At 50.6% G+C, this 115,343-nt stretch carries 98 protein-coding genes, 1 tRNA gene and 10 pseudogenes (1 of these 109 running past the window's edge); 50 read left to right on the top strand and 59 right to left on the bottom strand.

The window, feature by feature from the left end; translation table 11 throughout:
• The 4 genes from lacI to lacA form a co-directional block, all read left to right on the top strand.
• Positions 1 to 769: the 3' portion of a DNA-binding transcriptional repressor LacI gene (lacI, locus tag ACJHYD_RS15680; RefSeq protein ID WP_019842507.1), read on the top strand. The gene continues 314 nt to the left of window position 1, outside the view; only the last 769 of its 1,083 coding nucleotides appear in the window; its start codon lies off the left edge, out of view; its stop codon occupies positions 767 to 769.
• A 122-nt stretch (positions 770 to 891) separates the two neighbouring features.
• A complete protein-coding gene (lacZ, locus tag ACJHYD_RS15675; RefSeq protein ID WP_001550695.1) occupies positions 892 to 3,966 on the top strand; it encodes a beta-galactosidase in 3,075 nt (1,024 codons plus the stop codon).
• Between the two features lie 51 nt (positions 3,967 to 4,017).
• A complete protein-coding gene (gene lacY / locus ACJHYD_RS15670) occupies positions 4,018 to 5,271 on the top strand; it encodes a lactose permease (protein WP_000291549.1) in 1,254 nt (417 codons plus the stop codon).
• Positions 5,272 to 5,336: 65 nt separating this feature from the next.
• Positions 5,337 to 5,948, top strand: a complete 612-nt coding sequence (lacA, locus tag ACJHYD_RS15665; protein ID WP_001445686.1) for a galactoside O-acetyltransferase — start codon at positions 5,337 to 5,339, stop codon at positions 5,946 to 5,948.
• 87 nt (positions 5,949 to 6,035) lie between these two features.
• Here the strand turns inward: lacA and cynX are convergent, their stop codons facing one another.
• The 3 genes from cynX to cynT are packed head-to-tail and all read right to left on the bottom strand — an operon-like array spanning position 6,036 to position 8,383.
• Positions 6,036 to 7,217, bottom strand: a complete 1,182-nt coding sequence (gene cynX / locus ACJHYD_RS15660; RefSeq protein ID WP_001550694.1) for a cyanate transporter CynX — start codon at positions 7,215 to 7,217, stop codon at positions 6,036 to 6,038.
• A 5-nt stretch (positions 7,218 to 7,222) separates the two neighbouring features.
• Complete coding sequence (gene cynS / locus ACJHYD_RS15655) at positions 7,223 to 7,693, bottom strand: cyanase (RefSeq protein ID WP_001550693.1); 471 nt, start codon at positions 7,691 to 7,693, stop codon at positions 7,223 to 7,225.
• Positions 7,694 to 7,723: 30 nt separating this feature from the next.
• On the bottom strand, positions 7,724 to 8,383 hold the full coding sequence (gene cynT, locus ACJHYD_RS15650; protein WP_000658642.1) for a carbonic anhydrase CynT: 660 nt from the start codon (positions 8,381 to 8,383) through the stop codon (positions 7,724 to 7,726).
• Positions 8,384 to 8,492: 109 nt separating this feature from the next.
• Here cynT and cynR point away from each other — a divergent pair, with 109 nt between their 5' ends.
• The gene (cynR, locus tag ACJHYD_RS15645; protein ID WP_001550692.1) at positions 8,493 to 9,392 is read left to right on the top strand and encodes a transcriptional regulator CynR; all 900 of its coding nucleotides are present in this window, start codon (positions 8,493 to 8,495) and stop codon (positions 9,390 to 9,392) included.
• Between the two features lie 39 nt (positions 9,393 to 9,431).
• Here cynR and codA read toward each other — a convergent pair whose 3' ends face one another.
• From codA to prpB, 6 genes are all read right to left on the bottom strand, one after another.
• Complete coding sequence (gene codA / locus ACJHYD_RS15640) at positions 9,432 to 10,715, bottom strand: cytosine/isoguanine deaminase (RefSeq protein WP_001550690.1); 1,284 nt, start codon at positions 10,713 to 10,715, stop codon at positions 9,432 to 9,434.
• A complete protein-coding gene (gene codB / locus ACJHYD_RS15635; protein WP_000076225.1) occupies positions 10,705 to 11,964 on the bottom strand; it encodes a cytosine permease in 1,260 nt (419 codons plus the stop codon). The genes codA and codB overlap by 11 nt, the downstream gene beginning before the upstream one ends.
• Positions 11,965 to 12,200: 236 nt before the next feature.
• Positions 12,201 to 14,087 carry a propionate--CoA ligase gene (gene prpE, locus ACJHYD_RS15630; RefSeq protein ID WP_000010270.1) on the bottom strand — a complete coding sequence of 629 codons (1,887 nt, stop codon included), beginning with the start codon at positions 14,085 to 14,087 and terminating at the stop codon, positions 12,201 to 12,203.
• Positions 14,088 to 14,126: 39 nt separating this feature from the next.
• Positions 14,127 to 15,578, bottom strand: a complete 1,452-nt coding sequence (prpD, locus tag ACJHYD_RS15625) for a 2-methylcitrate dehydratase (protein WP_001550689.1) — start codon at positions 15,576 to 15,578, stop codon at positions 14,127 to 14,129.
• Between the two features lie 33 nt (positions 15,579 to 15,611).
• Positions 15,612 to 16,781 carry a 2-methylcitrate synthase gene (prpC, locus tag ACJHYD_RS15620; RefSeq protein ID WP_001285909.1) on the bottom strand — a complete coding sequence of 390 codons (1,170 nt, stop codon included), beginning with the start codon at positions 16,779 to 16,781 and terminating at the stop codon, positions 15,612 to 15,614.
• 44 nt (positions 16,782 to 16,825) lie between these two features.
• A complete protein-coding gene (gene prpB, locus ACJHYD_RS15615; protein ID WP_000052204.1) occupies positions 16,826 to 17,716 on the bottom strand; it encodes a methylisocitrate lyase in 891 nt (296 codons plus the stop codon).
• A 238-nt stretch (positions 17,717 to 17,954) separates the two neighbouring features.
• Here prpB and prpR point away from each other — a divergent pair, with 238 nt between their 5' ends.
• The gene (gene prpR / locus ACJHYD_RS15610; RefSeq protein ID WP_001550688.1) at positions 17,955 to 19,541 is read left to right on the top strand and encodes a propionate catabolism operon regulatory protein PrpR; all 1,587 of its coding nucleotides are present in this window, start codon (positions 17,955 to 17,957) and stop codon (positions 19,539 to 19,541) included.
• A gap of 100 nt (positions 19,542 to 19,641) precedes the next feature.
• On the opposite strand, the gene yahO is transcribed toward prpR, so the two are convergent.
• Positions 19,642 to 19,917, bottom strand: a complete 276-nt coding sequence (gene yahO, locus ACJHYD_RS15605) for a DUF1471 family periplasmic protein YahO (RefSeq protein ID WP_000691953.1) — start codon at positions 19,915 to 19,917, stop codon at positions 19,642 to 19,644.
• 146 nt (positions 19,918 to 20,063) lie between these two features.
• On the opposite strand from yahO, the gene ACJHYD_RS15600 reads away from it, so the two are divergent.
• Positions 20,064 to 20,735, top strand: a complete 672-nt coding sequence (locus ACJHYD_RS15600; protein WP_000976967.1) for a LysE family transporter — start codon at positions 20,064 to 20,066, stop codon at positions 20,733 to 20,735.
• Positions 20,736 to 20,751: 16 nt separating this feature from the next.
• Here ACJHYD_RS15600 and yahM read toward each other — a convergent pair whose 3' ends face one another.
• From yahM to ACJHYD_RS15530, 14 genes are all read right to left on the bottom strand, one after another.
• On the bottom strand, positions 20,752 to 20,997 hold the full coding sequence (gene yahM, locus ACJHYD_RS15595; RefSeq protein ID WP_000290597.1) for a protein YahM: 246 nt from the start codon (positions 20,995 to 20,997) through the stop codon (positions 20,752 to 20,754).
• Between the two features lie 412 nt (positions 20,998 to 21,409).
• A complete protein-coding gene (gene yahL / locus ACJHYD_RS15590; protein WP_001309286.1) occupies positions 21,410 to 22,225 on the bottom strand; it encodes a protein YahL in 816 nt (271 codons plus the stop codon).
• A 242-nt stretch (positions 22,226 to 22,467) separates the two neighbouring features.
• Entirely contained in the window at positions 22,468 to 23,517 is a 1,050-nt protein-coding gene (gene yahK / locus ACJHYD_RS15585) for an NADPH-dependent aldehyde reductase YahK (protein ID WP_001550687.1), read from the bottom strand.
• 86 nt (positions 23,518 to 23,603) lie between these two features.
• Complete coding sequence (locus ACJHYD_RS15580; protein ID WP_001550686.1) at positions 23,604 to 24,560, bottom strand: ABC transporter permease; 957 nt, start codon at positions 24,558 to 24,560, stop codon at positions 23,604 to 23,606.
• Positions 24,557 to 25,528 carry an ABC transporter permease gene (locus ACJHYD_RS15575; RefSeq protein ID WP_000818889.1) on the bottom strand — a complete coding sequence of 324 codons (972 nt, stop codon included), beginning with the start codon at positions 25,526 to 25,528 and terminating at the stop codon, positions 24,557 to 24,559. The genes ACJHYD_RS15580 and ACJHYD_RS15575 overlap by 4 nt, the downstream gene beginning before the upstream one ends.
• Entirely contained in the window at positions 25,521 to 27,005 is a 1,485-nt protein-coding gene (locus tag ACJHYD_RS15570) for a sugar ABC transporter ATP-binding protein (protein WP_001550685.1), read from the bottom strand. The genes ACJHYD_RS15575 and ACJHYD_RS15570 overlap by 8 nt, the downstream gene beginning before the upstream one ends.
• Before the next feature lie 48 nt (positions 27,006 to 27,053).
• A complete protein-coding gene (locus ACJHYD_RS15565; RefSeq protein WP_001042105.1) occupies positions 27,054 to 28,037 on the bottom strand; it encodes an autoinducer 2 ABC transporter substrate-binding protein in 984 nt (327 codons plus the stop codon).
• A 253-nt stretch (positions 28,038 to 28,290) separates the two neighbouring features.
• Positions 28,291 to 28,701: an ASCH domain-containing protein gene (locus tag ACJHYD_RS15560; RefSeq protein ID WP_001550683.1), complete on the bottom strand. Its 411-nt coding sequence runs from the start codon at positions 28,699 to 28,701 to the stop codon at positions 28,291 to 28,293.
• Positions 28,702 to 28,999: 298 nt separating this feature from the next.
• On the bottom strand, positions 29,000 to 30,382 hold the full coding sequence (locus ACJHYD_RS15555; protein ID WP_001550682.1) for an amidohydrolase family protein: 1,383 nt from the start codon (positions 30,380 to 30,382) through the stop codon (positions 29,000 to 29,002).
• Between the two features lie 9 nt (positions 30,383 to 30,391).
• Entirely contained in the window at positions 30,392 to 31,342 is a 951-nt protein-coding gene (locus ACJHYD_RS15550) for a carbamate kinase family protein (protein WP_001550681.1), read from the bottom strand.
• Between the two features lie 95 nt (positions 31,343 to 31,437).
• Positions 31,438 to 32,856: a DUF1116 domain-containing protein gene (locus ACJHYD_RS15545; RefSeq protein WP_000083445.1), complete on the bottom strand. Its 1,419-nt coding sequence runs from the start codon at positions 32,854 to 32,856 to the stop codon at positions 31,438 to 31,440.
• Complete coding sequence (gene fdrA / locus ACJHYD_RS15540; protein WP_001550680.1) at positions 32,856 to 34,403, bottom strand: acyl-CoA synthetase FdrA; 1,548 nt, start codon at positions 34,401 to 34,403, stop codon at positions 32,856 to 32,858. The genes ACJHYD_RS15545 and fdrA overlap by 1 nt, the downstream gene beginning before the upstream one ends.
• Positions 34,393 to 35,256 (bottom strand): DUF2877 domain-containing protein, encoded by an 864-nt coding sequence (locus ACJHYD_RS15535; RefSeq protein ID WP_001550679.1) that lies wholly within the window; start codon positions 35,254 to 35,256, stop codon positions 34,393 to 34,395. Before ACJHYD_RS15535 ends, fdrA begins: the two co-directional genes overlap by 11 nt.
• 39 nt (positions 35,257 to 35,295) lie before the next feature.
• Positions 35,296 to 35,901 (bottom strand): ankyrin repeat domain-containing protein, encoded by a 606-nt coding sequence (locus ACJHYD_RS15530; RefSeq protein ID WP_000153102.1) that lies wholly within the window; start codon positions 35,899 to 35,901, stop codon positions 35,296 to 35,298.
• Positions 35,902 to 36,158: 257 nt separating this feature from the next.
• Between ACJHYD_RS15530 and ACJHYD_RS15525 the strand changes: the two genes are divergently transcribed.
• Complete coding sequence (locus tag ACJHYD_RS15525; RefSeq protein WP_001013882.1) at positions 36,159 to 36,656, top strand: DUF1097 domain-containing protein; 498 nt, start codon at positions 36,159 to 36,161, stop codon at positions 36,654 to 36,656.
• Between the two features lie 91 nt (positions 36,657 to 36,747).
• Positions 36,748 to 37,680, top strand: coding sequence for a LysR substrate-binding domain-containing protein (locus ACJHYD_RS15520; protein ID WP_001084390.1), 933 nt, complete (start codon positions 36,748 to 36,750; stop codon positions 37,678 to 37,680).
• Positions 37,681 to 37,721: 41 nt separating this feature from the next.
• Here the strand turns inward: ACJHYD_RS15520 and pdeL are convergent, their stop codons facing one another.
• Together pdeL and betT are read right to left on the bottom strand one after the other, a co-directional pair.
• Entirely contained in the window at positions 37,722 to 38,810 is a 1,089-nt protein-coding gene (pdeL, locus tag ACJHYD_RS15515; RefSeq protein ID WP_001305451.1) for a DNA-binding transcriptional activator/c-di-GMP phosphodiesterase PdeL, read from the bottom strand.
• Between the two features lie 876 nt (positions 38,811 to 39,686).
• Positions 39,687 to 41,720: a choline BCCT transporter BetT gene (betT, locus tag ACJHYD_RS15510; RefSeq protein ID WP_000131040.1), complete on the bottom strand. Its 2,034-nt coding sequence runs from the start codon at positions 41,718 to 41,720 to the stop codon at positions 39,687 to 39,689.
• A gap of 128 nt (positions 41,721 to 41,848) precedes the next feature.
• Here betT and betI point away from each other — a divergent pair, with 128 nt between their 5' ends.
• From betI to ykgH, 4 genes are all read left to right on the top strand, one after another.
• Positions 41,849 to 42,436, top strand: a complete 588-nt coding sequence (gene betI / locus ACJHYD_RS15505) for a transcriptional regulator BetI (RefSeq protein ID WP_001376735.1) — start codon at positions 41,849 to 41,851, stop codon at positions 42,434 to 42,436.
• 13 nt (positions 42,437 to 42,449) lie between these two features.
• On the top strand, positions 42,450 to 43,922 hold the full coding sequence (betB, locus tag ACJHYD_RS15500) for a betaine-aldehyde dehydrogenase (RefSeq protein ID WP_001550678.1): 1,473 nt from the start codon (positions 42,450 to 42,452) through the stop codon (positions 43,920 to 43,922).
• A gap of 13 nt (positions 43,923 to 43,935) precedes the next feature.
• Positions 43,936 to 45,606: a choline dehydrogenase gene (gene betA, locus ACJHYD_RS15495; RefSeq protein WP_001550677.1), complete on the top strand. Its 1,671-nt coding sequence runs from the start codon at positions 43,936 to 43,938 to the stop codon at positions 45,604 to 45,606.
• A gap of 210 nt (positions 45,607 to 45,816) precedes the next feature.
• On the top strand, positions 45,817 to 46,485 hold the full coding sequence (gene ykgH, locus ACJHYD_RS15490; RefSeq protein ID WP_001550676.1) for a protein YkgH: 669 nt from the start codon (positions 45,817 to 45,819) through the stop codon (positions 46,483 to 46,485).
• 242 nt (positions 46,486 to 46,727) lie between these two features.
• Here ykgH and ACJHYD_RS15485 read toward each other — a convergent pair whose 3' ends face one another.
• The 4 genes from ACJHYD_RS15485 to rclR form a co-directional block, all read right to left on the bottom strand.
• On the bottom strand, positions 46,728 to 47,423 hold the full coding sequence (locus ACJHYD_RS15485; protein WP_001550675.1) for a lactate utilization protein C: 696 nt from the start codon (positions 47,421 to 47,423) through the stop codon (positions 46,728 to 46,730).
• Positions 47,416 to 48,843: a LutB/LldF family L-lactate oxidation iron-sulfur protein gene (locus ACJHYD_RS15480; RefSeq protein ID WP_001550674.1), complete on the bottom strand. Its 1,428-nt coding sequence runs from the start codon at positions 48,841 to 48,843 to the stop codon at positions 47,416 to 47,418. Before ACJHYD_RS15480 ends, ACJHYD_RS15485 begins: the two co-directional genes overlap by 8 nt.
• A gap of 10 nt (positions 48,844 to 48,853) precedes the next feature.
• Positions 48,854 to 49,573, bottom strand: a complete 720-nt coding sequence (locus tag ACJHYD_RS15475) for a (Fe-S)-binding protein (protein WP_001102122.1) — start codon at positions 49,571 to 49,573, stop codon at positions 48,854 to 48,856.
• Between the two features lie 527 nt (positions 49,574 to 50,100).
• On the bottom strand, positions 50,101 to 50,955 hold the full coding sequence (gene rclR / locus ACJHYD_RS15470; RefSeq protein ID WP_000339603.1) for a reactive chlorine-specific transcriptional regulator RclR: 855 nt from the start codon (positions 50,953 to 50,955) through the stop codon (positions 50,101 to 50,103).
• A gap of 226 nt (positions 50,956 to 51,181) precedes the next feature.
• Here rclR and rclA point away from each other — a divergent pair, with 226 nt between their 5' ends.
• From rclA to rclC, 3 genes and pseudogenes are all read left to right on the top strand, one after another.
• On the top strand, positions 51,182 to 52,507 hold the full coding sequence (gene rclA, locus ACJHYD_RS15465) for a reactive chlorine resistance oxidoreductase RclA (protein WP_001543522.1): 1,326 nt from the start codon (positions 51,182 to 51,184) through the stop codon (positions 52,505 to 52,507).
• A 108-nt stretch (positions 52,508 to 52,615) separates the two neighbouring features.
• Complete coding sequence (gene rclB / locus ACJHYD_RS15460; RefSeq protein ID WP_000474077.1) at positions 52,616 to 52,852, top strand: reactive chlorine resistance periplasmic protein RclB; 237 nt, start codon at positions 52,616 to 52,618, stop codon at positions 52,850 to 52,852.
• Between the two features lie 36 nt (positions 52,853 to 52,888).
• Positions 52,889 to 53,200, top strand: a pseudogene (gene rclC / locus ACJHYD_RS15455) (reactive chlorine species resistance protein RclC); the annotation flags it as partial.
• 159 nt (positions 53,201 to 53,359) lie between these two features.
• On the opposite strand, the gene ACJHYD_RS15450 reads toward rclC, so the two are convergent.
• Positions 53,360 to 54,229, bottom strand: coding sequence for an aldo/keto reductase (locus ACJHYD_RS15450; RefSeq protein ID WP_001309281.1), 870 nt, complete (start codon positions 54,227 to 54,229; stop codon positions 53,360 to 53,362).
• A gap of 247 nt (positions 54,230 to 54,476) precedes the next feature.
• Here ACJHYD_RS15450 and ACJHYD_RS15445 point away from each other — a divergent pair, with 247 nt between their 5' ends.
• On the top strand, positions 54,477 to 55,334 hold the full coding sequence (locus ACJHYD_RS15445) for a helix-turn-helix domain-containing protein (RefSeq protein ID WP_001309280.1): 858 nt from the start codon (positions 54,477 to 54,479) through the stop codon (positions 55,332 to 55,334).
• A 124-nt stretch (positions 55,335 to 55,458) separates the two neighbouring features.
• Here the strand turns inward: ACJHYD_RS15445 and fdeC are convergent, their stop codons facing one another.
• Positions 55,459 to 59,709: an inverse autotransporter adhesin FdeC gene (gene fdeC, locus ACJHYD_RS15440; RefSeq protein ID WP_001550673.1), complete on the bottom strand. Its 4,251-nt coding sequence runs from the start codon at positions 59,707 to 59,709 to the stop codon at positions 55,459 to 55,461.
• A 564-nt stretch (positions 59,710 to 60,273) separates the two neighbouring features.
• On the opposite strand from fdeC, the gene ACJHYD_RS15435 reads away from it, so the two are divergent.
• Positions 60,274 to 61,125, top strand: a complete 852-nt coding sequence (locus ACJHYD_RS15435; RefSeq protein ID WP_001550672.1) for an aldo/keto reductase — start codon at positions 60,274 to 60,276, stop codon at positions 61,123 to 61,125.
• 26 nt (positions 61,126 to 61,151) lie between these two features.
• Positions 61,152 to 62,141, top strand: a complete 990-nt coding sequence (locus ACJHYD_RS15430) for an aldo/keto reductase (RefSeq protein ID WP_001172288.1) — start codon at positions 61,152 to 61,154, stop codon at positions 62,139 to 62,141.
• Between the two features lie 30 nt (positions 62,142 to 62,171).
• On the opposite strand, the gene ACJHYD_RS15425 is transcribed toward ACJHYD_RS15430, so the two are convergent.
• Together ACJHYD_RS15425 and ACJHYD_RS15420 are read right to left on the bottom strand one after the other, a co-directional pair.
• Entirely contained in the window at positions 62,172 to 63,065 is an 894-nt protein-coding gene (locus tag ACJHYD_RS15425; RefSeq protein ID WP_001550671.1) for a LysR family transcriptional regulator, read from the bottom strand.
• A 199-nt stretch (positions 63,066 to 63,264) separates the two neighbouring features.
• Positions 63,265 to 64,191, bottom strand: a complete 927-nt coding sequence (locus tag ACJHYD_RS15420) for a LysR family transcriptional regulator (RefSeq protein WP_001328123.1) — start codon at positions 64,189 to 64,191, stop codon at positions 63,265 to 63,267.
• 156 nt (positions 64,192 to 64,347) lie between these two features.
• Between ACJHYD_RS15420 and ACJHYD_RS15415 the strand changes: the two genes are divergently transcribed.
• The 5 genes from ACJHYD_RS15415 (at position 64,348) to ykgO (ending at position 67,920) form a co-directional block, all read left to right on the top strand.
• Positions 64,348 to 65,268, top strand: coding sequence for an alpha/beta hydrolase (locus tag ACJHYD_RS15415; RefSeq protein ID WP_000860030.1), 921 nt, complete (start codon positions 64,348 to 64,350; stop codon positions 65,266 to 65,268).
• 173 nt (positions 65,269 to 65,441) lie between these two features.
• Positions 65,442 to 66,584: an NADH-dependent flavin oxidoreductase gene (locus tag ACJHYD_RS15410; RefSeq protein ID WP_001550670.1), complete on the top strand. Its 1,143-nt coding sequence runs from the start codon at positions 65,442 to 65,444 to the stop codon at positions 66,582 to 66,584.
• 472 nt (positions 66,585 to 67,056) lie between these two features.
• The gene (ykgR, locus tag ACJHYD_RS15405; protein WP_000662258.1) at positions 67,057 to 67,158 is read left to right on the top strand and encodes a small membrane protein YkgR; all 102 of its coding nucleotides are present in this window, start codon (positions 67,057 to 67,059) and stop codon (positions 67,156 to 67,158) included.
• A gap of 358 nt (positions 67,159 to 67,516) precedes the next feature.
• A complete protein-coding gene (locus tag ACJHYD_RS15400) occupies positions 67,517 to 67,780 on the top strand; it encodes a type B 50S ribosomal protein L31 (protein WP_000803998.1) in 264 nt (87 codons plus the stop codon).
• A complete protein-coding gene (gene ykgO, locus ACJHYD_RS15395) occupies positions 67,780 to 67,920 on the top strand; it encodes a type B 50S ribosomal protein L36 (protein WP_000866436.1) in 141 nt (46 codons plus the stop codon). Before ACJHYD_RS15400 ends, ykgO begins: the two co-directional genes overlap by 1 nt.
• Positions 67,921 to 67,954: 34 nt before the next feature.
• Here ykgO and ykgL read toward each other — a convergent pair.
• Positions 67,955 to 68,180 (bottom strand): annotated as a pseudogene (ykgL, locus tag ACJHYD_RS15390) (protein YkgL).
• An 823-nt stretch (positions 68,181 to 69,003) separates the two neighbouring features.
• On the opposite strand from ykgL, the gene ecpR reads away from it, so the two are divergent.
• The 7 genes from ecpR to ACJHYD_RS15355 all read left to right on the top strand — a co-directional run bounded on the left by ecpR (position 69,004) and on the right by ACJHYD_RS15355 (position 76,438).
• Positions 69,004 to 69,546, top strand: a complete 543-nt coding sequence (gene ecpR / locus ACJHYD_RS15385; protein ID WP_001305433.1) for an ECP biosynthesis operon DNA-binding transcriptional regulator EcpR — start codon at positions 69,004 to 69,006, stop codon at positions 69,544 to 69,546.
• A 74-nt stretch (positions 69,547 to 69,620) separates the two neighbouring features.
• Positions 69,621 to 70,208 carry a common pilus major fimbrillin subunit EcpA gene (ecpA, locus tag ACJHYD_RS15380; RefSeq protein WP_000730972.1) on the top strand — a complete coding sequence of 196 codons (588 nt, stop codon included), beginning with the start codon at positions 69,621 to 69,623 and terminating at the stop codon, positions 70,206 to 70,208.
• 56 nt (positions 70,209 to 70,264) lie between these two features.
• Entirely contained in the window at positions 70,265 to 70,933 is a 669-nt protein-coding gene (gene ecpB, locus ACJHYD_RS15375) for a fimbrial chaperone EcpB (RefSeq protein ID WP_000716404.1), read from the top strand.
• A gap of 25 nt (positions 70,934 to 70,958) precedes the next feature.
• The gene (gene ecpC / locus ACJHYD_RS15370; protein WP_001550669.1) at positions 70,959 to 73,484 is read left to right on the top strand and encodes a fimbrial usher EcpC; all 2,526 of its coding nucleotides are present in this window, start codon (positions 70,959 to 70,961) and stop codon (positions 73,482 to 73,484) included.
• Positions 73,474 to 75,117 (top strand): fimbrial adhesin EcpD, encoded by a 1,644-nt coding sequence (gene ecpD, locus ACJHYD_RS15365; protein ID WP_001265646.1) that lies wholly within the window; start codon positions 73,474 to 73,476, stop codon positions 75,115 to 75,117. The genes ecpC and ecpD overlap by 11 nt, the downstream gene beginning before the upstream one ends.
• Positions 75,086 to 75,796, top strand: coding sequence for a fimbrial chaperone EcpE (gene ecpE, locus ACJHYD_RS15360; protein ID WP_001550668.1), 711 nt, complete (start codon positions 75,086 to 75,088; stop codon positions 75,794 to 75,796). Before ecpD ends, ecpE begins: the two co-directional genes overlap by 32 nt.
• Positions 75,797 to 76,108: 312 nt before the next feature.
• Positions 76,109 to 76,438: a YkgJ family cysteine cluster protein gene (locus tag ACJHYD_RS15355; protein ID WP_001303809.1), complete on the top strand. Its 330-nt coding sequence runs from the start codon at positions 76,109 to 76,111 to the stop codon at positions 76,436 to 76,438.
• 248 nt (positions 76,439 to 76,686) lie between these two features.
• Here the strand turns inward: ACJHYD_RS15355 and ACJHYD_RS15350 are convergent, their stop codons facing one another.
• Complete coding sequence (locus ACJHYD_RS15350) at positions 76,687 to 77,301, bottom strand: YagU family protein (protein WP_001019920.1); 615 nt, start codon at positions 77,299 to 77,301, stop codon at positions 76,687 to 76,689.
• A gap of 406 nt (positions 77,302 to 77,707) precedes the next feature.
• Between ACJHYD_RS15350 and paoA the strand changes: the two genes are divergently transcribed.
• From paoA to paoD, 4 genes are read left to right on the top strand one after another with little or no spacing between them, the layout of a single operon-like run.
• Entirely contained in the window at positions 77,708 to 78,397 is a 690-nt protein-coding gene (paoA, locus tag ACJHYD_RS15345; RefSeq protein ID WP_001550667.1) for an aldehyde dehydrogenase iron-sulfur subunit PaoA, read from the top strand.
• Entirely contained in the window at positions 78,394 to 79,350 is a 957-nt protein-coding gene (gene paoB, locus ACJHYD_RS15340) for an aldehyde oxidoreductase FAD-binding subunit PaoB (protein WP_000643332.1), read from the top strand. The genes paoA and paoB overlap by 4 nt, the downstream gene beginning before the upstream one ends.
• On the top strand, positions 79,347 to 81,545 hold the full coding sequence (gene paoC / locus ACJHYD_RS15335; protein WP_001550666.1) for an aldehyde oxidoreductase molybdenum-binding subunit PaoC: 2,199 nt from the start codon (positions 79,347 to 79,349) through the stop codon (positions 81,543 to 81,545). The genes paoB and paoC overlap by 4 nt, the downstream gene beginning before the upstream one ends.
• 9 nt (positions 81,546 to 81,554) lie before the next feature.
• Complete coding sequence (gene paoD / locus ACJHYD_RS15330) at positions 81,555 to 82,508, top strand: molybdenum cofactor insertion chaperone PaoD (RefSeq protein WP_001550665.1); 954 nt, start codon at positions 81,555 to 81,557, stop codon at positions 82,506 to 82,508.
• Positions 82,509 to 82,686: 178 nt separating this feature from the next.
• On the opposite strand, the gene ACJHYD_RS15325 is transcribed toward paoD, so the two are convergent.
• Positions 82,687 to 83,814 (bottom strand): MFS transporter, encoded by a 1,128-nt coding sequence (locus tag ACJHYD_RS15325; protein WP_001550663.1) that lies wholly within the window; start codon positions 83,812 to 83,814, stop codon positions 82,687 to 82,689.
• Between the two features lie 141 nt (positions 83,815 to 83,955).
• On the bottom strand, positions 83,956 to 85,014 hold the full coding sequence (locus ACJHYD_RS15320) for an alpha/beta hydrolase (protein WP_122987197.1): 1,059 nt from the start codon (positions 85,012 to 85,014) through the stop codon (positions 83,956 to 83,958).
• A 264-nt stretch (positions 85,015 to 85,278) separates the two neighbouring features.
• Here ACJHYD_RS15320 and ACJHYD_RS15315 point away from each other — a divergent pair, with 264 nt between their 5' ends.
• Together ACJHYD_RS15315 and ACJHYD_RS15310 are read left to right on the top strand one after the other, a co-directional pair.
• A complete protein-coding gene (locus ACJHYD_RS15315; protein WP_001119037.1) occupies positions 85,279 to 86,163 on the top strand; it encodes a LysR family transcriptional regulator in 885 nt (294 codons plus the stop codon).
• A gap of 211 nt (positions 86,164 to 86,374) precedes the next feature.
• A pseudogene (locus ACJHYD_RS15310) lies at positions 86,375 to 86,443 on the top strand (hypothetical protein); the annotation flags it as partial.
• Positions 86,444 to 86,596: 153 nt separating this feature from the next.
• Here the strand turns inward: ACJHYD_RS15310 and ACJHYD_RS15305 are convergent.
• Positions 86,597 to 87,517, bottom strand: coding sequence for a nucleotidyl transferase AbiEii/AbiGii toxin family protein (locus ACJHYD_RS15305; protein ID WP_000365809.1), 921 nt, complete (start codon positions 87,515 to 87,517; stop codon positions 86,597 to 86,599).
• Positions 87,504 to 88,286, bottom strand: coding sequence for a type IV toxin-antitoxin system AbiEi family antitoxin domain-containing protein (locus ACJHYD_RS15300; protein WP_001550661.1), 783 nt, complete (start codon positions 88,284 to 88,286; stop codon positions 87,504 to 87,506). The genes ACJHYD_RS15305 and ACJHYD_RS15300 overlap by 14 nt, the downstream gene beginning before the upstream one ends.
• Positions 88,287 to 88,601: 315 nt before the next feature.
• Here ACJHYD_RS15300 and ACJHYD_RS15295 point away from each other — a divergent pair, with 315 nt between their 5' ends.
• The 5 genes and pseudogenes from ACJHYD_RS15295 to ACJHYD_RS15275 all read left to right on the top strand — a co-directional run.
• Positions 88,602 to 91,811 (top strand): RNA-directed DNA polymerase, encoded by a 3,210-nt coding sequence (locus tag ACJHYD_RS15295; RefSeq protein ID WP_001521910.1) that lies wholly within the window; start codon positions 88,602 to 88,604, stop codon positions 91,809 to 91,811.
• Positions 91,812 to 91,938: 127 nt separating this feature from the next.
• Entirely contained in the window at positions 91,939 to 92,112 is a 174-nt protein-coding gene (locus ACJHYD_RS15290) for an ash family protein (protein ID WP_205412756.1), read from the top strand.
• Between the two features lie 45 nt (positions 92,113 to 92,157).
• Entirely contained in the window at positions 92,158 to 92,628 is a 471-nt protein-coding gene (locus ACJHYD_RS15285; RefSeq protein ID WP_000201185.1) for a hypothetical protein, read from the top strand.
• Positions 92,625 to 92,724: pseudogene (locus ACJHYD_RS15280) on the top strand (transcriptional regulator); the annotation flags it as partial. The gene ACJHYD_RS15285 and the pseudogene ACJHYD_RS15280, both read left to right, overlap by 4 nt.
• Positions 92,725 to 92,773: 49 nt before the next feature.
• A pseudogene (locus tag ACJHYD_RS15275) lies at positions 92,774 to 92,977 on the top strand (integrase); the annotation flags it as partial.
• Positions 92,978 to 92,991: 14 nt separating this feature from the next.
• On the opposite strand, the gene ACJHYD_RS15270 reads toward ACJHYD_RS15275, so the two are convergent.
• The 3 genes from ACJHYD_RS15270 to proB all read right to left on the bottom strand — a co-directional run bounded on the left by ACJHYD_RS15270 (position 92,992) and on the right by proB (position 95,550).
• Positions 92,992 to 93,067 (bottom strand) — tRNA-Thr (locus tag ACJHYD_RS15270).
• Between the two features lie 114 nt (positions 93,068 to 93,181).
• The gene (gene proA, locus ACJHYD_RS15265) at positions 93,182 to 94,435 is read right to left on the bottom strand and encodes a glutamate-5-semialdehyde dehydrogenase (RefSeq protein WP_001550659.1); all 1,254 of its coding nucleotides are present in this window, start codon (positions 94,433 to 94,435) and stop codon (positions 93,182 to 93,184) included.
• A gap of 11 nt (positions 94,436 to 94,446) precedes the next feature.
• Positions 94,447 to 95,550, bottom strand: a complete 1,104-nt coding sequence (gene proB, locus ACJHYD_RS15260; protein ID WP_001285288.1) for a glutamate 5-kinase — start codon at positions 95,548 to 95,550, stop codon at positions 94,447 to 94,449.
• A gap of 287 nt (positions 95,551 to 95,837) precedes the next feature.
• On the opposite strand from proB, the gene phoE reads away from it, so the two are divergent.
• Entirely contained in the window at positions 95,838 to 96,893 is a 1,056-nt protein-coding gene (gene phoE / locus ACJHYD_RS15255) for a phosphoporin PhoE (RefSeq protein WP_000749881.1), read from the top strand.
• A 38-nt stretch (positions 96,894 to 96,931) separates the two neighbouring features.
• Here phoE and crl read toward each other — a convergent pair whose 3' ends face one another.
• From crl to gpt, 3 genes are all read right to left on the bottom strand, one after another.
• Positions 96,932 to 97,333, bottom strand: coding sequence for a sigma factor-binding protein Crl (crl, locus tag ACJHYD_RS15250; protein WP_000174684.1), 402 nt, complete (start codon positions 97,331 to 97,333; stop codon positions 96,932 to 96,934).
• Between the two features lie 57 nt (positions 97,334 to 97,390).
• Positions 97,391 to 98,635: an esterase FrsA gene (gene frsA / locus ACJHYD_RS15245; RefSeq protein WP_000189541.1), complete on the bottom strand. Its 1,245-nt coding sequence runs from the start codon at positions 98,633 to 98,635 to the stop codon at positions 97,391 to 97,393.
• Between the two features lie 91 nt (positions 98,636 to 98,726).
• Positions 98,727 to 99,185 carry a xanthine phosphoribosyltransferase gene (gene gpt / locus ACJHYD_RS15240; RefSeq protein WP_001291990.1) on the bottom strand — a complete coding sequence of 153 codons (459 nt, stop codon included), beginning with the start codon at positions 99,183 to 99,185 and terminating at the stop codon, positions 98,727 to 98,729.
• A 260-nt stretch (positions 99,186 to 99,445) separates the two neighbouring features.
• Between gpt and pepD the strand changes: the two genes are divergently transcribed.
• The gene (gene pepD / locus ACJHYD_RS15235; RefSeq protein WP_001293009.1) at positions 99,446 to 100,903 is read left to right on the top strand and encodes a cytosol nonspecific dipeptidase; all 1,458 of its coding nucleotides are present in this window, start codon (positions 99,446 to 99,448) and stop codon (positions 100,901 to 100,903) included.
• Positions 100,904 to 100,959: 56 nt separating this feature from the next.
• Here pepD and prfH read toward each other — a convergent pair.
• From prfH to lafU, 7 genes and pseudogenes are all read right to left on the bottom strand, one after another.
• Positions 100,960 to 101,312: pseudogene (prfH, locus tag ACJHYD_RS15230) on the bottom strand (peptide chain release factor H); the annotation flags it as partial.
• Positions 101,308 to 101,514, bottom strand: a pseudogene (locus tag ACJHYD_RS15225) (RNA ligase RtcB family protein); the annotation flags it as partial. The pseudogenes prfH and ACJHYD_RS15225, both read right to left, overlap by 5 nt.
• 245 nt (positions 101,515 to 101,759) lie before the next feature.
• A complete protein-coding gene (locus tag ACJHYD_RS15220) occupies positions 101,760 to 102,212 on the bottom strand; it encodes a GNAT family N-acetyltransferase (protein WP_019842500.1) in 453 nt (150 codons plus the stop codon).
• 9 nt (positions 102,213 to 102,221) lie between these two features.
• Positions 102,222 to 102,620 carry a type II toxin-antitoxin system mRNA interferase toxin YafO gene (gene yafO / locus ACJHYD_RS15215; RefSeq protein ID WP_001263491.1) on the bottom strand — a complete coding sequence of 133 codons (399 nt, stop codon included), beginning with the start codon at positions 102,618 to 102,620 and terminating at the stop codon, positions 102,222 to 102,224.
• A 2-nt stretch (positions 102,621 to 102,622) separates the two neighbouring features.
• Positions 102,623 to 102,916 carry a type I toxin-antitoxin system antitoxin YafN gene (gene yafN / locus ACJHYD_RS15210; protein ID WP_000554755.1) on the bottom strand — a complete coding sequence of 98 codons (294 nt, stop codon included), beginning with the start codon at positions 102,914 to 102,916 and terminating at the stop codon, positions 102,623 to 102,625.
• 51 nt (positions 102,917 to 102,967) lie between these two features.
• A complete protein-coding gene (dinB, locus tag ACJHYD_RS15205) occupies positions 102,968 to 104,023 on the bottom strand; it encodes a DNA polymerase IV (protein ID WP_001550655.1) in 1,056 nt (351 codons plus the stop codon).
• Between the two features lie 70 nt (positions 104,024 to 104,093).
• Positions 104,094 to 104,879 (bottom strand): putative lateral flagellar export/assembly protein LafU, encoded by a 786-nt coding sequence (gene lafU / locus ACJHYD_RS15200; RefSeq protein WP_019842510.1) that lies wholly within the window; start codon positions 104,877 to 104,879, stop codon positions 104,094 to 104,096.
• Between lafU and ACJHYD_RS15195 the strand changes: the two are divergent.
• From ACJHYD_RS15195 to ACJHYD_RS15185, 3 genes and pseudogenes are all read left to right on the top strand, one after another.
• Positions 104,845 to 106,563, top strand: a pseudogene (locus tag ACJHYD_RS15195) (flagellar biosynthesis protein FlhA); the annotation flags it as partial. The gene lafU and the pseudogene ACJHYD_RS15195 overlap by 35 nt on opposite strands.
• 104 nt (positions 106,564 to 106,667) lie before the next feature.
• Positions 106,668 to 106,946, top strand: coding sequence for a type II toxin-antitoxin system HicA family toxin (locus tag ACJHYD_RS15190; RefSeq protein ID WP_000598760.1), 279 nt, complete (start codon positions 106,668 to 106,670; stop codon positions 106,944 to 106,946).
• Positions 106,939 to 107,295 carry a type II toxin-antitoxin system HicB family antitoxin gene (locus tag ACJHYD_RS15185; protein ID WP_001030484.1) on the top strand — a complete coding sequence of 119 codons (357 nt, stop codon included), beginning with the start codon at positions 106,939 to 106,941 and terminating at the stop codon, positions 107,293 to 107,295. The genes ACJHYD_RS15190 and ACJHYD_RS15185 overlap by 8 nt, the downstream gene beginning before the upstream one ends.
• Positions 107,296 to 107,351: 56 nt before the next feature.
• Here the strand turns inward: ACJHYD_RS15185 and ACJHYD_RS15180 are convergent, their stop codons facing one another.
• A complete protein-coding gene (locus ACJHYD_RS15180; protein ID WP_019842499.1) occupies positions 107,352 to 108,101 on the bottom strand; it encodes a C40 family peptidase in 750 nt (249 codons plus the stop codon).
• 300 nt (positions 108,102 to 108,401) lie between these two features.
• Here ACJHYD_RS15180 and dpaA point away from each other — a divergent pair, with 300 nt between their 5' ends.
• Positions 108,402 to 109,142, top strand: coding sequence for a peptidoglycan meso-diaminopimelic acid protein amidase (gene dpaA / locus ACJHYD_RS15175; protein ID WP_001225679.1), 741 nt, complete (start codon positions 108,402 to 108,404; stop codon positions 109,140 to 109,142).
• Here dpaA and ACJHYD_RS15170 read toward each other — a convergent pair.
• Both ACJHYD_RS15170 and lpcA read right to left on the bottom strand, forming a co-directional pair.
• The gene (locus ACJHYD_RS15170; protein ID WP_000333380.1) at positions 109,113 to 109,880 is read right to left on the bottom strand and encodes a class II glutamine amidotransferase; all 768 of its coding nucleotides are present in this window, start codon (positions 109,878 to 109,880) and stop codon (positions 109,113 to 109,115) included. The genes dpaA and ACJHYD_RS15170 overlap by 30 nt on opposite strands.
• Before the next feature lie 104 nt (positions 109,881 to 109,984).
• Positions 109,985 to 110,563: a D-sedoheptulose 7-phosphate isomerase gene (gene lpcA, locus ACJHYD_RS15165; RefSeq protein WP_000284050.1), complete on the bottom strand. Its 579-nt coding sequence runs from the start codon at positions 110,561 to 110,563 to the stop codon at positions 109,985 to 109,987.
• A gap of 239 nt (positions 110,564 to 110,802) precedes the next feature.
• Here lpcA and fadE point away from each other — a divergent pair, with 239 nt between their 5' ends.
• Positions 110,803 to 113,247, top strand: coding sequence for an acyl-CoA dehydrogenase FadE (gene fadE, locus ACJHYD_RS15160; protein ID WP_000973092.1), 2,445 nt, complete (start codon positions 110,803 to 110,805; stop codon positions 113,245 to 113,247).
• A 42-nt stretch (positions 113,248 to 113,289) separates the two neighbouring features.
• Here the strand turns inward: fadE and ivy are convergent, their stop codons facing one another.
• Positions 113,290 to 113,736 carry an Ivy family C-type lysozyme inhibitor gene (ivy, locus tag ACJHYD_RS15155; RefSeq protein WP_001308392.1) on the bottom strand — a complete coding sequence of 149 codons (447 nt, stop codon included), beginning with the start codon at positions 113,734 to 113,736 and terminating at the stop codon, positions 113,290 to 113,292.
• 180 nt (positions 113,737 to 113,916) lie between these two features.
• On the opposite strand from ivy, the gene yafV reads away from it, so the two are divergent.
• On the top strand, positions 113,917 to 114,687 hold the full coding sequence (gene yafV, locus ACJHYD_RS15150) for a 2-oxoglutaramate amidase (RefSeq protein WP_000015781.1): 771 nt from the start codon (positions 113,917 to 113,919) through the stop codon (positions 114,685 to 114,687).
• A 94-nt stretch (positions 114,688 to 114,781) separates the two neighbouring features.
• Here the strand turns inward: yafV and ACJHYD_RS15145 are convergent.
• Positions 114,782 to 115,093 (bottom strand): annotated as a pseudogene (locus ACJHYD_RS15145) (transposase); the annotation flags it as partial.
• An 18-nt stretch (positions 115,094 to 115,111) separates the two neighbouring features.
• A pseudogene (locus ACJHYD_RS15140) lies at positions 115,112 to 115,343 on the bottom strand (ISAs1 family transposase); the annotation flags it as partial.

Raw genomic sequence — 115,343 nt, 5'->3', positions numbered from 1 at the left:
AGCCTGTAAAGCGGCGGTGCACAATCTTCTCGCGCAACGCGTCAGTGGGCTGATCATTAACTATCCGCTGGATGACCAGGATGCCATTGCTGTGGAAGCTGCCTGCACTAATGTTCCGGCTTTATTTCTTGATGTCTCTGACCAGACACCCATCAACAGTATTATTTTCTCCCATGAAGACGGTACGCGACTGGGCGTGGAGCATCTGGTCGCATTGGGTCACCAGCAAATCGCGCTGTTAGCAGGTCCATTAAGTTCTGTCTCGGCACGTCTGCGCCTGGCGGGCTGGCATAAATATCTCACTCGCAATCAAATTCAGCCGATAGCGGAACGGGAAGGCGACTGGAGCGCCATGTCCGGTTTTCAACAAACCATGCAAATGCTGAATGAGGGCATCGTTCCCACTGCGATGCTGGTTGCCAACGATCAGATGGCGCTGGGCGCAATGCGCGCCATTACCGAGTCCGGGCTGCGCGTTGGTGCGGATATCTCGGTAGTGGGATACGACGATACCGAAGACAGCTCGTGTTATATCCCGCCGTTAACCACCATCAAACAGGATTTTCGCCTGCTGGGGCAAACCAGCGTGGACCGCTTGCTGCAACTCTCTCAGGGCCAGGCGGTGAAGGGCAATCAGCTGTTGCCCGTCTCACTGGTGAAAAGAAAAACCACCCTTCCGCCCAATACGCAAACCGCCTCTCCCCGCGCGTTGGCCGATTCATTAATGCAGCTGGCACGACAAGTTTCCCGACTGGAAAGCGGGCAGTGAGCGCAACGCAATTAATGTGAGTCAGCTCACTCATTAGGCACCCCAGGCTTTACACTTTATGCGTCCGGCTCGTATGTTGTGTGGAATTGTGAGCGGATAACAATTTCACACAGGATACAGCTATGACTATGATTACGGATTCACTGGCCGTCGTATTACAACGTCGTGACTGGGAAAACCCTGGCGTTACCCAACTTAATCGCCTTGCGGCACATCCCCCTTTCGCCAGCTGGCGTAATAGCGAAGAGGCCCGCACCGATCGCCCTTCCCAACAGTTGCGCAGCCTAAATGGCGAATGGCGCTTTGCCTGGTTTCCGGCACCAGAAGCGGTGCCGGAAAGCTGGCTGGAGTGCGATCTTCCTGAGGCCGATACTGTCGTCGTCCCCTCAAACTGGCAGATGCACGGTTACGATGCGCCTATCTACACCAACGTGACCTATCCCATTACGGTCAATCCGCCTTTTGTTCCCGCGGAGAATCCGACAGGTTGTTACTCGCTCACATTTAATATTGATGAATGCTGGCTACAGGAAGGCCAGACGCGAATTATTTTTGATGGTGTTAACTCGGCGTTTCATCTGTGGTGCAACGGGCGCTGGGTCGGTTACGGCCAGGACAGCCGTTTGCCGTCTGAATTTGACCTGAGCGCATTTTTACGCGCCGGAAAAAACCGCCTCGCGGTGATGGTGCTGCGCTGGAGTGACGGCAGTTATGTGGAAGATCAGGATATGTGGCGGATGAGCGGCATTTTCCGTGACGTCTCGTTGCTGCACAAACCGACCACACAAATCAGCGATTTCCATGTTGCCACTCGCTTTAATGATGATTTCAGCCGCGCGGTACTGGAGGCAGAAGTTCAGATGTGCGGCGAACTGCGCGATGAGCTGCGGGTGACGGTTTCTTTGTGGCAGGGTGAAACGCAGGTCGCCAGCGGCACCACGCCTTTCGGCGGTGAAATTATCGATGAGCGTGGTGGTTATGCCGATCGCGTCACGCTACGTCTGAACGTCGAAAACCCGGCGCTGTGGAGCGCCGAAATCCCGAATCTCTATCGTGCAGTGGTTGAACTGCACACCGCCGACGGCACGCTGATTGAAGCAGAAGCCTGCGATGTCGGTTTCCGCGAAGTGCGGATTGAAAATGGTCTCCTGCTGCTGAACGGCAAGCCGGTGCTGATTCGCGGCGTTAACCGTCACGAGCATCATCCTCTGCATGGTCAGGTCATGGATGAGCAGACGATGGTGCAGGATATCCTGCTGATGAAGCAGAACAACTTTAACGCCGTGCGCTGTTCGCATTATCCGAATCATCCGCTGTGGTACACGTTGTGCGACCGCTACGGCCTGTATGTGGTGGATGAAGCCAATATTGAAACCCACGGCATGGTGCCAATGAATCGTCTGACCGATGATCCGCGCTGGCTACCAGCGATGAGCGAACGCGTAACGCGAATGGTGCAGCGCGATCGTAATCACCCGAGTGTGATCATCTGGTCGCTGGGGAATGAATCAGGCCACGGCGCTAATCACGACGCGCTGTATCGCTGGATCAAATCTGTCGATCCTTCCCGCCCGGTGCAGTATGAAGGCGGCGGAGCCGACACCACGGCCACCGATATTATTTGCCCGATGTACGCGCGCGTGGATGAAGACCAGCCCTTCCCGGCGGTGCCGAAATGGTCCATCAAAAAATGGCTTTCGCTGCCTGGAGAGACGCGCCCGCTGATCCTTTGCGAATATGCCCACGCGATGGGTAACAGTCTTGGCGGCTTCGCTAAATACTGGCAGGCGTTTCGTCAGTACCCCCGTTTACAGGGCGGCTTCGTCTGGGACTGGGTGGATCAGTCGCTGATTAAATATGATGAAAACGGCAACCCGTGGTCGGCTTACGGCGGTGATTTTGGCGATACGCCAAACGATCGCCAGTTCTGCATGAACGGTCTGGTCTTTGCCGACCGCACGCCGCATCCGGCGCTGACGGAAGCAAAACACCAGCAGCAGTTTTTCCAGTTCCGTTTATCCGGGCGAACCATCGAAGTGACCAGCGAATACCTGTTCCGTCATAGCGATAACGAGCTCCTGCACTGGTCGGTGGCGTTGGATGGCAAGCCGCTGGCAAGCGGTGAAGTGCCTCTGGATGTTGCTCCACAAGATAAACAGTTGATTGAACTGCCTGAACTACCGCAGCCGGAAAGCACCGGACAACTCTGGCTTACGGTACACGTAGTGCAACCGAACGCGACCGCATGGTCAGAAGCCGGACACATTAGCGCCTGGCAGCAGTGGCGTCTGGCGGAAAACCTCAGCGTGACACTCCCCTCCGCGCCCCACGCCATCCCGCATCTGACCACCAGCGAAATGGATTTTTGCATCGAGCTGGGTAATAAGCGTTGGCAATTTAACCGCCAGTCAGGCTTTCTTTCACAGATGTGGATTGGCGATGAAAAACAACTGCTGACGCCGCTGCGCGATCAGTTCACCCGCGCACCGCTGGATAACGACATTGGCGTAAGTGAAGCGACCCGCATTGACCCTAACGCCTGGGTCGAACGCTGGAAGGCGGCGGGCCATTACCAGGCCGAAGCGGCGTTGTTGCAGTGCACGGCAGATATACTTGCCGACGCGGTGCTGATTACGACCGCTCACGCGTGGCAGCATCAGGGGAAAACCTTATTTATCAGCCGGAAAACCTACCGGATTGATGGTAGTGTTCAAATGGCGATTACCGTTGATGTTGAAGTAGCGAGCGATACACCGCATCCGGCACGGATTGGCCTGACCTGCCAGCTGGCGCAGGTCGCAGAGCGGGTAAACTGGCTCGGATTAGGGCCGCAAGAAAACTATCCCGACCGCCTTACTGCGGCCTGTTTTGACCGCTGGGATCTGCCATTGTCAGACATGTATACCCCGTACGTCTTCCCGAGCGAAAACGGTCTGCGCTGCGGGACGCGCGAATTGAATTATGGCCCACACCAGTGGCGCGGCGACTTCCAGTTCAATATCAGTCGCTACAGCCAACAACAACTGATGGAAACCAGCCATCGCCATCTGCTGCACGCGGAAGAAGGCACATGGCTGAATATCGACGGTTTCCATATGGGGATTGGTGGCGACGACTCCTGGAGCCCGTCAGTGTCGGCGGAATTCCAGCTGAGCGCCGGTCGCTACCATTACCAGTTGGTCTGGTGTCAAAAATAATAATAACCGGGCAGGCCATGTCTGCCCGTATTTCGCGTAAGGAAATCCATTATGTACTATTTAAAAAACACAAACTTTTGGATGTTCGGTTTATTCTTTTTCTTTTACTTTTTTATCATGGGAGCCTACTTCCCGTTTTTCCCGATTTGGCTACATGACATCAACCATATCAGCAAAAGTGATACGGGTATTATTTTTGCTGCTATTTCTCTGTTCTCGCTATTATTCCAACCGCTGTTTGGTCTGCTTTCTGACAAACTCGGGCTGCGCAAATACCTGCTGTGGATTATTACCGGCATGTTAGTGATGTTTGCGCCGTTCTTTATTTTTATCTTCGGGCCACTGTTACAATACAACATTTTAGTAGGATCGATTGTTGGTGGTATTTATCTTGGCTTTTGTTTTAACGCCGGTGCGCCAGCAGTAGAGGCATTTATCGAGAAAGTCAGCCGTCGCAGTAATTTCGAATTTGGTCGCGCGCGGATGTTTGGCTGTGTTGGCTGGGCGCTGTGTGCCTCGATTGTCGGCATCATGTTCACCATCAATAATCAGTTTGTTTTCTGGCTGGGTTCTGGCTGTGCACTCATCCTCGCCGTTTTGCTCTTTTTCGCCAAAACGGATGCACCCTCTTCCGCCACGGTTGCCAATGCGGTAGGTGCCAACCATTCGGCATTTAGCCTTAAGCTGGCGCTGGAACTGTTCAGACAGCCAAAACTGTGGTTTTTGTCACTGTATGTTATTGGCGTTTCCTGCACCTACGATGTTTTTGACCAACAGTTTGCTAATTTCTTTACTTCGTTCTTTGCCACCGGTGAACAGGGTACGCGGGTATTTGGCTACGTAACGACAATGGGCGAATTACTTAACGCCTCGATTATGTTCTTCGCGCCGCTGATCATTAATCGCATCGGTGGGAAAAACGCCCTGCTGCTGGCTGGCACTATTATGTCTGTACGTATTATTGGCTCATCGTTCGCCACCTCAGCGCTGGAAGTGGTTATTCTGAAAACGCTGCATATGTTTGAAGTACCGTTCCTGCTGGTGGGCTGCTTTAAATATATTACCAGCCAGTTTGAAGTGCGTTTTTCAGCGACGATTTATCTGGTCTGTTTCTGCTTCTTTAAGCAACTGGCGATGATTTTTATGTCTGTACTGGCGGGCAATATGTATGAAAGCATCGGTTTCCAGGGCGCTTATCTGGTGCTGGGTCTGGTGGCGTTGGGCTTCACCTTAATTTCCGTGTTCACGCTTAGCGGCCCCGGTCCGCTTTCTCTACTGCGTCGTCAGGTGAATGAAGTCGCTTAAGCAATCAATGTCGGATGCGGCGCGAGCGCCTTATCCGACCAACATATCATAACGGAATGATCGCAATGAACATGCCAATGACCGAAAGAATAAAAGCAGGCAAGCTATTTACCGATATGTGCGAAGGCTTACCGGAAAAAAGACTTCGTGGGAAAACGTTAATGTATGAGTTTAATCACTCGCATCCATCAGAAGTTGAAAAAAGAGAAAGCCTGATTAAAGAAATGTTTGCCACGGTAGGGGAAAACGCCTGGGTAGAACCTCCCGTCTATTTCTCTTACGGTTCCAACATCCATATAGGCCGCAATTTTTATGCAAATTTTAATTTAACCATTGTCGATGACTACACGGTAACAATCGGTGATAACGTACTGATTGCACCCAACGTTACTCTTTCCGTTACGGGACACCCGGTACACCATGAATTAAGAAAAAACGGTGAGATGTACTCTTTTCCGATAACGATTGGCAATAACGTCTGGATCGGAAGTCATGTGGTCATTAATCCAGGCGTCACCATCGGGGATAATTCTGTTATTGGCGCGGGTAGTGTCGTCATAAAAGACATTCCACCAAACGTCGTGGCTGCTGGCGTTCCTTGCCGGGTTATTCGCGAAATAAACGACCGGGATAAGCACTATTATTACAAAGATTATAAAGTTGAACCTTCAGTTTAAATTAGCACTGAAATAAATGTCGGATGCGCCATTGGGCACATCCGACAATAATTCACTCTTCCATTATCTGGCGAAACAAGCGTCGCATCATGCCTCTTTGACCCACAGCTGCGGAAAACGTGCTGGTGCAAAACGCAGGGTTATGATCATCAGCCCAACGACGCACAGCGCATGAAACGCCCAGTCCATCAAGTAATTGCCACTGATACTACGCAGCACACCAGAAAACCACGGGGCAAGCCCGGCGATGATAAAACCGATCCCCTGCATAAACGCCACCAGTTTGCCAGCAATAGCGGGTTGCGCAGAGTGATCGAGCGCCAGCAGCAAACAGAGCGGAAATGCGCCGCCCAGACCTAACCCACACACCATTGCCCACAATACCGGCAATTGCAGCGGCAGCCAGATAAAGCCGCAGAACCCCACCAGTTGTAACGCCAGCGCCAGCATCAAAAGTTTGCGCCGATCCTGATGGCGAGCCATAGCAGGCATCAGCAATGCCCCTGCTGCTTGCCCAAGCGTCATCAATGCCAGCAAGGAACCGCTGTACTGCGCGCTGGCACCAATCTCAATATAGAAAGCGGGTAACCAGGCAATCAGGCTGGCGTAACCGCCGTTAATCAGACCGAAGTAAACACCCAGCGTCCACGCGCGGGGAGTAAATACCACGCGAACCGGAGTGGTTGTTGTCTTGTGAGAAGAGGCGACCTCGCGGGCGCTTTGCCACCACCAGGCAAAGAGCGCAACAACGGCAGGCAGCGCCCACCAGGCGAGTGTTTGATACCAGGTTTCGCTATGTTGAACTAACCATGGCGTCATGGCGGCACCAAGTCCACCGCCGCCCATCAGAGCCGCGGACCACAGCCCCATCACCAGTGGCGTGCGCTGCTGAAACCGCCGTTTAATCACCGAAGGCATCACTGCCTGAATGATGCCGATCCCCACTCCACCAAGCAGTGCGCTGCTAAGCAGCAGCGCACTTTGGGGGTAAAGCTCACGCATCAATGCACCGACGGCAATCAGTAACAAACTGATGGCGACGCTGCGACGTTCGCTGACATGCTGATGAAGCCAGCTTCCGGCCAGCGCCAGCCCGCCCATGGTAACCACCGGCAGAGCGGTCAACAGGGCAGCCACGCTAAAGCTCATTCCGCTTGCCTGGCGCAATTGCGGTAGCAGTGGCCCGACGGAGGTGAGCAGTGGTCGCATATTAAGACCAATCAGCACCAGAACCAGCAGCATCGTGAACGTCTTTTGATGGTTGCGCATGGCTGTCAGAACGGTTTGGTCGGCAGATATTTACCATCTAAGGTGATGACCGCACGTTCGCCACCTTCCGGGTCCGCCACTTTCTTAACGTCGAGTTTGAAGTTAATCGCGCTGATAATGCCATCGCCAAACTTCTCATGAACCAACGCTTTCAGGGTTGTGCCGTACACCTGCAACATTTCATAGAAACGATACATCGTTGGGTCGGTTGGAATACGTTCATCAATGCAGCCACGCAGTGGAATCATCTGCAACAGTAGAATGGCGTCTTCGTCGAGATCCAGCTTCGCTCCGACCAGGCGGGCGGCGTCGGCAGGAAGCGCCTGCTGCCCCAGCAAAGCCGCGGTTACAAAGGCTTCTGCCAGACCGGTGCCGTCGGCAATCTCGGCAAATGAGAGATCTTTTTTAGCTTTGCTGAGCAAAATGGCATCGGCAAGATCAAGACGAATATTGCGGTTAATTTGCGACTGAATCATGGTGGATCTCCTGATGGTTTAAAAATAAGGTTACGCTGCGGTCGGTTGGCGTAGCGGTATGGCACAAACGCGAGGATTAGCGGCCAGTGGCACAAACTGGCGGGTTGCGCCGTCAAAAGCTGCGATGCTGCCGCTTTCAATGTCGTAGACCCAGCCGTGCAGGGCGATCCGCCCCTCTTCGAGCGCCAGGCGCACCGATGGATGAGTTTGCAAATTAGCCAACTGAGCAATGACGTTTTCACGTACCATCGCCGCAGCTTTTGACGGTAAATCGGGATGCGGGCGCGCCTCATTAACGACGCGGGCTGAATCGGCATAACGCAGCCAGTGAGAGACGGCAGGCATATGGTCCATGCACTGGCAGCTGGCAATAGCGGTCATTGCGCCACAGTTGGAATGACCGCAAATCACAATGTCAGATACCCGAAGCGCAGCGACGGCGTACTCCACCGAAGCAGAAACGCCACCGGGTTCCGGCCCGTAGGAAGGGACGATATTGCCCGCGTTGCGAATAACGAACAGATCGCCAGGCTCACGTTGCGTCACCAGCTCAGGGACCAGACGGCTGTCGGAGCAGGAGATAAAAAGTGTGCGCGGGCTTTGCTGTGTCGCCAGCTGTTTAAACAAGGCTTCCCGCTTCGGAAATGCCTCGCGCTGGAATTTAAGGAATCCATCAATAATCTCTTTCACCGTTAACCTCTGTCTGTCTCTGGAATGAGAGGCAGACTACTCGCCGATTGTCATAAGGTAAAAGTCTCATTTATGATGAGTTCTATTGGATTTACTTATAGGTTGGCGAATGCTCTCTCGACATATCAATTATTTTCTTGCCGTGGCTGAACATGGCAGCTTTACCCGTGCCGCCAGTGCGTTGCACGTCTCCCAGCCTGCGCTTTCCCAGCAGATTCGCCAGTTAGAGGAGAGTTTAGGCGTGCCGCTGTTTGACCGTAGCGGGCGAACGATTCGTCTCACTGATGCAGGAGAAGTCTGGCGACAGTACGCCAGCCGGGCGTTACAGGAACTGGGGGCGGGTAAACGGGCGATTCATGATGTTGCCGATCTGACGCGAGGATCGCTGCGTATCGCCGTCACTCCCACCTTTACAAGCTACTTTATCGGCCCTTTAATGGCGGATTTCTATGCGCGCTACCCCGGCATCACGCTCCAGCTACAGGAAATGTCGCAGGAGAAAATCGAAGATCTGCTTTGTCGCGACGAGTTGGACGTTGGGATTGCCTTCGCGCCTGTGCATTCGCCGGAGCTGGAGGCAATTCCTTTACTGACAGAAAGTTTAGCGTTAGTCGTGGCGCAACATCATCCGCTGGCTGCCTGTGAACAGGTGGCGTTGAGTCGCTTGCATGATGAAAAACTGGTCCTGCTCAGCGCGGAATTTGCCACCAGAGAGCAAATTGACCACTACTGCGAGAAAGCGGGGCTACATCCACAGGTGGTCATTGAGGCGAACTCAATTAGCGCGGTTCTGGAGCTGATTCGCCGCACTTCCCTTTCCACATTGTTGCCAGCAGCGATTGCCACACAACATGACGGGCTTAAAGCTATATCCCTTGCCCCACCGTTACTGGAGAGAACGGCGGTTTTATTGCGGCGGAAAAATAGCTGGCAGACAGCCGCCGCGAAGGCATTTTTGCACATGGCGTTGGAGGAATGCGCGGTTGTTGGCGGGAATGAATCACGGTAGCCACTGACACAGGTCAGTGGCTCTTCAACACAGAGGAAATTACCGTTTGTAATCGATGGCTTCTGGCTGATCCAGATATACGGTGGTTTGTGCCGGTTGTGTGCTGGCAATCACCTTACCGCCACGTACCGAATAACGTACAGGAACCTGACGGCGCAGCGCATCAAACCCATTTTCTGCAGGCAGGATAATCAGGTTGGCGCTGTTTCCGGCGGCAATGCCGTAATCCTGCAAATTCAACGTCCTGGCGCTATGGTGGGTGATTAAATTCAGGCCGTCGTTAATCTGCCCGTAGCCCATCAACTGACAAACATGCAGCCCCATATGCAGCACTTGCAGCATATTCGCCGTTCCCAGTGGATACCACGGATCGAAGACATCATCGTGACCAAAGCAGACGTTAATGCCGGACTCCAGCATCTCTTTAACGCGCGTGATGCCGCGACGTTTTGGATACGTATCGAAACGTCCTTGCAGATGAATATTGACCAGCGGGTTGGCGACAAAGTTAATACCGGACATTTTCAGCAAGCGGAACAGGCGCGAGGTATACGCCCCGTTATAGGAGTGCATTGCCGTAGTGTGGCTGGCGGTGACTCGCGCGCCCATGCCTTCACGGTGCGCCAGGGCAGCAACGGTTTCAACAAAGCGCGACTGTTCGTCATCAATCTCATCACAGTGAACATCGATGAGACGGTCGTATTTTTGCGCCAGGGCGAAGGTTTTATGCAGCGACTCCACGCCATATTCACGGGTAAATTCAAAATGCGGAATCGCCCCCACTACGTCTGCCCCTAAGCGTAACGCCTCTTCCAGCAACGCTTCACCGTTGGGATACGACAAAATCCCTTCCTGCGGGAAGGCGACGATTTGCAGATCAATCCACGGCGCGACTTCCTGCTTCACTTCCAGCATTGCTTTCAGCGCGGTCAGCGTTGCATCCGAAACATCGACATGGGTACGCACATGCTGAATGCCGTTGGCAATCTGCCATTTCAGCGTTTGCCAGGCGCGTTGTTTCACATCGTCATGGGTTAATAACGCTTTGCGCTCGGCCCAGCGTTCAATGCCTTCAAACAGCGTGCCAGACTGATTCCAGTTCGGTTGTCCGGCGGTTTGCGTGGTGTCCAGGTGAATATGTGGCTCCACAAACGGCGGTATAACTAAACCTTGTTCGGCATCCAGGCTGTTTTCAGTTACGGGCATCACCCCGGATTGCGCATCAATGGCGCTGATTTTTCCGTCCAGCAGATGAATCTGCCACAGCCCCTCTTTGCCGGGTAACCGGGCGTTAATAATTGTCTGTAAAGCGTTATTCGACACTGTTAGCCTCCACATGCGTCATTGCAGCCGTCGTTTTGCGATTCAAAATCGGGTTAAGGATCAGATAGCTCAGCGCGCCACCTAATACCGCGTTGACCGGAACAATACCCGGTAACCAGTGGCCTGCGGCAATCCCCAAGGCGACCGCCAGAATCGCCACCCAATTGACACTCATCATACGCGTGGTCGCAAAGTGCTCATAGCGGCGACGGTTCATCAGATAGTCAGCGATGATCACGCCCCCTACCGGAGGAATAGCTGCCGAAAGGAAGGTCAGCCAGCCGACAAAATTGTTATACAGCCATAATGCGCAGACCGTACCGATAATACCGTTGATTACCGAAAGGGTTTTGCTCGACATACCAGTAATGTTGGCGAAACCTAAGCCCGACGCATAGAGCGCGTTATCGTTGGTGGTCCAGATATTCAGCCCCAGCACCACAATCGCAGGCAGCAGCAGACCCTGAGCAATCATCACATCAGAGATATCCGCCATCCCCAGTGCCGCCGCGCCCGCTGCACCGAAAATAAACATCAACGAGTTGCCGAGGAAAAAGGCCACCATCGCCACCAGCACCGCCAGTTTGGCATTACGACCAAACCGGACAAAGTCAGCGGTGAGCGTGCCCGCACTGATAAATGACCCCACAACCAGCGCCAGCGCGACATTGAAATCTAACGGTTGTGCGGGAATGACCGCTTTTAATGCGTCCAGGCCGCCCATGCCGTTAACGGCCAGCCACACGGAATAACCGCCAAGGCAGGCGATAGCCGGAACCGCAATCACCGAAAGAACCGTCAGCGCCGAAATGCCAAAGAAGACGGTGACGGTCATCAGTAAACCGGAAATGGCAATCAGCAAATTAATATCCAGCCCGGTTGCCTTGCCCACCGGAATGGCAAACATCGCCACGCCAACGCCAAACCAGCCAACCTGGGTGCCGCCCAGCAGCAGTGAAGGCAGCCATGAGCCTTTAACACCAAAAGAGAAGCGAGCAAGAAGATGAGTGGTCAGGCCGGTTTTTGCGCCAATGTAACCAAGAAATGAAGTGTAAATACCGAGGAGAAGATTACCGATGAGGACTGCGAGGAAGAAATCATGATAGCTAAGACCGGTTCCGAGAGTGCCGCCGGTCCACATACTGGCGGAAAAGAAGGTTAATCCCAGCATGACGAACGTCAATGCCAATACCCCTTTCCGCGCCGACTGCGGGACTGGCCCCTGGCTAAAGTTGTTATCTTGCGACACGAAATTCCCCCTTTTTGCTGTCTGAAACCCAAAAAATCCGCCGCATTCTATTCATCTGAAGATAAAAAGCAATCGTTTTCGTAGGGAAATATATTTTTTATATGAATGAGTGCAAAAAGGTGGGGGAAAAATTATCGGTGTAAAAACAGTGGGTAGCCATAATAAGACGCGGTAAGCGTCGCATCAGGCATCGGCGCATGGTGTCGGATGCGCCAGGCGACGCATCCGACAATAACCTACTCTTCCATCGCCTGGCGGATCTGATCCAACGACGCAGGATCATCAATGGTCGTCAGATCCCCAGGATCGCGTCCTTCGCAAATCGCCTGGATCGTGCGGCGCAGCATTTTTCCGGATCGCGTTTTCGGCAATTGCGAGACAAACCAGACGTGCGCCGGGCGACCAAAGTTGCCAATCTGGCTGTCCACCAGCGCCATAATCGCCTTCTCTTGCGAGTGCGCCACGTCTCGGTCTTCCAGACTGTCGCTCTCTTTCGGAATGACAAACGCCACCGCCACCTGCCCTTTCAGCGCATCTTTCACCCCAACCACTGCCACTTCGGCAACGCCCGGATGACTGGAGATACTCTCTTCAATCTCGCGCGTCCCCAGCCGATGCCCGGCAACGTTAATCACATCGTCAGTGCGCCCGAGAATAAAGTGATAACCGTCAGCATCGCGGATACCCCAGTCAAAAGTGGCGTACACCGGACGGGAAAACAGCGACCAGTACGTCTTCACAAAGCGGTCGTCGTCGCCCCAAATGGTCTGAATACACCCCGGCGGCAATGGCCCTTCCACCACCAGCATCCCTTTCTCGTTGACGCCACACGGTTCGCCGGTGACTTCATTAAGCAACTGCACGTTATAGCCATACATCGGCACGCCGGGGCTTCCCAGACGCGTCGGCCTGTCGTCCAGACCGCGAGCAATCGCCATAATCGGCCAGCCGGATTCGGTCTGCCAGTAGTTGTCGATGACCGGCACATCCAGCGTATTGCTCACCCAACTGGCGGTCGGCTCGTCCAGCGGTTCTCCAGCCAGATAGAGCACTTCCAGCGACGAGAGATCGTGTTTGCGAATTTCAGCGGTAGGGAATTTTTTCAGCACGCGAATGGCGGTCGGCGCTGAGAACATGCGGCTAACCTGATATTTCTCGACGATTTTCCACCACACGCCGCAGTCCGGCCAGGTCGGTAATCCTTCGTAAACGATAGTCGCCATCCCCGCCAGCAGCGGCGCGTAGACGATATACGAATGCCCCACCACCCAGCCGATATCCGAGGCACAGAAGAACACGCCGCCCGCTTTGCCGCCAAAAATGGTGTCCATCGAGGTCGCCAGCGCCACCGCATATCCGCCGACGTCACGCTGCACGCCTTTAGGTTTGCCGGTCGTGCCGGAGGTGTAGAGAATGCAGGAGGTTTCGTTGGATTCCAGCCACGCCACCGGTACCCGCGCGCCGATGTGTTGATGGCGCAACGACGCGAAATCGACATCCCGCCCGCTGACGCGTGCCATTTTCGCCAGCCCGCGATCCACCAGCAAAACATGGCGTGGCTGGTGCTGCGCCTGACTTATCGCATCGTCGAGCAATTTTTTATAGGGAATGATTTTGCCACCGCGCGCTCCGGCATCAGCCGAGACAATCAGCACCGGTTTAGCATCATCAATTCGCGCCGCCACGCTGTGCGAGGCAAATCCCCCAAACACCACCGAGTGAATAGCGCCAATGCGCGCGCAGGCCAGCAGAGTAATATGCGCTTCGGCAATCATCGGCATATACACCAGCACCCGATCGCCACGCTGCACGCCCAGTGAGCGCAGCATTGACGCCACCGCGTTCACTTCGTCATGCAGCTGACGAAAGGTAAAGGTGCGCTCTTCTTCTGTTTCCGAAGAGACGGCAATCAGCGCCAGCGCCTCTGGCTGTTTCTCCAGCCAGCGGTCGATAGCGTTGTGGCACAAGTTGGTTCGGCCTTCACAAAACCAACGGGCAAACGGCGGGTTGCTGTGGTCGAGCGTTTGCGTAAAGGGCGTCTGCCAGTCAATACGCCGGGCCTGCTCGGCCCAGAACTGCTCCGGTTCGTTAATCGAACGCTGATAAAATTCGCTAAAAGACATAATGCTCTCCTGTTGAACTTACGCCTTACCGCTGTTTGCTTAAATGACGTACAGGTCGAGATACTCATTGACCGGCATCTGTTCCAGGCGAGCTCTGTCGAGAGAAACGTCCAGAATGCGCTGCTGTTGGCGAGTCGGGAACTGGCGCGCGAGATTGATTTTGAATTTATCGACCAGCTTCGGAATGCCATCCTGACGGCGGCGAGCATGACCAATTGGGTACTCCACCACCACTTCTTCAAATCGCGTGCCGTCGGTGAACTCAAGGGTTATGGCATTGGCGATGGCACGTTTTTCCGGGTCGTGGTAGTCAGCGGTAAATGCCGGATCTTCAAAGCAATTGATCTTCTCGCGCAGGGCGTCGATGCGTTTATCTTGCGCCACGTTGTCCTCGTAATCTGCCGCCGTTAAGCGCCCGAACAGCAGCGGGATCGCCACCATGTACTGAATGCAGTGGTCGCGGTCAGCCGGGTTATTGAGCGGCCCTTTTTTGTCGATGATGCGAATACAGGCTTCGTGGGTGCGAATGGTCACTTTTTCGATATCCGCCGCCGTTTTGCCTGCTACCTGCATCTGTTCATAGAGCGTCATCGCCGCTTCAACTGCCGTCTGGGAGTGGAACTCCGCCGGGAAGGAGATTTTGAACAGCACATTTTCCATGACGTAAGAACCGTACGGGCGCTGGAAGCGGAACGATTCACCTTTGAAGGAGACGTCGTAGAAGCCCCACACAGGCGCAGTCAGGGCTGACGGGTAACCCATTTCGCCCGTTTTCGCCATCAGTGCCAGACGTACCGCGCGGGAAGTGGCATCGCCCGCCGCCCAGGATTTACGCGTGCCGGTGTTCGGCGCATGGCGATAGGTGCGCAGCGACTGACCGTCCACCCACGCCAGCGAAACGGCGTTGAGAATTTCCTCGCGGGTCAGGCCGAGCATTTCGGCGACCACGGCGGTGGAAGCCACTTTCACTAACAGAACGTGGTCGAGGCCGACGCGGTTAAAGGAGTTTTCCAGCGCGATGCAGCCCTGAATTTCATGGGCTTTGATCATTGCGGTCAGCACCTGCTTCATGGTCAACGGCGCTTTGCCGCTAGCGACCGCGTTACGCGAAAGCCAGTCCGCCGTTGCCAGAATGCCGCCGAGGTTGTCGGAAGGATGGCCCCACTCCGCCGCCAGCCAGGTATCGTTGAAATCGAGCCAACGGATCATCACGCCGATGTTAAATGCCGCCTGGACGGGGTCGAGCTGGAACTGAGTTCCGGGGACGCGCACGCCGTTAGGGACGACAGTGCCAGGAACAATTGGCCCCAGCAGTTTTTTACAGGCCGGGTATTCGAGAGCTTCCAGACCGCAGCCGAGAGTGTCGAGCAGGCAGTAATGTGCGGTGTCGTAGGCCACTTTAGAGCTAATTTCGTAGTTCATCACGTAATCGACGATATCAACGATTTCACGATCAAATTCCGGGCGGATGTTGTTGATTTGAGCTGACATTGGGTACGTTTCCTTATTGTTATTCGTAGAGGTTTACTGGCGCTTATCCAGCGCGACAAACTGGCGGTCTTCCGGTCCAACATAATTGGCGGAAGGACGGATAATTTTGTTGTCCTGACGTTGTTCGATAATGTGCGCCGCCCAGCCGGTGACGCGGGCGATAACAAACAGTGGTGTGAACATCTCGGTGGGAACGCCCATCATGTTGTAGGAAACAGCGGAGAACCAGTCGAGATTGGGGAACATCTTTTTGCTCTCCCACATCACCGTTTCCAGGCGATCGGCGATGTTGTACATCTTCAGCGAACCGCCTTCCTGCGAGAGCTGCTTCGCCACGCGTTTGATCACCTGATGACGCGGGTCGGCGATGGTGTAAACCGGATGACCAAAACCAATGACCACTTCTTTGTTTTCCACGCGCTTGCGGATATCGGCTTCGGCTTCGTCCGGTGTTTCGTAGCGTTGCTGGATCTCCAGCGACACTTCATTCGCCCCGCCGTGTTTTGGCCCGCGCAGTGCGCCAATCGCGCCAATAATCGCGGAATACATATCAGAGCCAGTGCCCGCAATCACCCGGCTGGTAAAAGTGGAGGCGTTAAACTCGTGCTCGGCGTACAGCACCAGCGAAATATGCATCGCCTTTTCCCAGCTTTGCGACGGCTTTTCGCCATGCAGCAGATGCAGGAAGTGACCGCCGATGGAATCGTCATCGGTTTCTGGCTGGATGCGTTCGCCGTTGTGGCTGTAGTGATACCAGTAGAGAAGAATCGAGCTAAGCGACGCCAACAGTTTGTCGGCAATATCCCGCGCACCAGAGACGGTATGACCCTCTTTTTCTGGCAGCGTGCAACCGAGCGCGGAGACGCCGGTGCGCATAACATCCATCGGGTGCGACGCCGCGGGTAAGGCTTCCAGCACGGTACGCACGTTAGCTGGTAAACCGCGCAGGGCTTTCAGTTTCGTTTTGTAGGCGGCGAGTTCGTCACGGGTCGGCAGTTTGCCGTGGATCAGCAGGTGCGCCACTTCTTCAAATTCGCAATGTTCCGCCAGATCAAGAATATCGTAGCCGCGGTAATGCAGGTCGTTGCCGCTTTTACCCACGGTGCAGAGCGCCGTATTGCCCGCCGGAACGCCGGATAGTGCCACAGATTTTTTCGGTTTAATGACATGGGTACTGTTTTGCAGGATCGTTGTGTCGCTCATGTTGTCCTCGTCATTTGTAGGGTCGAGATATTTTTCGTTGTGTTTTATTTCGCCTGGCTACGGGCAAACAGGTCGTCGAGCTTCTCTTCGTACTGGTAGTAGTTGATGCTTTCGTACAGCTCGTTGCGGGTTTGCATGGTGTCGATGACACTTTTCTGCGTGCCTTCCTGACGCAGGACGTTGTAGACATGTTCGGCGGCGCGGTTCATGGCGCGAAACGCTGAAAGCGGGTACAGCGCCATTGCAACATGGGCGCTGCGTAATTCGTCGGTGGTAAACAGCGGTGTTGCGCCAAATTCGGTGATGTTGGCGAGGATCGGCACCTGCACCGCATCGGCAAACTGGCGGTACATGGCGAGTTCGGTAATCGCCTCCGGGAACAACATCTCGGCACCCGCTTCAACATAGGCCTGCGCACGCTCGATCGCCGCATCCAGCCCCTCTACCGCCAGCGCATCGGTGCGCGCCATGATCACAAAATCAGGATCGGTTTTCGCATCCACCGCCGCGCGGATCCGATCCACCATCTCCTCTTTCGAGACGATCGCTTTGTTCGGACGATGACCGCAGCGTTTCGCACCAACCTGATCTTCAATATGCAGTCCTGCCGCACCGGCTTTAATCATCGATTTCACGGTGCGCGCCACGTTAAAAGCAGAAGAACCAAAACCGATATCCGCATCCACCAGCAGCGGCAGCGAACAAACGTCGGTGATACGGCGAATATCTGTCAGCACGTCATCAAGGGTAGAAATACCGAGATCCGGCAGCCCCAGCGAACCTGCCGCCACGCCACCGCCGGAAAGATAAATCGCCTGATATCCGGCACGCTGCGCCAGCAGCGCATGGTTGGCGTTAATGGTGCCAACAATCTGCAATGGATTTTCTTTAGTCAGTGCAGCGCGAAACGCTTTACCTGGAGAGTGTAGAGACATAGCCCATCCTTTGTTATCAACTTGTTATTTGCGTTGATAAACACAAAGCAAGGGGTGTGCCACAATTGCCTTAATAAAATTAAATGTTTAATTTCAATTTGTTAGCAATATAGTCATGAAGTAATCCGCAAATATGCGTTTCAGTTAACGTTTCAGGCAATGTTTCACCGCGTTTCATTGCAACAATTATGAAACAAGACTAAACCCAATATTCGGTTTCTTAACTTTGCGGTGCGCTATGGCACATCCACCACGGCTGAATGACGACAAACCGGTTATCTGGACGGTATCTGTAACGCGCCTGTTCGAGCTGTTTCGCGATATCAGCCTCGAGTTTGATCATCTGGCGAACATTACCCCTATCCAGCTTGGCTTTGAAAAAGCGGTGACCTACATCCGCAAGAAACTGGCTAGCGAACGCTGCGACGCCATCATCGCTGCTGGCTCTAACGGCGCGTACCTGAAAAGCCGCCTGTCAGTGCCAGTTATTTTGATTAAACCGAGCGGCTACGATGTGTTACAGGCACTGGCAAAAGCCGGAAAACTCACCTCTTCTATCGGCGTTGTGACTTATCAGGAAACTATTCCGGCGCTGGTGGCGTTTCAAAAAACCTTTAATTTGCGCCTCGACCAACGTAGCTACATTACCGAAGAAGACGCGCGCGGGCAGATTAACGAGCTGAAAGCTAACGGCACCGAAGCGGTGGTCGGCGCGGGGCTGATTACCGATTTGGCAGAAGAAGCCGGAATGACCGGAATTTTTATCTATTCCGCCGCCACCGTGCGCCAGGCATTCAGCGATGCGCTGGATATGACGCGCATGTCGTTACGCCATAACACTCACGATGCCACCCGCAACGCCCTGCGTACTCGTTACGTGCTGGGCGATATGCTCGGTCAATCACCACAGATGGAACAGGTACGGCAGACTATTTTGCTGTATGCCCGCTCCAGTGCGGCGGTGTTGATTGAGGGGGAAACGGGGACGGGCAAAGAGCTGGCGGCCCAGGCGATTCATCGGGAATATTTTGCCCGCCACGATGCGCGACAGGGCAAAAAGTCGCATCCGTTTGTTGCCGTCAACTGCGGGGCGATTGCCGAATCGCTGCTGGAAGCAGAGCTGTTTGGCTATGAGGAAGGGGCGTTCACCGGCTCGCGACGTGGAGGTCGCGCCGGGCTGTTCGAAATTGCCCACGGCGGTACGCTGTTTCTGGATGAGATTGGCGAAATGCCGCTACCTTTGCAGACTCGCCTGTTACGGGTGCTGGAAGAAAAAGAGGTCACCCGCGTCGGCGGGCATCAGCCTGTTCCGGTAGATGTGCGGGTCATTAGCGCCACTCACTGCAATCTGGAAGAAGATATGCGGCAAGGGCAGTTTCGCCGTGATCTGTTTTATCGGCTGAGTATTTTGCGTCTGCAATTGCCACCACTGCGCGAGCGGGTGACGGATATTCTGCCGCTGGCGGAAAGCTTTTTGAAAGTGTCTCTGGCGGCGCTCTCCGCCCCGTTTTCTGCCGCATTACGCCAGGGATTACAGGCAAGCGAAACCGTGCTGGTGCACTACGACTGGCCGGGCAATATTCGTGAACTGCGCAATATGATGGAGCGACTGGCGCTGTTTTTAAGTGTGGAACCGACGCCGGATTTAACGCCGCAGTTTTTGCAGCTGCTACTGCCGGAGCTGGCGCGCGAGTCAGCGAAAATTCCCTCCCCATCCTTGCTGACACCACAACAGGCACTGGAGAAATTTAATGGCGATAAAACAGCAGCGGCGAATTATTTAGGTATCAGCCGGACGACGTTCTGGCGGCGGCTGAAAAGCTGAACTGCCGAATGCAGCGCGAACGCTTTATCCGGCATAAATTTCAATAGATGATGATCACCGATAAACTTACGCATCGGGGATGTTTACATAGGATTCAGAATTACTTCTTCTTATAAATATTTGCCGTGCCGTGAATCTTATTGTCAGTTTGACCAGAGGTCAGCACCAACACATCAGCCCCTTTTTCATCGGCTTTTTTGATCAAATCTTCTTTCGCATCTGCGGTCGACATTTCATTACTGGTTGAAATATCACCTATTTTTTCATATTGCGATTCAACCTTTTCAAATTCCGCTTTGGTCATTAATTCTGCGGCATAGACATTGGTAACGGCAAACGCTAACGCACCGACTAACATTTTAGAGATTATTTTCATATTACGGCTCCAGAGTTGTTATCACACTATTACCCACCCACATTATTGGGTTGATTAATAATTAGTTCAGTCAGGGCATAAACGCCAGTAACCGGAAATAAGACACTTTGTGATCTCTCTCGCACCCGATTATTTTTGGTAGAAATATGATGAAGTTACTTCACTTATTTATGGATGAAATCACTATGGATCCTTTGCACGCCGTTTACCTGACCGTAGGACTGTTCGTGATTACTTTTTTTAATCCGGGAGCCAATCTCTTTGTGGTAGTACAAACCAGCCTGGCTTCCGGTCGACGCGCAGGGGTGCTGACCGGGCTGGGCGTGGCGCTGGGCGATGCATTTTATTCCGGGTTGGGTTTGTTTGGTCTTGCAACGCTAATTACGCAGTGTGAGGAGATTTTTTCGCTTATCAGAATCGTCGGCGGCGCTTATCTCTTATGGTTTGCGTGGTGCAGCATGCGCCGCCAGTCAACACCGCAAATGAGCACACTACAACAACCGATTAACGCCCCCTGGTATGTCTTTTTTCGCCGCGGATTAATTACCGATCTCTCTAACCCGCAAACCGTTTTATTTTTTATCAGTATTTTCTCAGTAACATTAAATGCCGAAACACCAACATGGGCACGTTTAATGGCCTGGGCGGGGATTGTGCTCGCATCAATTATCTGGCGCGTTTTTCTTAGTCAGGCGTTTTCTTTGCCCGCAGTGCGTCGTGCTTATGGGCGTATGCAACGCGTTGCCAGTCGGGTTATTGGTGCAATTATTGGTGTATTCGCGCTACGCCTGATTTACGAAGGGGTGACGCAGCGGTGAGCAGATAATTTACTCTCTACGTAATCAACCTGATTTGCCGAATCCCGACCATCGGCGATGATAGCCCCCGTAATGCGTGGTCCTTATTTCCGATAAGTTTACTTGAGTCTTTAGCTTCCCATTTCAGCCCACTCTCCCCTGTGTGGGCTTTTTTCATTGCTCTGCCCCGTCCTGAATAGCCAAACAATGGCAATGTTTCACTTTGCAGGGATGATAATAAGGGGATCTGATTCAGAAGAGTTATGAAAAGTTGGACCGCCATCGAGGCCTCGAACCCCGTACCATACAACAATCCTGGTTGTCGTCTGCTCTTCCTGATGAGCTAATGGCGGTTTTTGATATGAGCCTTACAGCATATTTTCTGTCAGGCTTGAGTGCGATGCGTAAGATACAGAAAAGACCCCACACAAACATGATGGAATTATGATTTTTTTCATATGAATGTCAACCCACACATTCACAAAACATCTGCATGAGATCATTTTTTATACACCGTATAGCTGCGAAACCACTGCTGATGCTTTTTTAAGCGAAGCGTCGCCGATCACAACAAAATATCGGCGAAAAAGGCGGTGGAATGCCATTTGGCATACGGATATACAGATGAAATGATTACCTGCTTTGCGATTCACTCTCTGGTGGAATAACAACTCACAGGTGGAACCCTTTCTGAACTAAAGAGTGTAGCGGATTTTAACGTGCTTATTTACAGGATAATATCTGTCACCTAATTCCTGGACTCTATTAGATATCCATTGATTTAATCGCGCATCATCTCTGTATGTTTTTACGTCCAGAACAGAGAGCAATAACATCACCAGTGATTCAGGAAAAACAGGGTAGATATTTTTTAAGTGTAATAATAATCCATGCGCAAGCGCCTGCTTAATGGGCGCGTCGGTCTCCGGGATAGACGACATTTCGCGAAGCCATTTTTCCACATGCATACACTCTTTCCCTTTAGGGAAAAGTCTCAGCAAAGGCATATGGTGTTCAAGAAGAATACATTTGCAATCTGTTCGCACTGAATCGATAAACTGCACTAATTTCTTAAGCCCGGTAAAGCGTCCAGCCTGCACATTTGCTTTAATATCAAGAAACGCATCGTCCTGGTCATATACCCAAACTGTCCCTTTTTGATTTTCAAGTATGCGAAAAACAAACTTAACCGGGTGATCAGGGTAATCCATCCAGTCATAAAACCCAGGGAAATCATTAAACTGCACATTTATGGTGAGTGCGTTATCGTCTGACCACTCACAGTCTCGTACGGCAGCCATGAGATGAATGAGTTTGTCGTCATCGACTAAATCATCACGACAATCATAAGGATAATCATAATATTGTTTAATCAAAACCTTGAATATATCGACACAGGAAACCAGGGAGCTTTTGATATCCTCTGGTAACTGATTGTTTTTAACCGTATTAAGTATGCTTTGTTGCGTATATGGCATCAAATTATTGTGCGGAGCTTTTAATGATATCATCGCGATCTCTCTTAAATAAAAATAAACGTCGCAGATAATAAAGCTCTGATTAAACCAGGCACTATCAGAAATCGCTCATAACTAACGTGTGAAGTATTGTGTACTGGAGGGAGTTAATTTAACAATTTGAATTTACGTTATAGGTTTTACTGCTACTTTGATATTATTTCGCTCTCCTTAACTAAAAAGTTAAGTGGAGAGCGAAGTTAATATGTTAAACCACAGGGTATTTATTAATTTTTTCAGTCTGTTAGTGTGCGATTATCGATAACAAAACGATATTTCACATCTCCTCGCAGCATTCGCTCATAGGCTTCATTAATTTGATCGGCCCGAATCATCTCTATATCAGCCACGATGCCATGTTCGGCGCAAAAATCGAGCATCTCCTGAGTTTCTGGAATGCCGCCAATCATAGAACCGGCTATCGCACGGCGTTTCATGATCAGGTTGAAAACTTCCGGCGATTTATGCGGTGTCGCAGGCGCACCAACCAGCGTCATGGTGCCATCACGCTTCAGCAAGGTGGTAAAATCGTCGAGATTATGTGGCGCAGCTACTGTATTCAAAATGAAATCGAAACTCTTCACATGAGCCGCCATCTCATCGGCATTGCGTGAGTTAACAACTTCATCGGCCCCCAGGGCTTTTGCCGCTTCGCGTTTTGACTCAGAAGTGGTAAATGCCACCACATGCGCCCCCATCGCGTGGGCCAGCTTAATCCCCATATGTCCCAGACCGCCGATGCCGACCACGCCCACTTTTTTACCCGGACCGACCTGCCAGTGACGTAGCGGCGAATACGTGGTGATCCCTGCACACAACAAAGGTGCCACCGCCGCCAGCTGCTCTTGCGGGTGACGAATACGCAGAACATATCGCTCATGAACGACGATCTGTTGTGAGTAGCCGCCCAGAGTATGGCCCGGTTCGTCCGGCGTCGGCGAGTTATAGGTGCCGGTCATGTGATCACAGTAGTTTTCCAGCCCGTCTTCACACTCTTCGCAATGTTTACAACTGTCGACAATACAGCCGACACCGACCAGATCGCCCGGCGCATATTTTTCTACCTGATCACCAACAGCTACCACGCGCCCTACAATTTCATGGCCCGGCACGCAGGGATAAACCGTCCCCGCCCACTCGGAACGGACCTGGTGGATATCGGAATGGCAGACGCCACAGTAAGCGATTTCAATTTTGACATCATGCGGTCCCGGTTCACGCCGGGTGATATCCATCGGTTCAAGTGGTTGTTTAGCGGAATATGCACCAACAGCTTTGATCTTCATTGTGTTTACTCCTGATTAGCTATGTGTATTTGGCGATGCCTGATATGTCATCGCGGCAAAACGCGTCCATTGAATATAGCCAATATTTAAACCACCCGATCCAGCCCCAACATGCCGCGAGCCTGAATGAAACAGAGCAGCAACGTTCCCCATAAGGCCATCGTCAGGTAGGGGCTTATACCGAGAATATTGAAGCCGCTTTCAATAATTTGCAGAAGAAACAGCGCCAGCACCATACCAATTATCCGCCCGCTGCCGCCGTCCGGATTAACCCCGCCGAGTACTGCCGCGAGGATTGACACCAGCAAGTACGATTCGCCATAAGAGGCCTTAGCCGAGTTGAGTTTCGACATCATCAAAAATGCCGCTACCGCACAAAGCAAGGCGGAAATGACATACACCCAAATCAGCACCCGACGAGTGTTAATGCCGGAGTAAAGTGTTGCTCGTTCGTTAGAACCAATCAGATAAATGGATTTACCGAGCGGCGTTTTCTCCAGCAATATCCACAGCCCTAGCGACACTGCGGTAAACAACCACATCGGTAGCGGAATACCGAACCACTGTGCATGATTCAACCACAGCACCCATGAGGGATAATTGGCAATGGCGCTACCGCCTGTCACCAGAATATTTACCCCTTTGAGCAACGTCATCATCCCAAGCGTTGCAAGAATTGGCGACACTCGAATACCAGCAATCAATACGCCGTTACATAAACCGATTATCACCGCCGCGCCAGCGCCCGCCAGCAGCGTAGCGACAACCGTAGCAATACCCGGTGGATACTGAGTCGCCACCCACGCCATCACCAGTGAACAGGCGTTAGCAGTGGCTATAATTGACAAGTTAATGCCACCGCAAAGCATGGTCACCGCCATAGCCAACGCCAGAATGCCCAGCACGGGCATTTGCGAAGCGACGGACTGGAAATTACTTATCGACCAGAAAATCTCCGGCATAGTAATGCTGAAGGCTGCAACAGTTAGCACCAGCAGGCCGATCAAGTAAAACTCAACGTTGTTACGCCACGATTTTTTCATAGCAGACTCCGGTTCTGATGCTGACTCCACGCCGTGGCACTAATGCTGGCAACGATGATGATGCCGGTGATCAATGTTTGCCAGTAAGACGAGACTCCCAATAAATTTAGCCCGTTTTGCATCACTGCCAACAACACCACGCCGAGCAAAGTACCGGTTAACGTGCCGCGCCCGCCGAGCAAACTAGTGCCGCCAAGCACCACCGCAGCCAGTACTGTCAGCTCATAACCCAGAAGAGAATCGGGGGCGACAGTCATCACCGTCCACGACTGCACTACACCCGCAGCACCAGACATCAATCCCATATAGCCGTAGACGAAAAGTTGCAGTTTCAGCACGCTAAAGCCGATGCGACTGGCGGATTCACGGTTCCCGCCAAGGGCATAAATTTTGCGCCCTACACTGGTGAAATTCATGATAAACGCTGTCAGCAGCACCACCGTAATCATGGCGATCAGCGGCAGACCAAGGCCATAGTCATAGCCATCAGCATCGGTGTACTTGAACAACATTACCCCCTGCTCAAACCACGGCGGAAAGTCGTACAGCCACACACCTTTACTCAACCATAACAGCAGGCCATAAAAAATATTCAGCGTCGAGATAGTGATGATGATAGAAGGCACCCGTAGGCGATTAACCAGTAAGGCGTTAATTAAGCCAAGTAAAATGCCGATGCCGCCCGCCAGGGCAAACGCGACAGCAAAGTTGCCACCAATTTTTTGCAGCAGCAGCACCATGCCGTATTGCGCAATGATGGTCATTGCCGGAAACGAAATATCAATCCCACCGGAAATTAACACCACAAACAAACCACAGGCGAGAATAGTCAACATGGCATAGTTATTGGCGAGATCGTACAAATTACCGAATGTCAGAAACTCGTCGCTGCGCCAGGCAAGGCCGACAAACAGCCCCACAATCAGTAATGCCAGCCAGAATTCATGACGTTTTTTCAGTTCAGCCATTTACCACCTCCGCAATCCTGGCCTGAGAACTGCTGTCAGGCAGGAAGCTATGGGTGATCTGACCTTTTTGCATTACCAAAATCCGGTGGCTTTGATACCACGCTTCTTCAATTTCATCGCAGATCATCAATACCGCAATGCCATGAGCCGCCAGATCGCTGATAATGCCGTATATTCCTGCTTTGTTGGCGATATCAACACCGACTGTCGGGCTATCGAGAATCAACAGTCGTGGCCCAATCGCCAGCCATTTGGCGATCGATACTCGCTGCGCGTTACCCCCAGAAAGCGTATTCACCGGGAGATGAGGATCAGAAACTTTGATGGTCAATGCCTTGATTAGCCTGTCCACCAGGTCACGCACTTTAGCTTCACTCAGAAAGCCGAAGCGATCTTTTACCTTGTGAAAAACAGTGCTAATGATGTTGTCTTCAATAGATTGCGCCATCACCAAACCGCGCGACATGCGATCTTCCGAAACATAACCAATACCGTGGCGGATGGCGTCCTGGTTACTATGCAGTGTAACCGGCTGACCGTTGATGAGGATCTCGCCAGCATCCGGTCGGGTCATACCAAACAGACTCAGACATAATTCCGTGCGCCCCGCACCAAGCAGGCCAACAATCGACACCACTTCGCCCGCTTCCACCCGCAAGTTAATATTTTGATATTCCCCATGACGACTTAAATGACGCACCTCCAGCACCGGAGTGCTGGATTTTCCCTGCCACAACTCTCGCACCTGATATTCGAACTCCTGGCCGGTCATCAGAAAACTGAGTTGTTTTGTGGTCATCTCTGCGGCCGGAAAGGTCCCGACCAGCTCACCATCTTTCAACACTGAAATACGGTCGGAAACTTCCATCACCTCTTCCAGACGATGACTGACGAAGACCACGCAGATCCCGCGTTCCCGCAATTGATGCACCACCTGTAATAACCCTTGCACTTCCTGATGGGTCAGCGAAGCGGTTGGTTCATCCATCACGATCAACCGTGCGTCCTGCGCCAGTGCACGGCAAATTGCCACCAGCTGACAGCGGGCAATTGAAAGCTCAGAAACGAGCGTATCCAGAGGCAATGTGACGTTAATACTGGTCATTGCCGCCTGCGCCACCTCACGCAGACGACGTCGGTTAACAAACAGACCGTGGTGATAGTGATTCACGGCGATATTCTCCCAGACACTCAGGTTAGGAAATAAAGAGAGGTCCTGATAAATCACCTGAATCCCCTGCGCCACCGAAGCGGCGGGTGTCAGCTTTGACCAGTTTTTCCCACCAAGCGTAATTTCCGCTCCCTCATCCGGGCGATAAACACCGGACATAATTTTAATCAACGTCGATTTACCACAGCCGTTTTGCCCGGCAAGGCAGTGCACTTCACCCGACATAAAGTCGAGAGAAACATCGCGCAGCGCTCGCGTGGCATGAAACGTTTTGTTGATATGACGAAGGGAAAGGAAGGTTTCCATAGCATCCCCTGGCAATAAGAATCGGGGCTTTCGCCCCGAAGAAATGGATTAATAAAGTGAGTCGATATTGTCTTTGTTGACCAGTAATACCTTATGGAAACGGATAATTCGCTTATCCATATCTACGTCGGCCTTACCGAGATTCTCCATTTCTAATCCAGGTTTGATCTCTTCACCCTTCAGCAACGTGCTGGCGACGGCCGCGAGTGCGTAACCTGCAGAGGCCGGATCGTAAGTAATCCCTTCGGTGATATCACCACTTTTAATCAGTGATGCCGCCTGTGAAGGAATCATCATGCCATAGACTGCGACTTTATTTTTCGCCCGTTTCTCTTTCACTGCACGTCCCGCGCCAATCGGACCGTTTGAACCAAAGGAGACAACCGCTTTCAAGTCAGGATAGGTTTTCATGAGGTCCAGTGTGGTACGACGTGAGTCATCCACACTCTCGGCAACCGGCATGCGGCGGGTAACTTCATGCATATCCGGGTAATGCTCTTTCTGGTATTTCACCAGCAAGTCAGCCCATAAGTTATGCTGCGGCACGGTCAAACTACCCACGTAAATCACATAGCCGCCCTTGCCACCCATGCGTTTCGCCATATGCTCAACATATTCAGCGGCAAATTTTTCGTTATCAATGATTTCGATATCCCAGTTAGCACTTGGCTGACCGGGGGATTCGTTGGTCAGAACCACAATTCCGGCATCTCGCGCTTTTTTGAATACCGGTTCCAGCACGTTGGCATCGTTTGGCACAATTGTAATTGCATTAACCTTACGGGCGATTAAATCCTCAATAATTTTAACTTGTTGCGGAGCATCAGTACTTGAAGGCCCCACCTGTGACGCATTAACACCAAAGGCTTTACCCGCCTCAACCACACCTTCGCCCATGCGATTAAACCACGGCATACCATCGACTTTAGAGATATTCACCACGACTTTTTCCGCTGCCTGGAGCGGCGCAGAAATTAGCGCAGCGCCTAATAACAGCGAAGACACCATATTGATAACAAAACGTTTATTCATCATTTCAGCCTCATTGCAGGGTAGTCAGGAAGTGTTCGCCCAAATTAGCGCGCTGGAGAGAATAAGAATTTTCGAATATTTTTATGCAGAATAAACAGCCCTATTTCAGGCAGCTATTAAAAATTTGGTTATAAATATGGACAAAACGGGCAGTAACAATAAGTGTGACAATCATCACGTAAAAAATAGCAAAATAAACAAAATTAGCGATACTTTATGTTTGTGAGTTTATTTCGCGTAGATAAATAGTTATCTACACAATGTCAATAAGGGTATCTTCTTCAAAGATAACGTCCATTTCTGGTGAATAGCTTCCTTCTACCTGGAAAAAACGACGGTGTTCATTACGCCAATATTCAAGACTGAGGTCACCTTCACCTTCCTTACGGGCAAGCTCTGCGGTGACATCAGAAAAGCGCAGTAAATGCAGGCCAATCACTCTGATAACACATACAGGTTCACCACGGCTATTTTCTACAATCTTATACTCACCAATCATCGGAAATACGTTGTCTTCAATACATCCCGCCAGCGAACCACAGGAAGCTGTTTTAACACCAGTCGCAATCAACGTTGCGAGGTGATCGGCCAACGCTGCTGAATCGCCAAAAGTACAAAAGGAAGCATGGGGATATTTTTGTGAGAATTTTTCTTTTATGGTCATGGCAATATTTTTACGATTACGGAAAAACAAATCACATCTTAATTACTGTTGATAACCATCAGCAAGAGTATCATTGGTTTTTCTATTTTTAATCTTTTTTATCCGAAGCAGGTCACATTTATGGCTTGATAAATACCTTTGTTAAAACTCACTTTTGTGTATTTCTCTCAAATAATCCCCTGGAAATTATGCCGGGAGATTATAAAGTTCAGGATCATTCATTAACAAACCATTCCCGCCCCACTCCCTGGGGCTTAAATCTCTTACTATTCACCGTTGCAGGCGTTTCAAATGCGCATCAACCTGCCACACTCCCCCACACCAGTTGCCCTTTATGGAACGTTGCGGTTCTCGGCGAGATACGCGCCACCGCCTCGGCGGAACAGGAGGCGTCCACCAGCACAAAGCTGGCATCATCCTGCGCTTTGGGCCACACGCGCTCGCCTTTTTCGTTGAGCGGCAATACATCGCCAGTGGCTAAAAACAGCGAGCGGGAGAGGTTCTGTTCGTTAGGACGAATATAGAGCTGCGCGTACAGATTGGCTTTTTCCAGCATGTCGCCCAGGCCGTAAGGCGACCAGTGGTCGATAACGCTGTCGGTGCCGGTCATCACTTTTACGCCTTTGTCGTGCAACTGTTTGAGCGGCATATGCAGCGTGCCAATCGGCACCGTCGAGGCGATAGAAATTTGCTGCGCCGCCATCCGGTGCGCCAGTTCATCTACCTGTTGCTCATTGAGCGTTGCCAGCGCAAAGGCGTGGCTGATGGTCAGCTTGCCCTTCAGTTGCGGCGTTTTCTCCACCGTTTCAACCATATAATTGATGGCTGCCACGCCTGCCGGAGTGGTTTCGTGCAGGTGAATATCAACGCCTTTGTCGTAGTCCAGCGCAATCTGGAACATGGTGTCGAGGGATTTTTCCATCGCGCCATCAACACTGGTCGGGTCCAGCCCGCCGACGTAATGCGCCCCCGCCTGCATCGCTTCGCGCATTAAGGGTTCTGATTTCGACAGCAGCAAACCGTGCTGCGGGAAGGCGACAATTTCACACTCGAAGCCCGCCTGACGTCGCGCCAGAACCGCCTGCAAATTTTGCAGATTTTTCAGGCCGGAAACCGGTTCGATATTGCAGTGGCTGCGGGCAATGGTAGTGCCTTTCGACTGCAATAAATCAATCAGTTTTTCCGCCCTTTCCTGAGTGTACGATTGCAACTCCGGCAGCATTTTCTGCTCGAGTTTGATCATGTCCTGGATGGTGGTGCCTGCCGGACGATTGAGCGAGCGCCACGGCCCGCCGTAGAAGGTTTTGTCGAGATGAATATGCATGTCGCGGGTGGTGGGCAGCATCAGCTTACCGCCAGCGTCATAGTGCGGCAGCGTGGCGTCCGGATGCTGATTGTTCTCGCGCAGTGCAACAATTTTGCCGTTCTGAATTTCCACAGTCTGGCGCGCCGTGCGGGTCTGCACCGCCACGCCATTTTCGTAGTCAAAACCGGTTTCCAGCAACACGTTGTCGAGATAGTAGTGCGGGTCAGTGATTTTCATGGTGTTATTCGCGTCGCAGTGGGTTGTGCCAGAGACTGCCGCATGGGCGAGCGGCACAGAGGTACCAAACAGCGCGGCGGCGGTGACCATCTTACCGCTCTGGCTCAGAAACTCACGGCGGCTATTGCTTTCTTTCATCTTACGTCCTTACGTTTTAATAATATGGGTGCCCGTTTCACCGCGCAGCGCCGCAGGCAGGCATTCCGGCGTGGTGATAATCACTTCTTTGCCGCCCTGTTCCAGGAACGTCAGGCTGGCGATGATTTTTGGCAACATGCTGCCAGGCGGAAAATGCCCTTCCTGCATATAGCGGGTCATGGTGGCAATATCCACCCGATCGAGCGCCTGCTGCTGCGGTTTGCCAAAATGAATACACACTTTTTCCACGCCCGTGGTGATCACCAGAATGTCGGCGTGAATTTCGCGAGCCAGTAGCGCGGTAGAGAGATCTTTGTCGATAACCGCGTCCACGCTTTGGTAATCTCCCGCTTCGGTGCGCACCACAGGAATTCCGCCGCCGCCCGCGCCAATCACCACAAAGCCTTGTTGGATCAGCGCCTTAATGGCCGGTGCTTCGACAATACGTTTCGGTTCCGGCGAGGCGACTACGCGGCGATAGCCCCGTCCGCCATCTTCAACAAAACGCCAGTCAGGGTTTGCCTTTTGTAATTCGTCACGCTGGCTGTCACTAAAGAATGCGCCGATGGGCTTGGTGGGATGGGCAAATCCCGGATCGTTTTTATCCACTTCCACCTGAGTCACCACGGTGACGGCTTTTTTCTCGCCGTGGCGGGCCAGCCGGTTGTTCAGCGCCTGCTGGATCAGATAGCCAATGCCGCCCTGCGTATCCGCCACACAGTTTGCCAGCGGCGTTAAGGGCAGCCCTTCGCGCTCGTGGGCAATCTCCGCACGGCGTAAATCCAGCCCGACCTGCGGCCCGTTGCCGTGGGTCAGCACAATGTCGTAATCGGAAGCCAGCATTTCCAGCACCGTATCGGCGACGGCTTTCACCGCCTCCGCCTGATGCTCAATCGACTGGCTGGCGTTATCTTTGATAATGCTGTTGCCACCAATGGCAACGACCACAAGTTCTTTCATGTTGTTATGTCCGCTACAGAGGGTGATGGGGTTATGAGAGTGAGGTTGCCCCTCTCCCCAGAAGGGAGAAGGGATCGTAAGGTGCAGTTGGAGGGTCAGACGCCGTAACGTTCGCACCAGCCAAGAATGGCTTTCTCGAAGCAGGCGAATGGTGGATGCACAATGCCCGCGCCAATCATGCCAACGCCCGCATCTTTATGGGCAATGGCGGTATTGATCACCGGCAAAATGCCGCTGCTGCCCACGCGGGTGATGTCGATTGCCGACGGCACGCCCATAAAACCGAGCAGCGGAATGGTGACGTTGGGGTTTTCACCGAGAGTGATTTCACGCATCTGGCGGGAGAAATCGATAGCCTCTTCCACCGTACCGCCCACCAGCGCGACGATAGCAGGCGCGGTCGCCATGGCAAATCCGCCAATGCCGTAGGTTTCAGTGATGGCGCTGTCGCCAATATCCAATCCAGAATCTTCCGGCTTATAACCGGCAAACATCGGGCCGATCACCTGCTGCGCCGGACCGGTAAACCACTGCCCCGGTAATCCGCTGACCCGCAGGCCGAACTCGACGCCGTTACGCGCCATCGTGGTCACCACGGTGCTGTATTCGATGCCGTGCGCCGCATCCATCGCCGCTTTACACATCGCCATCCACGTCGGGCCGGAGAAGTAGTCGCTGCTGGCGACAAACTCAAACACTTCGCGCTGTTGCTCGACGGAGTAGCCCGCCTGAATAATCCCCGGCGTCAGCGCCTGAATCAGCAGCGTCGTCCCGGCGTTATTGCGGTTATGGCACTCATCGCCCATATGCAGCGCCTGCGCCAGCATTAAGCGCAGATCGATTTCGCCGATAATTTTCATCGCGTCGCGCAGCATGGGTCCCTGCACATCGCGCATCCAGTTGAGTCGGTCGATCACGCTCTGGTCGTTAGCGCCCATACGCAAAATCTTTGCCATCTGCTCGCTCATATTGGTGTAAGCGATGTTGCCGTAGGTTTTGTTTTTCACGATGTGCATAAACATCGAGGCCGAGGTAACACCCGCCATCGATCCCACGCAGTCATGTTCGTGGCACGGCGAGAAGGTGATCTCCCCGGAGGCCGCCAGTTCAGCCGCCTCATCGAGATCTTTCGCCAGCCCTTCGAACACCAGCGCTCCGGTGACCGCGCCTTTCATCGCGCCACACATTTTTTCCCAGGTGATCGGCGGTCCGGCGTGAAGAATGGTTTTCGGCGTCATACCCGGCACCACGTTAATCGCCTGATCAAAACCAATCAGCACCGGATGCGACTGGATAATGCGCTCCAAAGCCTGCTGGTTAGCGGCGGCGATTTTGTCTGCCAGCGGGGAATCGGCAATGTTGTCCAGCGCCTGCACCACCTGCATATTGCCCTGCCCCGGCGGCGTCCAGTCGAGTTGGGTCACTTCTACATGCTGCTTTTTCAGATCATCGCTAAACATGGCGATGCCGACGTTAATAACGTTCAATGGTTGGCTAAACAGTGACTGGCTCATCAGGCTTCCTCCCCTTTGCAGATAAATTCACGCGCCAGCAATCCGGTATTGGTGCTACTGCTGGCCAGAATTACCCCAGCATCAAGCAGCATCTGGCTTTGTTGTTCTAATGATGGCGTATCAAGATCGGTACCCAGCACATAGGCGAGAATGATCAACTCACGTCCTTCGGCAGCGGCGATCGCTTTCGCCTCTTTGATCGCCTCAATGGTGGAACCGACCGGATCTTCATGCGATCCAAATCCGAGCACAAAATCCATCACGATCACCGCCACTTCTGGATCGCGCGCTTCTTCGATCAACCGGCTGATGCGGTTGGTGGGGTCAATCATTGGATGCGGCTTGCCGTTGGTGAAGTCGTCATCGCCAAAGTCGAGGAAGGTGTGTTTGATGCTGCGGTTAATATCTTGCAGGCGGAATTCAGGATCGGGCTGGATGTTGCTGTAGACATCGCCGTGTTTTTCCATCACCGCGAACATCGTTTCGTCGCACAGCGTGCCGCCGCAGAACAGGCCACGAATGTATTTCTGTTGCGGTTGCAGGCGAGCGCGCACGTCAGCAATCAACGGCTGGTTCAGCGTATGCAGCTCGAGATGTTCCTGTTTCACGCCGGAGAGCATTACCGCTTTCAGCGCCGCTTCTTTGCTGCCGCGAGCAAACTGTAGCCCCTGCTCATCCACCGGCGTTTCAACGCGACCGAGGAAGCAGACCACCACCGGCTTGCGGCAGGCACGTGCGCGTTCCAGCACTTTGCGGGCCACCGCAGGCGCAGGCGGTTTGGAGATAAGCACAATAATTTCTGTTTGCGGATCGTTTTCCAGCATCCCGATGGCATCGAGCATCATCAGACCGCCGATTTTCTCGCTCAGGTCGCGCCCGCCGGTGCCAATCAGTTGCGAAACGCCGCCGCAAAATTCATGGATACGGACGCTCAGTTCCTGGCTGCCGGTGCCAGATGCGCCAACAATGCCGATGTTGCCGCGACGCACGGCGTTACCAAAGCAGAGCGCCGCGGCGTTGATAATCGCCGTACCGCAGTCTGGCCCCATCATCAGCAGCCCTTTTTCGTGGGCCAACTGTTTGAGCGCCAGTTCATCTTCAACTGAGACGTTATCGGAAAACAGCATCACGTTAAGATCGTTTTGCAGCGCCTGACGCGCTTCGCGAGCGGCAAACAGACCGTTGACCGAAATCACCGCCAGGTTACTTTCCGGGATATGCTTTTTGGCGCTGGCAATAGTGGCATAGCGTGCTTCATGTGAACCAGTTTGAGCTTTGGTGTTGAACAGTTCTTCAATCTCCACCAGCAACTGCTCGTTGTCTGCGCCCGCTTTGCCGTTGATGACAATCATCAGGTCGCCGTTTTTCGCCTGCTCCAGTTCCGGCGTCAGCAGCCCTAAATTCTTCAGCACGCCTTTGTTCATTTCGGTCGCCATCGCCACAAATGCCTGCTCGACGCCGTCGAGTTTATTTGCACGCGTGGAGATAGACATCAGCGAGACAGAATCAAAATAGGTATTCGGTTTAATGACTATTTTAACTGACATAATTCCCTCCGTAGGTTTGGCTCAGCGCACAACCATCGGCCATGCCATACAGCATGTCGCAGCCGGAACTGGAGCCAATATGTTTAATTTTTTCTATTGCCTGAGTTGCGTTCCCAGGGATGTCATAAATAATGTTATGAATAAAACGATGAATATTTTCCCGGCAGCGTTGTTGTAATGCGGCTTCCAGCGTTATGGCACTTAATAACGTGGTATTATTTCTGCCGCGTTGCAGACCGAGATAAAATTCCTCTTTGTATTTTTCCGCCGGATGTCCGGAAATAAATAAAATAAGCGCCAGACCTGTTAAATAATCGTCGGCTGATGGCGTAAGGCCAATCCCTAAGCCCATCATACTGGCGACTGCTGAGGCGGTATTTTGTTTATCGTTTACGGCCTGAATAACTGCCCGTCGTTTAATATGTAATTCTTTATTTAACGCCTGATAAAACGGATTATCGCCGCAATAATTAAACAGGGTTTCATTTTCCCCCAGGTGCTGATGAATAATGTCATGCCACTGTTGCCAGGCGATAAGGTGAAAATTCACAGCGGCCATTTGCAAGGTTGGGGACAGCCAACGCAGGCAATGACTCATCTCTATATGAAGATGTTGACCAACCGTAATGCCTTGATCGTCAAACTGAACCTTATCACCATGCCGGAACAGACCATCAAAGTGAGTGAGTGCCAACCGACAACTGTTTGGCGCATTGTCGTACTCTTCACAAAGCAGCGTCAGCAACTGCTGGCGGGCCGGAAGTGCGATATTTACCGCTCTGGCAAAGACCTGTTCAACCTGACCTTGCCCCCGCTGCGCCAGAAAATCAGCATCCGCAGTTAGCGCCCACACACACCGTCTTTCTGGTGTGTTGATAGCAAGCCTCCCGGTTTATGCACCTGCGGCAATCAGTAACTGCGCAATCTCTTCAAAGCCTCGTTCCCGCGCCAGTTCCAGCGGCGTTTTGCCATATTTATCCGTCATGTGCGGGCTGGCACCGTGTTCCAGCAATAACTGGACAATCGCCTGCTGTTTAATCCCGCCATCATTAAGCACAATTGCTTCCAGTAGCGGCGTCCAGCCAACATGGTTGGTCTGGTTAACGTTAATCTCCGTATGCGCCAAAAGCTCTTTTACAATACTTAAATGGCCTTTTTCACAGGCAGGCGTCAGGCCGACACCGCCAAAACGGGTGACGCAATTAAGATCAGGTTTAGCCGGTAAAATAATCCGTAACAGGGTTAAATCGCCGGTCAGGCAGCTAATTAAAAAAGGATTTGAACATATTTGATCTTGCTTATTAATATCCGCTCCGGCATCAATTAATGCCTGAACGCAAGCATATTGCTGATATAAACTTGCCAGCGTAATTGCCGTTTTCCCCTGACGATCGCAGGTATTAATATCGACACCCAGCGCAAGGCAGGTTTTTACTTTATCGATATCACCCTGTTGCGCAGCCAATAAATAGTCGGCAGGTAGATTTTTTATAGTCATTCACATTCCCCTGATTTTTGTGGCTGTTTTCGATGAATTGAGAATAGCAACGATAATCTGATAAAAGAACCCGCTTAAATTTAATTCGCCGTATTTCGCCTTTTTGTTGAATGATGTTCAACAATCTTTTCGCAGTGTGCGGTAGTGCAATATTTGTTTCTTTGACCCGATACCCTTTCACTCAATCAGGTTTTATTTCTCTATAGTCTGCACATGTAAGAGTAGCTTTCGTCCATGTCTAACCAGAGGGGAACAAGATGAACGGACTCACGGCAACGGGTGTCACCGTCGGTATTTGTGCAGGGCTTTGGCAGTTAGTGTCTTCACATGTAGGGCTCTCTCAGGGATGGGAATTATTAGGAACCATTGGCTTCGTCGCCTTTTGCAGTTTTTATGCCGCAGGCGGCGGTAAATCGGGGTTTATCAGAAGTCTGGCGGTTAATTATTCCGGGATGGTGTGGGCGTTTTTCGCCGCGCTGGCTGCCGGCTGGCTGGCCTCGGTGAGTGGATTGTCCACGTTCTGGGCGAGCGTGATTATGACTGTACCCTTCTCGGCGGTAGTGGTCTGGCAAGGACGTTTCGGTTTATTGTCTTTTATTCCCGGAGGCTTTCTCGGCATGACGCTATTTTTTGCCAGCGGGATGAACTGGACGGTGACATTACTGGGTTTTCTGGCGGGTAACTGCGTGGGGATAATTTCAGAATATGGCGGACAAAAATTAAGCGAAGCGACGACTAAACGCGACGGGTATTAAAAGTTATTCAAAAATGATTATCTATCTTTAACCGATACCTCTACAGTCATGGCTGGAGAAATTCATAGTAGATAATGGCGGGAATGGTTTAATGAACTCAATTTTTACCGAAGAGAATCTGTTGGCATTTACTACCGCTGCGCGTTTTGGCAGCTTCAGTAAAGCCGCAGAAGAGTTGGGTTTAACCACTTCCGCCATTAGCTACACCATCAAGCGAATGGAAACAGGGCTGGATGTGGTGCTGTTCACTCGCAGTACCCGAAGCATTGAGTTAACGGAGTCCGGGCGTTATTTTTTCCGCAAAGCTACCGACCTGCTGAATGATTTTCACGCCATCAAACGCAGCATCGATACTATTTCGCAGGGTATAGAAGCACGGGTGCGCATTTGTATTAACCAACTGCTTTATACGCCCAAACACACCGCACGCTTATTACAGGTACTGAAAAAGCAGTTTCCAACCTGCCAGATTACCGTGACGACCGAAGTGTATAACGGCGTCTGGGATGCGATTATTAATAATCAGGCGAATATTGCTATCGGCGCGCCCGACACACTGCTGGACGGCGGCGGCATTGATTACACGGAGATTGGCGCAATTCGCTGGGCTTTTGCTATCGCCCCGGATCACCCATTAGCCTTTGTGCCGGAGCCGATCGCCGAAAGCCAACTGCGTCTCTATCCTAATATCATGGTGGAGGACACCGCGCATACGATTAATAAAAAAGTGGGCTGGTTGCTGCATGGGCAGGAGTCGATTCTGGTGCCAGATTTCAACACCAAATGTCAGTGCCAGATTTTAGGTGAAGGGATTGGTTTTTTGCCGGATTACATGGTCCGTGAGGCGATGGCGCAATCCCTGCTGGTTACCCGACAAATCCATAATCCGCGCCAGGATTCACGCATGTTACTCGCAACTCAGCATTCTGCTACGGGTCAGGTGACGCAGTGGATTAAAAAACAATTTTCGCCAAATGGCATATTAACGGGGATCTATCAGGATTTACTGCATCGGGAGAATTAATCGCTGCCAACCTCCCGATGCGCTGTGAATAGCGGTTTACATCAACCACCTGCTTTCATTACCCATTCAGAGATAAATTTATTACCCGGTACTGGCGGAGAGTACAAATAGCCCTGCAAAAAGTGAACGCCTTTGCCGATCATTAAATCCGCCTGCTCCTGGGTTTCTACCCCTTCCGCCACGATACTCAGACCAGGCTTACGCGCCAGTTCGACAATATTGTCCACAATATGACCGGATATTTCGTCCACGCTCGCCATTTGCACAAATGACTTATCGATCTTAATAAAATCGACCGGGAACGCCTGCAAGTAACGATAGGTCGCATAACCCGTACCAAAGTCATCCAGCGCAAAGGTAATGTTGTGCTGATGAAGGCTGTCAAATATCGCTCTGGCTTCTGGCGTTACCGGAATAGGGTTACGTTCCGTTAGCTCGAGAACCAGTTTGATTTTATCGTTACCTAATTTCTTAACCAGGTTCAGGCATTCTTTTTCAAATCCCGCAGCCAAAAAACAACCCGCCGAGACGTTGATGCCAATATGGAAATTGTCCGGCAGCAAATGTTTTACCGGCATCAGAATATCCGCAGTCTGTTTCATCAACTGGCGAGTCATTATGACGATAAGACCAGATGACTCCGCCAGAGGAATAAACTGATCCGGTGGGATAATTCCCGTTTGTGGATGTTCCCAGCGGACAAGCACCTCACAGCCCGTCAGTACCCCAGTCTGCGCGCAGAAAACCGGTTGGATCCACGGTTTGAATTCGTGGTTTTCCAACGCCAGACTGATGGCTTCAGGCGTGACGATATGGTGATAGTGATTATCATTAATATATTTGTGACTATTATTACCCGTGGCGGATATGATCTCCGGATTGTACTGAAAGAAAATATCCCGCCAGAAAGTAATATCGCTCTGAATCCCCAGTTTCTCAAAGAGCTGTTTCTTTTGATGTGAAATGGTCTTTGCACTGCGATTTCTGTACTGTGATATTTCTGTTACAGACATTCCCTGCATCAGCAGCTTGAGTAGCAGTCGTTCTTTCTCGGATACGCTACCAGGCAATGACAAATGAACCGTTGTACCGAACTCTTGCAGAAAAACACGAAAATCACATGAATTCATGAACACACCTTTATCTTTTATCGCTGTTCAGTATGAGTGATTACCTGTGGATTCCTGAGCACACATAAGGGGTAACCATAAACATCAGCGATGCCATACGCATAACATCCCACATCACTATCAAAAAGATTATCTTTACCTCTGATGCTCGCTCAAAAACAGTTACGCTAAATACCTTAAAAAGGTAATCACAAGTCAAACTCAGGAGATAATCACGCAAGAATGCAATATTAAAATTCAGATACTCATTTTTGGTAATAAAGAAGTAGTTGGACTATTTCAATATTTATAATTTCCCACTACGTATTGACGCCCATTCATGAGTAAAGGCGCATTATATGAATTTAACAATCCAGATCAACTGAAAATACCTCAACCTCATTAACACATAGCGTCAACATTCAATGACATAATGAGTAAAGATGTTGGTTATGCATACACGTCATTACTCTATGCCTATCCCTTAACAACCTGCTTTTTAAGGCTGAATCCATTCAGCAATAGATAGCCAACATTATAACAATGACAATAAAAACAATATTTAAAACAATCAATAAAATATCAGACACAGACAATTAAACCTTAAACAACAAACAGTTACATTGATTTTAGTTGATTTGCGCTACGCGTTTCCCATGAATAAAGCGTCATTTCAAATTAGCACCAATATTTACATTAAATAAGACTAAGCTTATTGAACATTCACAACAGTCCAAGCGTAGGTTTTGGGCTTCAATAGTTCTTTTCTTTTTTATTATCTGTTGCCTGGCAATCATCAATCGATACTAAGGGCTTAACTGTACACAGATATAACGTATCAAGAGGTAAGAGAAACCGCGCCATATGCAGATATGGCGCGGTTTTATGCAATAACAATCACGCGTCCGGGAACATCACGCTATGGCCCGGCGCTTCACGATGGAGATGGATAAAGTTAAGGTGCCGCTCGTACTGATCGAGAATATCGGTGATCACCTGCTCTTTGCTGTAGTCCATCAGGTCGTTGCCCTGGCTGCCTTCTAACAGGAAGGTTTCCAGCCGGTAGTAGGTCGATTTCCCGCTACGTGCGCGGTAGGTAAAGCCCGGCACCGAGTATTGCTGCGGCCAAATCTGATAGACAAAGTTTTGCTCTTCGCCCATATGCACCAACAAATCCAGATGCCCCAACTGTTGTCCCTCTTCCGGCGGCAGGTTTTTTAGCTCCACGTACGCGCCGCGCAACCGCAGCTCCTGCGCCACTTCTTCCATTGCCGGGTAACAGACCGTCTCCATCATCTGTTTAGTGTAACGCGTGCCTGGATAATTCATCAGGCGCGAGAGACGTTTTTTCCAGCTCAGGCGATCCTGAAGCCCCAGCGGTCGCGGCGCGGTATCACGGTTGGCACTTTCACGGCGGTAATCTTCTACCTTCAGAGATTTATACAACCCCGCCATCACGAAGAAAATCACAAAGCTGAACGGCAGACCCATAATCACCGTGGTGTTTTGCAGCGCGGATATCCCGTTGGTCATCAGCATGCCGAGCGTCAGCAGGCCAATCGCCACCGACCAGAAGACGCGCAGCCAGCCGGGGGCGTCGCTGTTGATATCTTTAAGCTGCGAGGTGAAATTCCCCAGCACCAGCGCCCCGGAGTCCGCCGAGGTCACATAAAACAGCAGGCCAGTAATGGTGGCGACGGAGGCGCTAAAGGTAAACGCCGGATACTGCGCCAGCAGGCTGTAGAAGCCGCGCTCCGGATGGACCATCGCTTCCTCGGCAAATGCCGCGCCGCCGTGGATGATTTCATACAGCGCGCTATTGCCGAACACCGAGAGCCATAACAGCGTGAAGGTAAACGGAATAATCAACGTGCCCAGCACGAACTGGCGAATGGTACGCCCACGCGAGATACGCGCCAGGAACAAGCCGACAAACGGCGACCATGCCACCCACCATGCCCAGAAGAAGAGCGTCCAGTTATTCATCCACTCAACCGGACGGTCGAAGGCAAAACTGTTGAGCGTCATGCCCATAAAGCGATTCACATAGTCGCCAACGTTCAGCACCAGCGCATTAAGCAGGAACGAGGTGTCGCCCATAAACAGCACGAACAGGATCAACCCCAGCGCCAGCGCAACGTTGAGTTCCGATAACACGCGAATGCCCTTATCGACACCGGAGGTGACAGAGATTGTTGCGATGATCACCGACAAGGCGATCAGTGCCGCTTTCGCCGCCATCGAATCAGGAATATCAAACAGTACGCTCAAGCCATAGTTAAGCTGCACCACACCGATACCGAGCGTAGTGGCAATACCGAAGATGGTGCCGATTACCGCTGCAATATCCACTGAATGACCAATCGGCCCGTTAATCCGTTTACCGAAGATCGGGTACAGCGCCGAGCGGATGGTGAGCGGCAAATTATAACGATAGCTAAAGTATCCGAGCGCCATGCCCATCAGCGCATACATCGACCAGCCGGTTAAGCCGTAGTGAAACAGCGTCCAGACCATCGCCTGACGCGCAGCCTCAATCGTCTGACCCGCGCCTTCCGGCGGCTGCATATACTGCGTTACCGGTTCGGCTACGGAGAAGAACATCAGGTCGATACCGATCCCGGCAGCAAACAGCATCGCCGCCCAACTCAGCAGACTGAATTCCGGTTTGGATTGTTCTGGCCCGAGCTTCACCGAACCAAAACGCGAACAAGCGATACAGACCACAAAGACAATATAGAGCGTTGCCGCCAGCAGATAGTACCAACCGAAGGTTTTAGAAACCCAGTCCAGCGTGCGGCCAATCCACAGGGCCGAGAAGTCGCGAAACAGGATCGTTGTCAGGGAAAACAACAAAATCAGTCCGGCGGAGGTGTAAAACACCACCGGATTGATTTTGTCCTTTTCCCTGCTGTGTGAAAGGTCTGTCATCCAGTATCCCCACTGTTATTGTTACCATTTAAAATCAAATTCGTAACAATTAAGACACATTTTATATTGAACGTCCAATCAATAACCGCTTTAATAGATAAACAACGCTGATGAATGGAGTGGCGAAAATGCCCAAATTGGGGATGCAGTCGATCCGGCGCAGACAACTGATCGACGCCACGCTGGAAGCAATAAATGAAGTGGGCATGCACGATGCAACGATCGCGCAGATCGCCCGCCGTGCAGGCGTTTCTACGGGGATCATCAGCCACTATTTCAGGGACAAAAATGGTCTGCTGGAAGCAACCATGCGCGATATCACCAGTCAGCTGCGTGACGCGGTTTTGAATCGATTACATGCACTTCCGCAGGGCAGTGCAGAGCAGCGATTACAGGCGATTGTTGACGGGAATTTCGATGAAACGCAGGTCAGTAATGCTGCGATGAAAGCCTGGTTGGCGTTTTGGGCCAGCAGTATGCATCAGCCAATGCTTTACCGTTTGCAGCAGGTGAGCAGCCGCCGCTTGTTGTCGAATCTGGTGAGCGAATTTCACCGCGAGTTACCGCGCCAACAGGCACAGGAAGCGGGCTACGGCCTTGCCGCGCTGATTGACGGATTATGGCTGCGCGCGGCACTGAGCGGCAAACCGCTGGATAAACCTCTCGCACACTCGCTGACCCGTCACTTTATTACTCAGCATTTACCCACCGATTAACCGAGGAGACGTGATGTCCCGAATGGCAGAACAGCAGCTTTATATACATGGTGGTTATACCTCCGCCACCAGCGGTCGCACCTTCGAGACCATTAACCCGGCCAACGGTAACGTGCTGGCGACCGTGCAGGCCGCCGGGCGTGAGGATGTCGATCGCGCCGTGAAGAGTGCCCAACAGGGGCAAAAAATCTGGGCGGCGATGACCGCTATGGAACGCTCGCGTATTCTGCGTCGGGCCGTTGATATTCTGCGTGAACGCAATAACGAACTCGCAAAACTGGAAACCCTCGACACCGGAAAAGCGTATTCGGAAACCTCAACCGTCGATATCGTTACCGGCGCGGACGTGCTCGAGTACTACGCCGGGCTGATCCCGTCGCTGGAAGGCAGCCAGATCCCATTGCGTGAGACGTCATTTGTCTATACCCGCCGCGAACCGCTGGGCGTAGTGGCAGGGATTGGCGCATGGAACTACCCGATCCAGATTGCCCTGTGGAAATCCGCCCCGGCGCTGGCGGCAGGCAATGCAATGATCTTCAAACCGAGCGAAGTCACCCCGCTTACCGCGTTAAAGCTGGCTGAAATTTACAGCGAAGCGGGCCTGCCGGACGGTGTATTTAACGTGTTGCCGGGCGTGGGCGCGGAGACCGGGCAATATCTGACCGATCATCCGGGCATTGCTAAAGTGTCATTTACCGGCGGTGTCGCCAGCGGCAAAAAAGTGATGGCTAACTCGGCAGCTTCCTCCCTGAAAGAAGTGACCATGGAGCTGGGCGGTAAATCGCCGCTGATCGTTTTCGACGATGCAGATCTCGATCTCGCCGCTGATATCGCCATGATGGCGAACTTCTTCAGCTCCGGTCAGGTGTGTACCAACGGCACCCGCGTCTTCGTTCCGGCGAAATGCAAAGCCGCATTTGAACAAAAGATTCTGGCGCGCGTTGAGCGCATTCGCGCGGGCGACGTTTTCGATCCGCAAAATAACTTTGGCCCGCTGGTCAGCTTCCCGCATCGCGATAACGTGCTGCGTTACATCGCCAAAGGCAAAGAGGAAGGCGCGCGCGTACTGTGCGGCGGCGATGTACTGAAAGGCGATGGCTTCGATAACGGCGCATGGGTTGCACCGACCGTGTTCACCGATTGCCGCGACGAAATGACCATCGTGCGCGAAGAGATCTTCGGTCCGGTGATGTCGCTTCTCACTTATGAATCTGAGGACGAAGTGATTCGCCGCGCCAATGATACCGACTACGGCCTGGCGGCGGGCATCGTGACGGCGGACCTGAACCGCGCGCATCGCGTCATTCATCAGCTGGAAGCGGGTATTTGCTGGATCAACACCTGGGGCGAATCCCCTGCTGAGATGCCCGTTGGCGGCTACAAACACTCCGGCATTGGTCGCGAGAACGGCGTGATGACGCTCCAGAGTTACACCCAGGTGAAGTCCATCCAGGTTGAGATGGCTAAATTCCAGTCCATATTCTAACCAGGAGGTTTATTTGCAATTTGACTACATCATTATTGGTGCCGGCTCAGCCGGCAACGTCCTCGCTACCCGTCTGACTGAAGATCCGAACATAACCGTGCTGCTGCTTGAAGCAGGCGGCCCGGACTATCGCTTTGACTTCCGCACCCAGATGCCCGCCGCGCTGGCATTCCCGTTACAGGGTAAACGCTACAACTGGGCCTATGAAACGGAACCTGAACCGTTTATGAATAACCGTCGCATGGAGTGCGGACGCGGTAAGGGGCTTGGCGGGTCATCACTGATCAACGGCATGTGTTACATCCGTGGTAACGCGCTGGATCTCGATAACTGGGCGCAAGAACCCGGTCTGGAGAACTGGAGTTATCTCGACTGCCTGCCCTACTACCGCAAGGCCGAGACTCGCGATGTAGGCGAGAACGACTACCACGGTGGCGATGGCCCGGTGAGCGTCACTACCTCCAAACCCGGCGTCAATCCGCTGTTTGAAGCGATGATTGAAGCGGGCGTGCAGGCAGGCTACCCGCGCACGGACGATCTCAACGGCTATCAGCAGGAAGGTTTTGGCCCGATGGATCGCACCGTCACGCCGCATGGCCGTCGCGCCAGCACCGCGCGTGGCTATCTCGATCAGGCCAAATCGCGCCCTAACCTGACCATTCGTACTCACGCCATGACCGATCACATCATTTTTGACGGCAAACGCGCGGTGGGCGTCGAGTGGCTGGAAGGCGACAGCACCATTCCAACCCGCGCGACAGCGAATAAAGAGGTGCTGTTATGTGCAGGTGCGATCGCCTCTCCGCAGATCCTGCAACGTTCCGGCGTGGGTAGCGCTGAACTGCTGGCGGAGTTTGATATTCCGCTGGTGCATGATTTACCCGGCGTCGGCGAAAATCTTCAGGATCACCTGGAGATGTACCTGCAATATGAGTGCAAAGAACCGGTTTCCCTCTACCCTGCCCTGCAGTGGTGGAATCAGCCGAAAATCGGTGCGGAGTGGCTGTTTGGCGGCACCGGCGTTGGTGCCAGCAACCACTTTGAAGCAGGCGGATTTATTCGCAGCCGTGAGGAATTTGCGTGGCCGAATATTCAGTACCATTTCCTGCCAGTGGCGATTAACTATAACGGCTCGAACGCAGTGAAAGAGCACGGCTTCCAGTGCCACGTCGGATCGATGCGCTCGCCAAGCCGTGGGCATGTGCGGATTAAATCCCGCGACCCGCACCAGCATCCAGCGATTCTGTTTAACTACATGTCGCACGAGCAGGACTGGCAGGAGTTCCGCGACGCAATTCGCATCACCCGCGAGATCATGCATCAACCGGCGCTGGATCAGTATCGTGGCCGCGAAATCAGCCCCGGTGTCGAATGCCAGACGGATGAGCAGCTCGATGAGTTCGTGCGTAACCACGCCGAAACCGCCTTCCACCCGTGCGGTACCTGCAAAATGGGTTATGACGAGATGGCAGTGGTTGACGGCGAAGGCCGCGTACACGGGCTGGAAGGTCTGCGCGTGGTGGATGCGTCAATTATGCCGCAAATTATCACCGGCAATTTGAACGCCACGACGATTATGATTGGCGAGAAAATAGCGGATATGATTCGCGGGCAAGAAGCGTTGCCGAGGAGCACGGCAAGATATTTTGTGGCAAATGGGATGCCGGTGAGAGTGAAAAAATGAGTCGTTATGTGAACTGACTCAGGAACCGATTAGATTGAGAGTTACCGTTCTACTATGAGGACCGAATCCTTATATAAAACACTGAGGTAACTCTCATGCTTCATATCCAGTATTCATGATGCTGGTTTTTTGCTGATATTTAACCCGAACACTCCTGATACAGACTATTAATTCATTTATCTGCGACAGATTTCATTTTCTGGATATATTATGAGTGAACAAATCAAACAGGATATCGATCTGATTGAGATTTTATTTTATCTGAAGAAAAAGATGCGTGTTATCCTTTTTATTATAGCTATCTGTATGGCAATGGTGCTTTTATTTCTGTATATCAATAAAGATAATATAAAAGTGAGTTACAGCCTAAAAATAAACCAGACAACACCAGGCATACTTGTTAGCTGTGATAGCAATAATAACTTTGCCTGTCAGACCACAATGACTGAAGATGTTATTCAGCGAATTACTACATTTTTTCACACCAGCCCAGATGTCAAGAACAGAGAAATAAAGCTGGAATGGTCAGGAGATAAGAGAGATTTACCAACTGCTGAAGCGGAAATATCTCGCGTGCAGGCGTCTATTATCAAATGGTATGCGTCAGAATATCATAATGGCAGGCAAGTTCTCGATGAGATACAAACGCCTTCAGCAATTAACAGTGAGCTTTATACAAAAATGATATACCTGACCAGGAACTGGTCATTGTATCCGAACGGTGATGGCTGTGTAACTATAAGCTCACCAGAAATAAAAAATAAATACCCTGCTGCCATTTGCCTGGCTCTGGGATTTTTTCTAAGCATTGTAATTTCTGTAATGTTTTGCCTTGTCAAAAAAATGGTAGATGAATACCAACAAAACTCTGGGCAGTAATAAACAGCATTCTGACAGAGAGTGCCTGTATAAAGCTGAAGTGACAATGACCGGGAAGGGAACCCGTTTTCAGGAATGGATGCCTGTCTTTTTCACTGTAAATATCCTGGCATTACTAATGCCAGGATATTTACAGAAGAGCAGCATAACCATGACGGAACGGGGTTAAGTCAGGTTGTCCTTAACGCTATTCACAACCTCGTATGCTGCCTTCAGGTTTATGTCCAGACTTCATATCTCTCTCAGCAATCCTCAATAATCAGATACACCGCTTTCACCGGGCCATGAACCCCGACGACTTTGATAAGCTCAATATCCGCCGTTGAACTAGGGCCGCTAATGATGTTAATGCAGGACGGCATTCGTTCACCGGCCTGCGCTTTCTGATGCAATTTTTCTGCGAGTTGCGCTACACGCGGCAGGATTGTGCTTTTACGCAGGATAAAAAGAGAAGATTCCGGGAGCAGGCTCAATGAACGCCCGCGCTCGGCGGCGGAAAAAAGAACCACGCCTCCCGATTCGGTTAAACCATATTCAGCATACACGACACCCACTTTAGCCTGCTCTGCCTGTGAGATATTCTCGGCACCTTTCGCCGGATCCCAAACAACGACATTGCATTCCTGCTGCAAACGTTCGCTAATCCCCAATTCCTCCAGCCTCGTGTCACCGCTAATCACGACCGACTGATCTCCCAGCTCTTTACACAGACGTATTGCAGCTTCTGCCGCCTTCGCCTCGCTGGTCAACTCACAGCGCGTCAACATAACATCGCTGGCAAACTGAATAAACGCGTCACAGCGCTGCTGTTGGTTAAGTGCGGTAAGCCGCTCGTTAGCATAGTTGTTAAGCGGCGCATCTTCTGCTTGCGGTTCAAGTCGCAGCGGGCGACCCAGTGCCTGAGCAACGTTATTCAAAAATTCGCTCCGATTATCCATTCTTTTTCTCCTGCGCCTGATGTTTCTTAAACCAACTACGGAAACTCTCTCCGTCAGCTTCAGGAAGATCGCGTGCTTCCATCCAGTCGCTAATCGCGCCAAATTTGAGTGGTGTTTTGCCGCCATTGATAAACCAACTTGCCGCATGAGCGCCGGCCATCATCCCGACTTTCCACAATCCTGGATGACTATTGGCATAAGCGAACATTTTTATCGCCCGTTGCTCTGCTTTTGCGGTGATCCCTTTTTCAGCCATCACCCGACGATGACGCAAAATCAGTTTTGACAGCGGAATACGCACCGGACACACGTTGTCACAAGCAGTGCATAAAGAGCAGGCGTAGGGTAAATCTTTAAAATCTTTATAGCCGCCAAGTAGCGGAGAAATCACCGCACCAATTGGCCCTGGATAAATAGAGCCATATCCATGACCGCCAATATGGCGATATGCCGGACAAGTATTCATACAAGCCCCGCAGCGAATACAGCGCAGCACATCCCGAAATTCAGAGGCCAGCACCTCAGAACGCCCGTTATCGACAATAACCAGATGAAACTCTTCAGGACCATCAACGTGCCCAGCTTCGCGCGGTCCTGTCAGCCAGGTGTTGTATCCCGTCAAACGTGCACCAACGGCACTGCGCGCCAGCATGGTGATCAATACATCTACCTCGGCAAACGTGGGAGCAATACGCTCCATTCCCATCACTGCAATATGCGTTTTAGGCAGCGTGGTACACATTCGCGCATTACCTTCATTGGTCACCAGGCATACCGAACCGGTCTCTGCCACCGCGAAATTACAGCCGGTAATACCTATTTCAGCACTGAGGAAATCTTCGCGGATTTTTTGCCGAATGAATAAGGTCATTGCTTCAGGCGTTTCCGGCCCCTCATAGCCCAGACGTTCATGTAGCACTCGACGGATCTGATGGCGATCTTTATGAATTGCCGGGACCACAACATGAGAGGGCGGATCTTGATCCAGCTGGAGAATGTATTCACCCAGATCGGTTTCAATCACCTGAATCCCAGCATCCTGCAACACATGATTGACACCAATCTCTTCGGTCACCATCGATTTAGATTTCACCACCTTCCGGACATTTTTGCGTTGGGCAACCTGTAAAATGTAGCGGGTAGCGTCTTCTTTGGTTTTTGCAAAATAGACGTGACCGCCGTTTTGCGTCACTTTTTCTGAGAGCTGGTACAGATAAGCGTCGAGATTACTCAGAACATGATCACGTATCTGGGCGGCCCGATCGCGCCACTCCTCCCAGTGCCCCAATTCATCGACCATTTTTTGCCGATTTGCCCCGATACGCTGCTGCGCGTTTGCCACCGCTTTGCGCATGATAGGATCTTCAATTTGCTGACGGATGCGTGTCTTAAAATCTGTATTACTGGTTTTGATCGACATCTTTATATCCTCAGCGGCTCATCAACACTTCAGCAATATGCATCACTTTGACTTTCTGCCCTTCCCGTTGTAATCGTCCACTGATGTTCAGCAGGCAACTCACGTCAGCACCAATTAAATACTCTGGGCGGACTTCCATCAGGTGCGCAACCTTTTCTTTCACCATCTCGCCGGATATTTCGGCCATTTTGACCGAGAACGTGCCGCCAAATCCGCAGCAGGTATCCTGTTCAGCAAAGGTCAACAGCTCCAGTCCACGCACATTTTTCAGCAGCATAAGTGGCTCGTCCTTCACCCCCAGCTTACGGGCCAGGCTACAAGATGGGTGATACACCGCTCTCCCTTGCAAACTGGCACCTACATCGACTACCCCTAATGTATTAACAATAAAAGAGGTGAGATCCTGCATACGCGCGGCAACCTTTTCGGCACGTGATGCCCATTCAGGTTCATCCGCCAGATAAGTTGGGTAACTTTTTACGGCATAGGTACAGGAGCCAGCCGGTGAAATAATGGGATCGTCGTTATCCTCCAGTGCGGCGATCAGATTTTTCATCCCTGGAATCGCTTCTTTGATATAACCACTATTGATCGCAGGCTGACCGCAGCATCCCTGTTTCTCCGGGAAATTTACGCGACAGCCGAGTTTTTCCAGTAGCAGCACGGAGTCTCGTGCCATTCTTGATTTCAGGGCGTCACCAATACAGGTGACAAAGAAATTGACATTCACAACTAATACTCCATTACTTCATGCCCATTTATGCCCGATGGTTCCCCCCTTCCGGGGGATCAATCATCAATAAATATGGCGTTCTTTTTTAATTGGCTAGCAACATACCACCCCTCATTTGTATGACAAATGATAATCTTTCATCCAAACTTCAAATGCAATAACTAATTTTATTTCTTTCGGCATCGCTCACATTTTATAGGGAAATCGACGATCATTTTTGGCATAAGAAATCCATTTAAAAAGGCTACATCCCTTATACCTATTCAGTGCTACTTATTCAGGGGTTATTGAGATATACACTGATGGTGTACAAACAAAATCACCAACAATAATTACGTATCAAGTAATAATCGGCATTTTATTTAATTGAAGCAATTTAGTTTGCATTTTTATTTAAAAACTGAGCTAGAGTCCATCAGAAAAAAATATATAAAGCCCAAACCACCGTTGGAAATAGAAATAGTTGAAAGGCTCACAACTCCCGGAATGCGGATTATCTTTGACCTGATTTCTGGCGGTTTTATTCAGGGTGCAAGCTGTCTGACCCTTTCCCGATATTCTCCCGGAGTACAACCAAACTCGCGGACAAACGCCTTGTGAAAAGATGATTCACTGGCATAGCCTACTGACTCAGCGATCACCACAACAGGGAGCATTTCCCGGGAAAACATCTGGGCCGCTATTTGTAGACGCAACTTTGTTAATACAGCTAGCGGCGTGGTTCCGGAAACATCACGGAAAAGCTGGGCAAAACTTGCCCGGGACATGTGGGCGATGCTGGCCAGCGATTCGACGGTCCAGGCGTGTCCTGGCATTTCCAGCATTTGCTGTATTACCGCACCAAGACGTGGATGCAGAAGCAAACTGAGAATGTTTTTCTCTGTATTAACCTGTGCAATCCACTCACGCACCGCGAGGGTAAAGAATGTAGCGCAGATCTGGCTACACAGAGCATCCACTCCCGGCATTGCCGATCTGGATTCCTGTTGTAAAAACGGGATCGCCTCCCTCAGCCAGTTATATTCCACGCTATGGTTCACTGGTGCTACAAACAGCGTTTCCGGCAAAGACGTTAAAAAATAACGCGCCGAATGTTGCAGCCGAAGAGTGCCACAGACAATACAGGTCGATTCATTATCGACATGACTCAGGCGATGAGCTGAATTTTGTGGTAGCAGGACCACATTTCCCGGGCGTAATGTAAAAATCTCTCCCGTCGGCATTTCCAGCTTCGCCGCTCCTTGCGTTAACGCATGCCAACGAATAACCGACAATTCCCCGGCACCATGTGGAAGCTGCCAGTCACTTCCTAACACGCAATTCTTATCGATCGTTCCTTGTGGAGCGTTAAGCATCAACAAACGGCTAAGAGCATCCATATCAGACTCCTGAGTAGTTTTTTAATTACAAACACCAACTATCTTAGTCAATAATTAATCTAATACCATCAAATAGTTAATCATGATTTTTGTTTTGTGATTCTGATTAAGAAAAAGAAAATACCAGACGATAAGACAAAATATCAAGCGTTGTGAAGAAATGTTATTTGCTCTTTTGCGTCTATAGTCATGATGTCAAATGAACGCGTTTCGACAGGAAATCATCATGAATAAATATCAGGCAGTTATTATTGGTTTTGGCAAGGCTGGAAAAACATTAGCCGTCACGCTGGCAAAAGCAGGTTGGCGTGTGGCTCTCATCGAACAATCAAATGCAATGTATGGCGGGACCTGTATTAATATCGGCTGTATCCCAACCAAAACATTGGTTCATGACGCACAGCAGCACACAGATTTTGTCCGTGCCATACAGCGTAAAAATGAAGTGGTTAATTTTTTACGTAATAAGAATTTTCATAATCTTGCGGATATGCCCAATATCGACGTGATCGACGGCCAGGCGGAGTTTATCAATAATCATAGCCTGCGTGTTCATCGGCCTGAGGGAAATCTGGAAATTCATGGCGAGAAAATTTTTATTAATACCGGTGCACAAACCGTGGTTCCGCCAATTCCTGGAATTACCACCACGCCAGGAGTATATGACAGCACCGGATTACTTAATCTAAAAGAATTGCCTGGGCATTTAGGTATTTTGGGCGGCGGATATATTGGCGTTGAGTTCGCCTCTATGTTCGCTAATTTTGGCAGCAAGGTAACCATTTTAGAAGCAGCTTCGCTGTTTTTGCCTCGGGAAGATCGGGATATTGCTGATAATATCGCGACGATTTTACGCGATCAGGGCGTCGATATAATCCTCAATGCCCATGTGGAGCGAATCAGTCACCATGAAAATCAAGTGCAAGTGCATAGCGAGCACGCCCAACTGGCGGTGGATGCACTGTTAATAGCTTCCGGTCGTCAACCGGCTACCGCTTCGTTACATCCAGAAAATGCCAGTATCGCAGTAAACGAGCGCGGGGCAATTGTCGTTGACAAGCGATTACATACCACCGCAGACAATATTTGGGCGATGGGAGATGTTACCGGCGGGCTGCAATTTACTTATATTTCACTGGATGATTACCGCATTGTACGTGATGAGTTACTGGGTGAAGGCAAACGTAGTACTGATGATCGGAAAAATGTGCCTTATTCCGTATTTATGACACCGCCCCTGTCCAGGGTTGGTATGACAGAAGAACAAGCCAGAGAGAGTGGTGCTGATATTCAGGTGGTGACATTGCCTGTAGCTGCAATTCCGCGTGCCAGAGTGATGAATGATACTCGTGGGGTATTAAAAGCGATTGTTGATAATAAAACCCAACGTATATTAGGGGCATCACTGCTGTGTGTTGACTCCCACGAGATGATTAATATAGTGAAAATGGTGATGGATGCCGGGCTGCCTTATAGCATATTACGCGATCAGATATTTACTCATCCGTCGATGAGCGAATCACTCAATGATCTATTTTCATTAGTCAAATAAACTCAAAATCAGACGCCAGAACAAATATTCTGGCGTCTCAGAGAAAAGAATCTTATTAATTCTCTGTAACTCTATAAACTCTTAATCACTTCATTGATGGTATTTTATATGTTTAAAAAATCCGTTTTATTTGCAACACTATTATCTGGCGTTATGGCATTTTCCACCAATGCAGATGATAAAATAATTCTGAAACATATCAGCGTCTCGTCAGTATCAGCATCACCGACAGTTCTGGAGGATGCCATTGCTGATATAGCCAGAAAATATAATGCTTCATCCTGGAAAGTCACATCGATGCGAATTGATAATAATTCAACCGCAACAGCAGTATTGTATAAATAAGGATGTTCACAATGGAAAAATACCTGCATCTGTTAAGTCGGGGAGGTGATTATTGCTCTGCTGGTTTTGGCTAATCCTGTCAATCGCTGGTTAGGTTTATTGGGAGGGCTGATGGCATTTACCACACCGTTGGTAACACTCTCATTTTTAATCACCACCCCGGAGGCATGGGTACCCGCATTGGGTGACGCTCATCATGGTTTCCCTTATTTATCCGGTGCTGGTCGCCTGGTATTGAAAGATACTCTGATGCTGGCAGGTGCTGTCATGATAATGGCAGATTCGGCGCGGGAAATTCTTAAACAACGCAGTAATGAATCCAGTTCAACGTTAAAAACTGAATATTGATAATCCGAACACTGTCTGTTGTTCACTTTTTCAGGCGTCAGGCCCCCTTTCTGATGATGAAGCCTGACGCCATATTACCGGAGATATGACAGAGTGAAGATCAATATCACTCCCCTGTTAAAAGATTCTTGTCGTCTCAGGTAAAATACATGATTAATATCAATCATGTATTTTTACAGCAAGACAACCACGAACAAATTCAGGATTAAAATGTTTTACCGACTCCCCAACATAACCCAAATCAAGCGAACTAATTTGTGCCATTTCTTTCTCTGTCAGTGAGAAATCCCAGATAGCAAAATTTTCTTCGATACGCTGTTGATGTGTCGATTTCGGAATAACGACCACTCCCCGTTGAATATTCCAACGCAGAATGACTTGAGAAATCGATTTTTGATGGGCATCTGCAATACTCTGAAGCAGATTATTTTCAAAGGGTTTATGTCGTCCACCACCTAACGGAGCCCATGCTTCAGGCTGCACGTTATAATACTTCATGGTTGCCAGCGCCTCTGGTTGGGCAAAATAGGGATGCAACTCGACCTGGTTGACCATCGGTTTAACTCTTACCGTTTCACAAAAGTTCGCCAGAACATGAGGATAGAAATTGGAAACCCCAATTGCTTTTAATTTGCCCTCTTCATAGGCATCTTCGAGTGCACGCCACGCACTGAAATAATCGCGCATAGCCTGGTGCAATAAATAGAGGTCGAAGTATTCTAGTCCCGATTTTTTTAATGATGCTTCAATACCTGCTTTTGCCGTATCCTGATTCAACATATCCTGCACCCACAATTTAGACGTTATAAATAACTCATCTCGGGTACATAAACCTTCAGATATAGCTTCACGAACGGCTTCACCGACGGCATCTTCATTACCGTATACCGCTGCAGTGTCGATGAGTCGATAACCCGTGCGGATAGCATTCAACACTGACTGTTTGCACACGTCTTTATCGGTAACCTGAAAAACACCAAATCCCATCATCGGCATTTTCAGATTGTTACTTAATACGGAAAATTCCACTGTCAGTCCCTCCATTAGGTATGAACAATGAGTCTACGTTAAAACGTAACCTCAAATTAGTATGTGGATTTTGATATCACTTATGCAAAAAATTCATTAATAATGTAGGACTGAAACCTCTCTATTTTTGGGGCAATGAAGCAGACGCTATCAGTGCTTTTGCCTTGGGACTTGCTGTTTTTGATACACTTAAGGCCCAGGACATAACGAAAATGTGCGATATTACAAAGAATTAACGGAGAATGTGATGATCAGGCAGAAGATTCTACAGCAGCTCCTGGAGTGGATTGAGTGCAATCTTGAGCACCCTATTTCAATCGAAGATATCGCACAGAAATCTGGCTACAGCAGACGCAACATCCAGCTTCTGTTCCGAAATTTCATGCATGTGCCTTTGGGAGAATACATTCGCAAACGAAGGCTTTGTCGTGCCGCCATTCTTGTCCGACTCACCGCGAAATCTATGCTTGATATTGCACTCTCTTTACATTTTGACTCACAGCAGTCATTCAGCCGCGAATTTAAAAAGTTATTCGGCTGCTCTCCCCGTGAATACCGCCACCGTGATTATTGGGATCTCGCAAATATCTTCCCTTCTTTTTTAATACGTCAACAGCAAAAGACGGAGTGTAGATTAGTCAACTTTCCTGAGACACCTATTTTTGGCAATTCATTTAAATATGATATTGAAGTATCGAATAAATCACCGGATGAAGAAGTCAAACTGCGACGTCATCATTTAGCCAGATGTATGAAGAATTTTAAGACGGATATCTATTTCGTCTCCACATTCGAACCGTCAACAAAATCGGTCGATTTGCTCACAGTTGAAACTTTTGCCGGTACGGTATGCAAACAAACCGATTCAGAGATGTCGAAAGAGTGGACAATTAACCGAGGACTGTATGCCTCTTTCCGCTATGAAGGTGAGTGGGAGCACTACCCTGAATGGGCGCGAAACCTCTATCTGATGGAATTACCTGCCAGGGGGTTAGCCAGAGTGAACGGCAGTGATATTGAGCGATTTTATTACAATGAAAACTTCGTCGAAATTGATAGCAATAACATTGTTTGCGAAATTTTTATCCCCGTTCGCCCGGTTTAGCCTGTAAATCCATCACATAAGATTTACCCTACCCTGCCACCGTCTAATCGGTACCAGGGTAGGTATTCAGTAAATAATGGCACTGCGCATGTCAACGCCATTATTATTTATTACATCGTCGTTTTTATTTCTCCTCAGCACCTTCAGTATCTGCAGGAACGGCGTTAATTGTCACAGTCACTGGTTTCATTTCATACCCTCCATATGTCAAAGAGTTGAATGTGAATGTGTATGTACCTGGCTTGTTGGTACTAAATGTACGCGTGATTTTCCCGCTCGCGAAATGGTCATTTTTCGACGGCAGGAACTGATAATCCGCCTCTGTCACCCCTTCCGGAGCCTCAATGTCGACCCACATGGTTCCTCCTACGGGGTTGACACCCGACATCAGAGTAACCGTCAGTGTTGCAGTAGTCTTCCCGTCCGCCACCAGAGAATCTACACGCTCTGGAGATGCAGCGAGCTCCGCGTTTTTATCATCCGCGACGAATTTAGATTCGGCAGTTTTCGTCGATTCCTGACCGTCGGCCTGTTCCACTTTCGCCGTGAGTGTATATGTCGCTGCGACACTGGTCGTGGCGGTGAAAATAGCCTGTCCTTGCTCATTCGTTGTCGCCGTCCCATCGGGATCCAGAGCTAAATTTGCCGGGCTAGCAGTCAGCGTCACCTCGCTATCTTTCAACAGGTTGTTATTGGCATCAGTCACCGTAACTTTATACGTCTGTTTGGCTTTGCCATCCGCCAGTGCATAGTTGCCAATCACCTCAATACCGGAGACGGTTGCGGTCGCCTTATCGGCCACAAACGTTATAGTCTGCGCATCCGAAGGCTGGTCATTTCCTGCCGATGCCGTGATCTCATAGGTTCCGGCAGTCACGGAAACCACCTGCAACTCTGCTTTCCCCTCATCGTTGGCTTTCACCCAGACATTATCGCCAGTAAGCGGCTTGACACCCCGGGGCAGATTAAAGGTCACCAGAGTGCCTGGAACAGGGTTACCGTTTTTATCCTCAACGGTCGCCGTCAGCGTAAAGGCATCTTTGCCGTTTGCCACTTTTTGAACGGCGGTGTCTACCTGCAGGTTTGCCTGACCGGTGCTGGCATCCGCGTTGAATTTCACCGTGACCGTCTTCTGAGAGTTTTTCACCGCGGCCGCGATTTCAAGTTCCCCTGCAACGGTTGATATCAACTCAATATCCGCTTTACCTGCCGCATTGGTTGTTACTGTATTCCCCGTCTTGCTAGTCACACCCTGCGGTAAAGTCAGCGTAACTTCTTGCCCCTGCAACGGGTTACCATAGCTGTCCACGACGGTCAGGGTTACCTGGTTAGCAGACTGTCCATTTGCCAGTTGGTTATTCACCTTCACCGCCATATCACTGATCACTGCCCGGGAAGCGTCGCCTGCAACATTCAGCACCAGTGGCTGAGCAACGGCATTTTGGCCGTTCACTCGCGGCATCACAGACAACTGACCCGCGGCAGATCCCAGCGTTAAGGTCGCCACGTAGACCCCATTACCTTTCTCTGTCCAGTTTCCTGCTGAAGGACGCTCACTCCCCGTGCTGGCGGCACCGCTAAACACTGGTGCATCTGGCTTCAGCCCGGTGACCGGATTCCCGTACGCATCCTTCACGGTGAAGGTGAGTTCCGTCGTCGTTTTAACCGTTGGAGTTTTATTGTCCGCAACAAGCGTAGAATTCGCTGATGACATCTCTCCGGCAATAACAGTCAGCTGCGCGGCTTCGGTGGCTGCTGGCTGGCCGTTGAAGAGCGGCATGACACGAAGCTCGCCCGTCTTTCCGCCTGTAGTTAACGTAGCAACATAGGAACCGTCACCTTTTTCGGTCCAACTGGAAACGGTCGCCCCTTCAGAGGCGGTCCCCGTCAAACTTGCCGACAACGAAAGACCACTGATAGCGTTGCCATGTGCATCTTTCGCCACCAACGTCACGGTTGTGCTTTCGCCGGCTTTTACGTGATCTTCCGCGACAGAGACTTTCGACTGGTTTGAAGATAACGCATCAGCCACCACGGTTACTTTTGCCGCATTTGCTGCCGCATCCTGTCCATTTAGCTTCGGCATAACTTCTAATTCACCCGCCGTAGAGCCGAGAGTAATCTGCGCAGTCCACGTCCCATCACCATTATTTGTCCAGCCAGATGCCGTAGAACCAACAGCAGCGGCACCCGCTAATGACGGCGCTTCCGGCGTGAGGCTGGTCACAGGGTTGTCATTGGCATCTTTTGTCGACCAGATTGCCGTAAGCGTACCGCCGACCACCGGTTTATCAGGATTCAGGGTGATGGACGAATGTGCTGCATCAAGCGGCCCGGCAACAAACTTCAGCGTTTGTTGTAATGTGCCCAGCTGATACTGCTCGCTGAAGGCGCGCAAAACAACGTTTCCGGCACGGGTCGAAGAAACCGTGGCGCTGTAAACCCCTGGTTTTATTTCCGAAATGGCACCAACGGTAACACCATTAGTGTCTTGCGGAACAAGTCGCAGGCGGCTGGCTTCTCCCGTCACCGGATTACCCTCGGAGTCCACCGCAGTCAGCGTCAGCGTGTAGGCTTGCTGACCATCAGCAACCACGTCACCTGACGGCTCGTTAGCGCTCAGGGTGGAGTTTGCCACATCCATCATCGTGGCCCGCAGTTCTGCAGTGACGGTTTTGCTCATGCCATCAACGCTAACAGTAATCGTTGCCTCACCTGACTGCGTTCCGGTCGTAAAGACAGACTGATACACCCCTGCTTCAGTTTCGGTGAACTCACCCAGTGTTGGCTTTGCCTGTGATTTAGTGGCCTTCAGGGAACGAGTCACAATATTTCCAGCCGGTTTGAAGGTTAGTTCAGTCTTGATCTGCTCCTTCATGCCCGTGACTGGCTGGCCCTCGGCGTCGCGCAGAGACAGCACCAGCGGCTTTTGCTCATTACCGTTAGCAAGCATTTGAATACGGCTCTGACCGTCAAGCGTTAACGCCGTGCGATCGGCGCTCATACCAGCTCCGGTAATAACCACTTCTGTCTGCACACGTTTCGAGGCATTACCTTTGTTATCGTAGGCAACTGCTGAAATCGCATAATAATTGTCTTTGCCTGGACGGTAAGCCGGGAGCGTTACTTGCCACTGACTACCCTGACCGGTAATTTTGCCACCTTCAGCCAGTAATGACGGCGCTTCCCATTGCACATTTTTCAGTCCGTGAGTTGCTTTGCTGACCACAAGCCCCAGGGAAAGTGTCTGACCGCCCTTGCCTTCAATACGCTCAGGCAGAGCAATACGAATCACTTCAGATTTGCGGTACTCAAGAACGATGTTGTTATTACGCTCAACCAGGTCATAGCGGCTGCCTGCCAGCATTCGACGCTCGCGAATGCTGTCTGTATCGAGTTGTTTTTCCAGAGGTTCGCCAATCCGATAATTAACTTCCAGGCCAAAGCGAGTGTCATTCTCACCACTCTTGCCCTGCTTATGCCCGGCACTCAGGGTCAGAAGAGGCACTGGCGTGTAATTCACTTCAGCGGTAATCGCATGTGGATCTTTCTGGCGTTTATCTTTACCAAACAGCCCGACTTCATCGCCATAATACTGTTCATACATCAGGCTTGCGCCAAGCTGCGGCCAGGCAGGTAAATAGCCCTCAGCACGAATATCCCAGCCATTCGCCGGGCGTTCCTGATAATCCTCAACATCCGGTGATTTTTTCCAGCCAGAAGCCCGGATATAACCATTGGCGCTCAGTTTCAAATAATCACGCCAGTATTCCGCACCAACACCAATGCGGGTATGACTACGGGATAAATCATGATCGATAAAAGTATTCACCCCCGCCATCCAGTCATTTCCTGAAAAATGACGCCAGCCAAAACCAATATTTGACTGAGTACGATCGTCGGTACGATGTATTGCCCCCTGAGTGAACAACATATTTGTCGGCGTATCATAAATAGGATAAAGCATTTCCAGCGAAGAATCCTTCAGCGAGAAATCTTTATCGACATTCAGTTTGACGCGCGCTGTACCATATTTTCCGAGCCACTCCTGTATTTCCTGGTTAGCTTTAGCGGTGGCTATTCCGGTAATAAAATTACGTGTCGCATCGCTATCTGGCTGACTGCTTAAAAATGTCCCGGCATTTGCGGCAAACGACGCGACATTTTTCTCCACGTTATTATCACCAGTTACCGTAGTATTTCCCATGCTCAACCGTGGCTGAACCGCATGCTGCGCACGTGCCGCCATTACTGGGGTAAAGGTGACAGCGAGTGGAAAAAGAACCTGAACAGAGATATTTGCCCACGCCACGCAGCGGGCCAGAACTGAATAACGAAATCGTGGTTGTTTATGACCTGTTTTATAACGTGACATTGAGATAATTTCCTGATGAACGAATTAACGAACATAGGCAGACACAAATAGTGGCGTCTGCTTGTCAGAAAAACCGGGAAATCCCCGATTTCCTTTTCCGCAGAAAAGGAAATACCTTTATGTAAGAAAGTACACCGCCACCTAATATATCCAGTGTCTGTAGCCACTCATCAGGTGGTTGGGCGCGGGATTATATTTTTATTTATGGGTAAAAATTTAGCTTTTTGTGCAAGTTATTAAATAGATACCTAAGTTATATTTTTACTCTGCGGACAGTGAATAATTCATTATTCAGAGTGAATAATAATGGCCTGCCTTTAATTAACAACTATTGGAAATACGTCGAAGTAGGTATATACGCCAGGATAAACCGATATATTTTTTATGGATATTCATTTTCCTTTATCGGACTGTAAATTGCGGGGATATCGAACTTGCACTACTCATCGCAACACTCAAACAGATTTATGAATTTCGTTCATAACCCCTGACAAATCCTGCCGTCTAATCGAGCTCTTCTCTTTACGTTATGCTTCTCATGAACGATAACGGAAGGATAACACCATGCAAAAAGTAAAACTGAACAACGGTATTGAAATGCCCCTGCTGGGCTTTGGTGTATTTCAGATGACCGATGCCGCTGAATGCGAAAGAGCGGTCATTGACGCTATTAACACCGGTTATCGACTGATTGACACCGCCGCCTCCTATCAAAATGAAACCCAGGTCGGGAACGCACTGAAACAAAGCGGTATCGCCCGTAACGAACTCTTTGTCACCACGAAACTCTGGTTGCAGGATACCAGTTACGAAGGGGCCAAAGCCCAGTTCGAACGCTCTCTGAATCGACTGCAACTTGATTACGTTGACCTGTATTTGATTCACCAGCCATACGGCGATGTCCACGGAGCCTGGCGTGCCATGGAAGAGCTGCAACAGGCCGGTAAAATTCGCGCTATTGGCGTCAGTAACTTCCATCCTGACCGACTGGCTGACCTTATCGCCTTTAATAAAGTCGTTCCGGCGGTAAACCAGGTTGAAGTTAACCCTTTCAATCAGCAGCTACAGGCCGTTCCCTGGATGCAAAGTCGTGGCATTCAGCCAGAAGCCTGGGCACCGTTTGCGGAAGGGAAAAATGGTCTGTTCCAGCATCCTGTTCTCACGGCAATTGGCGAGAAGTATGGCAAAAGCGTGGGCCAGGTTGTTCTGCGCTGGATCTACCAACGAGGCATTGCTTCACTGGCAAAATCAGTGCGAAAAGAACGCATGGAAGAGAACATCAACATTCTCGATTTTGAACTCAGCCCTGAAGATATGCTGCAAATTACCGCCCTGGATACCGCAACCAGCGCGTTCTTCTCTCACCGCGATCCCGCAATGGTGGAATGGCTGACTGGCCGCAAACTTGATGTTTAAGCCGCGATAAAAGAGGTATTCATTCAATGCAAAAACGTTATCTGGGTAAATCCGGACTCGAAGTCTCCGCCCTTGGGCTCGGTTGCATGGGCTTAAGCCACGGCTACGGCCCGGCGACCGATACCCGTCAGGCTATCGAACTTATTCGTGCTGCGGTTGAACGTGGTGTCACCTTCTTCGATACCGCCGAAGTGTATGGTCCGTATCTGAATGAAGAAGTGGTCGGCGAAGCCTTAAAACCGTTTCGTGACCGCGTGGTAATTGCCACTAAATTCGGTTTTACCTTCGGCGATGATAATAAGCAGCAGATTTTAAACAGCCGTCCGGAACATATCCGTGAAGCCGTTGAAGGATCATTACGTCGTCTGAAAACAGATGTTATTGACCTGCTGTATCAACACCGTGTTGATCCGGATGTTCCTATTGAAGATGTTGCAGGAACGGTGAAAGACCTCATCGCAGAAGGTAAGGTCAAACATTTCGGCCTGTCTGAAGCAGGAGCACAAACCATTCGTCGTGCACATGCGGTACAACCTGTCACCGCCCTGCAAAGCGAATATTCCATGTGGTGGCGTGAGCCTGAACAGGAAATTCTGCCGTTGCTGGAGGAACTGGGAATTGGTTTTGTCCCCTTCAGCCCACTAGGTAAAGGTTTCCTGACAGGGGCGATTAAGCCGGGAACCACTTTCGGCAAAGATGATTACCGCAGCACCGTACCGCGTTTCGCAACACAAGCCATTGAAGCCAATGAAAAACTGGTCACCTTGTTAGGTGAACTGGCTGCGGAGAAAGGGGTAACGTCTGCACAAATCGCACTGGCATGGCTATTAGCACAAAAGCCGTGGATTGTTCCCATCCCTGGCACCACTAAACTAAACCGGCTGGAAGAAAACCTGGCCGCTGCTGACATTGTTCTTTCGCAGAAAGATACGCAGCAGATAACCGAGGCGCTGGAAACAATTAAAATCGTCGGTGAACGTTACTCGCCTGAACATCAGGCACGCGTAGGCCGCTAATACCCAAACGGGTCCAGGATAAAGGACCCGTTATTCGGTGTAGCGAAGCGCATCGATCAACAGCGCAAAAGCTGGCGGATGCTGCTTGCGGCTGGGGTAGTAAAGATAATACCCAGGAAAAGTTGGACACCACTCCTGTAACACCTGAATAAGCTTGCCTGACTTTATATACTCCTGAACCATGTCTTCAGGGACACAAGCGATCCCAAACCCTGATAAGGCGGCATCAATTCTTTCTGGCAACGGACTACACGTCAGCTGCCCATCAACCTTAACGCGAAGCGGTTTCCCTTCTCGCTCGAACTCCCAGTGGTAAAGCCCACCGGCAGTTGGCAAACGCATGTTGATGCAGCGATGATTTTGTAGCTCATGAGGCGTTTGAGGCGCAGGGTTTGCAGCAAAATACGCCGGAGCTCCCACCACAGCCATCCGCATATCTGGTCCAATCCTGACTGCAACCATATCTTTATCAACATTTTCACCCAGTCGTATCCCGGCATCAAAACGGCCTTCAACAATATCGACAAAACCGTTATCCACCACCAGTTCGACATTGATTTCGGGATATTCTCTGAGAAAAGGTTTTAGCTTCGGCCAGACCAGAGTTCGCGCGGCATGTTCCCCGGCAGATAACCGAATATTCCCAGAGGGCGTGCCGTTCTGTTGAATAAGTGACTCCAGTTCCTGTTCAAGCTCGTCAATACGCGGTTCAAGGCAGGCAATGATTCTCTCCCCCGCTTCTGTGGGAGCCACACTGCGGGTAGTCCGTGTCAGGAGGCGGATATTGAGCCTTTCCTCCAGAGCCTTCATTGCATGGCTAAGTGCAGACTGAGAGACGCCGAGTTTGCCCGCTGCTTTGGTAAAACTTCGCTCTCTTGCCACCACAAGAAAGATTTGCAGTTCGTTGAAGTTTTCTTTGAGCATTGGCGATTTCCTTGTAGAAGCATCCTCTTCACAGACACTCATGAAGGGGGGCATAGATGCTATTATTTTAACCACATTATTAGTAACAATGATAATCTGGCTGTATCGAAAATAATTCTAAACTTTCAGGAGATTTATTATGAATAAACGTATCCTCACGATTGCGCCATTCTTCTTACCGATATTCTGACACACATCATTAACTTTCTATTTTTACTCTTTTCTCCACCATAAAATCAATAAAAGCACGAACTTTAGAGGGCATTCTCACCCGTGATGAAACATATATATAAAATCCAGGAAATGAAACGGCCCAATCCTCAAGAATCGGCTGTAACTTGCCCGCATTGATATGTTCAGCGATTGCAAAATCCAGATGTTGAATGATACCCGTTCCATTCAGCGCCATTCGTATCATGCTTTCGTCATCATTAGAAATATACTTACCTGAAACCTCTATTTCGAACTCTTCATTACCCCCCACAACATTAGAAAACTCCCATGCAGAGAGTGCACCGCTACTTTTATGCCGCAACCGAAGGCAATTATGGTTACTCAGTTCCTGAGGCGTTTCAGGAATACCGTGTTCTTTTAAATAATCTGGCGATGCCACAGTAACCAGTTTAATAAGCGGAGAAACAGGAACGGCAGTCATATGCTCATCCAGTCCTTGCTCAAGACGTATGCCCACATCACAGCCGTCCGCAATAATGTTAGATAAACCGTCATCCATAATGAGTTCTATCTTTGTTTTGGGGTAACGAGTAAGAAACTCGCCAATATGAGGCTCAACAAGCATCCGTGCTGCAACACGGGAGGAATTTATTCTCAACAGGCCTGTAGGTTCAAGTTGGGTATCACCAACATCTTTCAAAGCATCATCAATTTGCCCCAAAGCCGACACCAGCACTTCATACAGACGCTGTCCTTCCTCAGTAAGCGACATATTGCGGGTCGTACGGTATATCAGCTTGGTGTTAAGACGTTCCTCAAGAGATTTTAAATTCTGGGACAATGCGGCCCGCGTAATACCCATTTCAGAAGCGGCTCTGGAAAAACTGCCGGCACGAACAATAAGCGCAAACCAGGCAAGAGAAGGCAAAATTGAAGGCTCTATTTTCATCATTGTAAACCTTAACTTAACACTGTGATAGATATTAGACCATTGATGATAACCAATACAAGTCATACTATTACGCCGTTCTCGATATGAACACGAATGCCAGTTGCGGATAATAGAAATGATATTTAAATCTGTTTAGGCAAATCCCCGGAGCTTGAAATGAAAACTGTTTCGATAAAACATACTTACTGGGATATAGCTGCTGATATCTATTTCCCTGACGATTTTAATAGTGAAAAAAAGTATCCTGCCATTATCAGCGCCCATCCAATTGGAAGCTGCAAAGAACAGACATCGGGTAGTGTGTATGGTGCCGCCCTGGCAAAAGCTGGTTTTATCGTCATTGCTTTTGATGCCAGTTTTCAGGGAAGCAGCGGTGGAGAACCGCGTTATCTGGAAGATCCAACAATGCGAGTAAAAGACTTCAGCATTGTCGTTGATTACCTTACCACCTTACCTTACGTTGATGCCGGGCGTATTGGTGTACTGGGTATTTGTGGTGGAGGTGGATATGCCATTAATGCCGCAATGACAGAACGTCGAATTAAAGCTATTGGTACTGTCACGGGTGCAAACTACGGGCGTCTTATGCGTGAGGGATTTACAGCGTTTAATCCTATCGGAGCACTCGAAGCGATGGCGCAACAAAGAACAGACGAAGCTAACGGCGCAAAACTTCGCGTAGATGATTTACTCCCCTCTTCTCCGGATGCAGCTCTTGAAGCGGGATTAACAGAAATAGACCTTTTTGAAGCCACAGAATATTATCGTTCGCCACGAGGCTGTGCACCTAATGGGGTAAATCGTTCGCTATTCTCACATCAGACTGTTGCCGTGGGTTGGGATGCATTTCATCTTGCAGAAGTCCTGTTAACTCAACCAATAATGGTTGTGGTGGGCGATAGAGTGGGCGCATTTGGTGCCTACCGTGACGGCTGCGAAATTATTGGCCGCGCTGCCTCAAAACATAAAGAGCTGGTCGTGGTTGAAGGTTATTCACATTACGACCTGTATGATAAGCCAGAACCTGTGAAACAGGCACTCGAAAAATTAATTCCTTTTTATAAAACACATTTGTAATAATCTTACAGGGAGATTCCTTATCTCCCTGACATTTATCCTTTATTGACTACACAACAATAATAAAATTACTCAAAAAGAATTCTATTAAAGGAAAAAAAGCATCAAAAAGTAGCAACTCAACTTATTAAGATTATACGCATTAAAATCAGATAAACATTTGAGGTATTGTTATGACAAATAAACACCCATCATTGTTTTCTCCTTTTATGCTGACAGAAAAAATAAAGCTACGTAATCGTATCGTTATGGCTCCTATGACAACCTGGTCAGCTAATCCTGATGGAACCATCTCTGAGCAAGAACTCGAATTTTATAAACGTCGCTCACAAAATGTTGGTTTAGTAATAACAGGATGCACCTATGTCACGCCAAGCGGCATTGGGTTTACTCATGAATTTGCCGCGTATGACGACCGTTTCATTAACAGCCTTGAAAAGTTAGCAGCTGCAGCCAAAAGTGGCGGTGCTCCGGCTATTTTGCAGATTTTCCACGCTGGTAATAAAGCCATCCCGGAGCTTGTGCCAAATAACGATGTTATTAGTGCCAGCGCATCAAACGTAAAATCTGGTGACTTTATGAAGAGAGTGGTACAAAGCAGGGAAATGACTGAAAACGAAATTCAGGAAACCATTAGAGCATTCGGAGATGTCACAAAAAGGGCGATTAAAGCAGGTTTTGATGGCATTGAACTTCATGGTGCGCACGGATTCCTTCTACAGAATTTCTTCTCCCCTCTATTTAACCAGCGTAATGACCGATGGGGAGGAGATCTTGAAGGACGTATGCGCTTCCCGCTGGCCGTATTACAGGAAGTAAAAAATGTAGTCTATGAATATGCGACAAAGCCCTTTGCTATCGGTTACAGAATATCTCCTGAAGAATCTGTAACAGGGGGGCTGCGGTTAGAGGATACTTATAAACTCCTTGATCGACTCATTTCATCCGGTATTTCGTATATACATACCTCGCTGGTCAGTATTAACGATAGCTACCCTGTTGAGTCGCCAAATGGCCCCCGAACTATTGAATTGATTTTAAATCATATTGCAGGCAGAGTGCCGGTAATCGCTGCAGGTAAAATACGCACACCGTCTCAGGCTCAAGAAGCAATTTCCGCTGGCCTGCCACTTGTTGCGATCGGTAAAGGGCTGGTGATAAATCCAGAATGGGTGACTTTAGCTGAATCAGGTAGAAGCCATGAAATTCAAACAACCCTTAATCCACAACTTGTTCCTGAATTAACCATTCCGGATAAACTATGGGATCAAATTCAGGCATCGAAAGGAACTGGCTGGTTTCCGTTAATGGATTAAATATCTATTACTCTCCCGAGAGTAAAACTATTAAACCAATGAGTAACCGATACAGCCTCGCAAATTCTTTCAGATAATTAACTCGTCACTGCGGCACGTTCTCTCGTAAGGCGTGCCTGCTGTGTAATCCAGTATGTATCCGGCATAGTTGACGGTTTAATAGAACTCAATTCCTCTCCCAGGTCACCAACAACGATATCTTGTATAACACCCCAGGAGATACGACATTATGATGAGATGCGATATGCTCCTCAGCGCCAATCAACGCCCGGGCTGGGCCAGTTTTGAGATCAGACTCATTCCCGGACTGACTTCAGGCGACATATATCAATGACGTTGGGGCAATAAAAGATAGCCGATGTAATACATCTATTCAAATTTGTGATACATGTCAAAAAATTGGTTGACCAAACTCGTTATTTATATAAGGGCACTTACGAAGTGCACTCTTTTTTAAAGCGAGGAAGTACCAATGAAAGAGAATAAAGTACAACAAATCAGTCATAAACTGATTAATATCGTTGTTTTTGTCGCAATTGTAGAATACGCCTATTTATTTCTCCATTTCTATTAATAACGGCAATAAACTGTTCACTTCAGTGATATTAAAAAATATGCATCCTCTCCCTTTTTTGTAAGTAATTATTATATCCGTGGGAGAGGAATACACGCTGTCCGGCAATCAATCAAACTGCGATAAATCATCGGCCAGTAAAATGGAGATAGCCTCCATTCTCGAAAAATTCATACTCTCAGCGAAACCATCACTCATCAAGGCGTTTATGGGAGCGTCGCCAATGGCTGCTAACAATGCCAGACTTCCCCGTTGCCGAAATTCCACATACCACAAATGGTCACAGGGATTGGGTGTTGAAATGATCCGGATGAGCATGTATCTTTATGGTTATGTTATAACATAACAGGTAAAAATGATGAAGCCCAATATCCATCCTGAGTATCGTACTGTGGTGTTCCACGACACCAGTGTTGATGAGTACTTTAAAATCGGCTCGACTATCAAAACAGACCGTGAGATTGAGCTGGATGGCGTAACGTATCCGTACGTGACAATTGATGTCTCTTCTAAATCGCACCCGTTCTATACAGGGAAGCTGAGAACAGTGGCATCAGAAGGAAATGTTGCACGATTCACCCAACGTTTTGGTCGTTTTGTTAGCACGAAAAAGGGGGCATGATGAAAGTCCTTAACTCTCTGCGTACCGCAAAAGAACGCCATCCAGACTGTCAGATTGTGAAGCGAAAAGGACGGCTATATGTGATTTGTAAATCTAATCCACGTTTTAAGGCCGTTCAGGGTCGTAAGAAAAAACGTTGATTCAAAATTCGACGAATTAACGATATTTGTCTGATTAATAATCAGACCGGATTAATGTTGGTGTATTTATTACACCAGCATTAATTTTCCTGAGGATGTATCTTCCTGTTCATTTAAGGTCAACTGCCTGACGTTTCTCTCCGAATATTCCATTATATTAATGTTGACTTGTTGACCAGGTGCGCCCTGTATGCTGGCATCAACTCTCTTTTAGACTGAACACGCCACTCAGTTTCCTCCCTTTGCGACGCAGCCTGCATTTACACTCAAACGGTTAAGATGATAAATGTGGTAAATCTGTTGGTACTGACATAAAAACGTTTACGCCACAGGAACGGCCTGATCCACCGGTAACCCCATCGCCGACGTTCGAGTGCCAGTTAGAGTAACGCGCACAGATGACTGAATGCAGTGCCCTGGCAAAGAGGCCATCGTTCCTGTGACAACTGGCAGTCTTCGTTTAACTTCACTTAATTTGGCTCTTAGGGGGCTTACCGGACAGATGACGTACTTACACCTGTTTAATTTTTCATCACTTATTGGGATGAACACCCATAACCATTTTGTGCGGCATGTTAATCCATTAAAACACCTTACTGATTGGCAAATCATCTTTAATTATGACTCATGATAGTTTTATATTCTATTTCTTATCATTTAAACTTGTTTTTTTACTAGTCCATTACACAACACATTAAGACTATTCCTAACACCTCAGGGCAAAGTTCCTGGCTAATATAAAATGCAAGTAAGAATTGAACGTTATATTGCCAATAACCTTATGAAACTGAATGTCTTTTTCTTCTTATCAAAAAAGCAATATTTTCATTTTTTGTAAATATTGACTTAACCATGGAATTCCTTTTCTGTTCACATATTGACACTCATCAGGAAAAAAACATAAATTTAAACCCAATCGAAATAATTAAAACTTAATCTCGTTTAACCTATATTGATATGTGCTACGTATCTTATTTACTTCCGATTTACTAAAGAAACTGAATGTACCTGTAAAAATTACAGGTTTGGAAAGTAGTGACATGGCAAAATGATTACAGCAGGGACTATGAGGTTAAAAACCATATGGAATGTCAAAACCGTTCTGATAAATACATCTGGTCTCCCCATGACGCCTACTTCTATAAAGGACTATCTGAACTGATTGTGGATATCGACAGATTAATTTATCTATCGCTGGAGAAAATCAGAAAAGATTTCGTGTTTATCAATCTCAATACGGATTCTTTAACTGAGTTTATAAACCGTGATAATGAGTGGTTATCCGCGGTAAAGGGGAAACAGGTCGTATTGATTGCGGCCAGAAAGTCAGAAGCCTTAGCAAATTATTGGTATTACAACAGCAATATTAGGGGCGTGGTATACGCTGGACTGAGTCGTGATATTAGAAAAGAACTGGCCTATGTGATTAATGGCAGGTTCCTGAGAAAAGATATTAAGAAAGATAAAATCACTGACCGGGAAATGGAAATTATCCGCATGACGGCTCAGGGAATGCTGCCTAAATCGATTGCCAGAATTGAAAATTGTAGTGTGAAGACAGTGTATACCCATCGGCGTAATGCTGAGGCCAAGCTGTACTCAAAAATATATAAGTTGGTTCCGTAAACTCCAGGCAAGTTAGTTTTAAAAAATGACTCACAGGGACATCACGTCCTCAATTCAACTCGGGAAGAAAAGCAATGAAAAAAAAGGTTCTGGCAATAGCTCTGGTAACGGTGTTTACCGGCATGGGTGTGGCGCAGGCTGCTGACGTAACAGCTCAGGCTGTAGCGACCTGGTCAGCAACAGCCAAAAAAGACACCACCAGTAAGCTGGTTGTGACGCCACTCGGTAGCCTGGCGTTCCAGTATGCCGAAGGCATTAAAGGTTTTAACTCACAGAAAGGTCTATTTGACGTAGCTATCGAGGGTGACTCAACGGCTACCGCCTTTAAACTGACCTCACGTCTTATCACCAACACCTTAACCCAGTTGGATACCTCAGGTTCCACACTGAATGTGGGCGTTGATTATAACGGCGCGGCAGTCGAAAAAACTGGCGATACCGTGATGATCGATACCGCCAACGGCGTACTGGGCGGCAACCTTAGCCCACTGGCTAACGGTTACAATGCCAGCAATCGTACCACCGCACAGGATGGTTTCACTTTCTCCATCATCAGCGGCACCACCAATGGTACCACCGCAGTAACCGATTACAGCACTCTACCGGAAGGCATCTGGAGCGGCGACGTTAGCGTACAGTTCGACGCTACCTGGACCAGTTAATCTCTCTGATGTACCAGCAGGGGTACCCCCCTGCTTTATTCCTAGACGGAATTGTTATGAAAAAGCACCTTCTGCCTCTCGCTCTGCTGTTTTCCGGAATATCTCCGGCCCAGGCGCTGGATGTCGGCGATATATCATCGTTTATGAACAGTGACAGCAGCACGCTGAGCAAAACGATCCAAAACAGTACCGACAGTGGCCGCCTCATCAATATCCGTCTCGAACGGCTCTCTTCACCGCTTGACGACGGGCAGGTTATCGCAATGGACAAGCCGGATGAGTTGCTACTCACTCCCGCCAGCTTGCTGCTACCCGCCCAAGCCAGCGAAGTGATCCGCTTCTTCTATAAGGGACCAGCAGATGAAAAAGAGCGCTACTACCGCATTGTCTGGTTTGATCAGGCCCTCAGTGATGCGCAGCGCGATAATGCCAACCGTAGCGCTGTGGCCACTGCTTCCGCCCGCATCGGCACCATTCTGGTCGTCGCCCCCCGCCAGGCGAACTACCACTTTCAGTACGCCAACGGCTCCCTGACAAATACAGGAAATGCGACGCTGCGGATCCTCGCCTACGGCCCCTGCCTGAAAGCCGCCAATGGTAAAGAGTGTAAAGAGAATTACTACCTGATGCCGGGCAAGTCGCGTCGTTTTACCCGCGTGGACACGGCGGATAACAAAGGACGGGTTGCACTTTGGCAGGGTGATAAGTTCATTCCCGTGAAATAGATAGCTGTGCAGATGGATAATGACAATGCCTTTACGACGGTTCTCCCCAGGACTGAAAGCCCAGTTTGCCTTCGGCATGGTCTTTTTGTTCGTTCAGCCCGATGCCAGCGCTGCTGACATAAGTGCGCAGCAAATAGGTGGGGTGATTATTCCGCAGGCCTTCAGTCAGGCGCTTCAGGACGGCATGAGCGTCCCACTTTATATTCATCTCGCCGGTAGCCAGGGGCGCCAGAACGATCAGCGAATCGGCAGCGCTTTTATCTGGCTGGATGATGGACAGCTACGCATCCGGAAAATACAGCTGGAAGAGAGTGAAGATAACGCCAGTGTCAGCGAACAAACTCGACAGCAGCTGATGGCTCTGGCGAACGCCCTGTTCAATGAGGCCCTTACCATCCCCCTGACTGACAACGCGCAGCTGGATCTCAGCTTGCGCCAACTGCTGCTGCAGCTAGTGGTCAAGCGCGAAGCGCTGGGCACCGTACTACGCTCACGTAGCGAAGACATCGGGCAGTCCAGTGTTAACACCCTCAGCAGTAATCTGAGCTATAACTTCGGCGTCTATAACAACCAGTTGCGTAACGGCGGGAGCAACACATCCAGCTATCTGTCGCTGAATAACGTTACTGCACTGCGCGAACATCACGTGGTGCTCGACGGCTCGCTGTACGGGATCGGTAGCGGTCAACAGGACAGTGAATTATATAAAGCGATGTATGAACGCGATTTTGCCGGTCACCGATTTGCCGGTGGAATGCTCGACACCTGGAACTTGCAGTCCTTAGGGCCGATGACCGCCATTTCAGCAGGGAAGATTTACGGCCTTTCCTGGGGAAACCAGGCCAGCTCCACCATCTTCGACAGCAGCCAGTCAGCCACGCCAGTGATCGCCTTTTTACCGGCGGCGGGCGAAGTACATCTCACCCGTGATGGGCGGCTACTAAGCGTTCAGAACTTCACTATGGGCAATCATGAAGTGGATACCCGGGGTCTACCGTACGGTATTTACGATGTGGAAGTTGAGGTCATCGTTAACGGTCGCGTGATCAGCAAACGCACTCAGCGGGTCAATAAGCTGTTTAGCCGGGGGCGCGGCGTCGGTGCGCCACTGGCGTGGCAGATATGGGGCGGTAGCTTTCATATGGATCGCTGGTCGGAAAACGGGAAAAAGACGCGACCAGCTAAAGAGAGCTGGCTAGCAGGTGCCTCGACCTCCGGCTCACTGAGTACGCTTAGCTGGGCGGCAACGGGATATGGATACGATAATCAGGCGGTGGGTGAAACCCGTCTGACGCTGCCGCTTGGGGGGGCGATCAACGTTAACCTGCAAAATATGCTGGCCAGTGACAGCTCATGGAGCAGCATCGGCAGCATCAGCGCCACTCTACCGGGAGGCTTTAGTTCGCTGTGGGTTAATCAGGAAAAAACCCGCATTGGCAATCAATTGCGACGTAGCGATGCCGACAACCGTGCAATCGGCGGCACACTCAACCTGAACTCACTGTGGTCGAAGCTGGGTACGTTCAGCATCAGCTACAATGATGACCGCCGCTACAACAGCCATTATTACACGGCAGATTACTATCAAAGTGTCTACAGCGGTACCTTTGGTTCGCTTGGCCTGCGGGCCGGTATTCAGCGCTATAACAACGGCGACAGCAGCGCCAATACAGGGAAATATATCGCTCTCGATCTCTCGCTACCACTGGGCAACTGGTTTAGCGCAGGGATGACCCATCAAAACGGCTACACCATGGCAAACCTGTCAGCACGCAAACAGTTTGATGAAGGAACCATTCGCACTGTTGGTGCCAATCTGTCACGAGCCATCTCCGGCGATACCGGTGATGACAAAACCCTCAGCGGTGGGGCGTATGCACAGTTCGACGCTCGTTACGCCAGCGGAACGCTGAACGTCAATAGCGCGGCGGACGGCTACATCAATACCAATTTGACCGCCAACGGCAGCGTCGGCTGGCAAGGTAAAAACATCGCTGCCAGCGGGCGGACCGATGGCAATGCTGGGGTGATATTCGACACTGGCCTGGAGAACGATGGTCAGATCAGCGCCAAAATCAACGGGCGGATTTTCCCGCTTAACGGCAAGCGTAACTATCTCCCGCTCTCTCCCTATGGAAGATATGAGGTGGAGTTACAGAACAGCAAAAACTCACTCGACAGTTACGATATCGTCAGCGGTCGCAAAAGCCATCTGACTCTCTATCCAGGCAATGTCGCTGTCATTGAGCCAGAAGTGAAGCAGATGGTTACCGTCTCCGGTCGTATCCGTGCGGAAGACGGCACACTGCTGGCTAACGCACGGATTAACAACCATATCGGCCGAACCCGAACCGATGAAAACGGCGAGTTTGTCATGGACGTGGACAAGAAATACCCCACTATCGATTTTCGCTACAGTGGCAATAAAACCTGCGAAGTGGCACTGGAACTCAACCAGGCGCGCGGTGCCGTTTGGGTCGGTGATGTGGTCTGCAGCGGCCTCTCATCGTGGGCGGCGGTGACGCAGACAGGAGAAGAGAATGAGAGTTAACCTACTGATAGCGATGATAATCTTTGCGCTAATCTGGCCTGCAACCGCGCTCAGAGCGGCAGTGAGCAAAACAACCTGGGCGGATGCTCCGGCACGCGAGTTTGTGTTTGTCGAAAACAACTCAGACGACAACTTTTTCGTCACTCCTGGCGGGGCGCTGGATCCGCGCCTGACCGGTGCCAACCGCTGGACCGGTTTAAAATACAATGGTTCAGGAACCATCTATCAGCAAAGCCTCGGCTACATTGATAACGGTTACAACACCGGCCTTTATACCAACTGGAAGTTTGATATGTGGCTGGAAAATTCACCAGTTTCATCTCCTTTAACTGGCTTGCGCTGCATCAACTGGTACGCTGGGTGTAATATGACCACCAGTCTTATCCTGCCGCAAACCACCGACGCCAGTGGATTTTATGGCGCGACGGTGACCAGCGGCGGCGCGAAGTGGATGCACGGCATGTTGTCAGACGCGTTTTACCAGTATCTGCAACAAATGCCCGTCGGCAGCAGCTTTACAATGACCATCAATGCCTGCCAGACCTCTGTGAACTATGACGCCAGCAGCGGCGCACGCTGTAAGGATCAGGCCTCCGGCAACTGGTATGTTCGCAACGTCACCCATACGAAAGCAGCAAATCTACGGTTGATAAATACCCACTCGCTGGCGGAGGTGTTTATCAACAGCGACGGAGTACCGACTCTGGGCGAAGGGAACGCCGACTGCCGGACGCAAACCATCGGCAGCCGTTCAGGATTAAGTTGTAAGATGGTTAACTATACCCTGCAAACAAACGGACTCAGCAACACCTCAATCCATATATTCCCGGCGATCGCCAACTCGTCGTTAGCCTCGGCCGTCGGGGCGTACGATATGCAGTTCAGTCTGAATGGCAGTTCATGGAAACCGGTGAGCAATACTGCCTATTACTACACCTTCAACGAGATGAAGAGCGCAGACTCGATCTATGTTTTCTTCTCGAGCAACTTCTTTAAGCAGATGGTGAACCTCGGGATCAGCGATATCAACACCAAAGATCTATTCAACTTTCGCTTTCAGAACACCACATCACCGGAGTCTGGCTGGTATGAATTTTCTACCTCCAACACGCTGATTATCAAACCCCGTGATTTCAGCATCAGTATTATCTCCGATGAATATACTCAGACACCGTCGCGGGAGGGATATGTTGGCAGCGGCGAGTCGGCACTCGATTTCGGCTATATCGTAACCACCAGCGGTAAAACAGCTGCCGACGAAGTGCTGATCAAGGTGACCGGACCCGCGCAGGTGATTGGCGGGCGCTCCTATTGTGTCTTCAGCTCCGATGACGGTAAGGCGAAAGTACCGTTCCCGGCGACACTTTCCTTTATTACCCGCAACGGAGCTACAAAAACCTACGATGCCGGGTGCGATGATAGCTGGCGGGATATGACCGATGCGCTGTGGTTGACCACACCGTGGACTGATATCTCTGGCGAAGTGGGGCAGATGGATAAGACCACAGTCAAATTTTCGATTCCAATGGATAACGCCATTTCGCTGCGTACGGTAGATGATAACGGCTGGTTTGGCGAAGTCAGCGCTTCAGGAGAAATTCATGTTCAGGCGACGTGGCGTAACATTAACTAAGGCCCTGCTGACAGCGGTCTGTATGCTGGCGGCACCTTTGACACAGGCGATTTCGGTCGGCAATCTGACATTTTCGCTGCCGTCCGAGACTGACTTTGTCAGCAAACGTGTAGTGAATAACAACAAAAGCGCACGGATATACCGTATTACCATCAGTGCTATCGATAGCCCGGGCAGCAGTGAATTGCGCACCCGACCGGTGGATGGTGAACTGCTTTTCGCCCCCCGCCAGCTGGCGTTGCAGGCTGGTGAGAGCGAGTATTTTAAATTTTACTATCATGGTCCACGGGATAACCGCGAGCGCTACTACCGGGTCTCATTTCGCGAGGTCCCCACTCGCAACCAGACAAGACGCAGCCCAACCGGCGGCGAGGTTAGCACGGAGCCGGTGGTGGTGATGGATACCATTCTGGTAGTACGACCTCGTCAGGTTCAGTTTAAATGGTCCTTCGACAAGGTGACAGGAACGGTAAGTAACACTGGCAACACATGGTTTAAGCTACTGATTAAGCCAGGATGTGATTCGACCGAAGAGGAAGGCGATGCCTGGTACCTACGTCCGGGAGACGTGGTTCATCAGCCTGAGTTACGTCAGCCGGGGAATCATTATCTGGTCTATAACGACAAATTTATTAAGATTAGCGATTCCTGTCCGGCTAAGCCCCCTTCGGCGGACTAAGACTTATCCATCGGTCGAGGGAAGAGCTCCACCTCAGAGACTCAAAAATCGTTTAAATAATGTGGAAGCGATCGTCAATGTCACCTGTAACGATGGGCTTTCTCATATGTACACCATAGTGTTCAGGAGACGCGGAAAGGTACCAGGCAGCCTGCTAACGAGTGGTTTATTCACGAATTAGTACGTAAAATCGGTAACGGCTGGAAATCATTCAATACTCACACTATCGAAAGTTCCCCAGCCAACCGCGGTACGTTCTTACATACGATGTACCGCTGTTCTCTTTACGATTTATAGCTGTACTGGTGAATTATGAGCAATCTGAATCCATGCATGACGTGTGGTGCCTGTTGTGCATTTTTCCGCGTCTCTTTTTACTGGGCCGAAGCCGACGATGCTGGCGGTACCATTCCCGCCAGGCTCACTGAACAAATATCCCCTTTTCACCGATGCATGAGCGGTACCAATCAGAAAAACCCCCGATGTATTGCCCTTGCAGGAACACCGGGCAAAAATGCCTGCTGCACGATATATAAAAATCGATCGTCCACGTGCAGAGAATTCGCCATGTCTGGTGAGAACGGAGTCGTCAATGAGGCTTGCAATCGTGCAAGAGCTAAATACGGGCTGACACCGTTATAAATATGCAATAATTAATTGCACTGCCCCGCCAGCTATAATCGCGGGGCTTCGTTTTTCAGGGATAACAAAACCCGAAACTTCTTCCATCTGCCAGCAACAATGCCTCTTCCTCTATAGTGTTCTCCGGATCTACAGCATCCTGAAGTAGCGCGATGTACTCATTGGCTATCTGCATCAGAAAGTTAAAAACAATGTTTTTAACCTATAAAAATGGCGCTTTATTTGCGCCATTTTTATCATTCAATGCATTATCTGTTTGAGCCTAAAGGGATCTCAGGGTCTGGCTCATGAGTAATTCTGTTTCGTAAATCTCTGCGAATAATTTCAATGGACCAGAACCAGACTAAATGTCCAAAAATTTCAGAAACATTCTCATACCAAGGGAGATCAAACAGAGGTGGCGTCAGTCCCATGAGAGGGAATGAAATCATATGAACAAAAAGTTGGGCTAAAGCACCTGCCAGTAAGCCCTGCCAGAGTTTAATTTTTGGAAATACTTCAGCGACCACACAATAACCGACAGCAAACACTATCGAAAAGATAATGTGCGTAACACCAACCCAGTTAAAGACATGCCCGGCAAAGGTATAAACAGCCGCATTGGGATCTGTCAGTCCCAACCAATCCCGAAGAAAAATGTACGGAGGATTGAGAAAGTTACGGGAGCAATCAATTTGGCCTGCAGCCCTGATTAATGATTCCGGGCCACACGCTGCATTAAACATATCCACCGGGCTACGTGGCGGCAATGGAACTTCAGCCCCCCACTTCACAAATGCGGAAACAACGCCAGCAATCAGCCCAATGAATGCAGCAAGACCATAACGTCTGCGGTTCGGTGGAGTTTGTTCAAATATATTCATATCTACCCTGCTTGTACCATTATGTTATACACCTCTTCAGGAGTATTCATAAAACAAGACAAATATAAAGAACTGTATTGTTTTGTATAACAAAATAGTTTCCTAATCGCCAATGAATATAAGCACCATCATTTCTCCCTATTGTTATATTAGAAGTGACAACGATTTGCAGGGTGATGCTGAGCTGACAATCACAGGTTTCCTTATCGGTTTTTGCATCGCACAACTAAAGCAATAAACTAGCTCCCGTCATCGGCGAATATGAATTAATTAGCCGGGCTCATAGCTGCATTCGCGTTTTAAGAATAATCCTCCTGCTCTCACCGACTATGCTTAACGTTTAAAAAAGCATCAGCACTCTCGCAACGCACTCTTATTTTCCCCTTTAGAATACCGGAGGCCTGGTATGAGCAACCAAGGCGAATATCCCGAAAATAATCGGGTTGGGAAGCACGAGCCGCACGATTTTAGTTTGACCCGGCGCGATCTGATTAAAGTGAGCGCCGCAACGGCGGCGACCGCCGTGGTTTATCCTCATTCTACGCTTGCGGCAAGCGTTCCGGCAGCTACACCCGCGCCAGAGATAATGCCCCTGACACTTAAGGTGAACGGCAAAACCGAGCAGTTGGACGTTGATACCCGAACCACGCTACTGGACGCTTTGCGTGAAAATCTGCATCTGATCGGTACCAAGAAAGGTTGCGATCACGGGCAGTGCGGAGCCTGTACCGTGCTGGTCAATGGTCGCAGGCTTAATGCCTGCCTGACGCTTGCAGTCATGCATCAGGGGGACGAGATCACCACCATTGAAGGCCTGGGTTCACCAGAGAATCTTCACCCCATGCAGGCGGCCTTTATCAAGCATGATGGCTTCCAGTGCGGCTACTGCACCTCCGGGCAAATTTGCTCATCAGTAGCGGTGCTAAAAGAGATTCAGGACAGCATTCCCAGTCACGTCACGGTCGATTTGGTTTCCCCTCCAGAAAGAACTGCCGATGAGATCCGTGAACGTATGAGCGGCAACATCTGTCGCTGTGGTGCATACGCTAACATCCTTGCCGCCATTGAAGATGCTGCGGGGGAGATAAAATCATGAAGGCGTTTACCTATGAACGAGTGAACACCCCGGCCGAGGCGGCACTTAGCGCTCAGCGCGTACCCGGCGCAAAATTTATCGCTGGCGGGACCAATCTGCTGGACCTGATGAAGCTGGAAATTGAAACGCCAACCCACCTTATCGATGTGAACGGGCTCGGGCTCGATAAGATTGAAGTGACCGACGCGGGTGGGCTGCGCATCGGCGCACTGGTACGGAACACCGACCTGGCAGCTCACGAGCGCGTGCGTCGTGATTACGCGGTACTCTCCCGCGCCCTGCTCGCTGGCGCGTCTGGTCAGTTACGTAATCAGGCAACCACCGCAGGTAATCTGCTCCAGCGCACGCGCTGCCCCTATTTTTACGACACCAATCAGCCCTGCAATAAGCGCCTACCCGGGAGCGGCTGCGCGGCACTTGAAGGCTTTAGCCGTCAGCACGCGGTGGTAGGCGTAAGCGAAGCCTGCATTGCCACCCATCCGAGCGATATGGCGGTCGCAATGCGGTTGCTGGATGCGGTGGTGGAAACCATCACGCCGGAGGGAAAGACTCGCAGTATCACACTGGCTGATTTTTATCACCCTCCGGGAAAAACGCCGCACATTGAAACCGCCCTGCTTCCCGGTGAGCTTATCGTTGCGGTGACGTTACCTCCGCCGCTCGGCGGAAAACATATCTACCGCAAGGTGCGCGATCGCGCCTCCTACGCCTTTGCCCTGGTATCGGTCGCGGCGATTATTCAGCCTGACGGCAGCGGGCGCGTCGCGCTGGGCGGAGTAGCACATAAGCCCTGGCGCATTGAGGCTGCGGATGCTCAGCTATCCCAGGGGGCGCAGGCCGTGTATGACGCGCTGTTCGCCAGCGCCCATCCCACCGCTGAAAACACCTTTAAACTCCTGTTGGCGAAGCGAACGCTTGCCTCCGTACTGGCTGAAGCGAGGGCACAGGCATGAAATTTGATAAACCCGCAGGGGAAAACCCGATCGATCAGCTGAAGGTTGTCGGTCGTCCCCATGACCGCATCGACGGACCGCTGAAAACTACCGGCACGGCACGCTACGCCTACGAATGGTATGAAGAAGCTCCCAACGCCGCCTATGGTTATATCGTCGGTTCCGCCATTGCCAAAGGATGCCTCACCGCCCTCGATACGGACGCCGCGCAAAAAGCGCCGGGCGTACTGGCTGTCATTACCGCCAGTAACGCCGGGGCACTCGGCAAAGGCGACAAAAACACCGCCAGGCTGTTAGGAGGCCCCACTATTGAGCACTATCATCAGGCCATTGCGCTGGTAGTGGCCGAGACCTTCGAACAGGCGCGAGCGGCGGCCTCGCTGGTGCAGGCGCACTATCGCCGTAATAAAGGAGCTTACTCCCTGGCGGACGAGAAACAGGCCGTCAGTCAGCCGCCGGAAGACACGCCCGATAAAAATGTTGGTGACTTTGACGGGGCTTTCACCTCCGCTGCGGTGAAGATTGATGCTACCTACACGACCCCGGACCAGAGCCATATGGCGATGGAGCCGCATGCCTCGATGGCCGTCTGGGATGGAAATAAGCTTACCCTCTGGACCTCAAATCAGATGATTGACTGGTGCCGCACCGATCTGGCAAAAACGCTGAAAGTGCCCGTGGAGAATGTGCGTATTATCTCCCCGTATATCGGTGGAGGGTTTGGCGGCAAGCTGTTCCTGAGAAGCGATGCGCTGCTGGCGGCCCTCGCCGCCCGTGCGGTGAAACGTCCGGTTAAAGTGATGCTCCCCCGCCCCACTATTCCCAATAACACCACGCACCGCCCCGCCACCCTTCAGCACCTGCGTATCGGTGCCGACCAGAGCGGGAAAATCACCGCTATCTCACATGAAAGCTGGTCCGGAAACCTGCCCGGTGGCACGCCGGAAACGGCGGTACAGCAAAGCGAATTACTCTACGCAGGGGCAAACCGTCATACAGGCCTGCGGCTCGCCACGCTTGATTTGCCGGAAGGGAACGCCATGCGTGCGCCCGGCGAAGCCCCCGGTCTGATGGCGCTCGAAATCGCGATCGACGAACTGGCGGAAAAAGCGGGCATCGATCCCGTCGAGTTTCGCATCCTGAATGACACTCAGGTTGACCCCGCCGACCCGACGCGCCGCTTCTCTCGCCGTCAGCTTATCGAGTGCTTGCGCACCGGAGCGGATAAATTTGGCTGGAAGCAGCGCAACGCCACACCCGGACAGGTACGCGACGGGGAGTGGCTAGTCGGCCACGGTGTTGCGGCGGGCTTTCGCAATAATCTGCTGGAAAAATCGGGTGCGCGGGTTCACCTAGAACAAAACGGCACCGTTACCGTGGAAACGGACATGACCGATATTGGCACCGGCAGCTACACAATTCTGGCTCAGACGGCAGCGGAAATGCTTGGCGTACCGCTGGAGCAGGTTGCGGTTCACCTCGGCGATTCCAGTTTCCCGGTTTCTGCGGGTTCTGGTGGACAATGGGGCGCGAATACCTCCACCTCCGGCGTTTACGCCGCCTGTGTGAAACTTCGCGAAATGATTGCCTCGGCAGTCGGGTTTGATCCTGGGCAGTCGCAGTTTGCCGACGGCAAGATTACCAACGGTACCCGAAGCGCCACGCTACATGAGGCCACCGCAGGCGGCAGGCTGACAGCGGAAGAGAGCATTGAATTCGGAACACTGAGCAAGGAGTACCAGCAGTCGACCTTTGCCGGGCATTTTGTGGAGGTCGGCGTGCATAGCGCGACGGGAGAAGTTCGGGTCCGGCGTATGCTCGCTGTGTGTGCTGCAGGACGCATCCTGAATCCGAAAACTGCACGCAGCCAGGTCATTGGCGCGATGACTATGGGCATGGGCGCGGCACTGATGGAGGAGCTGGCGGTAGATGACCGTTTGGGCTACTTCGTTAATCACGATATGGCGGGGTATGAGGTGCCGGTTCATGCGGATATCCCAAAACAGGAGGTGATTTTCCTGGATGATACCGACCCCATCTCCTCCCCGATGAAGGCCAAAGGTGTCGGTGAGCTGGGCCTGTGCGGCGTGAGCGCGGCTATCGCCAACGCGGTGTATAACGCCACCGGTATTCGGGTACGGGATTATCCCATCACTCTGGATAAGCTGCTCGATAAGCTGCCGGATGTGGTTTAAGGAGGAACAATGTCATACTCGCTTTTTGACAAAGACGAGCACTGGCATAAGCCAGAGCAGGCGTTTCTCACCGATGACCACCGGGCCATTCTGCGCTTCGCCGTAGAGGCGCTAATGTCCAGTAAAGGAGCGGTGCTGGTGACGCTGGTGGAAATACGCGGCGGCGCGGCGCGCCCGCTCGGGGCGCAGATGGTGGTGCGCGAAGATGGTCATTACTGCGGTTTTGTCTCTGGCGGCTGCGTGGAGGCCGCTGCCGCTTTTGAAGCGCTGGAGATGATGGGCTCAGGCCGCGATCGCGAAATTCGCTATGGTGAAGGTTCGCCGTGGTTTGACATCGTTCTGCCCTGCGGCGGTGGGATCACGCTGACGCTCCATAAACTACGCTCGGCACAACCTCTGCTCGCCGTGCTGAACCGCCTGGAACAGAGAAAACCGGCGGGTCTGCGCTACGATCCGCAAGCACAATCGTTGGTGTGCCTGCCCACGCAAACCCGGACGGGCTGGAATCTCAATGGCTTTGAGGTGGGGTTCAGACCATGCGTCAGGCTGATGATTTACGGACGTTCTCTTGAGGCGCAGGCAACCGCGAGTCTTGCAGCAGCCACAGGCTATGACAGCCATATCTTCGATCTTTTTCCGGCCTCAGCCAGCGCTCAGATCGATACCGATACGGCGGTCATTTTGCTGTGCCATGATCTCAACCGGGAACTGCCAGTGTTGCAGGCCGCGCGAGAAGCAAAACCCTTTTATCTCGGCGCATTGGGCAGCTATCGAACCCACACTTTACGTCTGCAAAAGCTCCACGAGCTGGGATGGTCCAGGGAGGAGACAGAGCAAATCCGGGCACCTGTCGGGATATTCCCCAAAGCCCGGGATGCGCATACTCTGGCCCTTTCCGTACTGGCAGAAGTCGCCGCTGTACGTCTCCGTCAGGAGGATTCATGCCTGCCCCCATCGTCCTGATCCTCGCGGCGGGGCGTGGGGAGCGCTTCCTCACCTCCGGGGGAAATACCCATAAATTAAGAGAAAAATCTGCAGTAGCCGTTTAAGAAAATCACCTAAATCGTTTAAAAGAGCGCCCAACCCATAGTGGGCGCTTATCGCCTTGTGAAACTTATTCAGCAACGCGCGCCTCGCCGGACTAAAGCGCACCGGCCTTCTGGCGTGCGGTAACAAAGGTCAGTACGCCAGCGCAAAGGAGCAGCACGCTACTCATAGCAAACGTGCTCTGCCAGCCAAGGCGGTCAAACACAATGCCTCCTGCCGTTGATCCAAGGGCGATGGCGAGCTGAATCACCGCGACCATGAGCCCGCCTCCAGCTTCGGCGTTGTCAGGCAACGTACGCGCAATCCATGTCCACCATCCGGTTGGCGCGGCGGTGGCCAGCATGCCCCAGAGTCCTAACAGCAGCGAGACCGTCCAGACGTGATGCCCGGTAAGCATCAGACCGATGGCAATGACGGCCATCAGTCCGGGTATGGCCATCAGCGTGGGGTAGAATTTTCTGTTGAGAAATGCCGAAACAACCAGCGTGCCAATAAAACCGGCCACGCCGATAATCAGCAAAATCGACGACAAGCCTAAGGAATTAACCCGTGTCACCGACTCCAGAAACGGGCGCACATAGGTGAATAGCGCAAACTGCCCCATGAAAAACAGGCCACAAGCTATCATGCCGACCACAACCATGCGGCGGCTAAATAAGCGGAATACCGCGCCACATGAAGTGTGGCTTTTATTCGCATCCATGCTTGGCAGGCTGATGCACTGCCAGATAAAGGCGACAACCGCGATGGGCACCAGGCACAAGAAAGCGCCTCGCCATCCGACCGTAGCCCCCAGATAGCTTCCCAGCGGTGCGGCCACGACCGTCGCCAGCGCATTACCGGCGTTGAAAATTGCCAGCGCACGCGTGACCTGATGCTGCGGCACCAGACGAATCGCCGTTGCCGCTGACATCGACCAGAATCCGCCAATAGCCACACCAATCATCGCACGACCGACCATATACATCAGATAACTGGAAGCCAGCGCAATAATAAGCCCCGATACGGCCATCAGAACCGTCATCCCCAGCTGCAGGAACTTACGATTCATCTTTCCAGCTAGCGTTGAAAGCGTCAGGCTGGTCAGAACCGCCAGCGCGCCGGAGATAGCAATCCCCTGCCCTGCCAGCCCCTCCGTCACGCCTAAATCGCGGGTAATCGGCGTGAGCAGGCTGACGGGCATAAATTCAGAAGCAATCAGCACAAACACGCACAGGGTCATGGCAAAAATACCGCCCCAGTATGCGCGCTGATGATGAGGTGATAGTGTTTGGCTTAGTGTCGACATAGTGAAATTTCACAAAGATCAGGATAAAAGCCACCAGCCTATGGCCGGTGGCTTTGCATCAATTCAGGAGAGGTTTTATTTCAGTTTGGTCTGGAAAAATTGTTCGAACTTCGCGAAAGGTATTTTTCCGGCCACGTTATCGTACAGGTCCACGTGATTTGCCCCTGGTACCACCACCAACTCTTTGTCTTTACTGCCAACCGCCTTGTAAGCATCTTCAGCAAAATAGCGTGAATGTGCTTTCTCACCGGTCACAATCAGCGTCGGAATGGTGATTTCACTGGCGTAGCTCAACAGCGGCATATTCATAAATGACAGCGGCATCGTTGCCGTCCACGCCCCGGTAGAGTTAACGGAACGTTCGTGGAAGCCGCGCGGCATGCGATAGTAGTCAAAGAACTCTTTCAGTACCGGATGAGGATTTGCCGGCAGCGTTTCTGGCAGAATGCGCTCGCCCGCACTGACCTTGCCGTTGCTGTCGACATTAATATCATGACCACCGTGAGCGAACGTTCCGCTCTGCGCATCCTTCCAGCGCTGTTCATTCAGATATTGCAGAACAGCACGACGGTCGGCGGTAGAATAACGGTCTTTGCCATCCCCCACACCATGGCCCATCGCCCGGCTCATGTCATACATCACGCTGGTAGCTACCGCTTTAACGCGGGTATCCATCGCCGCGTCGTTCAGCGCCATGCCGCCCCAGCCACAAATACCGAGCAGCCCGATACGGTTGCGATCTACCTCTTTTTGCAGCCCTAAGAAATCCACTGCCGCGCTGAAATCTTCAGTGTTGATATCCGGTGAGGCGACGTTTCGCGGATAGCCGCCGCTTTCCCCGGTGTAAGAAGGATCGAACGCCAGGGTAACAAACCCTCGTTCCGCCAGCGTCTGCGCATACAGGCCGCTGGATTGCTCTTTCACCGCGCCAAATGGCCCACTGACCGCAATCGCCGCCAGCTTGCGATCGCCACGGTCTTTAGGCAGGTAAAGATCGCCCACTAAGGTGATGCCATATCGGTTCGGGAACGAGACTTTACGGTGATCGACTTTCTGGCTCTCGGCGAACGTTTTATCCCATTTATCTGTCATGGACACAGGGGCATTAGGATTGGTTGAATCAGCATAACTCATTGTCGTGACTCCACTTAATGATGCGAAAAGCAGCATGGTCGGCATCGCGGTTTTTAGCGTGCGGGTGAAGGCTTTCATAAAAATCCCCATAAAAAACAACAGAGAGATACAGGTTTCCGACGGACAACGCTGCGGTGCTTTACTTTGATGGGGTCATTATAGTGAGCAGAATTAGTGCTGATTAGGGGGCGATTAATGCTAAGATTAATACCATATTGTTATAAATTAATGTGGAGATTGCCGGCATGAAGGGGGGATGTTTCAATGGCGAAAAGGGAGAACTACAACGAGCTGTACCTGTTTATGCAGGTGGTGCGGGAAGGCAGCTTTACCGCAGCGGCTCAGCGGCTGGGTCTTGCTCAGTCAGGAGTCAGCCGTTCTGTTCGCGAGCTTGAAGAAAGGCTGGGTGTCCAGCTGCTAGTGCGCACCACGCGTAAACTGTCGCTGACACAAGCAGGCGAGCAGCTCTACCAGAAGACGGCATCTGGATTTGAAATGTTAGATCTTGGGCTTGCCACGCTGGCGCATTATCGAGAGACGCCCTCCGGCACGGTGCGTATCAATGCCAGCCAGCACGCGATTGATAAATGCCTGCTGCCAAAGCTGGCGGTATTTAAACAGAGATATCCTGATATCCGGCTTGAACTGATAAATGAGAGCCGGTTCGTCGATATCATCGAGGAAAGATTCGATGCAGGTGTCCGCCTGGGGCCTGAAGTCGGCCAGGGTATGGTCGCGGTACGCATCACGCCCGATATGGAGATGGCAATTGTGGGGACTCCGGAACATTTTCGTCGCTATGGTTTTCCGCAAACCCCGGCGGATTTAAAGGCGCATCCCTGTATCGCCTATCAGTTTGCCGACGGCAGCGTATACCAGTGGGAACTCAATCAGGATGATAAAAAAATCACTCATCGCCCTGAAGGGCAATGGGCCCTATCCGACAGCTATATGGAAGCAGAAGCCGCCCGGCTGGGCCTCGGATTGGCCTATGTTCCTGTTGAACTGGTCGCGGATGATTTAGAACACGGTAAGCTTATCAGGGTGTTGCAGCGTTACAGCCTGCGAATGGAGGGATTGTTTCTCTATTACCCTCATCGCAACGTCTCCCCCGCCCTGCGGATGGTCATTGATACATTGAAAATCTGAACGTTAACAACGACCGACTCTTCACTGTGCAAAATTGTGTCAGGTAGTCCCTCTGCGTTCAATTCCAGGGTCTGCTTTGAGCGAGAAAGAGGGGACTATCCAGCAATGGAGATCACCCAAAAGAAAAAACCACCTGGCTCCCTCGACAACCTTCATCCGGGCATTTAGCCTCAATCAACATTTTTATATCTGTCAGGTTACTTCATTATGAAAACTGATCATCATCGTTGTTTTTGTTGCAATAGTAGAATACGCGTATTTATTCCTCCATCTCTATTAATAACGGCAATAAACTGTTCACTTCACTGATATTTAAAATATGTATCCTTTTCAAGCTGTTCAGCGGCGTAAGAAAAAGTATTAATTATGAATTCGATGATTTAACCATATCTGTCTGATTGGTAATCATCCGTGATTAATGCTGGTCTATTGATTACGCCAGAACCCTCTCTAGCTTATTCACCGCCGCCACATACTTCGCCGGATTTTTATCTTTAAGCACCGCCAGATTGCGTTGCTTCCAGCGAATAGCCGGAAGATGCTGAATTTCAGGATAGCGATACCGCGACCAGTCAGGGCTGTTTTGCTTAAAACTGAGCAAGAACTCGCGATCCAGATCCGTAAGATGTGACTTCAACGCCTGCGGCAGCAAAGTCGTTACTGACAGAAGCGATTCCAGCGACGTTTCCTGTTGCGTCATCCCTGAAAATTCCTGCGCGTACAACGTGGCGATCCGCTCTGTATCCCAGTTTGGAGCCAGCAACTCGGCGATGGGGCGGGGATGGCCTGCCAGATAACAAAGAAAACCGTCAAAGATCTCCCGCATCAGTCCCGGTTTCTCCAGCATATTCAGCACATCAAACAGATCGCGCGGGTGCTGACGATCAAGCGCAGCGCAGATTTTACCGCCATAAAGATCCGCCAGCGAGACGACACTCATGGTGGTGAAGCCATACTCCATTTCCACACGTTCGCACACAGGCATTTCTGCCGGAGGCAACAACAGCCCGCGCCAGACCGGGCTAACCTCGATCTTAATCTTTGCATCAGCGGTATTCACAATGATGCGCTTTTCATCCGCTTTATTTTCCTGCCGAATCGCGGTGATCCCCGGTCTGCCGTTCAGCGATGCAGTAATCCTCTTCAAAGCGTCGTTGATAGCCGCCAAATCAGTATCGCGATCCGCAAAGCTCTTGTACGCCAGATCAATATCCACCGACAGACGGGGAAAATCCTGCACAAACAAATTGATTGCGGTGCCGCCTTTCAACGCGAAACAGGACTCCTTCGCCACATACGGCAGAGCGGCCATCAACAGTTTGACCTGCCGGGCATAGCTATCACGCAGATCCATCTTCGACTCCTTCCGGTTTAAATGCGCGTGGAACAGTAATTTGATAATCCGGCTCCAGCCAGCCGCCGGGTATGATTTGCCGCTTTCCCGTACCTGTTTCTATACCGCTTTGATCAATATACTGAAAATAAGGGTGTCCATTACGCCGGGCAAGGTAAAGCATCACCCGGTTGGTTTTAACCGAATGGCTGGCGCGAAGCAGTGCCTGCAATTTGCGTGGGCTGAGAAGATTCAACCCCTGAAACAGAGCATCGGCATGTTCGAACGAGATTAACGAAGGAACGCCGCAGGCGATCTCATACGCGGCCAGTTCCGGAACACTGCCTGCTAACTGGCGGTCGCCAATTTTCAGTTCCGTAGTAAATGGCGTTACATCAGCGGTAAGGCCTGACGTATACAGCGTGACAAACGTTGCGGATTGTTCAAAGGCAGAAAACCATCCCGGCAGTTTGACGTAAGCCGGAAGCGCGAGCCAGACCTGCGGCTTACCCTGTTCGGTATAGTGCGCATGACCCTGAAGCGCAAGGCTGGTTAGCCCCGCCACCCGAACAGGCTTTTCCCACTGCGATTGCAGGCAGTAAACCGCATCCACCCAATCCGGTTCACGACCCGTCCGGCAGTATACGCCGTGAGCGATCCGCCTGAGCCAGCCATTCTTCACATAGAGATAAGAGAGCTTACGATCTATGCCGTTGCGGGTAAGCCATGACTGGAGCAGCACCTGGCCGGGTAGCGTGTGCTGCATCAGCCAGTTTAGATAGTTTGGCAACTGTCGCCTCTGAATAGACATTAGTACAAATATTTAAACCAGTGTAGATTCAGGGATACGCCACAGCAAGAAATAGTTTACTTATTCCTCATTTTGTCGACTAAAAATCGACATTAAACAAAAAATTCAAACTTAATCACTTTCGGGAAAAATGTGACAAATATATGCTCGGACTGGTTGCGGGGAGCGTGTAACATGGATACAAATCAAAATTATTGCCAGCCTCACTGATGGATTACTGGTGTCAAGAGCCCCCCTTCGGGCATGAAACGGCTGGCTAATTCTGTACAGACTGTAATCTAAGGACGATAACGCATGACATATCAGGCAATTTTCACTGGCTGGGATGATCTGACGATTGAAGACCTTCTGGTCGCTTACCGGAAAGCAAAAGCCGATAGCTTCTTTGAGAATACATTTCCTGTTGCTATCAAATTTGCCGAGTATGAGCAGGAATTACTTGAAAACCTGCAAAAACTCTTAGATCTTTTGCAGAGCGAAGATGGATTCAGTAGCAATAAGAAGTTGATTGGCAAATTTCGTTTGTTACCGAAAAAATTAACCACAAAGAAAAAACATGAATCCCAAAATGGACACGTCCACTTTTCTAATCCTAAACGAGCAGCCGACCATTTATTTAATAATTTTGATCTGATACCAGAGTTTCGTATTATTGGTGACTTCCCGGTTGATAGTCACATTATCTCTGCACTATGGATTAACATGGTCGGGCATAAATTTGATGCCAGCTTAGATAACTGTTGCTATGGCGCGCGGCTAAAGCGTATTCGTAATGATGAATTATTTAGCAATGAGCAGGATAATCCATTCCATATCAGTGCCGTGGGTTCTTTTAGCCCCTACTTCCAGCCCTACCAAAAATGGCGTGGTGATGGCTTAAAAGCTATACGTGACGAGTTGGAAAAAGATCGTGACATTATCGCCGCCTCACTGGATTTAAAAAGTTACTATCATTTTATTGATCCACTGGCTATAACCTCTGATGATCTCTATAACACACTAAACATAAAACTGACTGAGGATGAAAAAGCGTTTACTGCACAGTTAGCAGTATTCTTAAAGCACTGGTCTGACGGCGCAGCGGCATTTGGAAAGAAAATAGCGTACAAAACACCTGTTATTAATGGTGGTCTGGTCATTGGATTAACAGCCAGTCGGATCATTTCAAATATATTGCTACACCATTGGGATAAATTAGTCATTGAAAAACTATCACCAATTCACTACGGTCGTTATGTCGATGATATGTTCCTTGTAATACGCGATACAGGGACAATTACTAATAATCACGAATTTATGTTATTGCTGCAAGATAGGCTTGGCAATGATTGCGTTTATTTGAAAAACGAGCAAAAACAAATATGGCAAATACAGCAGGGCGAGCATTTCCAGGGTAAGACCACCATCCAGTTACAATCCGATAAGCAAAAACTTTTCGTGCTTCAAGGGAGGGCTGGAATAGACCTGCTCGACAGTATCGAAAAGGAGATCTACGAGCTTTCTAGTGAACACCGCTTGATGCCTTCACCGGATCAACTGGAACACTCCACCGCAGCTAAAGTCCTTTCCGCTGCCGGTAGTGTAGGTGAAAATGCCGATACTCTGCGCCGTGCGGATGGATTAACCATTCGTCGTTTGGGCTGGTCACTGCAATTACGCTACGTTGAAACACTGGCACGAGATCTGCCTCCAAGTGAATGGAAAGAACAGCGGGAAGAGTTTTATCAGTTTGCCTACAACCATATTCTTAGGGCTGATAATCTATTTGCACATTTTAGTTATCTGCCAAGGCTGCTTGGCTTTGCTATCAGTATGAATGAATGGCAGCACGCGGAAAAAATTGTACTTAAAGCTTACGAATCCATCAACCTGTTGGCATCGGTGATTACTTCAGGTAAGGAAGTGAATATAAATGGTTGCAAAACTCGAGCAGTAAATGATCTTTGGCGCTGTATAAAAGGCACATTAAGCTGGCTATTTGTTGATGCAGCGACACGATATTACAGTCCTGACAGATTATTTCTTGATAAACGTTCAAAGAAAGAAGAGTGCCTTGCGGATACATTTTTTAATCATATTTCACAAAGTCTGACGAATCTAAAGGATTTACTGGATCTTCGCTTTGATTCAGCAGATTTTTATTTAAAAGCGCCATTGGTAGCTCGAGCTGATTTAGCAAAGGAACCTTATAAACAGATCGTAAAGAGTCAGTCGGCAGAAAAACTTGTTAATCAGCGTGATAGTAAAAAAGAAGTTAAAATACTGAAATTAATGAGCGACTCATCGCTTATTGATATTGACGTTATTAAGCTATTTTTGAAATCAACCAAGAATACCCGACTGGAAAAAGTGGCTAAAGGAAATCGTAAGAACGAAAGTTACCTACCTTACATTTTCCCTACACGTCCTTTAACACCCGCTGAAATATCAGAACTGGCCCCCGAATGTGTTGGATTACCCTCCACATCCGACAAAAAACCAGATGAGAGACCGTCCACCATTTGGGCAAAATATACTCAAGCATTACGCGGAGTATGGATCAAACCGACGTTGCTAGCATCGGAGCAGGACTCAGATGAAGCGACAAAAAAAGCTCGGCCTAAGAAATTCATTCATATTGGCACAGACAGGAAACATAAAGTTGTCGTTGCGCTAACCAGCATTAAAACAGAGGAGGACGACTGGGCTAAAATGGCCTGCAATAAATCTAACTTGTCCCGTTCAAGGTACCAGCGGATTTCTGAACTGGTTAATGCAACATTGAAACTATCTCCTAAACCTGATTATGTTTTATTCCCTGAGCTTTCAATCCCGTTACGCTGGGTTAACAGTATTGCTGATCGTTTGAGTTCGGCGGGTATCAGTCTAATTGCGGGAACAGAATACCGCCACTTAGACGATAATCAACTGAAGAGTGAGGCCGTACTTGTCCTTTCAGATAACAGACTCGGCTATCCAGCGAGTGTCAAAATATGGCAACCCAAGCTGGAACCCGCCGTAGGTGAAGATGAGGCATTATTTTCAATTTATGGTAAGTCTTGGGATTCGACACTTAATGTTAAACAACGTAAGCCGGTATATATTCATCACGGCGTCAATTTTGGCGTTATGATTTGCTCTGAACTCCAGAATAGTAAAGCGAGGATCCGTTTTCAGGGCGCACTCGATGCATTAATGGTATTGAGCTGGAATAAAGATCTAGATACGTTTGCATCGTTGATTGAATCAGCAGCGCTGGATATTCATGCCTATACTATTTTAGTGAATAACCGAAAATACGGCGATAGTCGCGTACGTTCCCCGGCAAAAGAACCCTTTATGCGTGATATTGCTCGTGTGAAGGGCGGTGATAATGACTTTGTGGTCGCTGCAACGCTGGATATCGACTCGTTAAGGGCATTTCAGAGCAGGGCAAAACGCTGGCCTAAAGGCGGCGATAAATTCAAACCGTTACCTGAAGGATTCCAGTTGGCAAAGAACCGCAAAAAGCTACCGCCAAAATAAGAAACTGATTTTCGCTATTAATAATCAGGGTATTTTTGCGTGAGATGTTGGTAAACATGATGTAGCCCTTGCCACTCATGACCAATCGCAGTATCTTTCTCCCGCGCCTGCAAAATCAGGCGTCGGGATTAGCCTCCTGAAGAAATCTTATCGGCGACACATGACGCGCCAGCGTCTTTTTTTGTGTTGTTCGCACGGTTACATCTCAATGGTGGGCCGGGCGGGGGCGTCGCAAGACGCGCCAGTGTCCGATAAGGCTGGTAAGGCTAACCCTGCCCGGTTCCACCACCCGCGAGATTAGCCTCTCCGGTGGTGGCTTGAACACCCACTTATCGGAGGTTGCCCTATGGCTACAATCCTCACCACTGACAGCGATTTACTCGATCTATTGACCGTCCCCTTCAATGCCACCACGGATTTCACTGTCCTTGCTGACTACTGCGCCCGCTTTGCCGAAACCCTGATTGAAACCGACGATCCAGCGCTACGACTGGCGCTCTGCGGGCGGCTTCACGCGGCTCTTGCGCTACTGCAACCCACACTACACGACCCCATCCCACCGCATCTTACCGAAAGCCTGACCGTGGATACCCTTCCCGCCACACCAGAGCACTTTATTTCCGAACCTGATTCCTTGTGCGAATACTGCCTCGCACTACTCCAGCTTCTGCTGGAACGTCCGGCGGAACCAAAAATGGAGCAAACCCTGACCGGGCTGCTGTGTGAGCTGGTCTGGTATTTCACGGAAGGACTCAAAGCCCCACGCTGGCTGCGTACCGCCGACGGCGTAAAATTTATCAGCGAGGTGGCCGCATGATGCAACAGGACTGGCATTCCGCCGACATTATTGCGGTGCTGAAAAAGCGGGGAACGCCTCTGGCGGCACAGAGAAAAACTCATTGCGGAAGCGCTGTAAATATCGCCAGAAATCATCTGGCCTTCAAGGTACTTTGATAGCAAAGGCAAGCAGGCTGGTTCAGTCCAGTGTTTCTCTTCTTGCATTTTCAGAAATGGGAGGCTGGGAGTCTATCGAAATGGTTCGTCGATATGCTCACCTCGCGCCTAATCACCTTACCGAACACGCACGGCAAATAGACTCAGTCCTGAACCCATCGGTCCCAAATTTGTCCCAGTCAAAAAATAAGGAAGGTACTAATGATGTGTAACTTATTGATTTTAATGGTGCCGATAAGAGGAGTCGAACCTCCGACCTTCGCATTACGAATGCGCTGCTCTACCAACTGAGCTATATCGGCCCTGAAAGGACATGTTCACGAACGTGAATCACGGTGGACAAGGTTAAAACTAACCGGGCGATGCGTCAATGGCCTTGTGAATCAAATGGCTACTTTTGCATCACCCGGTTTTATTTACGCACGAATGGTGTAATCACCAATGCCGATCCACTTGTAAGTGGTCAGTGCTTCCAGCCCCATTGGGCCACGCGCGTGGAGTTTTTGTGTGCTTACCGCCACTTCCGCACCCAGACCAAACTGGCCGCCATCGGTAAAACGCGTAGAGGCGTTAACGTAAACAGCGGACGAATCCACTTCGTTAACAAAACGCTGGGCGTTGCGCATATCGCGGGTCAGGATCGCATCGGAGTGTTGTGTGCCGTGTTCACGAATATGGGCGATGGCATCGTCAAGATCGCTGACGATTTTAACGTTCAAATCTAATGACAGAAACTCATCGTCATACTCTTCGGCTTTAACAGCCACCACCTTCGCGGGGCCTGCCTGCAACTGCGCCAGCGCAGCTACATCTGCGTGTAATGCCACGCTGCTTTCCGCCATTTGCTTGCTTAATGCGGGCAGGAAGCTATCGGCGATGTTTTTATTTACCAGCAACGTTTCTACCGTATTACATGTGCTCGGACGCTGAGTTTTTGCGTTGACGATTACTTTCAGGGCTTCAGCGATCTCTGCACTTTCATCAACGTAAATATGGCATACGCCTATACCGCCTGTGATCACCGGGATTGTCGACTGTTCGCGGCACAGCTTATGCAGGCCAGCGCCTCCACGCGGGATCAGCATGTCGATGTATTTATCCATACGCAGCATTTCACTGACCAGCGCACGGTCAGGATTATCAATCGCCTGCACGGCACCCGCCGGTAAGCCGCAGGATTTCAGGGCGTCCTGAATCACCGCTACCGTTGCAGCGTTAGTGCGACAGGTTTCTTTGCCACCACGCAGGATCACCGCGTTACCGGTTTTCAGGCACAGCGAAGCGACATCAACCGTCACGTTCGGGCGCGCTTCATAAATCACGCCAATAACCCCCAGCGGTACGCGACGACGCTCAAGACGCAGGCCGCTGTCCAGTACGCCGCCATCGATTACCTGCCCCACCGGATCGGCGAGATTACACACCTGACGCACATCGTCGGCGATGCCTTTCAGCCGTGCGGGCGTCAGTGCCAGACGGTCAAGCATCGCTTCGCTAAGGCCATTGGCACGCGCGTCAGCAACATCCTGGGCGTTAGCGTTGAGGATGATTTCGCTTTGTGCTTCCAGTTCATCGGCGATTTTTTCCAGCACGCGATTTTTTTCGCGGCTGGAGAGTTGCGCTAATTTATACGAGGCTTGCTTCGCGGCAATGCCCATTTGTTCCAGCATCAGCCTGCTCCTTAACGGGTAATCATGTCATCACGGTGAACGGCAACCGGGCCATATTCATATCCCAGTATTGCATCAATTTCTTGCGAGTGGTGTCCGGCAATGCGGCGTAATGCATCGCTGTTGTAACGACTGACGCCGTGAGCGATATCGCGACCTTCGAGGTTGCAAATGCGGATGACTTCACCACGCGAGAAATTGCCAGTCACGCTTTTAATGCCTTTCGGCAACAGGGAACTGCCGCGTTCAAGAATGGCGGCAGTTGCCCCTTCATCTACCGTGATTTCACCCGCCGGCGGCGCACCGAAAATCCAGCGTTTACGGTTTTCAAGCGGAGTCGCCTGGGCATGGAACAGCGTACCGACGGAAATGCCTTCCATCACATCACCAATAACGCCCGGCTTGCTGCCCGCGGCAATAATGGTGTCGATACCCGCACGGCAAGCCACGTCCGCGGCCTGCAATTTGGTACTCATGCCGCCAGTTCCGAGGCCTGAAACGCTGTCACCGGCAATCGCGCGCAGTGCGTCATCAATGCCGTAAACATCTTTAATCAGTTCTGCCTGCGGATTGCTGCGCGGGTCAGCGGTATACAAACCTTTTTGATCGGTCAGCAGCAACAGTTTATCGGCACCCGCCAGAATCGCCGCCAGCGCAGAAAGGTTATCGTTATCGCCGACCTTAATCTCTGCCGTAGCGACAGCATCGTTCTCATTGATTACCGGAACGATATTGTTATCGAGCAACGCACGCAGGGTGTCGCGGGCGTTCAGGAAGCGTTCACGGTCTTCCATATCAGCACGAGTCAGCAGCATTTGCCCGACGTGAATGCCATAAATCGAAAACAGCTGTTCCCACAGTTGAATCAGTCGACTCTGCCCTACCGCCGCCAGCAGTTGTTTCGAGGCGATAGTCGCTGGCAGTTCCGGGTAACCCAGGTGCTCACGTCCGGCGGCGATCGCGCCCGACGTCACAATAACAATCCGATGCCCGGCGGCATGTAACTGCGCGCACTGGCGAACAAGTTCAACGATATGGGCACGGTTCAGGCGGCGCGATCCGCCTGTTAGCACACTGGTGCCGAGTTTTACCACCAGCGTCTGGCTGTCACTCATGATTCTCTGCCATTCAATTTTAGGAAAAATGATATCAAACGAACGTTTTAGCAGGACTGTCGTCGGTTGCCAACCATCTGCGAGCAAAGCATGGCGTTTTGTTGCGCGGGATCAGCAAGCGTAGCGGCAGTTGTTTACGCTTTTATTACAGATTTAATAAATTACCACATTTTAAGAATATTATTAATCTGTAATATATCTTTAACAATCTCAGGTTAAAAACTTTCCTGTTTTCAACGGGACTCTCCCGCTGAATATTCGCGCGTTAATTAAAATCAGGAATGAAAATGAAAAAGAGCACTCTGGCATTAGTGGTGATGGGCATTGTGGCATCTGCATCCGTACAGGCCGCAGAAATATATAACAAAGACGGTAATAAACTGGATGTCTATGGCAAAGTTAAAGCCATGCATTATATGAGTGATAACGACAGTAAAGATGGCGACCAGAGTTATATCCGTTTTGGTTTTAAAGGCGAAACACAAATTAACGATCAACTGACGGGTTATGGTCGTTGGGAAGCAGAGTTTGCCGGTAATAAAGCGGAGAGTGATACTGCACAGCAAAAAACGCGTCTCGCTTTTGCCGGGTTGAAATATAAAGATTTGGGTTCTTTCGATTATGGTCGTAACCTGGGCGCGCTGTATGACGTGGAAGCCTGGACCGATATGTTCCCGGAATTTGGTGGCGACTCCTCGGCGCAGACCGACAACTTTATGACCAAACGCGCCAGCGGTCTGGCGACGTATCGGAACACCGACTTCTTCGGCGTTATCGATGGCCTGAACTTAACCCTGCAATATCAAGGGAAAAACGAAAACCGCGACGTTAAAAAGCAAAACGGCGATGGCTTCGGTACGTCATTGACATATGACTTTGGTGGCAGCGATTTCGCCATCAGTGGGGCCTATACCAACTCCGATCGCACTAACGAGCAGAACCTGCAAAGCCGTGGCACAGGCAAGCGTGCAGAAGCATGGGCAACAGGTCTGAAATACGATGCCAATAATATTTATCTGGCAACTTTCTATTCTGAAACACGCAAAATGACGCCAATAACTGGCGGCTTTGCCAATAAGACACAGAACTTTGAAGCGGTCGCCCAATACCAGTTTGACTTTGGTCTGCGTCCGTCGCTGGGTTATGTCTTATCGAAAGGGAAAGATATTGAAGGCATCGGTGATGAAGATCTGGTCAATTATATCGACGTCGGTGCTACATATTATTTCAACAAAAATATGTCAGCGTTTGTTGATTATAAAATCAACCAACTGGATAGCGATAATAAGCTGAACATCAATAATGATGATATTGTCGCGGTTGGCATGACCTATCAGTTTTAATGGATATTGCCGGATGTGATGCATCCGGCACATTTCACTCACGCCGTTAACTTCACCGGTTCATCACGAAAATCATCCGCCGGTTCCAGCTTCAGATTCAGCGTCGCCAGCAGCTCACGCAGCTTCTCGTGAAATTCACGCAGGGTGTGCTCCAGTCGTTCAACCACTTCGGCATCTTTTATCTGAACACTCGTCCAGTCGCCTGCTTTATCGAACAGACCAAACTGGTAACTGTAGGTAAAACGGGATTCCTGCGCTTCCAGTTCCATCCACCAGCCCCAGAACTCACGCACTTCCGGTGCCGGTTTCACGTTGACGCATACAGCCAGACAATCGAAAAAGAATCGATTATCTTCGCACTTACCTTCACGAATATACGGGCCTAGTGCGGTAAATTTTTTGATCAATCTGCTCTTCGGGTGTCCACTCGGTAACGTCATTGCAATCTCCTGTTGTGATGCAACTGTTTTACCAAATTGGCAAAATTTAGCAAATTTTTAACACAATCGTTTTTCAATCCAGTCTGTTATTTCCTGAAGACCTTTGTCAAAATTCCGATACACCGGGTTAAATGGGATCTCTAACAATTTACCGTCAGCAGATGATGAGGTGATTAAGCGTGAGTCCTCTTCCGGGCTGAACGGATCGTTCTTCCAGTAGCCTGATAACATTGGCGTTGGGCAGCGACGTCCCAGCAATCCTTGCACTTTTAATGAATAGCGATTCAGCTCCACGCGCAACGCTTCGTCGGAAGCATCATGCATCCCCAAACGGCTCGCCAGAACGTCAAGATACATTTCCGGCACCTGTTGCTGGCACTTAAAATCACTCAACAGGGTATGAACTACCGGACCAAGACAGGCAACCGCTTTCAGACGCGGCGATTCAAGGTATGCCAGACGCACGGCAACGTTAGCGCCGAAACGGAAACCAAAGGCCGCGACGCGAGTGTGATCTACCCACGGTACGTTAGGCAGCGCCTTTAAGACGTGCTGATGCAACAGGCTGGAGTCCTGGGTGAGCTTCCATTTTGAAGAAAAGCCCACCGACGGCATATCAATAGTCAGCATCGCAATGCCGCGCGGCGCAAAATAACGTTCATACAGGCTGTAATAGTCCGTCTGCATCGCATCCAGACCACCACACATTAATACTGTCGGGAACGGGCCATCGCCTTTCGGCATATGCAAAAAGCCGGTGATGGGCGCACCGCCGGGTACGGTAAACTCCATCTGCCGCATGGTGCCCGGCAGACGCTGAGCGGCCTCTTCATAGGCGCGGTTTGACAAAGCCTGCGCTTGCTCGGCCAGGTCATCTCCTTTCAGATGAGGATAGGCGGCAATGTTGTACAACGTAGCCGCATGCAGCCAGTGACGACCACTGAGTTGCGGATCTTCTTCCGCACAGGCTTTTTGTTGCCACACCATCGCCTGGGTGGCCCACTCATAAATCCAGTTGCCACCACGGTAGCCAATCACCGTATCGTATAAATCATCGTCGGTACGTTCGGCATCGCTCATCACAATACGTGCCTGGACGTCGAGGATTTCACGTGGGTCAATGCCGCGCCAGATCCACATCAGACGGTTAATCATGCGATACCAGTGAGGGATGGTTTTACCATCAAGGGCCGACTGCACAGGCGGTTGTGCGCCGTGATTAAAGCGGCGGACTAGCGTCGAGGTTTCAGGATGTTTAAAGCGGGGTTTGAACAGGGTTTCGCTCAGGTTTGCCTGTGTCATGGATGCAGCCTCCAGAATACTTACTGGAAACTATTGTAACCCGCCTGAAGTTAAAAAGAACAACGCCCGGCAGTGCCAGGCGTTGAAAAGATTAGCGACCGGAGATTGGCGGGACGAATACGACGCCCATATCCCACGGTTGTTCGATCCAGGTATCTTGCGGGATATCAACAACATAGTCATCAACCAGCGGACGACCAGCCGGTTTTGCGAAGATGGTGACAAAGTGCGCTTTTGGATACATTTCACGAATCGCAACCGCAGTGCCACCGGTATCCACCAGGTCATCAATAACGATGAAGCCTTCGCCATCGCCTTCTGCGCGTTTCAGCACTTTAAGCTCGCGCTGGTTGTCGTGATCGTAGCTGGAAATACAAACGGTATCGACATGACGAATACCCAGTTCACGCGCCAGTAACGCACCCGGTACCAGACCGCCACGGCTTACGGCAATAATGCCTTTCCATTGTTCAGAAGGCATCAGTCGGCTTGCGAGTTTACGTGCATGGATCTGCAACATGTCCCAGGTGACGATGTATTTTTCGCTCATGTGAAGTGTCCCAGCCTGTTTATCTACGGCTTAAAAAGTGTTCGAGGGGAAAATAGGTTGCGCGAGATTATAGAGATCTGGCGCACTAAAAACCAGTATTTCACATGAGTCCGCGTCTTTTTACGCACTGCCTCTCCCTGACGCGGGATAAAGTGGTATTCTCAAACATATCTCGCAAGCCTGTCTTGTGTTGACAACATTTTCTGCTAACCCTGTGACCTGCAATACTGTTTTGCGGGTGATCGACAAGGAGACTTAACGTGTCTGAACTGTCTCAATTATCTCCACAGCCGCTGTGGGATATTTTTGCCAAAATCTGTTCTATTCCTCACCCGTCCTATCATGAAGAGCAACTCGCTGAATACATTGTTGGTTGGGCAAAAGAGAAAGGTTTCCATGTCGAACGCGATCAGGTAGGTAATATCCTGATTCGTAAACCTGCTACCGCAGGTATGGAAAATCGTAAACCGGTCGTCTTGCAGGCCCACCTCGATATGGTGCCACAGAAAAATAACGACACCGTGCATGACTTCACTAAAGATCCTATCCAGCCTTATATTGATGGCGAATGGGTTAAAGCGCGCGGCACCACGCTGGGTGCGGATAACGGCATTGGTATGGCGTCTGCGCTGGCGGTTCTGGCTGACGAAAACGTGGTTCACGGCCCGCTGGAAGTGCTGCTGACCATGACCGAAGAAGCCGGTATGGATGGTGCTTTTGGCTTACAGAGCAACTGGTTGCAGGCTGATATTCTGATTAACACCGACTCCGAAGAGGAAGGTGAAATCTACATGGGTTGCGCGGGGGGTATCGACTTCACCTCCAACCTGCATTTAGATCGTGAAGCAGTTCCAGCTGGTTTTGAAACCTTCAAGTTAACCTTAAAAGGTCTAAAAGGCGGTCACTCCGGCGGTGAAATCCACGTTGGCCTGGGTAATGCCAACAAACTGCTGGTGCGCTTCCTGGCGGGTCATGCAGAAGAGCTGGACCTGCGCCTTATCGATTTCAACGGTGGCACACTGCGTAACGCCATCCCGCGTGAAGCCTTTGCGACCATTGCTGTCGCAGCTGATAAAGTCGACGCCCTGAAATCTCTGGTGAATACCTATCAGGAAATCCTGAAAAACGAGCTGGCAGAGAAAGAGAAAAATCTGGCATTGCTGCTGGACTCTGTTGCGAACGATAAAGCTGCCCTGATTGCGAAATCTCGCGATACCTTTATTCGTCTGCTGAACGCCACCCCGAACGGTGTGATCCGCAACTCCGACGTGGCAAAAGGTGTGGTCGAAACCTCCCTGAACGTCGGTGTGGTGACCATGACTGACAATAACGTAGAAATTCACTGCCTGATCCGTTCTCTGATCGACAGCGGTAAAGACTACGTGGTGAGCATGCTGGATTCGCTGGGTAAACTGGCTGGCGCGAAAACCGAAGCGAAAGGCGCATATCCTGGCTGGCAGCCGGACGCTAATTCTCCGGTGATGCATCTGGTACGTGAAACCTATCAGCGACTGTTCAACAAGACGCCGAACATCCAGATTATTCACGCGGGCCTGGAATGTGGTCTGTTTAAAAAACCGTATCCGGAAATGGACATGGTTTCTATCGGGCCAACAATCACCGGTCCACACTCTCCGGATGAGCAAGTTCACATCGAAAGCGTAGGTCATTACTGGACACTGCTGACTGAACTGCTGAAAGAAATTCCGGCGAAGTAATTATTTGATTTGCTGCCGGATGGCGTTTAATCGCCTTCCGGCAGTTTCATCCTTCATTATCCTTCGATAAAAGCCATCCCTGTAAATGTCCGTCTCGGGTTGCCACGTTCAATCTGGTGATGGAACATTCGCCGCTGCGATTTCAGCACCGCGCTATTTTCCTGTTGCTGTTGTTCCAGCTTCCAGGCAATCAGCAATCGCGCCAGCCGCTTGTTAGCATGCCCAGAAACAAGTTTTTGCGCCCATGATGAGGCCGATACGGACTCGGACAAATCCACTGAATAGTGCCGCACCAACTTTCGCTTAATGCCCATGCGTTATCGCCATCCAGAGAAATCAGCGCCGAACGCAGCGTGTCAGAGCAGCGGCCCGTTTCTGTTTCCAGCACCGTTACCGCGACGTCTTGCCGGGTAAAAACGACCAACAGAGAATAACGCTGCGCCAATCGGGTAGCCGCGTCCGGGGTGTAAATCTGGCATCCCTACTACGCGCTGCATGTTGGGTAAATTTGCCGTGGTGTGTAATTGTTGGATCGCTAAACTCTCGATCCACAGGTCATCAGATGCGATGGTAAATACCGCATCGGATAAGGGACGAATATATTTGCCCATGTATCATTCCATTTATACTCGTCATACTTCAAGTTGCATGTACTGCGACTCGAATTATTTAGAGTATATAAATATAAAAATCAGGAAATGGCAGACGAATCCAGGGCAAGAAAAAAAGAATTAATCCTGGAAAGGTCTGCAAAGAGTCATTGATAAAGGATTTGTCATGATTTACCTCCTTGCAGTTTGTGGAATAAGAAAACGCGCACATACTAGGCGGGCGTTATTTTCATTGCAAGCTGGATTTAATGTTGCGGTTTATATCGCATATAAAAATTAGTAAACCACGCTCCCCGGCATTCAACGCGCTGCTGCTTAACTGTCTGAAAACCATAACGTTCAAAAAAGGGTTTTGCGGTTATGCTGGCATCTACCGTTAGTTCGGATTCAGACTTAATCAAAGGTTTTAACAAAGCGCTGGCAACCCCACGGCGGGTGTATTCAGGGTCAACAAATAACATATCGATATAATGTTCAACGCAGGTAATAAAGCCGACCAGTTTTGCATTAATGACTGCAACCCGCACTTGTGATTTCGCGAGTTTCTCCTTCCAGCGAGATTCGTCAATCTGCGCCCAGGCGGCAATTTGTTGTGGTGAATAATGCTGACTGGCGGTCATCGTAACCGCTCTAATGAAAATAGCGCATAGTTGCTGAAAATCGCCAGGCTGATAATCTCTTATTTGTATGTTATTCATAATATAAATTCAAAAACGCATGCGAAACGCTTCTGCCATTTTTCCAATTTTATGCATTTGGTTGTTATCTCGAGCCAGTTTATGAGGTTCAGGCTTCAGAATGGCAATGAGCAACCATGCTTGCTCATCAAACGCACCCTGACAATATACCAAATGCGCTTCGTCATTCGTTCTGCTGAATTGGCGCAACTGTGGCGGAAATGGATTATTCACATTTGCCAGATGAATATGAGCAACTCGCTCAAATTTGATTAATGGCCAGGTAAACGAGTCGTCGTAGAGTGCATCGCGACCAAATATATCTGGCAAAACACCGTCACGCTTATAGGAAATAAAATCCGCCGTTAACGCATCAAGTTCCTCTGCTGTAAGTTGCAGGCGAATAAGTTTTGTTTTGAATACCCGCATCCTTATTCCTTAAAGTCATTGAAATCATCATCCGTCATATCATTAAGATATTGTTCAGCGCGGCGTGTAATTTCCTCTAATCTTGCGGCACTCGGACGGAAGCGCGCCTTCACCAGTTTTTTCTCCTCTTGTTCTGCAAGCATGTCCATTAACGCTTCGAATGCGCTGGCACTTAAGAGATATCCTGCGGGGCGATTATTAGAAAGAACCGCAACCGGTTGATCAATAAAGTATTTTGCTGGATTTTTACGTAACTCAGTGATATTGACCGATTTTTCAGCGAGAATTCGATGCATACAGTGATACCCTCATAATAATGCACACCAGAATATACATAATAGTATACATCATAATCCCAGCACCAGTTGTCTTTCCATTTGCGGGTCAAGCAACGTCACATGCAGCCCCACCAGCCGCACACCGCGCCCGCCGCGACGTTCATCCCAGGTTTTACGCGCGGTGGCAATTAAGTCAGCTTTATTCAGCCGCGGCCAGACGTGCTCCTGAGTGGTTTGCTGAAAATCATCAAACTTTAATTTCACCCCCTGGCGAGCAATCAGTAAATCAGGTTTTACTTTTGCCAGACGGCGTTCAAGTTCCGGGTACAGCCGCTCGATAATCGCTTCACATTCAGACCAGTGATGAATATCTTCCGCCATCGTGCGTTCCACGCCGACGGATTTTCGCAACCGTTCGCTGTTAACGTCGCGCTCGTCAATCCCCTGACTACGCTCCCACAAAATGCGGCCAAATTTGCCAAAACGTTTGAGCAGAGTCACCAGATCACACTTTTGCACATCACCGCAGGTCCGCAGCCCCATCGCTTCCAGTTTTGCCGCCGAGACTTTGCCGACGCCGGGGATTTTTGCCAGCGGTAAGGTTTGTAAAAATGTCGGAACTTCTGCCGGCGTAATCACAAACTGGCCGTTGGGTTTATTCATGTCGGAGGCGATTTTGGCGAGAAACTTTACTGGTGCCACGCCCGCAGACGCCGTCAGTTGCAGCTCGCTGAAAATCGTCTGGCGGATTTCCTGGGCGATGAGGGTCGCAGAACCGTGGCAATGGACGCTATCGGTGACATCGAGATAGGCCTCATCCAGTGACAACGGTTCAATGCGCGAGGTGTAGCGCGAGAAGATTTCACGGATATGATTTGAGGCTTCTTTGTAGGCGTCAAAGCGCCCCGGAAGCAAGGTGAGATGTGGGCATAATTTGAGCGCCATCCCAGTAGGCATAGCGCTACGTACGCCAAATTTACGCGCGGGATAATTGGCGGTGCTGATCACCCCCCGACGTTCGCGGCTGCCGCCAATAGCAATAGGGATATCGCGCAGGGCGGGATTGTCGCGCATCTCCACTGCGGCGAAAAAGCAGTCCATATCCACATGAATGATTTTACGCATTGCTCACCTCTCAACACTGGTAAAGTATACAGTGATTTCAGGGTTTGAGAAATGCGTAAAGATTCAGCATCTAGCGCGTTCGCTGCGAAAGCACCTGCTGCTTATCCAGCTTTTGCACCAGCGGCTGCACCACTTTATCCCCATGCTGACCAAAGTATTGATACAGCGTATCGGACGCACTTTTGGTCAGCACCATAATCTCAATGCGTCGGTTGCCCGCGCTTTGCGGATTTTTCGCGTCCAGCAGCATCTGGTCCGCCATCGCGCTCACCTGCATCACTTTATCTTCCGGCATTCCGGCCTCTTCCAGCACCCGACGAGCCGAAAGCGCGCGATCGCCCGAAAGGTTCCAGTTGTTGTAGATATTGTTTTTGTAGGCCATCGCATCGGTATGCCCGGTAATAATAATTTTGTTATCGAGCGAGTCGAACACTGGCGCGAGCTCCACCAGCAAAGTTTTAAAGAACGGCATAATCTGTGCGCTGCCGCGTTCAAACATATTGCGGTTCTGGTCATCTTTAATCAGCACGCGCAGTCCCTGGGGAACAATCTCCATCTCCAGATTCGCTTCCATATGTGCATCACGGGCAATGGTGTTGATACTGGTCGCCAGCTCGCCAAGCTCAGTAGCGGATTTCTTCTTCAGCAGCGCCGTTTTCTCATTGACGTCACGCGCTTTTTTCTCCGTCTCTTCCGGCACCGCCACGGTGGCAGGTTTTGGCGGATGAGACAGGCTGATTTTATTTAACGGCGACAACCCGCCGCCATTGAAAATCGACTGCCCGTGCAGCGCGGCGATAATGCTTTCACGCTCGGATTTACTGACGCTGTTGACAATCAACTTTATCGTCGTCACCAAAGGGGCCGAGCGTATTTCCGAGGTTTCTGCCCGCTTTACCCTGGACGCGATGCCCGGCAAACAGATGGCGATTGACGCCGATCTTAACGCCGGGTTGATCAACCAGGCGCAGGCGCAAACCCGGCGTAAAGATGTTGCCAGCGAGGCCGATTTCTACGGCGCAATGGACGGGGCATCGAAGTTTGTGCGCGGGGATGCCATCGCCGGGATGATGATTCTGGCGATCAACCTGATCGGCGGCGTCTGTATCGGGATCTTCAAATACAACCTGAGCGCCGATGCCGCCTTCCAGCAATATGTGCTGATGACCATCGGCGACGGCCTGGTGGCGCAGATCCCGTCCCTGCTGCTTTCCACCGCGGCGGCGATTATCGTCACCCGCGTCAGCGACAACGGCGATATTGCCCATGACGTGCGTAACCAGTTGCTGGCAAGCCCGTCGGTGCTCTACACCGCCACCGGGATCATGTTTGTGCTGGCGGTTGTGCCGGGGATGCCGCATCTGCCGTTTTTGCTGTTCAGCGCCCTGCTTGGTTTTACCGGCTGGCGGATGAGCAAACGCCCGCAGGCGGCGGAGGCGGAGGAGAAAAGCCTCGAAACGCTGACCCGCACCATCACCGAAACCAGCGAGCAACAGGTCAGTTGGGAGACTATTCCGCTGATCGAACCCATCAGTTTAAGCCTCGGTTACAAACTGGTGGCGCTGGTCGATAAAGCGCAGGGTAACCCACTCACCCAGCGTATTCGCGGCGTGCGGCAAGTGATATCCGACGGCAACGGCGTGCTGCTGCCGGAGATCCGTATTCGGGAAAACTTCCGCCTCAAGCCCAGCCAGTACGCCATATTCATCAACGGCATTAAGGCCGATGAAGCGGATATTCCGGCGGATAAACTGATGGCCCTGCCCTCCAGCGAAACCTACGGCGAGATTGACGGCGTGCTGGGGAACGACCCGGCGTACGGGATGCCGGTGACCTGGATCCAGCCCGCGCAGAAAGCGAAAGCGCTGAATATGGGGTATCAGGTGATCGACAGCGCCAGCGTGATCGCTACCCATGTGAACAAGATTGTGCGCAGCTATATTCCTGATTTGTTTAACTATGATGACATCACGCAGTTGCATAACCGTTTGTCGTCGATGGCACCGCGCCTGGCGGAAGATTTGAGCGCGGCGCTCAATTACAGCCAATTGCTGAAAGTGTACCGGGCGCTGCTGACCGAAGGCGTTTCCCTGCGCGATATTGTCACCATCGCCACCGTGCTGGTCGCCAGTAGCACAGTGACCAAAGATCATATCCTGCTGGCGGCCGATGTGCGCCTGGCATTGCGGCGCAGCATTACCCATCCGTTCGTTCGCAAGCAGGAGCTGACGGTGTATACGCTGAATAATGAGCTGGAAAATCTGCTCACCAACGTGGTGAATCAGGCGCAACAGGGCGGGAAAGTGATGCTCGACAGCGTGCCGGTCGATCCGAATATGCTCAACCAGTTCCAGAGTACGATGCCGCAGGTAAAAGAGCAGATGAAAGCGGCGGGGAAAGACCCGGTGCTGCTGGTGCCGCCGCAGTTGCGTCCTTTGCTGGCGCGTTATGCAAGGTTGTTTGCGCCGGGGCTGCATGTGCTGTCGTATAACGAAGTGCCGGACGAGCTGGAGTTGAAGATTATGGGGGCGTTGAGTTGATTGAGGAATCTTTTCCATGCTTTGCAGCACCTGACACCATTAATTGACGTCACACTGCAAAGAGACTACGATGACACCATACAATGACGTCATGGATTGATAGTATGATTAAGGTCAGCGCGCTAGGCTCTCGTCATAGAAAAACATTCGACGATGTAATGACGGAGCCGCCAAAATCTGGAATTAAATGGGATGATGTTGTTGCACTCATTAAAGCTGTGGGTGGAACAATAAAAAATAACAACGGCTCCAGACGAAAATTTCAGATTGGAACGACCAAATTCAGCACACATGAGCCACATCCAAAGAATGTGATGGATAAAGGCGCAGTAGCAGGTCTTAAGGAGTGGTTTGTTAACTGTGTAGGGGTAGATTATGAATAAAGCATCGAACATTATCACAATTAAAGGTCAACCAGCCGCAGTGACATTTGAAGCCGATATCAACGCATTTCGCGGCAAGTTCCTCAATGTAAACGGTTATTGTGACTTTGTAGCCACAAGTATTGAGGCATTATATCGTGAAGGCGAAAGCGCGCTGGATGAGTGGATGGCGGATTGTGAAGAGGACGGTATTGCCCCTTTTCGTGAAGAAGAAGAGCAAAAACGCCTGACGCTTCGTGTTCCTCATCACATTGATTCGCGGCTGACCATCGTCGCCAGACAACATTCCATTTCAAAAAACCAGCTCATTGTTGATGTCTTAGAACGTGAGTTTTCAGCCCAGATGTAAACAGGTCGGATGCCGCGTGGCATCCGACCTTTTGCCAGTTCGTCAATATTACCCATTTACAAAATCGTCTCTTCCGTCAAAATCCGGCGCGCGCCTAAAAAATGGTCCTGCCAGAAAGGTTCAGCTAACCGACTTACCCGTATGGTTTCCCCGGTGCGCGGCGACTCAATAAACTGTCCATCGCCCAGATACACGCCCATATGGTCGGCAATCTCGCGGCTGTGGATATGAAAAAACAGCAAATCTCCCCGGCGCAGGTCGTTATTCGCCACAATGGTTGCCCGGCGATAGTGATACATCTCATTAGCCGTGCGTGGGAGCTTCGCCTCGAGGATCTTGTTGTAGGCATAAAAAACCAACCCGCTACAGTCGAAGCCTTGATCGGGCCGCGTGCCGCCCCAGACGTAAGGCTTGCCAAGCTGCTGCTCCAGGCGGTGAATCGCCACTTCGGTGATGTTGTGTAGATGGTCGCTGCTTAAGAAATGGTTGTTCTCCGCCAGCGCCTGCCAGCGTCTGTCACTTGCCTTGAGCGGCGCAGGAAACCATTCTGGATGCTGTTTTATCTGTTCGCGGTTGTGCTGGCGCAGCGCCTTTCTGCTTTCGGCATTGCCTTCCACAATATAGCTGGCCTGTTTTTTCAGATGGGTTTGGTACTGTTTTAATAAACGCGCACGGTTTTGCATCCGCTGGCGGGCGGCGTAGCTGAAAGAGATATGTGATGTGGTGGCGCTGGCGAGTAAAGGGAGCAAAACGCATAACGAAAACACGCCTGGATGCAGAAATCTGCCGAGCAAGAACGAAGACATGAAGGACATAAACCGGCTGAATGAAGGTGAGAATTTTAAAAGACCAGAGGAGTAAACGGGATTATTAATTGCTTATTTGCATATTACTATTGAGGTTTCATAATCTTAGGAAATAAATGATACATGCGCTTTTCGGACTATTGAAAACTGCCCCTGTGCTAAATTTGTAAACCCTGCGCCGACAGGCTTGCGTAAAACTCTTTTGGTGATAATGTGAGCCTTCCCAATCCAGACTATTCCGATTTGGGATCCATTTTGCCGTCCTGGCGTGTGTAACCGTTTTATCAAGGAATAAGCAGTATGCGTAAAATCGCATTAATTCTTGCGATGTTGTTGATCCCGTGCGTTTCGTTTGCCGGTTTGCTGGGCAGCAGTAGCTCGACCACGCCAGTGAGCAAAGAGTATAAGCAGCAGTTGATGGGATCCCCTGTCTACATCCAGATCTTCAAGGAAGAACGTACACTCGATCTCTACGTCAAAATGGGCGAGCAATATCAACTGCTCGACAGCTATAAAATCTGTAAATATTCCGGCGGCTTAGGGCCAAAACAGCGTCAGGGCGATTTCAAAAGCCCGGAAGGGTTTTATAGCGTCCAGCGTAATCAGTTAAAACCAGACAGCCGTTACTACAAAGCGATTAATATTGGATTCCCCAATGCCTATGACCGTGCGCATGGTTATGAAGGGAAATATCTGATGATCCACGGCGATTGTGTTTCCATCGGCTGCTACGCGATGACCAATCAGGGTATTGATGAGATCTTCCAGTTCGTTACTGGTGCGCTGGTTTTTGGTCAGCCGAGCGTGCAAGTGAGTATTTACCCGTTCCGCATGACCGACGCCAATATGAAGCGCCATAAATATTCCAACTTTAAGGACTTCTGGGAGCAACTGAAGCCGGGCTACGACTACTTTGAGCAAACCCGTAAGCCACCGACCGTTTCTGTGGTCAATGGCCGTTACGTGGTCAGCAAGCCGTTAAGCCACGAAGTTGTGCAACCACAGCTGGCATCAAACTACACGCTCCCCGAGGCAAAATAAGCGCCATTCGCCTGGCATAATCTTTTGCCAGGTTTCATTGCCCGTCAGCGGCTGTGTCGCAATCACCGTGACCACATCATTCGGTGTGGTCTGCGAGCTGAAGTCGATTTCCACATCCTGATCCAGCAACGTTGCCACGCCAAACGGCGCGCGGCGGGTGATCCAGTGTAAATTAGTCGAGCAATACGCCATTACATAGCGCCCGTCAGAAAGCAGCATGTTGAAAACGCCCTTCTGCCGCAGTTCATCCGCCAGTGAGGCGATATATTTAAACACTGCCGCCATGTTGCCCGGTGTGCGCGGGTAACGCTGCGTTAATTTATGCAGGAGCCAGCAGAAGGCTTTTTCGCTGTCGGTTTCACCGACCGGGCGGAAGTTGCCGGTTTCCAGTGATTTGTATCCCGTCAGTTGTCCGTTATGGGCATAAGTCCAGTTACGCCCCCATAACTCGCGGGTAAACGGGTGAGTATTTTCCAGCGCCACCTCGCCCCGATTCGCCTGGCGAATATGAGCCACCACCGAACAGGATTTTATCGGGTAGTCCTGGACAAGTTTGGCGATGGGGGAATTAAAGCTGGGTTGCGGATCTTTAAATGTGCGACAGCCTTTACCTTCGTAAAAGGTAATGCCCCAGCCATCTTTATGTGGCCCGGTTCCACCACCACGCTGTACAAGTCCGGTGAAACTAAAGCAGATATCGGTAGGGACGTTGGCGCTCATCCCGAGCAATTCGCACATAGGTAACCCCCACAACAGCGGGAGCGCATGGCCCCCGGCGAAGATTGATTTAAGTATTTTCAGGTCGGATGCGGCGTAAACGCATTATTCGGCCTACGCCAGACTTACTTAACCATCTCTTTTTCAATTAACTGGATCAGGATATGGATCACTTTAATGTGGATCTCCTGAATGCGGTCGGCATAACCAAAGTGCGGTACGCGAATTTCGATATCCGCTGTGCCAGCCATTTTACCGCCGTCTTTACCGGTCAGGGTGATCACTTTCATCCCCTTCTCACGCGCCGCCGCGATCGCTTTGATCACGTTTGCAGAGTTACCGGAGGTGGAGATCCCCAGTAGTACATCGCCTTCGCGACCTACCGCTTCAACGTAACGGGAGAAAATATCGTTGAAACCAAAATCGTTACCGACGCAGGAAATATGACTAACGTCAGAAATGGCAATCGCCGGATAGCCCGGACGGTTTTCACGGTAGCGCCCCGTCAACTCTTCGGCAAAGTGCATAGCGTCGCAATGGGAGCCGCCGTTGCCACAGGAAAGCACTTTGCCACCAGCTTTAAAACTGTCTGCTAACAGGACCGCCGCGCGCTGAATGGCGTGAATATTGGCGTCATCTTTTAAAAAGTTAGCCAGCGTTTCCGCCGCTTCGTTCAGTTCGTTACGAATAAGATCCTGGTACATGAGGATATCCTTCAGCATAAATGTAATAGACAAAATGCAGTGTACCGGATACCGCCAAAAGCGAGAAGTACGGGCAGGTGCTATGACCAGGACTTTTTGACCTGAAGTGCGGATAAAAACAGCAACAATGTGAGCTTTGTTGTAATTATATTGTAAACACATTGCTAAATATTTTTACATCCACTACAACCATATCATCACAAGTGGTCAGACCTCCTACAAGTAAGGGGCTTTTCGTTATGATGATTTTGAGTATTCTCGCTACGGTTGTCCTGCTCGGCGCGTTGTTCTATCACCGCGTGAGCTTATTTATCAGCAGTCTGATTTTGCTCGCCTGGACAGCCGCCCTCGGCGTTGCTGGTCTGTGGTCGGCGTGGGTACTGGTGCCGCTGGCCATTATCCTCGTGCCGTTTAACTTTGCACCTATGCGTAAGTCGATGATTTCCGCGCCGGTATTTCGCGGTTTCCGTAAGGTGATGCCGCCGATGTCGCGCACTGAGAAAGAAGCGATTGATGCGGGCACCACCTGGTGGGAGGGCGACTTGTTCCAGGGCAAGCCGGACTGGAAAAAGCTGCATAACTATCCGCAGCCGCGCCTGACCGCCGAAGAGCAAGCGTTTCTCGACGGCCCGGTAGAAGAAGCCTGCCGGATGGCGAATGATTTCCAGATCACCCATGAGCTGGCGGATCTGCCGCCGGAGTTGTGGGCGTACCTTAAAGAGCATCGTTTCTTCGCGATGATTATCAAAAAAGAGTACGGCGGGCTGGAGTTCTCGGCTTATGCCCAGTCTCGCGTGCTGCAAAAACTCTCCGGCGTGAGCGGGATCCTGGCGATTACCGTCGGCGTGCCAAACTCATTAGGCCCGGGCGAGCTGCTGCAACATTACGGCACTGACGAGCAGAAAAATCACTATCTGCCGCGTCTGGCGCGTGGTCAGGAGATCCCTTGCTTTGCACTGACAAGCCCCGAAGCGGGTTCCGATGCGGGCGCGATTCCGGACACCGGGATTGTCTGCATGGGCGAATGGCAGGGCCAGCAGGTGCTGGGCATGCGTCTGACCTGGAACAAGCGTTACATTACGCTGGCACCGATTGCGACTGTGCTTGGCCTGGCGTTTAAACTCTCCGACCCGGAAAAACTGCTGGGTGGCGCAGAAGATTTAGGTATTACCTGTGCGCTGATCCCGACCACCACGCCGGGCGTGGAAATTGGTCGTCGCCATTTCCCGCTGAACGTACCGTTCCAGAACGGACCGACGCGCGGTAAAGATGTCTTCGTACCGATCGATTACATTATCGGCGGACCAAAAATGGCCGGGCAAGGCTGGCGGATGCTGGTGGAGTGCCTCTCGGTAGGCCGCGGCATCACCCTGCCTTCCAACTCAACCGGCGGTGTGAAATCGGTAGCGCTGGCAACGGGCGCGTATGCGCACATTCGCCGTCAGTTCAAAATTTCTATTGGTAAGATGGAAGGGATTGAAGAGCCGCTGGCGCGTATTGCCGGTAATGCCTATGTGATGGATGCTGCGGCATCGCTGATTACCTACGGCATTATGCTCGGTGAAAAACCTGCCGTGCTGTCGGCTATCGTTAAGTATCACTGTACCCACCGCGGGCAGCAGTCGATTATTGATGCGATGGATATTACCGGCGGTAAAGGCATTATGCTCGGGCAAAGCAACTTCCTGGCGCGTGCTTACCAGGGCGCACCGATTGCCATCACCGTTGAAGGGGCTAACATTCTGACCCGCAGCATGATGATCTTCGGACAAGGAGCGATTCGTTGCCATCCGTACGTGCTGGAAGAGATGGAAGCGGCGAAGAACAATGACGTTAACGCGTTCGATAAACTGCTGTTCAAACATATCGGTCACGTCGGCAGTAACAAAGTTCGCAGCTTCTGGCTGGGCCTGACGCGCGGTTTAACCAGCAGCACGCCAACCGGCGATGCCACTAAACGCTACTATCAGCACCTGAACCGCCTGAGCGCCAACCTCGCCCTGCTTTCTGATGTCTCGATGGCTGTGCTGGGCGGCAGCCTGAAACGTCGTGAGCGTATCTCGGCCCGCCTGGGGGATATTTTAAGCCAGCTTTACCTCGCCTCTGCCGTTCTGAAGCGTTATGACGACGAAGGCCGTAATGAAGCCGATCTGCCGCTGGTGCACTGGGGCGTACAGGATGCGCTGTATAAGGCTGAACAGGCGATGGACGATTTACTGCAAAACTTCCCGAACCGCGTGGTTGCCGGGCTGCTGAATGTAGTGATCTTCCCGACCGGACGTCATTATCTGGCACCGTCTGACAAGCTGGATCATAAAGTGGCGAAGATTTTACAAGTGCCGAACGCCACCCGTTCCCGCATTGGTCGCGGTCAGTACCTGACGCCGAGCGAGCATAATCCGGTTGGCTTGCTGGAAGAGGCGCTGGTGGATGTGATTGCCGCCGACCCAATTCATCAGCGGATCTGTAAAGAGCTGGGTAAAAACCTGCCGTTTACCCGTCTGGATGAACTGGCGCATAACGCGCTGGCGAAGGGGCTGATTGATAAAGATGAAGCCGCTATTCTGGTGAAAGCTGAAGAAAGCCGTCTGCGCAGTATTAACGTTGATGACTTTGATCCGGAAGAGCTGGCGACGAAGCCGGTAAAGTTGCCGGATAAAGTGCGGAAAGTTGAAGCCGCGTAATTGAATAACGGAGCCGAAAGGCTCCGTTTCTTTATCCGCTAATTATTTAAAATTAAAGCCATCCGGATGGTTTTCCAGGCTGCCGGTCAACGCCGCGAACAGCACCGTTTTACCATCAATCGAAAGCGCATCGTTCACATTCAGCCAGGTGAGTTTCTCTTGCGACGTTTTCTCATCAATAGTCGAGAACAGCCCCGTCATCTGATTAGATTTCTCGGACCACATCACAGCGATACGTTGCGAGCCACAGTCATGCGGTTTGCACGCGCTCATCACCTGATACGTCTCATCTCCCAACGTTACGGTTTGTGCGGGAGTATAAGTACCGCCTTTCATCACCCATGCAGGTAGCTTATGCCCTTGCACCATCTGATTAAACGCAGCTTTGGTGGTTTCGCCCTTTGCAAGGCTGCTAATGGTTAAATCATCCTGCGCCATTGCACTGGTGGCGATGACCAGAGCGGCGACTGTCGTTATTGCCTTAAACATCATTCCTCCCGAGCTTATCCTGCCCATGTTATTAACCTCCTAAAGCCTGGCGATAACACGATAATTTGCAAATCAGATATTTCCAATATCAGCATTTGTTATCAATTTATTCTGCGCTAAGGCAACTGCCTGATAAGGTGTTAGAGTTATAAAACCCTTCGCATAAAGGAGTTGTACACCGTGTCTGGTTTGAAGATTACGCTTTTACAGCAACCACTGGTGTGGATGGATGGTCCTGCCAACCTGCGTCATTTTGATCGTCAACTGGAAGGTATTACCGGACGCGATGTGATCGTTCTACCGGAGATGTTTACCAGCGGCTTTGCCATGGAAGCGGCAGCTTCGTCGCTAGCACAAGATGACGTAGTGAACTGGATGACAGCCAAAGCGCAGCAGTGCAATGCGCTGATTGCAGGCAGTGTTGCATTACAAACGGAGTCTGGTTCGGTTAACCGCTTTTTGCTGGTTGAGCCGGGCGGCACGGTACATTTTTATGATAAGCGTCATCTGTTCCGCATGGCAGATGAGCATCTACATTATAAAGCGGGCAATGCGCGAGTGATTGTGGAATGGCGCGGCTGGCGTATTTTGCCGCTGGTGTGCTACGACTTACGTTTTCCTGTGTGGTCGCGCAATCTCAACGATTATGACCTCGCCCTATACGTCGCCAACTGGCCTGCTCCGCGCTCTCTGCACTGGCAGGCATTGCTGACGGCCCGCGCGATTGAGAATCAGGCGTATGTGGCGGGATGCAATCGCGTCGGCAGCGATGGCAACGGCTGCCATTATCGCGGTGACAGCCGGGTGATTAATCCACAGGGCGAGATTATCGCTACTGCCGACGCGCATCAGGCAACGCGCATTGATGCGGAGCTGTCGATGGTGGCGTTGCGGGAATATAGAGAAAAGTTTCCGGCATGGCGGGATGCGGATGAGTTTAGGTTGTGGTGAGTGGGTGTTGTGTTTAGGGGCGGGGTAAGACTACGGGTCAGGGCAAGATTACGAAAGCCCGGAGCCTGTCCATCATTCTGTGTAAATGCCTTTCTCAGAAGTGACCGTCAAGGCGGTCACCGAACTCGATAATAAAGCGACTCATCCCTATCCGCCAGTCCTGAAGTGGCATCGTCCATTTTTGCGACGCTGACTGGAAAGCCAGCCACACCACTTTTTTCACCGACTCATCTGTCGGGAACACTTTCCGTTTCTTTATCGCATGTGTGATGATGCTATTCAGCGATTCGATTGCGTTAGTGGTGTAGATAACCTTGCGGATCGCCTCCGGGTACACGAAGAATGTGGCAACATTCGGCCAGTTTGCCCGCCAGCTGCGACTTATCTGCGGGTACCGTGCATCCCATTCCTTCCCAGGGAAAGATTACGAAAGCCCGCTCCCCGCAAGGACTGACGCCAGATAGTTTCTGTCCATGGCTGCTTTTCGCATCTTACGTCTTAACCCTGCCTTGAATACCTTATCATTCGTCAAAATATTAATAGCGATGTGCCGTATCCCTGAAAATAATTCTGCTGCGTTTCCTCTTCTTATTTTGCAGTCGTCTTCATTCATTACCACGTCCAGACGCCAGTGCAGCTTATTCTCCACGTGCCAG

Origin of the sequence: Escherichia sp. WS1368 (genome assembly GCF_046487485.1) — a bacterium.
Taxonomy (GTDB): domain Bacteria; phylum Pseudomonadota; class Gammaproteobacteria; order Enterobacterales; family Enterobacteriaceae; genus Escherichia; species Escherichia coli.
The sequence above is the reverse complement of the archived record's forward strand: the minus strand, read 5'-3'. Positions and strand labels throughout refer to the sequence as shown.

What these genes read in the sequence shown, in the direction of transcription:
- lacZ (WP_001550695.1), top strand. Translation starts at nt 892, where the DNA reads ATGACTATGATTACGGATTCACTGGCCGTCGTATTACAACGTCGTGAC.
- lacY (WP_000291549.1), top strand. Translation starts at nt 4,018, where the DNA reads ATGTACTATTTAAAAAACACAAACTTTTGGATGTTCGGTTTATTCTTT.
- lacA (WP_001445686.1), top strand. Translation starts at nt 5,337, where the DNA reads ATGAACATGCCAATGACCGAAAGAATAAAAGCAGGCAAGCTATTTACC.
- cynX (WP_001550694.1), bottom strand. Translation starts at nt 7,217, where the DNA reads ATGCGCAACCATCAAAAGACGTTCACGATGCTGCTGGTTCTGGTGCTG.
- cynS (WP_001550693.1), bottom strand. Translation starts at nt 7,693, where the DNA reads ATGATTCAGTCGCAAATTAACCGCAATATTCGTCTTGATCTTGCCGAT.
- cynR (WP_001550692.1), top strand. Translation starts at nt 8,493, where the DNA reads ATGCTCTCTCGACATATCAATTATTTTCTTGCCGTGGCTGAACATGGC.
- prpE (WP_000010270.1), bottom strand. Translation starts at nt 14,087, where the DNA reads ATGTCTTTTAGCGAATTTTATCAGCGTTCGATTAACGAACCGGAGCAG.
- prpD (WP_001550689.1), bottom strand. Translation starts at nt 15,578, where the DNA reads ATGTCAGCTCAAATCAACAACATCCGCCCGGAATTTGATCGTGAAATC.
- prpC (WP_001285909.1), bottom strand. Translation starts at nt 16,781, where the DNA reads ATGAGCGACACAACGATCCTGCAAAACAGTACCCATGTCATTAAACCG.
- prpB (WP_000052204.1), bottom strand. Translation starts at nt 17,716, where the DNA reads ATGTCTCTACACTCTCCAGGTAAAGCGTTTCGCGCTGCACTGACTAAA.
- prpR (WP_001550688.1), top strand. Translation starts at nt 17,955, where the DNA reads ATGGCACATCCACCACGGCTGAATGACGACAAACCGGTTATCTGGACG.
- yahO (WP_000691953.1), bottom strand. Translation starts at nt 19,917, where the DNA reads ATGAAAATAATCTCTAAAATGTTAGTCGGTGCGTTAGCGTTTGCCGTT.
- ACJHYD_RS15600 (WP_000976967.1), top strand. Translation starts at nt 20,064, where the DNA reads ATGATGAAGTTACTTCACTTATTTATGGATGAAATCACTATGGATCCT.
- yahM (WP_000290597.1), bottom strand. Translation starts at nt 20,997, where the DNA reads ATGGCGGTCCAACTTTTCATAACTCTTCTGAATCAGATCCCCTTATTA.
- yahL (WP_001309286.1), bottom strand. Translation starts at nt 22,225, where the DNA reads ATGATATCATTAAAAGCTCCGCACAATAATTTGATGCCATATACGCAA.
- yahK (WP_001550687.1), bottom strand. Translation starts at nt 23,517, where the DNA reads ATGAAGATCAAAGCTGTTGGTGCATATTCCGCTAAACAACCACTTGAA.
- ACJHYD_RS15580 (WP_001550686.1), bottom strand. Translation starts at nt 24,560, where the DNA reads ATGAAAAAATCGTGGCGTAACAACGTTGAGTTTTACTTGATCGGCCTG.
- ACJHYD_RS15575 (WP_000818889.1), bottom strand. Translation starts at nt 25,528, where the DNA reads ATGGCTGAACTGAAAAAACGTCATGAATTCTGGCTGGCATTACTGATT.
- ACJHYD_RS15570 (WP_001550685.1), bottom strand. Translation starts at nt 27,005, where the DNA reads ATGGAAACCTTCCTTTCCCTTCGTCATATCAACAAAACGTTTCATGCC.
- ACJHYD_RS15565 (WP_001042105.1), bottom strand. Translation starts at nt 28,037, where the DNA reads ATGAATAAACGTTTTGTTATCAATATGGTGTCTTCGCTGTTATTAGGC.
- ACJHYD_RS15560 (WP_001550683.1), bottom strand. Translation starts at nt 28,701, where the DNA reads ATGACCATAAAAGAAAAATTCTCACAAAAATATCCCCATGCTTCCTTT.
- ACJHYD_RS15555 (WP_001550682.1), bottom strand. Translation starts at nt 30,382, where the DNA reads ATGAAAGAAAGCAATAGCCGCCGTGAGTTTCTGAGCCAGAGCGGTAAG.
- ACJHYD_RS15550 (WP_001550681.1), bottom strand. Translation starts at nt 31,342, where the DNA reads ATGAAAGAACTTGTGGTCGTTGCCATTGGTGGCAACAGCATTATCAAA.
- ACJHYD_RS15545 (WP_000083445.1), bottom strand. Translation starts at nt 32,856, where the DNA reads ATGAGCCAGTCACTGTTTAGCCAACCATTGAACGTTATTAACGTCGGC.
- fdrA (WP_001550680.1), bottom strand. Translation starts at nt 34,403, where the DNA reads ATGTCAGTTAAAATAGTCATTAAACCGAATACCTATTTTGATTCTGTC.
- ACJHYD_RS15530 (WP_000153102.1), bottom strand. Translation starts at nt 35,901, where the DNA reads ATGACTATAAAAAATCTACCTGCCGACTATTTATTGGCTGCGCAACAG.
- ACJHYD_RS15525 (WP_001013882.1), top strand. Translation starts at nt 36,159, where the DNA reads ATGAACGGACTCACGGCAACGGGTGTCACCGTCGGTATTTGTGCAGGG.
- ACJHYD_RS15520 (WP_001084390.1), top strand. Translation starts at nt 36,748, where the DNA reads ATGAACTCAATTTTTACCGAAGAGAATCTGTTGGCATTTACTACCGCT.
- pdeL (WP_001305451.1), bottom strand. Translation starts at nt 38,810, where the DNA reads ATGAATTCATGTGATTTTCGTGTTTTTCTGCAAGAGTTCGGTACAACG.
- betT (WP_000131040.1), bottom strand. Translation starts at nt 41,720, where the DNA reads ATGACAGACCTTTCACACAGCAGGGAAAAGGACAAAATCAATCCGGTG.
- betI (WP_001376735.1), top strand. Translation starts at nt 41,849, where the DNA reads ATGCCCAAATTGGGGATGCAGTCGATCCGGCGCAGACAACTGATCGAC.
- betB (WP_001550678.1), top strand. Translation starts at nt 42,450, where the DNA reads ATGTCCCGAATGGCAGAACAGCAGCTTTATATACATGGTGGTTATACC.
- ykgH (WP_001550676.1), top strand. Translation starts at nt 45,817, where the DNA reads ATGAGTGAACAAATCAAACAGGATATCGATCTGATTGAGATTTTATTT.
- ACJHYD_RS15485 (WP_001550675.1), bottom strand. Translation starts at nt 47,423, where the DNA reads ATGGATAATCGGAGCGAATTTTTGAATAACGTTGCTCAGGCACTGGGT.
- ACJHYD_RS15480 (WP_001550674.1), bottom strand. Translation starts at nt 48,843, where the DNA reads ATGTCGATCAAAACCAGTAATACAGATTTTAAGACACGCATCCGTCAG.
- rclR (WP_000339603.1), bottom strand. Translation starts at nt 50,955, where the DNA reads ATGGATGCTCTTAGCCGTTTGTTGATGCTTAACGCTCCACAAGGAACG.
- rclA (WP_001543522.1), top strand. Translation starts at nt 51,182, where the DNA reads ATGAATAAATATCAGGCAGTTATTATTGGTTTTGGCAAGGCTGGAAAA.
- rclB (WP_000474077.1), top strand. Translation starts at nt 52,616, where the DNA reads ATGTTTAAAAAATCCGTTTTATTTGCAACACTATTATCTGGCGTTATG.
- ACJHYD_RS15445 (WP_001309280.1), top strand. Translation starts at nt 54,477, where the DNA reads ATGATCAGGCAGAAGATTCTACAGCAGCTCCTGGAGTGGATTGAGTGC.
- fdeC (WP_001550673.1), bottom strand. Translation starts at nt 59,709, where the DNA reads ATGTCACGTTATAAAACAGGTCATAAACAACCACGATTTCGTTATTCA.
- ACJHYD_RS15435 (WP_001550672.1), top strand. Translation starts at nt 60,274, where the DNA reads ATGCAAAAAGTAAAACTGAACAACGGTATTGAAATGCCCCTGCTGGGC.
- ACJHYD_RS15430 (WP_001172288.1), top strand. Translation starts at nt 61,152, where the DNA reads ATGCAAAAACGTTATCTGGGTAAATCCGGACTCGAAGTCTCCGCCCTT.
- ACJHYD_RS15425 (WP_001550671.1), bottom strand. Translation starts at nt 63,065, where the DNA reads ATGCTCAAAGAAAACTTCAACGAACTGCAAATCTTTCTTGTGGTGGCA.
- ACJHYD_RS15420 (WP_001328123.1), bottom strand. Translation starts at nt 64,191, where the DNA reads ATGATGAAAATAGAGCCTTCAATTTTGCCTTCTCTTGCCTGGTTTGCG.
- ACJHYD_RS15415 (WP_000860030.1), top strand. Translation starts at nt 64,348, where the DNA reads ATGAAAACTGTTTCGATAAAACATACTTACTGGGATATAGCTGCTGAT.
- ACJHYD_RS15410 (WP_001550670.1), top strand. Translation starts at nt 65,442, where the DNA reads ATGACAAATAAACACCCATCATTGTTTTCTCCTTTTATGCTGACAGAA.
- ykgR (WP_000662258.1), top strand. Translation starts at nt 67,057, where the DNA reads ATGAAAGAGAATAAAGTACAACAAATCAGTCATAAACTGATTAATATC.
- ACJHYD_RS15400 (WP_000803998.1), top strand. Translation starts at nt 67,517, where the DNA reads ATGAAGCCCAATATCCATCCTGAGTATCGTACTGTGGTGTTCCACGAC.
- ykgO (WP_000866436.1), top strand. Translation starts at nt 67,780, where the DNA reads ATGAAAGTCCTTAACTCTCTGCGTACCGCAAAAGAACGCCATCCAGAC.
- ecpR (WP_001305433.1), top strand. Translation starts at nt 69,004, where the DNA reads ATGGAATGTCAAAACCGTTCTGATAAATACATCTGGTCTCCCCATGAC.
- ecpA (WP_000730972.1), top strand. Translation starts at nt 69,621, where the DNA reads ATGAAAAAAAAGGTTCTGGCAATAGCTCTGGTAACGGTGTTTACCGGC.
- ecpB (WP_000716404.1), top strand. Translation starts at nt 70,265, where the DNA reads ATGAAAAAGCACCTTCTGCCTCTCGCTCTGCTGTTTTCCGGAATATCT.
- ecpC (WP_001550669.1), top strand. Translation starts at nt 70,959, where the DNA reads ATGCCTTTACGACGGTTCTCCCCAGGACTGAAAGCCCAGTTTGCCTTC.
- ecpD (WP_001265646.1), top strand. Translation starts at nt 73,474, where the DNA reads ATGAGAGTTAACCTACTGATAGCGATGATAATCTTTGCGCTAATCTGG.
- ecpE (WP_001550668.1), top strand. Translation starts at nt 75,086, where the DNA reads ATGTTCAGGCGACGTGGCGTAACATTAACTAAGGCCCTGCTGACAGCG.
- ACJHYD_RS15355 (WP_001303809.1), top strand. Translation starts at nt 76,109, where the DNA reads ATGAGCAATCTGAATCCATGCATGACGTGTGGTGCCTGTTGTGCATTT.
- ACJHYD_RS15350 (WP_001019920.1), bottom strand. Translation starts at nt 77,301, where the DNA reads ATGAATATATTTGAACAAACTCCACCGAACCGCAGACGTTATGGTCTT.
- paoA (WP_001550667.1), top strand. Translation starts at nt 77,708, where the DNA reads ATGAGCAACCAAGGCGAATATCCCGAAAATAATCGGGTTGGGAAGCAC.
- paoB (WP_000643332.1), top strand. Translation starts at nt 78,394, where the DNA reads ATGAAGGCGTTTACCTATGAACGAGTGAACACCCCGGCCGAGGCGGCA.
- paoC (WP_001550666.1), top strand. Translation starts at nt 79,347, where the DNA reads ATGAAATTTGATAAACCCGCAGGGGAAAACCCGATCGATCAGCTGAAG.
- paoD (WP_001550665.1), top strand. Translation starts at nt 81,555, where the DNA reads ATGTCATACTCGCTTTTTGACAAAGACGAGCACTGGCATAAGCCAGAG.
- ACJHYD_RS15325 (WP_001550663.1), bottom strand. Translation starts at nt 83,814, where the DNA reads ATGACCCTGTGCGTGTTTGTGCTGATTGCTTCTGAATTTATGCCCGTC.
- ACJHYD_RS15320 (WP_122987197.1), bottom strand. Translation starts at nt 85,014, where the DNA reads ATGAGTTATGCTGATTCAACCAATCCTAATGCCCCTGTGTCCATGACA.
- ACJHYD_RS15315 (WP_001119037.1), top strand. Translation starts at nt 85,279, where the DNA reads ATGGCGAAAAGGGAGAACTACAACGAGCTGTACCTGTTTATGCAGGTG.
- ACJHYD_RS15305 (WP_000365809.1), bottom strand. Translation starts at nt 87,517, where the DNA reads ATGGATCTGCGTGATAGCTATGCCCGGCAGGTCAAACTGTTGATGGCC.
- ACJHYD_RS15295 (WP_001521910.1), top strand. Translation starts at nt 88,602, where the DNA reads ATGACATATCAGGCAATTTTCACTGGCTGGGATGATCTGACGATTGAA.
- ACJHYD_RS15285 (WP_000201185.1), top strand. Translation starts at nt 92,158, where the DNA reads ATGGCTACAATCCTCACCACTGACAGCGATTTACTCGATCTATTGACC.
- proA (WP_001550659.1), bottom strand. Translation starts at nt 94,435, where the DNA reads ATGCTGGAACAAATGGGCATTGCCGCGAAGCAAGCCTCGTATAAATTA.
- proB (WP_001285288.1), bottom strand. Translation starts at nt 95,550, where the DNA reads ATGAGTGACAGCCAGACGCTGGTGGTAAAACTCGGCACCAGTGTGCTA.
- phoE (WP_000749881.1), top strand. Translation starts at nt 95,838, where the DNA reads ATGAAAAAGAGCACTCTGGCATTAGTGGTGATGGGCATTGTGGCATCT.
- crl (WP_000174684.1), bottom strand. Translation starts at nt 97,333, where the DNA reads ATGACGTTACCGAGTGGACACCCGAAGAGCAGATTGATCAAAAAATTT.
- frsA (WP_000189541.1), bottom strand. Translation starts at nt 98,635, where the DNA reads ATGACACAGGCAAACCTGAGCGAAACCCTGTTCAAACCCCGCTTTAAA.
- gpt (WP_001291990.1), bottom strand. Translation starts at nt 99,185, where the DNA reads ATGAGCGAAAAATACATCGTCACCTGGGACATGTTGCAGATCCATGCA.
- ACJHYD_RS15220 (WP_019842500.1), bottom strand. Translation starts at nt 102,212, where the DNA reads ATGAATAACATACAAATAAGAGATTATCAGCCTGGCGATTTTCAGCAA.
- yafO (WP_001263491.1), bottom strand. Translation starts at nt 102,620, where the DNA reads ATGCGGGTATTCAAAACAAAACTTATTCGCCTGCAACTTACAGCAGAG.
- yafN (WP_000554755.1), bottom strand. Translation starts at nt 102,916, where the DNA reads ATGCATCGAATTCTCGCTGAAAAATCGGTCAATATCACTGAGTTACGT.
- dinB (WP_001550655.1), bottom strand. Translation starts at nt 104,023, where the DNA reads ATGCGTAAAATCATTCATGTGGATATGGACTGCTTTTTCGCCGCAGTG.
- ACJHYD_RS15190 (WP_000598760.1), top strand. Translation starts at nt 106,668, where the DNA reads ATGATTAAGGTCAGCGCGCTAGGCTCTCGTCATAGAAAAACATTCGAC.
- ACJHYD_RS15185 (WP_001030484.1), top strand. Translation starts at nt 106,939, where the DNA reads ATGAATAAAGCATCGAACATTATCACAATTAAAGGTCAACCAGCCGCA.
- ACJHYD_RS15180 (WP_019842499.1), bottom strand. Translation starts at nt 108,101, where the DNA reads ATGTCTTCGTTCTTGCTCGGCAGATTTCTGCATCCAGGCGTGTTTTCG.
- dpaA (WP_001225679.1), top strand. Translation starts at nt 108,402, where the DNA reads ATGCGTAAAATCGCATTAATTCTTGCGATGTTGTTGATCCCGTGCGTT.
- ACJHYD_RS15170 (WP_000333380.1), bottom strand. Translation starts at nt 109,880, where the DNA reads ATGTGCGAATTGCTCGGGATGAGCGCCAACGTCCCTACCGATATCTGC.
- lpcA (WP_000284050.1), bottom strand. Translation starts at nt 110,563, where the DNA reads ATGTACCAGGATCTTATTCGTAACGAACTGAACGAAGCGGCGGAAACG.
- fadE (WP_000973092.1), top strand. Translation starts at nt 110,803, where the DNA reads ATGATGATTTTGAGTATTCTCGCTACGGTTGTCCTGCTCGGCGCGTTG.
- ivy (WP_001308392.1), bottom strand. Translation starts at nt 113,736, where the DNA reads ATGTTTAAGGCAATAACGACAGTCGCCGCTCTGGTCATCGCCACCAGT.